This is a genomic window from Micromonospora terminaliae, assembly GCF_009671205.1.
GTDB lineage: Bacteria > Actinomycetota > Actinomycetes > Mycobacteriales > Micromonosporaceae > Micromonospora > Micromonospora terminaliae.
Genome location: NZ_CP045309.1, coordinates 226,923 through 341,486 on the forward strand (window position 1 = coordinate 226,923; position 114,564 = coordinate 341,486).

Consider the following 114,564-nt stretch of genomic DNA (forward strand, 5'->3'; position numbering starts at 1 on the left):
TCCCCTCGCCCCGTTGATCAAGAGGTTTGCGTCAGCGGACGGCCCGTACCCGACGCAAACTTCTTGATCAACCCGGCGGTGGGGTGGTGGCGGCCGTGTGGAAGAGGTGGAGGGCCAGGTCGGCGAGCTGGTCGGCGGTGTCGTCGACGGGCGCCCCGGGCAGGACGATGTGGCTGACCGTCAGGCGGACGATGGTGTCGGCGGCGAACGCCAGGGCCACCGGGTCGCCCTCCGGCAGGTGCCGGCCGGCCCACTCCAGCAGGGCGGCGGACGACTCGGCCAGGATCAGCTCGGACCGGGTGGTCAGGTAGGGCAGCAGCTCGTCGGAGCCGCCCCGGGCGCTGGTCAGGATCGCCTTCACGAGGGGGTTGTCCGCGGCGGCGGCGAGGGTGTGCCGGATGGCCGCGTACGCGGCGGCGCGCACGTCGCCGCCGTGCGCGTCGAGGGCCGCGCGGACCTCGCCGACGAACCGGTCCACCTCGCGCCGGGCGAGCGCCTCGGCCAGGCCGGCCTTGCTGCCGAACTCGTTGTAGACGGTCTGCCGGCTCACCCCGGCGGCCTGCGCCACCCCGCCCATCCGCACGCCGTCCCAGCCCGCGGCGATCGTCTGCGCGCGGGCGGCGGCGACGATCGCGTCCCGCAGCCGGTTCGACAGCTCCGGCTCGGCGCGTCCGGTCCCGCGCCGCGACCCGGAACCGTCGCGCGCCGGCCCGGCGGCGCCGTCTGGAAGCTCACCCATCGCCGTCGAAGTCTACGGCCGGGCGGTGCGACACGGCGGCCACCGACTCCCGGGCGCAGCGGTGGCCCGCCCGGCGCATAGGATGTGCGGTCATGGCACGCGTGCTCACTCCCCGTGCGGAGGACTTTCCCCGCTGGTACCAGGACCTGATCGCCAAGGCGAAGCTGGCCGACAACGGCCCGGTGCGGGGCACCATGGTCATCCGACCGGCGGGCTACGCCATCTGGGAGCGGATGCAGGCCGAGATGGACGCCCGGATCAAGGCGGCCGGCGCGGAGAACGCGTACTTCCCGCTCTTCATCCCCGAGAGCTACCTCAAGCGCGAGGCCGAGCACGTCGAGGGCTTCTCGCCGGAGCTGGCGGTGGTCACCCACGGTGGTGGCAAGCAGCTCGCCGAGCCGGTGGTGGTGCGCCCCACCAGCGAGACGGTGATCGGCGAGTTCATGGCCAAGTGGATCGACTCCTACCGGGACCTGCCGCTGCTGCTCAACCAGTGGGCCAACGTGGTCCGCTGGGAGCTGCGTCCCCGGATCTTCCTGCGTACCAGCGAGTTCCTCTGGCAGGAGGGGCACACCGCGCACGCGACCCGCGAGGACGCCCGGGCCTACGCGCGCCGGATCCTGCACGAGGCGTACGAGGACCTCATGGTCAACGTGCTCGGCATCCCGGTGGTGGTCGGCCTGAAGACCGCCCGCGAGCGCTTCGCCGGCGCGACCGCCACCTACACCTGCGAAGGCATGATGGGCGACGGCAAGGCGCTCCAGCTGGGCACCAGCCACGAGCTGGGCCAGAACTTCGCCAAGGCGTTCGACATCAGCTACTCCTCCGCCGAGGGCGGCCGGGAGCACGCCTGGACGACCTCCTGGGGCACTTCGACCCGGATGCTCGGCGGCCTGATCATGTGCCACGGCGACGACAACGGCCTGCGGGTGCCGCCGAAGCTGGCGCCGGTCCAGGCGTACGTGATGGTCGTCAAGGACGGCGACGGTGTGGGCGAGGCGGCGGCCAAGCTCCGCGACGCCCTGCGCGACGCCGGGGTCCGGGTCGCGCTCGACGACCGGACCGACACGGCGTTCGGCCGCCGCGCGGTCGACGCCGAGCTGCGCGGCTACCCGGTGCGCGTCGAGGTCGGCCCCCGCGACCTGGCCGCCGGCAACGCGGTCGTGGTCCGGCGTACGGACGGGTCGAAGGCGCCGGTCCCGGTGGCGGACGTGGTGGGCGCGGTGCTCGCCGCGCTCGAGGCGGACCAGCAGGCGCTGCACGACCAGGCGCTGGCGTTCCGGCGGTCCCGCACGGTCGAGGTCGGCACGCTGGCCGAGGCCATCGAGGCGGCCGCCACCGGCTGGGCCAAGGTGCCGTGGTCGGCGGTCGGTGTCGAGGGCGAGGCCGAGGCGAACGGTCAGGGCGTCACCGTCCGGTGCCTGCTGCGGGCCGACGGCTCGGTGCCGGACTCGGAGGACGAGCCCGACCTGGTCGCCGTCCTGGCCCGCGCCTACTGAGGTGCGGCCGGACGGTCCGGCCGACCGGTTTGCGCCGGGTCGGCTGATTCTGCACCGCAACGTGCGGCACGGCCGGCTCGGCTGGGTCCGGGCGGCCCGCGTGGTCTGCGACGACGACCGGGGCCTGCTGCTCTGGGTGGCCCGGAACAGCCCGGTGGCGCACGAGGTGACCGAGGCGGGCCTGGGCATGCGGGCCGTGCCCTTCGCCGAGTGGATCACCTCGTCCTACCGGCTCGCCGAGGGGCGCTGGAGCGGCCCGCCGGTGCTGAAGTTCCTGCCCAGGGGCGCGGCCCACTCGGTCTGGTGGTTCCGCGACGCCCGGGACAACTTCCAGAACTGGTACGTGAACCTGGAGGAGCCCGGCGTCCGCTGGGACGACGGCGCGGTGGCCGGGGTCGACATGGTCGACCAGGATCTCGACGTGGTGGTCCACCCCGACCTGAGCTGGGAGTGGAAGGACGAGGACGAGTTCGTCGAGCGCCTCGCCTTCCCCGAGCACTACTGGGTGCCGGACGAGAAGGCGGTGCGGGCCGAGGGGGAGCGGGTGATCCGGATCGCCGAGGCCGGTGAGTTCCCGTTCGACGGCACCTGGTGCGACTTCACCCCGCCCGCCGATTGGGACGTACCGGACGAACTGCCATCCGGCTGGGACCGCCCGCCGGTGCGCTGAGCCCGTGTCGTTCGTCACCGTCGCGGGCGACCCGGGTGAGCTGTCCGGGTCCGGTGTGAGAGATCGGGGCCGGACATGGCAGAATGGGTCGCTGGTATCCGGCGCGCGTCCGGCGCCCTCTAACCCGGGCGCGTCGCCAGTTAACCGAGCAGTCTCCGGCCCAACCCCACTGTGCCGGTCGGCGCTCACCCGCCACACCGCCCGCACCGGGCCGGTGAGATCGCAACAGGAGCGAAACAACTGTGGCCGTAAAGATCCGGCTCCTGCGGATGGGCAAGATCCGCAACCCGCAGTACCGCATCGTCGTCGCCGACTCGCGCACCAAGCGTGACGGTCGCGCGATCGAGTTCGTCGGTGTGTACCAGCCGAAGGAGGACCCTTCGGTGATCGAGGTCAAGTCGGAGCGGGTCCAGTACTGGCTGTCCGTCGGCGCGCAGCCGAGCGAGGCCGTGCAGCGCCTGCTGGAGCTGACCGGTGACTGGCAGAAGTTCAAGGGCCTGCCGGCCCCGCCGCCGCTGAAGGTCGCCGCCGAGCGGGCCGACCGCAAGGCGGCGTACGAGGCCGAGGCGAAGGCCGCCGCCGGCGTGGCCGACACCCCGGCCCCGGCCAAGAAGGCCGCCAAGGCCCAGGCCCCGGCCGCCGAGGCCGAGGCGCCGAAGGCCGAGGAGCAGACCGGTGCCGAGTCCGGCGAGCAGGCCTGACATGGCGCTGCGTCCCGCCCTGGAGCACCTGGTCAAGGGGATCGTCGACCACCCGGACGACGTCCGGGTGCGCATGGTCGACTCCCGTCGGGGCAAGCGGCTCGAGGTCCGTGTGCACCCGGAGGACCTCGGCACGGTGATCGGGCGGTCCGGCCGGACCGCCAAGGCGCTGCGCCAGGTGATCGGCTCCATCGGTGGGCGCGGGGTGCGCGTCGACATCGTCGACTCGTACTGATGCTTCTCATCGTCGGCCGAATCGGCAAGCCGCACGGCATCCGCGGTGAGGTCACCGTGGAGGTGCGGACCGATGAGCCCGAAGCACGTTTCGCGCCAGGGTCGGTGCTGGTCACCGACCCTGGCGCGGTCGCGCCTCCGGAGCCCGGCGCCTACCGGGTGCCGGACAAGCTGACCATCGAGGCCACCCGCTGGCACCAGGGGCGGCTGCTGGTCACCTTCGAGGGCGTGCTGGACCGCGACGTCGCCGAGGCGCTGCGCGGCACCCTGCTCGGCGTGGACAGCGCCGACGTCGCCCCGCCCGCCGACCCGGAGGAGTTCCTCGACCACCAGCTGGTCGGCCTGGCCGTGGTGACCCGCGACGGCGAGCGGCTGGGCGAGGTGGCCCGCATCGACCACGCCCCCGCCTCCGACCTCCTGGTGCTGCGGCGCCCCGACGGGCGTACCGCGCTCATCCCGTTCGTCAAGGCGATCGTGCCCGAGGTCGACGTCCCGGGCGGACGCGTGGTGGTGGAGCTGCCCGGCGGGCTGCTCGACCTCTGACTGGAGCCACCCCCTCATGCGCGTCGACATCGTGTCGATCTTCCCGGAGTACTTCGCCCCGCTGGACCTGTCGCTGATCGGCAAGGCCCGGGCGAGCGGCACGCTACGGCTGGCCGTACACGATCTGCGGACCTGGACCCACGACGTGCACCGCACGGTCGACGACACCCCCTACGGCGGCGGTCCCGGCATGGTGATGCGGCCGGAGCCGTGGGGCGAGGCGCTCGACGCCCTGGCCCCCGACGAGTTGAGCCCGGACGGGCACACCCTGCCCCGGTTGATCGTGCCGTCGCCGGTCGGCGTGCCGTTCACCCAGGCCCTGGCGCACGAGCTGGCCGCCGAGTCACACCTGCTCTTCGCCTGCGGCCGCTACGAGGGCATCGACCAGCGGGTGCTCGACCACGCCGCGACCCGGATGCGGGTGACCGAGGTCTCCCTGGGTGACTACGTGCTCTTCGGCGGCGAGGTCGCCGTGCTGGTCATCCTGGAGGCGGTCACCCGGCTGCTGCCCGGGGTGCTCGGCAACGCCGGCTCGCTGGACGAGGAGTCGCACGCCCACGGGCTGCTGGAGGCCCCCATGTACACGAAGCCGGCGACCTGGCGGGGACACGAGGTGCCCGAGGTGCTCCGCTCCGGCGACCACGGGAAGATCGCCCGCTGGCGGCGCGACGAGGCGCTGCTGCGCACGGCGACCCGCCGCCCCGACATGATCGCCGCGCTGCCGCCGGAGAGCCTGGACAAGCGGGACCGGGCGGCGTTGGACCGGGGTGGATTTCCGCCGCTGGCGGGGGATGTGGCAAAGTAGAGGGGTTGCCGCATCCGTCCACGCCGTGGGCGGCTGCGAGGACCCTCGACCGGGGTCGGCGTCGCCGGCACCACGCGGGGGTCAGAATCACCCATCCGCGCACCGACTGACGGTGCGCCGTGAGCCTCACGAGGACACAGCGATGAACATCCTGGACGCCCTTGACGCCCAGTCGAAGCGCGTTGACCTGCCCGACTTCCGCGCCGGTGACACCGTGAAGGTGCACGCGCGGGTCGTCGAGGGCAACCGGTCCCGGGTCCAGATCTTCCAGGGCGTCGTCATCCGCCGCCAGGGTGACGGTCTGCGCGAGACCTTCTCGGTCCGCAAGGTCAGCTTCGGCGTGGGTGTGGAGCGCACCTACCCGCTGAACAGCCCGGCGCTCGACCGGATCGAGGTCGTGACCCGCGGTGACGTGCGCCGCGCCAAGCTCTACTACCTGCGCGAGCTGCGGGGCAAGAAGGCCAAGATCAAGGAGCTGCGCGAGAAGCAGCCGGCGAGCTGACCTTCCCCTCGCCACGCCGCCGAGCTGCGCGGATGTCGTATCGACGGGATCGCATTACCCTGGTCGGTACGGGCGCAGCCGGACGGCGCGAAGCGGTCCACTGCCGCCCGTGGGGTCTCCCTGGAGACTCCCGGGCGGTAGTGTCGTTTCCGCGGACCGGAGAGTGGCATGGTGCAGATGCTTGACGAGGACGGCACCGTCGACCCGTGGCGCCGACGGCGGCGCATCCGCCGCCAGATGCCGCTCTGGCAGGAACTGCCCCTCCTCCTCGTCGTGGCGTTCTGCCTCGCGGTCCTGATCCGCACGTTCCTGCTCCAGGCCTTCTTCATCCCGTCCGGGTCCATGGAGAACACCCTGCTCATCGGCGACCGGGTGCTGGTCAACAAGGTCGTCTACGACGTCCGCGACCCGGTGCGCGGCGAGGTGGTCGTGTTCCGGGGCACCGACCGGTGGGTGGCCCAGGAGGCTCCGGCGCCGCCGACCAACTTCGCGGGCAAGGTCGGCCGTACCCTCGGCGACCTGGTCGGCATCAGCCGCCCCGGCGAGAAGGACTTCATCAAGCGGGTCATCGGTGTGCCCGGCGACCGGGTCTGGTGCTGCGACAAGGGCCGCGTCGTGGTCAACGGCGTGCCGCTCGAGGAGCAGGGGTACGTCTCCGAGGACTCTCCGGTCGACCTGCCGCCGAACCCGAAGGAGTGCCGCTCCCGGCAGTTCACCGAGATCGTCGTGCCGCCGGGGCAGATCTTCGTGATGGGCGACCACCGGCTGGTCTCGCAGGACGCGCGGTGCCAGGGTCCGGTGCCCATCGACAACGTGGTGGGGCGGGCCTTCATGATCGTCTGGCCGTCCCAGCGGTGGACCACCCTGCCTGTCCCGGAGACCTTCGGCGATCTGCCGCAACCCAACGCCGCGCCGGCCGGGCCGGCCCCGGTGGACCCCGATCCGGTGGGCGGCGTCGTCCTGATCCTCCCGGTCGCGGCCGCGCTCTCCGTTCTCGCGCGTTCAGGGCGACTGCGCCACGGCCGGGGACGTAGGCTCCACCCGTGATTGACGAGCAGACCGAGAAGCCGCGCAGCTCCTTCTGGAAGGAGCTGCCCATCCTCCTGGGCGTGGCGATCCTGGTCGCAGTGCTGGTTCGTGCCTTCGTGCTGCAGACCTTCTTCATCCCCTCCCCGTCCATGGAGAACACCCTCAAGATCGACGATCGGGTGCTGGTCAACAAGCTGGTGTACGACTTCCGCTCACCCCACCGCGGCGAGGTGATCGTCTTCAAGGCGCCCACCGAGTGGAGCGGCAACCCGAACGGCGAGGACTTCATCAAGCGGGTGATCGGGGTCGGCGGCGACCACGTGGTCTGCTGCGACCGCACCGGGCCGCAGGAGCGGCTGATCATCAACGGCAAGGCGATCGACGAGCCGTTCATCTTCCCCGGCAACAAGCCCGCCGACCAGGACTTCGACATCACGGTGCCGAAGGACCGGTTGTGGGTCATGGGTGACCACCGGGAAGCCTCCGGAGACTCGCTGGAGCACTGGCAGCAGTCCGGCGAGGACATCACCGAGGCCACCATCCCGGAGGACCAGGTGGTCGGGCGGGCCTTCACGATCTTCTGGCCGGTCGGCCGCGCGACCTGGCTCAGCGTGCCGGAGCAGTTCGACGGCATCCCCAATCCCTGAGCCGGAGGGCGTGGTCGATCGTCGGAGGCGTCTGGCAGGCTTGGGCGGTGACCGTCTACACCCCTCGTCGTGCGGCTCGGGTACTGCTCGTCGACGCGTCCGACCGGGTGCTGCTGTTCGAGGGCAGTGATCCGGCGCGGCCGGGCCACCGCTACTGGTTCACGCCTGGCGGCGGCCTCGACCCGGGGGAGACCCCGGCCGCGGGCGCGGTGCGCGAGCTGGCCGAGGAGACCGGGCTGCGGCTGGCCCCGGCCGAGCTGGGCGCCCCGGTCTGGGCCGAGACGGTCGAGTTCCCGTTCGACGGGGTCTGGTACCGGCAGGAGCAGGAGTTCTTCCTGGTCCGGGTGCCGGCCTGGGAGGTCGACACGGGCGGCTTCAACGAGGTGGAGCAGGCCAGCGTGCACGGCCACCGCTGGTGGTCGCTCGGCGACCTGGCCGCCACGACCGAGCGCTACTACCCGCCGGACCTGGTGGACCGCCTCACCGGAGTGCTCGGTGGAGGTGGCCCGTGCTGACCCCGCCGCGCACCGTGGTCCGCCGCGACGGTGGCCTCTACGCCCTCGAGCGGGCGCTGCAGCGGCGCGGCTTCCGGCAGGTGGCCGGCGCCGACGAGGCGGGCCGGGGCGCCTGCGCGGGGCCGCTGGTGGCCGCCGCCGCGATCCTGCCCGAGGGCCGGCGCGGTGAGATCGACGAGCTGGCCGACTCCAAGCTGCTCACCCCGGCGGCCCGGGAGCGGGTCTACGAGGAGGTCGTGGCGCGGGCCCTGGCGTACGCGGTGGTGGTCATCCCCGCCGAGGAGGTCGACGCGCGCGGGCTGCACGTGTGCAACCTGGCCGCCATGCGGCGGGCGCTCGCCTCGCTGACCACCCGCCCGGAATACGTGCTGACCGACGGCTTCGGTGTCGACGGGCTGGACGTGCCCGGCCTGGCGGTGTGGAAGGGGGACCGGGTGGCCGCCTGCGTGGCGGCGGCGAGCGTGCTCGCCAAAGTCACCCGGGACCGGATCATGGTGGAACTGGACGAGCGGCACCCCGGCTACGGCTTCGCCGAGCACAAGGGCTACATCACCCCCGAGCACAGCGCCGCGCTGCGGGAGCTGGGGCCCTGCCGGGAACACCGCTTCTCGTACGTGAACGTGGCCACCGTCTCCGGACGGGACGGGCGGCCGCCCCGCTCGCGCCGGCCGGCCGCCGGCAGCCCCGACGAGGCGCTCTTCGGCGCCCTCGACGGGGCGTGCGCCGATGGCCCGGACGAGCCGATGGAGCGCTCCGCCGCGCCAGGGGGTACCGTCGGCGTGGCGTTGGGCGAGCAGCCGCGACCTCCGGCGTCGGTGGGGGAAGATGTGGTCATGGAAGGCGGAGTGCGATGAGCGCGGAAGATCTCGAGAAGTACGAGACCGAGATGGAGCTGCAGCTCTACCGGGAGTACCGCGACATTGTCCGCCAATTCTCCTACGTGGTGGAGACCGAGCGCCGCTTCTACCTGGCGAACCAGGTCGACCTGCACGTCCGTAACTCGGACGGCGAGGTCTACTTCGAGGTCGAGATGCACGACGCCTGGGTGTGGGACATGTACCGGCCCGCCCGTTTCGTCAAGAATGTCCGCGTAATGACGTTCAAGGACGTCAATGTGGAAGAGCTCGAAAAGCCCGACATCTCGCTTCCCGCAGATTCCGGATTCGGCGGCTGATCCGACCCGGCGGCCGGCGGGCCCGCCGGCCCGGCCGACCGCCCGCGGGCGGATCACTCCGCCAGCACGACCACCTCGACCCGCTGCACCAGGTTGTTCGCGAACCCGCCCCGGTTCCACGGCTGCTCGACCGGCTGGGTCCGCCCGGACGCGTCGACGGCCCGGGCGCCCAGCACGTGCCGCCCCGGCGTCGCCCGCCACGACACCTGCCAGCGCCGCCACGCCCACTCGCCCCCGGTGGGCTCGTCCAGGGTCGCCGGCACCCACGTCGCACCGCCGTCGAAGGTCACCTCGACGGCCGTCACCGGCGCGTGCCCCGACCAGGCCCGACCGTCCACCGTGCACGGCCCCGGCCGCAGCACGCGGGTCCGGGACATGAAGTCCGGGAAGCCCGGCGGGCGGACCAGGGCCCGGGGCTCGATCCGGGTCACCGGTACGCCCGGATCGTCGGCGTCCCGCCGCAGCCGATACGCCACCGCGTTCTGGTAGCCGTCGAACGGCTCGGTCAGCACCCGGATGTCGCGCAGCCACTTGACGTGCGCCATGCCGTACCAGCCGGGCACGATCAGCCGCAGCGGCGCCCCGTGCTGCGGCAGCAGGGGAGCGCCGTTCATCTCGTACGCGAGCAGCACCTCCTCGCGCAGCGCGTCCGCCACCGGCAGCGCCCGCTGGTAGTCCTGCTCGACCCCGCGCTCCACGCCGTGGTCCGCGCCGGTGAAGACCACGTCCACCGCGTCGTCGGCCAGGCCGGCCTCCCGGAGCAGCGGGGCCAGCGGGGTGCCGGTCCACTCGGCGTTGCCCACCGCCTCCACCAGCCACGGCTGGCTGACCGGACGGGGGTGCAGCAGCGCCCGGCCGTTGCCCGCGCACTCCAGCGTCACCCGGTGGGTCACCCGCGGCCGCTCCCGCAGCGCCGCGAGGTCGAGGCGCAGCGGGCGCGCGACCGCGCCGCCCACGGTGAGCGCGTGCGTCGCCGGGTCGACGTCCGGGATGTCGTAGTGGATGAGCAGGTAGTGCAGCCCCGCCGGCGTCACGTCGTAGCGCAGCGCCTCCAGCGGGATGCCGTGGTTGCGCGCGGCCAGCTGCAGTTCCTCGGCGCTGATCGCCTCGTCCGGCCCGGCGATCCGGGACGGTCCGCTGACGTCGTCCACAGTGGTCATCTCGGTGCTCCTCGGCCTGGTCCGGGGTGGGTGAGACGGTCGAAGCCTTCAGCGTGGGTGAGACGGTCGTCGCCTCAGGGGTGGGTGAGACGGTCGTAGCCGATGAACTCGAACATCGCCGCGCCCGGCGCCAACGGACGGGACGGGCCGCCGAAGCGGTGCGCGCCGACGCCGACCCCGTCGGCCGGGCTGCTCACGGCGAGCGGCGTGAAGCCCTCCTCGGCGAACCAGTCGCAGATGACGGGAACCAGGTCGGGCTCCCGGCGGTGCCGGGTCCAGAAGACCGTGCCGCCCGGGGCGCAGAGCGAGGCGCAGTGCCGGACCGTGGCCCGGATGTCGGCGTCGGTGATGTTGCCGAAGATGCCGCAGGCCAGGACGAGGTCCGCCGGCACGAGGTCGGCGTACCGGTCGGTCAGCGCCGCGTCCCCGACGACCACCTCGACGCCGGTCAGGCCCGCCTCGGCGGCGGCCCGCCGGGCGACCTCGGCGTTGCGCGGATCCAGCTCCACGAGGCGTGCCGTCACCTCCCCGCCGCGCGGATGGGTGGCGAGCACCGGGATGAGGTCCCGCCCCTGACCGGCGCAGAGGCTGACGGCCCGCAGCGGTCCGGGCGGCGCGCTGTCGAGCGCCTCCGCGATGCGGTCCCGCACCTCGGCGAGGCGGCGGGACAGGGCGGAATCGGGCTGGTCGTAGTCGGTGTGCCAGGCGTACCAGTCCTTCGTCACGCGGCCAGCATAGGCGGCGCGCCGGTAGCAGATCCGTCCCGCCGGCGGGGGCGCGTCCACAGCTGGGCGGCTGTCCACAGTGGGGTGGTTGCCGGGTCGCGGGGGTGGTTCATGGACGGCAGAGTGCGGACTCGTGTCGAAGGTGTTGAACCGCGTGGCCCTCGTGATCGTGCTGCTCGTGGTACCGGCGCTCCCATTTGCCGGGCCGATGCCGCCCGGTGCCGGGGTGCTGGCCGCGGCCCGGCCGTTCACGCTGTCGTCGTCGGAGCCTGGGACGGGTGCGGTGCCGCGGCAGCCGGCGGCGCGGTTCCGTTGGCCGCTGCCCGGCACGCCGCGCGTGGTGCGCCGGTTCGACCCGCCGCCGCAGCCCTGGCTGGCCGGGCACCGCGGCGTGGACCTGGCCGCCACTCCGGGCGTCGAGGTCCGGTCCGCGGGCGCGGGGGTGGTCCTCTTCGCCGGCACGGTGGCCGGGCGGCCCGTGGTCACCGTCGGGCACGCCGACGGGCTGCGCACCACCTACGAGCCGGTCCGCCCCGGCCCGGCCGCCGGCACCCGCGTCGCCGCCGGCACACCGATCGGCCTGCTGGTGGCCGGGCACCCGGGCTGCCTCGCGGCGGCGTGCCTGCACTGGGGGCTGCGCCGGGGCGAGGAGTACCTCGATCCCCTCGCCCTGCTCGGGCTCGGCCCGGTCCGGCTGCTCCCGCTCGACCCGCCGCCCGGGGCCGCCGCTCAGCCCTGGGCGAGCAGGGTGGGCAGCCGGACGGCCAACCGGTCGTACTCGTCCGGCGTGTTGTAGACCTGACCGCACAGGCGCAGGTAGCCGCGACCGTTCCAGGCGGCCGTCGACACCTCGGCCGAGAGCCGGTCCGCGATGAGGGCCCGCAGGTCCCGCGCCGCGTCCATGGTCGTGGCGACGCCCGGCGGCAGCGGGATCAGCCGCATGGCGACCGTCGGTCCGCCGGGCTGCGGGAGGTCGGCCGGCGCCACCCCGAGGGCGTCCCCGACCACCCGTTGCCCGTACGCGGCCAGCGCCGCGTTGTGCGCCCGTACCCGCTCCAGGCCGAGGCTGCGCAGGGTGAACAGGCCGACCGGCGCGGCCAGCCAGCCGGTGTAGTCGAGGGTCGCCTGCCACTCCACCCGGGTCGGGAATCCGCTGCCCTGCTCCCAGGAGACGACCAGCGGCTGGATCCGCTCCCGCCACGGCTCCGCGACCACCAGCGCGGCGGTGCCGCGCGGCGCGTATGCCCACTTGTGCAGGTTGCCGACCCAGAAGTCGGCACCGACCGACGCCACGGTGGTGGGCAGCATGCCCGGGGCGTGCGCGGCGTCGACCAGCACCGGCACCCCGTGCTCCCGCGCCACCCCGACGATCGCCGCCGTGGGGAAGAGCCGGGCGGTCGGCGAGGTGATCTGGTCGACGATCAGCAGCCTGGTCCGCCCGGGACGCAGGCCCGCCCGGACGATCTCCACCACCTCCTCGTCGCCGGCGGTCAGCGGCACCGGCAGGGTCCGCGACACCGCCCCGGTGCGCGCGCACTCCCGCTCCACCGAGAAGCCCACCGCCCCGTAGCCGTGGTCGGTCGTCACCACCTCGTCGCCGGGGCCCAGCCCCAGCGACTGGAGCACGATGGCGGCGCCCGTGGTGGCGTTGCCGACGAGGGCCGTGCCCTCGGGATCCGCGCCGAGGAACGTGGCCAGGTGCCGGCGCGTGTGTGCGATCCGGTCCACCAGACCCTGGGTGAAGAAGCGGAGCGGGTTGGCCTCCATCTCGTCGCGCAGGCGCTGCTGGGCGCGCTGCACGGCGATCGGGACCGCGCCGAACGAGCCGTGGTTGAGGTGACTGACCGACGGGTCGAGGGAGAAGAGCAGCCGAGCCCCGGGGATCGGCTCGGGCGGCTGCGGAACCGTCATCGGGCGATCGTAGCCCGCCGTGGATCATCAACCCGCCGGTTCCGGGCCGCAATGCGTTCCGTCGCTGAACCGCGGGCGAGCTGGCTGTCGCCGCTCCGGGGCTGGCCTGTCCGTCCCGGGGCCGGTCCGCGGCCCACCGTCACGGGTGAGCTTCAGGCGCGCGGGTGCGCCTGCCGGTACGCCGCCCGCAGCCGCTCCACCGAGACGTGGGTGTAGATCTGGGTGCTGGCCAGCGAGGAGTGCCCCAGCAACTCCTGCACGGCACGCAGGTCGGCGCCACCCTCCAGCAGGTGGGTGGCCGCCGAGTGCCGCAGCCCGTGCGGCGTCACCGGCGGCAGGCCGGCAGCCTCGGCGTACCCGGCGACGATCCGGCGGGCGGTGGTGGGGTTGAGCCGGCCGCCCCGGGCCCCGAGCAGCAGCGCGTGCGCCGACCGGGCCGCCGCCAGGGCCGGCCGGCCGTGGGCGAGCCAGGCGTCCAGGGCCCGTTGCGCGGGCACCCCGTAGGGCACGGCCCGTTCCCGCCCGCCCTTACCGAGGACGCGTACGACCCGGCGGGCCTGGTCGACGTCGGTCACGTCCAGGCCGCAGGCCTCACTGATCCGTACCCCGGTGCCGTAGAGCAGTTCGAGCAGCAGCCGGTCCCGCAGCAGCACCCCGTCGGGCTGGTCGTCTCCATCCCGGCCCGGCGCGATGGCGTGGCCAGCCGTCGCGACCCTGCCGGCGGTGGACGACGCGGCCTGTGCGCCGTCCTCGTTCCGTGGTGACGCGGCGTCGGCCGTCGTCCGGGGCAGGCTCAGGTCCGGGGCGTCCATCAGCGCGGCGGCCTGGTCGGCCCGCAGGACGGTCGGCAGTTCCCGGTGCGCCTTCGGGCTGGCGAGGGGCGCGCCCACGTCGGCGGGCAGCAGGCCGGCTCGGTGCGCCCAGGCGCTGAAGGTGCGGGCGGCGGCGGCCCGCCGGGCGAGGGACGTCCGGGCGGCGCCCATGGTCCGCTGTTTCGCCAGCCAGCTCCGCAGCACGGTCAGGTCGAGCTCGGACAGGTCGGCGCAACCCATCCGCACCGCGTGGTCGAGCAGCGAGACGAGGTCCGTGACGTACGCCCGCACCGTGTGCGCGGACCGGTTGCGGACCCGGGCCAGGTGGTCGGCGAAGTCGTCGACCACCTCGCGCATCGGCGCCGGCAGCGCCTCGTGGGCCGCCCGCGTGCCACGCCGCTGATCAGTCACCGGGAACTCCGGCCGAGTCGTCGGGGCCGAGGCGCGCACCGGAGCGGGGGCGGGCGGGAAGCACGAGCCCAGCCTACGGGCGTCAGCGGGTGGCGGCCGCCCGCCGCTCCGGGCTGGACCCCCGGCTGGTCCCCGGGGACCGATGCCCGGTGACGGAATGCACGCACAGCGGCCGGGCGCGGATCGCCGAGTCGGGTCGGAGGCCGACGGGTGCTCGCGCGGGCGGCGTGAGGAAACCGGAGCGGACGCGGAACGGCACGCCGTACGGGGTGGCTGACCCGCCCTGGACAGGGGAAACTGTTGCTACGAAGAGGACGGTGGCGGCGTTTCCGGGTCGCCCGCGGGCGAACCGTCGACGTCGCCGACAGGTGCCGACACCCCGCCACTGCGGGCGGCCGGGCGCTGGGGCGTACCGGTGTGGTGGCGGCGCGGAAGGGCGACTGGCGAGACGGATCGGAACGGGCGTCCCCGGGGTGGCGACGCCGGTGGGAGGAGGGACCGAGCATGGGGGTGGATGCCGTCCTCTACCGGCAGGTGCGGGCCGGGCCTGCACGCCGCCGGCCGTCGTACGTCTCGACCGAGGTGGTTGCCGACCCGAACGACGTCCTGCTCGACCTGCTCAAGCGGGTGCGGGGCGGGGGTCGTACGCCGCTGCTGGACCGGGTCGACCCGCTCGGTGAGCTGGTGGTGGACGCCGAGGGGGTGCCGCAACTGCTGGACGAGCTTCGTTGCCTGGCCGAGGTGGCCCGGGCGCCGGCGGAGGTCGACCAGGTGCGCCGGCTGGCCCTGCTGGCCCGGCGGTGCCTCAGCAGCCGTGACGCCGAGATCCGGTTCGAGGGCGACTGAGCGCACGGACCGGGCAGGTCAGTAGGGCGGACCCACCAACGGACTCGGACTGACGCCGGTCGGCGCCCGGTCGCCGGCGGCCCCGCGCTCCGGCGGCGGTGCGAGGGCGTAGCCGTCGTCGCGGCGCACCACCATGGCCAGCTCCTCCAACATGGAGAGCTTGCGCATGGCGGTGCGCAGGTCCACCCCGGCGCGGGCCGCGACCTGCTCCACGCCGATCGCCTTCCGGCGGGGCAGCGCCTCCAGCACCTGGGCCGCCTCGTCGTCGAGCCGGTCGCGCGGCTGCTCCGGCGCGCGGGCGGGTGGCGCCAGGTCGTACCCGATCCGCCCCACCTCCTCCAGCACGTGGGCGGTGCCGGTCACGAGCCGTGCCTTGTGGTGCTCGCGCAGCGCCTCGTGCGCGCCCACCGACATGGCCGACGTGACCGGCCCCGGCACCACCATCCCCGGCCGGCCGACGCCGATCGCCCGGTTGAGGGTCTGGGTGGCGCCGCTGCGGGCCGCCGCCTCCACCAGCACGGTGCCCGCCGTCGCCGCGGCGATCACCCGGTTGCGGATGAGGAACCGGGGCCGCAGCGGCTCCGCGCCCGGCATCCACTCGCTCACCAGGAGGCCCGCCTCGGCGATCCGGTCGAACAGCGCGGCGTTGCCCATGGGGTACGGGCGGTCGACCCCGCAGGCCAGCACGGCGACCGTGAGCCCGCCGGCGGTCAGCGCGCCCCGGTGCGCCGCGGAGTCGATGCCGAACGCCCCGCCGGAGACCACCGTCCAGTCCCGGTCGGCCAGCCCGTAGCCCAGCTCGGTGGCGACGTGCGTGCCGTAGGGCGTGGCCGCCCGGGCGCCGACCACCGCCACCGATCGGGCCAGCGCCTCGCCCAGCGGTGGCGCCCCGCGTACCCAGAAGCAGAGCGGCGGAGCGGTCTCCAGGTCGACCCGGCGGCCGGTCCCCGACAGCCGCAGCGCGCGCAGGTCGGCGACCTGGGCCGGCCACTCCTCGTCCTCGGGGGTGACCACCCGCGCGCCGAGCCGCTCGGTGCGGCGCAGCGCCTGCTCGGCCACCTCCCGCGCCGCACCGGCGGCGGAGCGGGCCGCCACGGCCGCCCGCAGCGCCGCGTCCGGCGCGCCACCGGCCAGGAGCAGATCGAGCGCGGCGACCGGGCCGAGCTGGTCGACCAGTCGATGCACCGACCAGGTGCCGGGCTCGGTCAGCCAGGTCAACGCCACCCGCGCCAGCAGGCGTTCCTCCGTGCCGGTCACGCGCCCTCTCCCGTCCTCAGTTGGATGGCCTCCGCGATGTCCCCGCCGTCGGGGCGGTCCCGCCCGTCCAGGTCCGCGATCGTCCAGGCGAGCCGGACGACCCGGTCGAAGCCACGCGCCGAGAGCGATCCGGTGTCGAGCCTCCTGCGGAGCTCCCGGGTGTCCCGCGCCGGCAGGCGCCACGGGTGCTGGCGCAGGTGCGGGCCGGGGATCTCGGCGTTGAGCCGCCGGCCGGTCGTGGCCCATCGCTCGGCGGCGGCCCGACGGGCCGCGGCGACCCGGGCCGCGACCGTCGCGGAGCACTCGTGGGGGGTGCCGGTCTGCAGCAGCTCCGCCGCACGCACCGGGGGCAGCCGCACCTGAACGTCGACCCGGTCGAGCAGCGGACCGGAGAGCCGGCCCAGGTAGCGCCGGCGGGCCAGCGGAGTGCACTCGCAGTCGGCGTCGCCCGACGGCTTCGCGCAGGGACACGGATTGGCGGCCAGCACGAGTTGCGTCCGCGCCGGGTACTCGGTCGAGCCCTGGGCCCGGGCGACCTGGACCCGGCCGTTCTCCAGCGGCTGGCGCAGCGCCTCCAGCGCGCCCTTGCTGAACTCGGCGGCCTCGTCGAGGAAGAGCACGCCCCGGTGAGCCAGCGACACCGCCCCAGGCCGGGCCAGCCCGGACCCGCCGCCGACCAGCGCGGGAACCGTGGCGGTGTGGTGCGGCGCCTGGAACGGGGGCCGGCGGAGCAGCCGGCCACCGGGCGGCAGCAGCCCGGCGATCGAGTGCAGGGCGGTGACCTCCAGGGCGGCGTCGTCGTCGAGTTCCGGCAGGACCGACGGCAGCCGCTCGGCGAGCATGGTCTTGCCGGCGCCGGGCGGGCCGAGCAGCGCCAGGTGGTGCCCGCCGGCGGCCGCCACCTCCAGTGCCCGGCGGCCGAGCCGCTGCCCGGCCACCTCGGCCAGATCCGGCCCGCCGGTGACGGGAGCCGGCGTGTCGGCCGGCGGGGTGAGCAGGGGCGCGCCGTCCCGGACGAAGGCGACCAGCCGGTGCAGGGTGTCGACGGCGCGTACGCGGACGCCGGGGATCACCGCCGCCTCGGCGGCGTTGGCGGCCGGCACCACGACCTGGACGAGCCCGGCCCGGGCCGCGGCGGCCACCATGGGCAGCACGCCACGCACCGGTCGGACCGTGCCGTCGAGGCCCAGCTCGCCGAGGACCACCGTGGCGTCCAGCGGCAGGAGCGGCAGCTCGCCCGAGCCGCCGAGCACCGCCACGGCGATGGCCAGGTCGAAGGCGGAGCCGTATTTCGGCAGGGTGGCGGGCAGCAGGTTGAGGGTGATGCGGCGGTTCGGCCACTTCTGCCCGGAGTTGACGATGGCCGCGCGGACCCGGTCCCGGGCCTCGTGCAGCGCGGTGTCGGGCAGCCCGGAGATCACCATGCCGGGCAACCCGGGCGCCAGGTCGGCCTCGACCTCCACCACGTGCCCGGCCATCCCCACGAGGCCGACGCAGAGCACCTTGGCGTAGCTCATCGTCAGAACGCGCCTCTCACGTGCTCGACCCGGGCCGGCCCGGCGACCGGGAGCCGGACCGCCAGGACGTCGAAGCGGACCTCCTCGGCGGTCGTGCCCGTCGCGGCGAGCCAGCGGGCGGCCAGCCCGCGCAGCCGGCGCGCCTTGGCCCGCACCACCGCCTCGGCCGGACTGCCGAAGTCCTCCGTGCGCCGGGTCTTCACCTCGCAGAAGGCGAGCACCGGCCCGTCCCAGGCGATGATGTCGATCTCCCCCTCGGGGCACCGCCAGTTCCGGGCGATCGGGCGCAGCCCCGCCTCGATGAGGTGCCGCACCGCGCACCGTTCGCCGTACGCCCCGACGGCCTGGTTCCGCTTCGTCATGCCGGTCAGCCTGGGGCTCCCGTACCGGCGGCGGGGGCGCCCTGTGGACGACGGGAGGCCCTGTGGACGGACACACGATCATGCGTGGGCTGTGCTAGGCGCGGTCGGCCGTCGCCGGGGGTGGCCGGCGATCCGGCAGTGACCAGCGACGATGCCCGGGGGTGGCCCGGATGGCGCGGACGGTGCCGGTCGCATACCGTGCCGGTCGTGGACGGACGACGGAGCTATCCCGACGATCAGCAGGGGTCGCACAGGGGCGACCGCGGGTACGAGCCGGACTGGCGCGCCGCGGGCGAACCGCGCTACCGCGACGACTTCCCCGCACCGGAGCAGCGCACCGGCGAGAACCGGTACGGCGACCCGGCCCGGTTCGGGAGCGACGACCCGCTGGGCGACGACACGGGCGGCTGGCGCCCGCACCGGCTGGACGATCCGGTGGAGACCTCCGGCGAGCTGCCGGGGGAGCGCGGCGGCCGGCGAGCGGCCCGCGAGTCGGGCGACCCGCTCGGCCCGGACCGCACGGCGAACCCGCTCGGCTCGACCCGCACTGCCGACCCGCTCGGCTCGACCCGCACCGCCGACCCGCTCGGCGGGGACCGCGCCGCCGACCCGCTGCGTCCCGGCCCGCTGGGCGGCTACCCGGTCGTCGACCCGAGCCGTCCCACCGACCCCACCCACGCCGGCCCGGCGGTCACCCACGCCGGCCCCACCCCGGCCTACGCCGGCCCGACGCCGATCACCGTGGGGGACCGGCCCGGTCCCGGCGCGGCGACCCCGCTGGTCGTCGGGGAGCGGCCGGGCGGCCCCGCGCCCGAGCTGACGGCCGGACCGGTCCCGCACCCGCTGGAGATGCCGACCGGCCCGATGCCGTCGGTCGCGCCCCGGCCCGACGGCCCGCCGCCCGGCGACGGCGTCTACCGGACCCGCCGCCCGGCTCTCGCGGTGCTGCTCGCCGTCATGGTGCTGGTCCTGGAGATCCCCGCGCTGCGGGTGCTGCTGCGCGGCGTGGTCGGCGACCCGGTCTCCACCTCGCACGTCGTGGTGGGCACGTTCCTGGTGCTCGGGCTGCCGATCTTCGGCACCGGCCTGTACGGGCTGCGCACCGGAGGGCTGGCCCTCGCCGACGGCAGCCGCGGCTGGCTCCGCCCGCCGACCGCCTACCTGACCGTCGGCCTGGTGCTCTTCCTCGCCGCCGCCCTGGCCGCCGGCTGACCCGCCGCCCCGGGCGGCCAGCGTCCGCTGGCCTGCCATCCCGGTCACCCGGCAGGGCTGCCAGCCTCCGCTGACCTGCCACCCCGGTCAACGGCCCGGCAGGCAGCCTCCGGCCGACCCGCCGCCCCCGGCCGCGGGCTGACCCCGCAGCTCGCCGGCCGCCGGGTGAGGCAGGCCGACGGACCGCATGTGGCACACCGGAGGCGGGCGTCCCGAATGGGACCGGATGGGCGTTCCCGAACCCCGGGACCGGGGGGCGGCGAAGGGGCGTACACTGGTCGACTGGCGACCGCCTTGCGCGGTCGACCTCGCGCGCCCTCTCCACGGACCTCTCGTGGGGCGGCGGCCTCCCTGGTCCCGATCTTGATCGGGCCCACCATGGCCGGCGACCGGGCGCCAGGCGTCCGGCCGCCGGCCGGACGGGACAACCAGGGATGAACAGGGAGTACCCACCATGGCCGTCGTGACCATGCGTCAGCTGCTCGAGAGCGGTGTCCACTTCGGGCACCAGACCCGGCGCTGGAACCCGAAGATGAAGCGCTTCATCTTCACCGAGCGCAACGGTATCTACATCATCGACCTGCGCCAGACCCTCGACTACATCGAGAAGGCGTACGACTTCGTGCGCACCACCGTCGCCGGTGGCGGCAGCATCCTCTTCGTCGGCACCAAGAAGCAGGCCCAGGAGGCCATCGCCGAGCAGGCGACCCGGGTCGGCCAGCCGTACGTCAACCACCGCTGGCTCGGTGGCATGCTGACCAACTTCCAGACCGTGTACAAGCGGCTCCAGCGGATGAAGGAGCTGGAGGCCCTGGGTGACCTGAGCGGCACCGCCGCCGGTTACACCAAGAAGGAGACCCTGCAGCTCTCCCGCGAGAAGATCAAGCTCACCAAGACCCTCGGTGGTCTGCGGGACATGCAGAAGCTCCCGGCCGCGGTCTGGATCGTCGACACCAAGAAGGAGCACATCGCCGTCGACGAGGCCCGCAAGCTGGGCATCCCGGTGATCGCCGTGCTCGACACCAACTGTGACCCGGACGAGGTCGACTTCCCGATCCCGGGCAACGACGACGCGATCCGCTCGGCCGAGCTGCTGACCAAGGTCGTCGCCGCCGCCGTGGCCGACGGTCTGATCGCCCGCTCCGGCCGTGGCCGTGGCGGCGACGAGAAGCCGGAGCCGGGCCAGGTCGGCGCCGACGAGCCGCTGGCCGAGTGGGAGCGCGAGCTGCTCGAGGAGCCGAAGAAGGCCGACGAGCAGCCGGCGGCCGCCGCCGAGCAGCCCGCGACCGCCGAGCAGCCGGCGACCGCCGCCGCCGAGTGATCTCGCCGTCGCGTCCCCACCGTCCGTTTTCACGGCCGGTGGGGCGCGACGGGTACGCCGGGCGGAACCGGCCCGGAGCCGGGCAGACCGGCGGCCAGAAATCCGGGCGGACCGGCGGCCAGAAATCCGGGTAACCGGCAGCCAGAAATCCGGGTAACCGGCAGCCAGACCATCCAACGCAGTCTCCAACACCGAAGAGAGAGTCATGTCCAACTTCACCGCCGCGGACGTCAAGAAGCTCCGGGACCTCACCGGCGCCGGCATGATGGACTCGAAGAAGGCGCTGACCGAGGCCGAGGGCGACTTCGACAAGGCCATCGAGATCCTGCGCGTCAAGGGCGCCAAGGATGTCGGCAAGCGGGCCGGTCGCACGGCCGCCAACGGCCTCATCGCCCACGCCGGCCAGGCGCTGCTCGAGCTCAACTGCGAGACCGACTTCGTCGCCAAGAACGACGCCTTCATCGCGCTGGCCCAGCAGCTCGTCGAGCACGGTGTGGCCAGCGGCGTGAACAGCGCCGAGGAGCTGCTCGCCAGCACCATCGACGGCAAGACCGTGGCCGACCTGATCCAGGAGCAGTCCGCCAAGATCGGCGAGAAGCTGGTGCTCAACCGCTTCGCCAAGCTCGACGGCACCACCGCGGTCTACCTGCACCGCAAGAGCCAGGACCTGCCCCCGGCGGTCGGCGTGCTGGTGCAGTACAGCGGCAAGGCCGACGAGGCCGGCGACGCGGACGCCCGCGGCGTGGCCATGCAGATCGCCGCCATGCGCCCGAAGTACCTGACCCGCGACGAGGTCCCGGCCGAGACCGTCGAGTCGGAGCGGCGCATCGCCGAGCAGACCGCCCGCGAGGAGAACAAGCCCGAGGCGGCGCTGCCGAAGATCGTCGAGGGCCGGGTCAACGCCTTCTTCAAGGACTTCGTCCTGATGGAGCAGGCGTCGGTCGCCGACAACAAGAAGACGGTGAAGCAGCTGCTGGCCGACGCCGGCATCGAGGTGACCCGCTTCGTGCGGTTCGAGGTCGGCCAGGCCTGAGCCGCCGCACCGGGCGCATGACGCGCCCGGGCGCAGGGAAATCTTCGACGAGGAGGCCGCCGGTGTACGTGACAGGCACCGCGGCCTCCTCGTCACATAGGGTCGGCAGCGGCAGGTACGCGGTACGCGGCGCCCACGAGGCGCGACGGAAGGGGCGGGTCGGATGACGCAGGTTGTGAGTGACCGGAGCCTGGCGGCGGATGACCCGACCGCCCCGCCGCCCGGTCGGGCCCGCCGGGTGGTGCTGAAGCTCTCCGGTGAGGTCTTCGGTGGCGGCGCCATCGGTGTCGACCCCGACGTCGTGCAGGCCATCGCCCGGCAGATCGCCACCGTGGTGCGCCGCGGCGTGCAGGTGTCCGTGGTGGTCGGCGGCGGCAACTTCTTCCGCGGCGCCGAGCTGCAGAAGCGCGGCATGGACCGGGCCCGCGCCGACTACATGGGCATGCTGGGCACGGTGATGAACTGCCTGGCCCTCCAGGACTTCCTGGAGAAGGAGGGCATCGAGACCCGGGTGCAGAGCGCCATCACCATGGCCCAGGTCGCCGAGCCGTACATCCCGCTGCGGGCGATCCGGCACCTGGAGAAGGGCCGCGTGGTCATCTTCGGCGCGGGCGCCGGGATGCCGTACTTCTCCACCGACACGGTGGCCGCCCAGCGGGCGCTGGAGATCCGCGCCGACGTGGTGCTGATGAGCAAGAACGGCGTGGACGCGGTCTACACCGCCGACCCCCGGATCGACCCGTCGGCGAGCAAGCTCGACTCGATCACCTTCTCCGAGGTGCTGCGCCGCAACCTGCGGGTGGCCGACGCTGCTGCGTTCAGCCTCTGCATGGAGAACGGCCTGCCGATGCTGGTCTTCGGCGCCCAGGGCGACGACACCATCGTCCGTGCCGTCGGTGGTGAGAAGATCGGCACGTTGATCACCGCCTGACCGGTTCCGCCGAGCCGGCAGCGGTCCTCCGACACAGCAGCACCCGCACAGCCCACGACGAGCGACAGAAGGAGGCGAGGAGACCGGTGATCGACGACACCCTCCTCGAGGCAGAGGAGAAGATGGAGCGTGCCATCGAGCACGCCAAGGAGGAGTTCGGCGGGATCCGCACCGGTCGCGCCAACGCCGCGATGTTCTCCCGGATCGTCATCGACTACTACGGCAGCCCGACCCCGCTGCCGCAGATGGCGTCCATCGCCGTGCCCGAGCCGCGCATGGTGATCATCAAGCCGTACGACAACTCGCAGATCAACGCCATGGAGAAGGCGATCCGCGACTCGGACCTCGGGGTCAACCCGAACAACGAGGGCAACCAGCTGCGCATCGTGCTCCCGCAGATGACCGAGGAGCGGCGCCGCGAGATGATCAAGGTCGCCCGGCACAAGGGCGAGGAGGCCAAGGTGGCCGTCCGCAACATCCGCCGCAAGGGCAAGGAAGAGCTGGACCGCCTGGTCAAGGACGGCGAGGTCGGCGAGGACGAGGGCCGGCGCGCGGAGAAGGAGCTGGACGACCTGACCCAGCGCTTCGTCGCCACCGTCGACGAGCTGGTCAAGCACAAGGAGAACGAGCTGCTCGAGGTCTGAGCGCCCGCGTACCGCCACGGCACCGGTGTGCCGCCGCCCGTCCCGGGGTGGCGGCCCGGTGCCGTCGTCGTGCCGGACGGCGTCCGCCGTGCGAGCTTCCCGGGTGCAGTAGGCTCGGCACGATTCCCGCCCACCACGGAGTGAACAGCGGGGGTCGGCCGGCCGTCGGGCCGGTCAACCGGAACTGCTCGCGGCTGTAGGGGATGGTCTTGGTCTTGCGTCATGTGGTGGCTCCCGTACCGCCTGCCGGTGCGTGATGTCCCACCCCGACCCCTACGGCAACGCCGAGCCGCGCGGCTGGGACCGCCCGGCGCCGCTGCCCTGGCCGGAGACCGACCTGGAGCCCGGCCCCTGGCGCCCCGGCACCGAGGCGTACGCGCGTCCGCCCGGCCGTCCCGCCGCCGACCCGTACGCCCGGCCGGCTGACCGCCACGACGGGCCGCGCGGTCGCCGGCCGTACGACGGACCCTCGGCCCCCGGGCGGGGCTGGCGGGAGGAGCCGGCCCCCGGCGGCCCGGGCCACCTGGACGCCGGGCCGGGCTACCGGGACGCCGGTCCCGGCGGTTTCCGGCCCGCGGACCGGGACCCGTGGGACCACGACCCGCGCGACCGGGGCCCGGCCGTCGACCCGCGCGACCGCGACCGGGGTCCGGCCGTCGACCCGCGCGACCGCGACCGGGGTCCGGCCGTCGACCCGCGGGAGCGGTACGACGCGGCCCCGCGGAACCGGGGCTACGACCGGCCGGACGACGAGTACCCGACCGCCCAGATCGCTCCGGTGCGGGACGAACCGACCACCCAGCTCCCGGCGGTGCGCGACGAGGCCGACCCGGACCCGGAGGCGCCGGCGGGCCGGCGGTCGAAGGGCCGGCGGCGGGCCAGCGCGGACCGCCCGCCGACCGCCCAGCCGAAGTCGTCCCGGGCGGGCCGCAACCTGCCGGCCGCGATCGGTGTGGGGCTGGCCCTCGGCGCGGCCATCCTGGTGCCGCTCTTCTTCTACCTGCCGGCGTTCCTCGCCGTGATCGCCGCCGCGGTGGCGATCGGCTGCTGGGAGATGGCCCGCGCGGTACGCCGCAGCGGCGCCCACCCGCCGCTCGTGCCGCTGCTGGCCGGTGGCGTGATCACCGTAGGACTGGCGTGGTTCGCCGGGCCGGACGCGCTCTGCCTCGGCCTGCTGGTCACCGTGCTGGGCACGATGATCTGGCGGCTGGGCGACGGCCCCGGCAACTACCAGCGCGACCTCACGGCGGCCACCCTGATCGCGGTCTACGTGCCGTTCCTCGGCGGGTTCGCGGCGATGCTGGCGGCCGCTCCCGACGACGGTCACCTGCGGGTGCTGGTCACCCTGGTCGCCGTGGTGCTCTCCGACACCGGCGGGTACGCGGCCGGCGTCGCCTTCGGCAAGCACCCGATGGCTCCCACGATCAGCCCGAAGAAGTCCTGGGAGGGCTTCGGAGGCTCGGTGACGGCGGCCGCCGCGGGCAGTGCCGTGCTGCTCTGGCTGCTGCTCGACGTGGCCCCCTGGTGGGGCGCGCTGTTCGGGGTGGCGATCTCCGGCGCGGCGGTCCTCGGTGACCTCGCCGAGTCCATGATCAAGCGGGATCTCGGGGTCAAGGACATGAGCAACCTGCTCCCCGGGCACGGCGGCCTCATGGACCGGCTCGACTCGATCCTGTTCGCGGTGCCGGCCGCGTATCTGCTGCTGGCGGTCTTCGTGCCGATGGCGGGCTGAGGCGTGAATCACGTGGGTGGCGCCGTCCCGGCCGGCCGGCCGGGACCGATTCGGCACCCACGGACAGGTGCGTCCGCCGTTCGGCGTGTCAGACTGGACGCGCCATGACGAGCCTCCCGCTGATCTCCGTAGACCCCGACGCCCGCGGCCGCCGGCCCGCGATGCCACCCCGTCACCTCGCCGACCTGGACCTGCCGGGCCGGCAGGCGCTCGTCGCCGAGCTGGGGGAGCCGGCGTTCCGCGCCAAGCAGGTCTCGAACCACTACTTCGGCCGTCTGGTCCGCGACCCGGCGCAGATGACCGACCTGCCGGCGGCGACCCGGGAGCGGCTGGCGGGCACCCTGCTGCCCACCCTGCTCAACCCGGTGCGGGAGATGGCCTGCGACGACGGCGCCACCCGCAAGGCGCTCTGGCGGCTGCACGACGGCTCGCTGGTGGAGAGCGTGCTCATGGGCTACCCGGACCGGGTGACCGTCTGCATCTCCAGCCAGGCGGGCTGCGGCATGGCCTGCCCGTTCTGTGCCACCGGCCAGGCCGGGCTGACCCGCAACCTCTCGACCGCCGAGATCGTCGACCAGGCGGTCTACCTGGCCGGCGTGGCCGCCTCGGGCGCGGTGGCCGGCTCGCCGCCGCGCCTGTCGCACGTGGTGTTCATGGGCATGGGCGAGCCGCTGGCCAACTACGCGCGGGTGGTGGCGGCGATCCGGCGGCTGGTCGCTCCGGCCCCGGAGGGGCTCGGCCTGTCCCAGCGGCACATCACCGTTTCCACGGTCGGCCTGGTTCCTGCCATCCGCCGACTGGCCAGCGAAGACCTCTCAGTGACCCTTGCGTTGTCGCTGCACGCCCCCGATGATGAGCTGCGCGACGAACTCGTGCCGGTCAACCAGCGCTGGAAGGTGTCCGAGGTACTGGACGCGGCGTGGGACTACGCGGACACGACGGGACGTCGCGTGTCCATCGAGTACGCGATGATCAAGGACGTGAACGACCAGCCGTGGAGAGCCGATCTGCTCGGGCGGCTGCTGGCCGGCAAGCTGGCCCACGTGAACCTGATCCCGCTCAACCCGACTCCGGGCAGCCGCTGGGACGCCAGCCCGAAGCCGGTCGAGCGGGAGTTCGTCCGGCGGTTGCGCGACGCCGGGGTGTCCACGACGGTGCGGGACACCCGGGGTCGCGAGATCGACGGGGCGTGTGGGCAGCTCGCCGCCGCCGAGGACAGGGACAGCGACCCACGCGCCGCAACGGCGTGACGGCGTAGCGGTAGAGACCAGGAGACATAGTGGCGAGTCAGGGTCAGCGTTTCCGGCGTAAGGCGCTCCGCCGGGGATACAAGGTCGACGAGGTCGACGCCTTCCTGGATCGGGTGGAGGCGACACTCGCCGGCCAGCCGGTCGGGGCGCCCGTGGCCTCCCAGGAGGTCCACGACGTCGTCTTCCGGGTCCGCTTCAACGGCTACGACGAGTGGCAGGTCGACCTGCACCTGGACCGGGTCGAGCGGCAGCTCGCCGAGCTGGAGGAGCGCGGTGGCGCCCCCGGCGGGCGGGGTGGCGACCCCCGGATGGCCGACCGGCTCGGCCCGCCGATGCGCGACGACCGCGGCCTCTCGCCCGTGCCGCAGCCCCCGATGCCGCCCCGGCCGATGCCCGCGCAGGCCGGCCCGCCCGCCGACCGCTACGGCAACCGCTACGACGAGCCGACCGGTGCCTTCGCCGGCGGGTACGACGGGCCGCGCGGCGGCTACGACGCACCCCGGGGCCCGGGTGGCCCCGGCCCGATGGGTCCCGGCGCCCCGATGGGTCACGGCGGCCCGCCCTCCCGTGGCCTGCCCCCCGGCCCGGGCGGCTACGGCCAGGACGGCGGCTTCGACGGCTTCGAGGCCGGCCGGCACGGTCGCGCCGACATGACCGCCGAGATCCGGATGCCCGAGCGGGACCTGCGCGGCCGTGGCCCGGCCGGCCCGCCGCCGGTGCCGCAGCAGGGCTACGGCCCGGACCAGGGCTACGGCGGCCCCGAACAGGGCTACGGCGGCCCGGAGCCGGGCTACGGCGGCCCCGACCAGGGCTACGGCGGCGCCCCGGGGATGGCCGGCCCGCCGATGGCCGGTCCGCCCATGGTGGGCCCGCCCATGGCCGGCCCGCCCGGCAGCGACCTCTACCGGGTCGACCAGATCCGCCGCAGCTTCCAGGTGCGCCGCTTCGGCAGCGGGTACGACCCGGACCAGGTCGACCGGTTCTTCGAGACCCTGCTCGGTGGCATGCAGGGCCGCAACCCGATGCCGGTGAACCCGAAGGACCTGGACACCCTGCGCTTCGGGCTGGTGCCCGGTGGCTACTTCGAGGCCGAGGTCGACGCCGCGCTCAAGGACGTGCAGGACATCCTGCTCGGCCGCTGAGCCGCCACACGACGGAAAAGGGCCCGCCCCCGATCGGGGGCGGGCCCTTCGTCGTGCGGGTCGAGCGCGTGCCGGTCAGGACCGCAGGCCGTTGCGGCGCAGCACCGCGTCGCCGATGACGATGGCCAGCAGCAGCGCCGCGAGCCCGAACAGCCAGATGTTCTCCACGTTGCCCTCGTGGTTGCCGCAGAGCGCCATGACCACCAACACCGCCGCCGAGAGCACCGCGCCGATCCGCCCCGACTTGCGGTGCCCCGGCCGGTGCTGGTCGGGCGCGGTTACCGGCTCACTTCCTGCCACTGTCGGTCCTTCCCTCGCGATCGGATCTCCGGTTAGTCTGGCACGCCCCGTGGCGGCCCCGGTGCGGGGTCCGACCTGATGGTGGGGGAGACATGACCCGCGAGGACGACCGCGAGCTGTACAAGCGGGCCCAGCAGGCGTGGGACGCCGAGGACTGGCCGGTCGCCGGTGAACTGTGGGAGCGCCTGGCCCGGCGGTACCCGGACCTCCCCGCGGCCGAGTCGTGGTGGTACAACGCGGCGCTGGCGTACAAGTTCCTGCGGAACTGGGCCAAGGCGTACGACCTGGGGCGGGAGGCGGCCGCCCGGGCGACGCGCGGCAGCGGGGACCCGGCGTTCTGGAACCTGGGCATCGCGGCGACGGTCATGGAGGACTGGGCGACGGCGCGGGACGCCTGGGCGGGATACGGGCTGGACATCCCGGACGGCGAGGGCGAGATCGAGGCGGACTTCGGCGCCACGCCGATCCGGCTCAGCGGCGGCGAGGTGGTCTGGGCCCGGCGGCTCTGCCCCACCCGGGCCCGCGTGCTGAACGTGCCGACGCCGGGTTCCGGCCGCCGGTTCGGCGAGGTCGTGGTGCACGACGGCGCGCCCAACGGGGAGCGGGCGGTCGACGGCCGGACGTACCCGGTCTTCGACGAGCTGCTGCTGTTCCGGGCCTCGGAGCTGCCGACCACCACCGTCGAGGTCGTCGCCGCCACGCCGGAGGACGTCCGCGCGCTGGCCGGGCTCTTCGACGAGCACGGGTACGCGGCGGAGCCGGCCAGCGGCGTACGGGCCCTGTGTGCCTGCTGCAGCGAGGGGACCGTGCACCAGGATCGCGACCACCAGGTCGCCGGCGGCCAGCGGGTGCACCTCGCGGCGCCGGTGGAGCGCATCGCCGGGCTGATGGACGCCTGGTGCGCGCCCGCCCCGCAGCGGCGGAGCTGGACCGGAGTGATCGAGGGCTGACGCGCCCCGGGCCGTCGGACCCGCTCGGCCGGGGCGGAAGGTCACTACCGGCGTCGCGGGACGGCGACCACACTGCCTCCGGTAGCGTCTTGACGTACGCCTGATGCCTTTTTGAGGGGGACTACGGTGCGAGTGACCGGTACGGGCCATGCCAGCATGCGGATCGACACGGCCGCGGGCAGCATCCTGTGCGACCCGTGGGTCAACCCTGCCTACTTCGCCTCCTGGTTTCCCTTCCCGGACAACTCCCAGCTCGACTGGGCGACGCTCGGCCAGTGCGACTACCTCTACGTGTCGCACCTGCACCGGGACCACTTCGACGCCAAGCACCTGCGCGACCACATCTCCAAGGACGCCACCGTCCTGCTGCCCGAGTTCCCCACCTCGGAGATGGAGGACGAGCTGCGGGAGCTGGGCTTCACGAAGTTCCTCAAGGCCCCGAACGAGCAGGTCGTGGAGCTGCCCGGCGGCCTGAAGATCATGATTCAGGCGCTGACCAGCCCGACCGACGGCCCGATCGGCGACTCGTCGCTCTGGGTCGAGTACGACGGGGTCCGGCTGCTCAACCAGAACGACGCCCGCCCGACCGACCTGACCGTCTTCGCCGAGCTGGGCCACGTGCACGCCCACCTGCTGCAGTTCTCCGGCGCGATCTGGTACCCGATGGTCTACGAGCTGCCTCAGGCCGCGAAGACCGCGTTCGGCAAGCAGAAGCGCGACCGGCAGTTCGACCGCACCTGGCGCTACATCGACGACCTGAAGGCCGACCACGTCTTCCCGATCGCCGGTCCGCCCTGCTTCCTCGACGACGAGCTGTTCCAGTTCAACGACATCTTCGGCGACGAGGGGAACATCTTCCCCGACCAGTCGGTGTTCCTGTCCGAGTACGCGAAGGTCGGCGGCACCAACGGCATCGTGCTGCTGCCGGGCAGCGTCGCCGAGGTGACCACCGAGGGCGCGACCACCACCCACCCGGTGCCGGTCGAGGAGTTCTTCGCGAACAAGCGGGCCCACCTGGAGGAGATGCGGGAGCGCAAGCGCCCGATCATCGAGGCGGAGAAGGCGTCCTGGCGGCACCCCGAGGTGGACGTGCTGGGCGAGATGAAGCGCCGGATCGAGCCGCTGCTGGACGAGTCGATCTACCTGGCCAAGGGCGTGGGCGGTCCGGTCCGGTTCGACCTCGTGGGCTACGACGGTGAGAGCGTCGAGTCGATCGTGGTGGACTTCCCCGGCAAGGAGGTCCGGCCGTACGCGGACGAGAAGGTCCGCTACCGGTTCCGCACCGAGCGGGCGCTCATCGAGCACCTGCTGCACATCGGCGAGGTCGACTGGGTCAACTCGCTCTTCCTCTCCTGCCGGTTCTCGGCGGCCCGGATCGGCCAGTACAACGAGTTCGTCTACGCGTTCTTCAAGTGCCTCTCCGAGGAGCGCCTCCAGTACGCCGAGGGCTGGTACGACGAGCACGAGCGGGCCGTCGACGCCGAGGACATCACCCTTGACGGCTGGGTGGTGCAGCGCCGCTGCCCGCACCTCAAGGCGGACCTGAGCCGCTTCGGCATCGTCGAGGGCGACCAGCTCACCTGCCAGCTGCACGGGTGGAAGTTCGACCTGTCCAGCGGCCGCTGCCTGACCAGCGTCGGCCACAAGATCCGCGCACATCGCGCCGACGCGGAGACCCCGGCACCCGCCGGCGAGGCGATCAGCTGAGTTTCCCCCCGCCCGCCGCCCCCGCCGGGTGACCATCAGGTCGGAAGGGGGCGGCGTGGCGGACGGCGCGGGCGGGGGCGGGTACCGGTTCGGGCGCGACCGGGAGATGACCCGGGACGCGTCCCGGGTGGAGACGTTCAGCGACGGCGTCTTCGCGGTCGTGCTGACGGTGATGGCCGTCGAACTGCTGCAGAACGGGCCGGCCCGGGACCCCGGGCGGGAGCTCCCCGACGCCCTCGTCCACGCCTGGCCGACCTATCTGGCCTACGTGATCACCTTCGGGATCGCCGGCCAGATCTGGCTCGGCCACCACAACATGTGGCGGTACGTGGTCCGGGTCGACCAGGTGCTGCTCATGTTCAACCTGCTCGTGCTGCTCTTCGTGGCGGCGATCCCGTTCACCGCCGACCTGCTGGCGGACAACCTGCGCGGCAGCCCGACCGAGCAGCGGCTGACCGCCGTCCTCTATCTCGGCACCGTGCTGTGCGAGTCGCTCTTCTTCAACCTGAGCTGGTGGTGGGCGCGCCGGCACCGGCTGCTGCACCCCGCCCTGGACCCGCAACTGGCCCGGGCGGTCTCGCGGCGGCTGGTGGTGCGCCCGCTGCTCTACACGTTCGCCTTCGCCTTCGTCTTCGTCGACCCGATCCTCAGCCTGCTCCTCTACCTGCTGCTGCTCGTCGGCCTCTCCCTCATCCGCCGCCCCGGCGACCTGCCCCGCTCCGCCGGGGCCGGCGGTACGGTCAGCGACCGAGGTCGTTGAGGATGCGCTGGGCGGCGTTGTGGCCGGCCGCGCCGATCACGCTGCCGGCCGGGTGGCATCCGGCGCTGCCCGCGTAGACGCCGTCGATCCCCGTGGCGTAGGGCATCCGGTCGGCGAACGAGACCGTGTTGTCGACGTGGTGGATGTGGCCGCCGGTGATGCCGAAGTGGGCCTCGATCCCGGGCGGGGGCAGCGGCACGGCGTCCGCGATCAGGTCGGCGGTGCCCGGGGCGTACCGCTCGCAGATCTCGACGAGCCGGTCCACGTAGCCGGGCAGCGCGGCGTCCCAGGTGGTGCCGGCCAGCTCGTAGGGGACCGACTGGACGAACAGCGCCGACGAGTGGTGCCCGGCGCCGTCCGAGAGCGACGGGTCGACGGTGGTGTGCAGGTACCACTCGATGGTCGGCTCCTCGGGCAGCCGCCCGGCCTGGACGTCCGCCCACATGGCGCGCAGCGCGGCCATCGGCGGTTCGCCGCCGGCGCCGACCAGGGAGGCCGAGCCGGGGAGCAGGTGGATGGTGGAGCCGAACGGGCTCGGCGCGTCCGCCGGCAGGCAGGAGAACCGGGGCAGGCCGGTGAGCGCCAGGTTGAGCTTGAGCGTGGTGCCGGGCCGGCGGACCGCCGCCATCCGCGCGCCCAGCTCCGCCGGGAGCGCGCCGTCGGGCAGCAGGTCCATCAACCGGTACGGGTCGCAGGCCCCGAGCACCACGGAGGCGGCCACCTCCCGCCCGTCGGCCAGCACCACCCCGCCCGCCGCGCCGCCGTCGAGGGTGACGGCGGTGACCGGCGCGCCGGTCACGATGCGGGCGCCGGCCGCCCGCGCGGCGTCGGCGAAGGTCCGGGAGACGGTGCCCATGCCGCCCCGGGCGATCATCCAGGTGCCTCCCGAGCCGGGCAGGCGGCACATGTTGTGCACGAGGAAGTTGTGCCCGGTGCCGGGGTCGTCCGGCCCGGCGTTGAGCCCGGAGAGGCCGTCGGTGACCGCGTACATGCTGACCAGCAGCTCGGAGCGGAACTCGAAGCGGGCCAGGTAGTCGGCGACCGAGCCGCGGACGAGGTCGACGAAGACCTGCCGGAGGGCGGGCCGGACGTACCGCTCGGCGGTCTCCTCCACCGGCAGCGGCTCGGTGAGCCAGGCCGGCGCCAGGTCCTCGCGGAGCTGGGCCAGCTCGGCCTGGAGCGCGTCGTCGGCGGCCGCGTCCTCGGGCGAGAACATCTCCGCGAGCTGCCGCCGGCTCGCTGCGGCGTCGCTGCCGAAGAGCAGGTACGGGGAGCCCAGCCCGCCCGGGGTCGGCAGGAAGTAGTGCGGGTCGCGGCGCAGCACCGGGATCGTCACGTCGAGGGTGGCGAGCAGCTCCGGCGGCATCAGCCCGAGCAGGTACGACCCGGTGGAGTGCCGCAGCTCGGGCACCTTGGGGAACGGGGTCTCGGTGCGGGTCGCCCCGCCGATCATCTCGGCCGCTTCCAGCACCAGCACGTCGAGGCCGGCGCGGGCCAGCAGGATCGCCGAGACCAGACCGTTGTGCCCGGAGCCGACCACGACGACGTCGGCGCGGGACGGCAGCTCACTCGCATCGCTCATGCCCGGGCAGCCTAGTGGCGCGAGGCCCGGTCCGGGGAGGGGTCGGCGGAGCCGGCCCGCGTCCACCGCCGCGACGGCCCCACGAGACCGACGCCGGCGATCAGGCGCGCGCCGCCGCCCGGATGGCCCGCCAGCGGGACAGCGCCAGGGTGGCCGAGTAGCCGGCCAGCACGATCACGTGGAACAGGTAGAGCCACAGCAGCACGGCGACCCCGCCGCCGATCTCGTCGAACCCGCCGAACGGCGCACCCAGATCCAGCGGCAGCGAGCAGAACAGCACGAAGCCGTGCAGGAAGCCGGACAGGTTCGCCGCGGTGAACGAGCCCAGGCCCACCGTGGCGAGCCAGTCCGGTGCGGCCGGCCCGACCACCCGGAACACCCAGACCAGCACCGGGGTGAGCACGAGCCAGGTGGCCAGGAAGGAGAGCACCACCCCGAGCGCGCCGAGCCAGCCACCCTGCTTGACCAGGTGCGTGGTGACCGGCAGTGCCATGAGCACCGCCAGCAGCAACGCCGGGGCCGGGGCGAGCAGCGGGAGCAGCAGCAGCCGTCCGCGCCAGCCGACCAGGGCCCCGGCCGGGCCCGGCGGGGTGGCCACCGAGACGAACGCCCGGCGCAGCCCCTCGCCGTAGAGCGACGCCGGCAGCAGCGAGGCCAGCGCGAGCAGCGGGGTCAGCCCCAAACCGGCCTCCACCAGCGCGGCCACCGCCCGGTCGGCGCCGATGTCGGTGGGCAGGGTGTCGATGGCGTACCCGGTGAGCCGCCGCACCCGGTCGTCCCCGGCCACCAGCCCGGTGAGCCAGATCGCCAGCAGCGCGACCGGCACCACGGCGATCGCGCCGTAGAACGTGATCGCGGCGGCGTGCAGCGAGAGGTCCCGCCCGCGTACCGGCCGGAACGCCGTGCCGGTGATCCGCTTCGCCGCCTGCCACCGCTCGCCCATCGCCACCTCGTTCCCCCTACGGCGGCACGGCACGCATTACGATCCGGCGTGTGATCACCTCGACCGAGCGGCTGGTGGTCCGGGACTGGACGGAGTCGCCCGGCGACCTGGCCCGGATCTACGACATCTACTCCCGGGACGAGGTGATGCGCTGGCTGGGCGGCGGCGCGGGGCGGATGACGGACCCGGCCGATGCGCGCGAGCGGGTGCACTCCTGGCGTGAGCGCTACGCCCCGTACGCGGGCCGCTGGGGTCTCTGGGCCATCGAGCCGCGCGGGGCCGCCCGGGCGGCCGGCAGCGTCCTGCTCAAGCCGCTGCCCGGACGGGACGGGGTGACACCCACGGACGACCTCGAGGTCGGCTGGCACCTGCACCCCGACGCCCAGGGGCACGGCTACGCCACCGAGGCGGCCCGGGCCGTGCTGGACCGCGAGTTCGCCACCGGCACCCGGCAGGTCTACGCCGTGGTGATGGCCGGCAACGAGCCGTCGATGGCGGTGGCGCGGCGCCTCGGCATGACCCACCTCGGCATCCGCACCGACTGGTACGGCGGCGCCGAACTGGAAACGTTCGTCCTCGCGGCGTAGCCGTCGGGCGGGCGGCGGACGTATCGTCTCCGCTCGTGTTGATCACTTTCACGGCGCAGCCCGACCGGAAGCTGTTCGGTGTCGCGCTGCGCCGGGCCTTCCGCCGGACCCTGCTCGTGTTCTGGCTCTGCGCCGGCGTGCTGGCGCTGCTGGCCCTCCTGGCGTGGTCCGTGGGTGACACTCCCGGGGTCGTGATCGCGGGTGCCGCCGCCGTCGCGCTCGCGCTGGTCGCCTGGTGGGCCGGCCACCGGACGGTCAGCATCAACTGGAAGCTCTACGGGCGTCCCATCGTCTGGTCCGTGAGCGACGAGGGGGTGCGCTACGACGGCGAGCTGATGGACTGCCTGGTCCGCTGGCCCGCCGTGGAGCGGGTCGAACCCGTTCCGTACCACCTGATCTTCCGGATCGGGCGGCACCAAGTGCTTCCCGCCCGGGTCGACGGGCTGGACGCGGAGCAACGCGACGAGCTGCTCGCCTACCTGCACGCCCGGGGCCTGCTCGGCCAGCCGGCGGAGGAGGCCGCCCGTCGCCTCGCCGCCGCCCGGTAGCGCGCGCCGGATCTTGGCGACTCACCGTGGCGTACCCTGCGTGGAAGGAGGCGTCCGGTGCGGGGGAGTGAGGCTCCCAGTGGGCGTTCAGGAGGGCTGGGGAAGAATGGGCGCGTGACGTCTCCCCGCGCCCTCGTCCTGCTCGGCTCGACCGGATCGGTCGGCACCCAGGCCATCGACATCGTCCGGCGCAACCCGGACCGGTTCCGGGTGGTGGCTCTCGGCGCCGGCGGCGGCAACGTGGAACTGCTCGCCGCGCAGGCCCTCGAACTGGGCGTGGAGGCGGTCGGGGTGGCCCGGGCGTCGGCCGCCCAGGATCTCCAGCTCGCGTTCTACGCCGAGGCGAGCCGGCGCGGCTGGGCCACCGGCGACTTCCGGCTGCCCAAGATCGTGGCCGGGCCGGACGCGATGACCGAGCTGTCCGAGTGGCCCTGTGACGTGGTGCTCAACGCGGTGGTCGGCTCGCTGGGGCTCGCGCCGACCCTGGCGGCGCTGCGCGCCGGGCGTACCCTCGCGCTCGCCAACAAGGAGTCGCTGGTGGCCGGCGGCCCGCTGGTCAAGGCCGCGGTGACGCGGCCGGGGCAGATCGTCCCGGTCGACTCGGAGCACTCGGCGCTGGCGCAGTGCCTGCGTGGCGGCACCCGCGGTGAGGTGCGCCGGCTCGTGGTGACCGCCAGCGGCGGGCCGTTCCGGGGCCGGCGGCGTGACGAGTTGACCGAGGTCACGCCGGAGCAGGCGTTGGCGCACCCGACCTGGAACATGGGGCCGGTCGTGACGATCAACTCCGCCACCATGGTCAACAAGGCCCTGGAGGTGATCGAGGCGCACGAGCTGTTCGACGTGCCGTACGCCGACATCGAGGTGATGGTCCACCCGCAGTCGGTGATCCACTCGATGGTCGAGTTCGCCGACGGCTCGACGCTCGCCCAGGCCAGCCCGCCGGACATGCGGCTGCCCATCGCGCTCGGTCTCGGCTGGCCGGACCGGGTGCCCGGTGCCGCCGCCGCGGTCGACTGGACGAAGGCCCACAGCTGGGAGTTCTTCCCGCTCGACGCCGCCGCCTTCCCGGCCGTCGCGCTCGCCAAGGCGGCCGGTGCGGCCGGGCGTTGCCGGCCGGCGATCTACAACGCGGCGAACGAGGAGTGCGTGGCGGCGTTCGTGGCCGGCCGGCTGCCCTTCCTCGGGATCGTCGACACCCTGGAACGGGTGTTGGAGGACGCTCCGGACTTCGACGAACCAGGTACCGTCGAGGACGTGCTCGCCGCCGAGTCGTGGGCACGGGGGCACGCCCAGGCGATCATCGCCGGGTCGCTGGAAGGAGCCTGATGGTCTACCTGCTCGGGGTGGTGCTCTTCGCCCTGGCGATCCTCATCTCGGTCAGCCTTCACGAGGCGGGGCACATGCTCACCGCCAAGGCGTTCGGGATGAAGGTCACCCGCTACTTCGTCGGCTTCGGGCCGACGCTCTGGTCGTTCAAGCGGGGCGAGACCGAGTACGGCGTCAAGGGCATCCCGCTCGGCGGCTTCTGCAAGATCGTCGGGATGACCCCGCAGGACGACGACGTCGAACCGGGGGACGAGAAGCGCGCCATGTGGCGCTACCCGGTGTGGAAGCGGACGATCGTGATGTCCGCCGGCTCCATCACCCATTTCGCCCTGGCCCTCGTGACCCTCTGGATCATCGCGGTCTCGGCCGGCCTGCCCAACCCGGACTTCCCGAGCACCGAGGAGGGCTTCAAGGCCGAGCCCGCCGTGATCGCCCTGGCCCCGTGCGTGGTGGTGGAGAACGCGGCCCGCGCCTGCCAGGCCGGCGACCCGGCCAGCCCGGCCGGCAAGGCCCAGCTCCAGGACGGCGACCGGATCACCGCGGTGAACGGCAAGCCGGTCTCCACCTGGGGCGACATGTTGGACGTCGTCCGCGCGATCCCGCCGGGCGCGGCCACCGTCGACTACGTGCGCGACGGCAAGCCGGCCAGCGCCACGGTCGACCTGGCCGCCGTGCAGCGCCCGCCGCTGGACGACCCCAAGGGCGCCACGTCGGCGGTCTCCGCCCTCGGCGTCGCGCTCCGGCCGAGCACGCCCACCCGGGTCCAGTACGGTCCGGCCGCCGCGTTCGGCGCGACCGCCGACTTCACCGGCAACATGGCGGTGCAGACCCTGCACGCCATGCAGCGGATCCCCCAGAAGGTCCCCGCCCTGTGGACCGCGGTCACCGGTGGCGAGCGGGACGTGGACACCCCGATCAGCGTGGTCGGCGCCAGCCGGCTCGGCGGCGAGGCCGTGGAGAACAACGCCTGGCTGGTGTTCTTCATGCTCTTCGTCTCGCTGAACTTCTTCATCGGCGTGTTCAACCTGCTGCCGCTTCTCCCGCTGGACGGCGGCCACATCGCCATCGCCTGGTTCGAGCGGGCCCGCTCCTGGCTCTACGCCCGGATCGGCCGGGCCGACCCCGGCCGCGTCGACTACCTCAAGCTCATGCCCATCACGTACGCGGTGATCCTCATCGGTGGCGCGTTCACGCTGCTGACCGTCACCGCGGACGTCGTCAACCCCATCACGCTCTTCTCAAGGTGAGTGCCTGAAGTGACCGCTGTCAGTCTCGGTATGCCCCCAGTACCGCCGCCGCCGCTCGCCCCCCGCCGGGCCAGCCGCCAGATCATGGTCGGCTCGGTGCCGGTCGGTGGGGGCGCGCCGGTCTCGGTGCAGTCCATGACCACCACCCTGACCGCCGACGTGAACGCGACGCTCCAGCAGATCGCCGAGCTGACCGCGTCCGGGTGCCAGATCGTCCGGGTGGCCGTGCCCTCCCAGGACGACGTCGAGGCGCTGCCCGCGATCGCGAAGAAGTCGCAGATCCCGGTGATCGCCGACATCCACTTCCAGCCGAAGTATGTCTTCGCGGCGATCGACGCCGGCTGCGCCGCGGTACGGGTGAACCCGGGCAACATCCGCCAGTTCGACGACAAGGTCAAGGAGATCGCGAAGGCGGCCGGTGACGCGGGCGTGCCGATCCGGATCGGCGTGAACGCCGGCTCGCTGGACAAGCGCCTCCTGGCCAAGTACGGCAAGGCCACCGCCGAGGCGCTGGTCGAGTCGGCGCTCTGGGAGTGCTCGCTGTTCGAGGAGCACGGCTTCCGCGACATCAAGATCTCGGTGAAGCACAACGACCCGGTGGTGATGATCCGGGCCTACCGCCAGCTCGCCGAGAAGTGCGACTACCCGCTGCACCTGGGCGTGACCGAGGCCGGCCCGGCGTTCCAGGGCACCATCAAGTCCGCCGTGGCGTTCGGCGCGCTGCTGGCCGAGGGGATCGGCGACACCATCCGCGTCTCGCTCTCCGCCCCGCCGGTCGAGGAGATCAAGGTCGGCACCGCGATCCTGGAGTCGCTGGGCCTGCGCGAGCGGGGCCTGGAGATCGTCTCCTGCCCGTCCTGCGGCCGGGCCCAGGTCGACGTCTACAAGCTGGCCGAGGAGGTCACGGCCGGCCTGGAGGGGCTGCCGGTGCCGCTGCGCGTGGCCGTCATGGGCTGCGTGGTGAACGGCCCGGGTGAGGCCCGCGAGGCCGACCTCGGTGTCGCCTCCGGCAACGGCAAGGGCCAGATCTTCGTCAAGGGCCAGGTCGTCAAGACCGTGCCCGAGAGCCAGATCGTGGAGACGCTGATCGAGGAGGCGCTGCGCATCGCCGACGAGATGGGCGCCGAGATCCCCGAGGAGCTGCGCGGCCTGGTGCCGGGCGGCGCCACCGTCACCGTGCACTGACGCGCCGATCCACCGACGACGTGCGGCCGTCCCCACCCGGGGGCGGCCGCACGCGCCGTCTCAGACCCGCGCCACCGGGCGGGGCACGGCGGCGAACTCGGAGAGGGTGAACCAGCGGGGGAGTGCCCGGCGCAGCGCCTCCGGGCCGGTCACGGTGACCGCCCCGCCGCGCAGCGCCGCCGGCCAGTCCAGGTCGCCCAGCCAGACCTGCACGAGGGCGCGCAGGCTCGCGTCCACCGTGACGGCCACCTCGTGGCCGGGGTCCACGTCGCAGACGTCGGTCTCTCCGGTCCGGATGACGAGCCACCAGTCCCGCAGGTCGGCCGCGACGTCGTGGAAGCGGAACCGGACGACGGTCCGCCCGGCCGGGACCGCGCTGTGGTCGACGTGCCGGTGCATGTCCCACAGCAGCAGCTTCGGGTCCAGGTCGGCGTCGCCCAGCTCGCCGATCCAGCGGACCCCCCACGCGCCGAGCGCCTCCAGCACCGGCCGCAGCTCGCGCCCGGCCTGGGTCGGCACGTAGCGCACGTCGGTGCCGTCGGCGTGCCGCTCGATGACGCCGGCCCGGACCAGCTGCTGCAGCCGGCGGGACAGCAGGGTGGGCGACATCCGCGGCAGGCCGCGACGCAGTTCGTTGAAGCGCTCGGAGCCGCTCACCAGCTCCCGTACGACGAGCAGCGTCCACCGCTCGTCGAGCAGCTCCATGGCCTTCGCGACGGGGCAGAACTGGTGGTAGGAGGCCCCCATGGGCGGCACGCTACGCCGCCGGGGCGGAGAAGCCTGTCGGGTCCGGTACACATCTCGTACTAGGGCGCCGCCCGCCCGCTGCCTAGCGTCCGGACCAGGAACGACGCAGAGGAGCAGTGATGATCGAACAGGTGGACGTGGACCGCGCCGTGAAGGCCCGGCACCGGCAGATGTGGGCCCTCGGCAGCTACGCCGCGGTCGCCGCGGAGGTCATTCCGGAGCTGGGGACGACCCTGGTGCGGGCGGCGGGCGTCGGCCCCGGCGACCGGGTGCTGGACGTCGCGGCCGGTACCGGGAACGCGGCCATCCCCGCGGCCCTGGCCGGCGCCCGGGTGGTGGCCAGCGACCTGACCCCCGAGCTGCTGGAGATCGGGCGGGCGCTGGCCGCCGAGCGTGGCGCGGAGCTGGAGTGGCAGGAGGCCGACGCCGAGGCGCTCCCGTACGCCGACGGGGAGTTCGACCGGGTGCTGTCCTGCGTGGGTGTGATGTTCGCGCCCCGGCACCGGGCCGCCGCCGACGAACTGGTGCGGGTGTGCCGGCCGGGCGGCACGATCGCCCTGGCCAGTTGGACGCCGGAGGGGTTCATCGGGCAGATGTTCGCCGCCATGAAGCCGTACGCGCCCCCGCCGCCGCCCGGCGCGCAGCCGCCCCCGCTCTGGGGCGACGAGGAGCATGTCCGCGCCCTGCTCGGTGACCGGGTCGCCGATCTCGTGCTGCGCCGCGCGGTGGTCACCGTGGACCGGTTCGCCACCGCGGAGGAGTTCCGCGACTACTTCAAGGCCCACTACGGGCCGACGATCGCGGTGTACCGGGCCGTGGCCGAGGATCCCGAGCGGGTGGCCGCGCTCGACGGCGACCTCGCGGACCTGGCCCGGCGGCATCTCGACGCCGGGGTGATGCGCTGGGAGTACCTGCTGGTCACCGCCCGCCGGGGCGGCTGACGGCGACGCCGGCCGGGGTGGCGGTCCCGTGCCCACCCCGGCCGGCGAAGCGGCGGCTCACTCGGACTCGGCGAGGATCGCGTACAGCTTGCGCCGGGTCTCGTCGAGCACCTGGGCGGCGCGGGCCCGCTGGTCGTCGGTGCCGGTCATCATGACCTGGCGCAGTGCGTTCATGGCCTGCGCGCCGGCGTCGCGGATGTCGTGCCAGCTGTTCACGGTCTGCTCGGCGAACTCGCCCCAGGGCGGGGTCTGCGCCGCCTCGGTGGCCTCGGCCCGCCCCTGCTCGGTGAGGGCGAACCGCTTGCGTCCGCCGTCGGAGTCGGCGGCGGCCGCGATGACCCCCTCGTCCTCCAGCAGTTGCAGGGTGGGGTAGATCGAGCCGGGGCTGGGCCGCCAGGCCCCGCCGGTCCGGGAGTCGATCTCCTGGATCATCTCGTAGCCGTGCATCGGCCGCTCGGTGAGCAGGGCCAGCACGGCGCCGCGCACGTTGGGCCGGCGGCCGCGCCCCCGACCGCGGCCACCCCGGCCGTGGCCGTGGCCGTGCGGTCCGGGCGGGAACGGCGGCGGCCCCGGGGGTACGGGCGGGAAGCCGAAGCCCCGCATCCGCATCTCGTCGTGCACGGCGTGCATCCGTCGGTGGAAACCCATCGGGCTCTCCTTCTGTCGTCGTATCACTGATGCATCAACGATATATCGGCAATGCATCGTCGACAAGTCAACGCGTTGGGCGGGGCTGCAAACCGTACGTACGTCTTGCTAAGGTGTCGGCGTGCGCCTGCTTCCCGAACCGGGCCCGTCCCGGACTCTCGCCCTGTCCACCCTGATCAACACCGTCGGCCGGGGCACCTGGCTCACCGCCAGCGCGCTCTTCCTCACCCGCTCGGTCGGTCTCTCGGTGGCCCAGGTCGGTCTCGGCCTCACCATCACCGCGCTGGTGAGCCTCGTGACCAGCGCACCGATGGGCTACCTGGCCGACCGGCTCGGCCCGCGCGGGCTCCAGATCACCGCCCTGCTCGCCTCCGCCGGGTTCACGGCCGCCCTGGTGGCCGTCCGCTCCTTCGCGGGGTTCCTCGTGGTCGGCGTGCTCATGGCGGTCGCCGACTCGGCGACCCGGGGCGCCCGGGGCGCGCTGATCGCCGGCGCGGTGCCGCCGGACCAGCGGGTACGCACCCGCGCCTACCTGCGCGCGGTCACCAACGTCGGCATCTCGGTCGGCACCGTGCTGGCCGGCTTCGGCCTGGCCGCCGACACCCGCGGCGCGTACGTGGCGCTGATCCTGCTCGACTGCGCGACCTACCTGGTCGCCGCGGCGGTGCTGTTCCGGCTGCCGCCCGTGCCGCCGGTGCCGGCGCCCACCCACGGGCCGCGGCTGATCGCCCTGCGGGACCGGCCGTTCCTCGCCTTCACGGTGCTCGACGGGCTCATGTCGATGCACTTCAGCCTCATCAACATCGCCCTGCCGCTCTGGATCGCCGGGCACACGAGCGCGCCGCGCTGGCTGATCTCCGCCTGCCTGCTGGTCAACACCGTGGTGGTGGTGCTCTTCCAGGTCCGCGCCTCCCGGGGCACCGAGGACCTCACCGGGGCCGGCCGGGCGGCCCGCCGGGCCGGCGCGGTGATCGCGGTCGCCTGCGCGCTCTTCGCGGCCGGCGGTGGCGTGCCGGTCGCGGTGGCCGTGCCGCTGCTGCTCGGTGGCGCGCTCGTGCACGTGGTGGGGGAGTTGTGGCACGCGGCGGCCGGCTGGGGCATCTCGTTCGGGCTGGCCCCGGCGCACGCGCAGGGCCAGTACCAGGGCGCGTACGGGATGGGCATGCAGCTCGGCTCGATGATCGCCCCGGTGGTGGTGACCACGCTGGCGATCGGCTGGGGCGTGCCGGGCTGGCTGCTGCTCGGCGGGCTGTTCCTGGTGCTCGGGCTGCTGGTGCCGCCGGTGGTGCGCTGGGCCGCCCGGACCCGGCCGGCCGTGGCGGAGCCGGAGCCCGTTCCGGTCGGCTGAGCCGCCACTCACCACCGATCGTCCGGCGTCTCCAGGTCGGCCCGCGCGGGCGGGGGTGCATCTGGCAGGCTGGTATCCGTGCTCACGGTGCCGGTACGCCAACTCGGGGAGTCGGAGCGCCGTGCGGTCGAGCGGCTGCTCGACCTCGACCCCTACGCCGGCGCGCAGGTCGCCGAGCGGGTGGCGGCGCGCGGGCTGGCCTGGTGGCGGGCCGAGGGGCGCATCCTGGGCTACGGTTCGCGCCGCAACCTGGAGTCGATCTGCTGGCTCGGCGGCAACCTGACCCCGGTGCTCGCCTCCGAGTCGGCGGTGGAGGCCTTTGCCGACCAGTTGAGTGCCGAGGAGCGGCTCTGCTCCTCGATCGTGGGCCGTGCCGACGCGGTGCTCGGGCTGTGGGACCGCCTCTCGGTGCACTGGGGGCCGGCCCGGGACGTACGCCCCAACCAGCCCCTGCTCGCCACGGACGCCCTGCCCGCCGTGGCGCCCGACCCGGACGTGCGCCGGGTGCGCGGCAGTGAGGTCGACCGGCTCTTCCCGGCGGCGGTGGCGATGTACACCGAGGAGGTCGGGGTGTCGCCGCTCGCCGAGGACGGCGGGCGCGGCTACCGGCGGCGGGTCGGCGACCTGGTGCGCGCGGGGCGGGCCTACGCCCGGTTCGTGGACGGCAAGGTGGTCTTCAAGGCCGAGCTGGCCGTGGTCACCCGGCGCACCGCGCAGGTGCAGGGGGTCTGGGTCGCGCCGGAGTGGCGGGGCCGGGGCATCGCGACCGCCGCCATGGCGGCCGTCGTGCGGGACGCGCTGGAGCGCGTCGCTCCCACGGTGAGCCTCTACGTCAACGACTTCAACCTGCCCGCCCGCCGGGTCTACGAGCGCTGCGGCTTCCGCCCGGTCGGCACGCTCGCCACCGTGCTGTTCTGACGTCGCCGCTCTGCGGCAGGGCCGGTGATCACCCGCCCCGGCGGCATGGCCGGAATCACGCGACGTCGTCTTGCCTCGAACCGGACACCCGACGCTATGCTGGGCATGTTTTTGTACTGACCAGTCAGTCTAGAAGTCGGGACACGTGCCATGAAGATCGTCGAGGCCAGCGGGCTCGGGCTGCGCACCCGCCGCGGCTGGGTCTACCGCGACGTCGACCTCACGGCTGAGGCCGGCGAGCTGCACGCGGTCACCGGCCCGCCGGGCAGCGGCCGCACCTCACTGCTGCTCGCCCTGGCCGGGCACTTCCCGCACACCCACGGCGAGCTGCGCCGCCGGGGCCCGGCCGCGCTCGGGCAGGTGGCCGGGGTGCACGAGCCCGACCCCACGCTGACCGTCGCCGAGCACATCCAGGAGCGCCTGCTGCTGCTCGGGCCGGTCCCGCGCCGCCGCCGGCAGCTCGTCCCGGTCGCCGCCGTGCGGGCCCGCCGGGCCTACCGCCGCGACGCCTTCGCCGCCGCCATCGCCGGCGCCGGCTTCACCGACGCCCCGCTCGACCCCGACCGGTACGGCCGCGACCTCACCCCCGTCGAGCGGCAGGTGCTCGGACTCGTGCTGGCGAGCCTGGGCGGCCCGAACCTGATCGTCGCCGACGACGTGGACGCCGGCGCCGACGCGCCCGAACGGGCGTGGATCTGGGGCGCCCTGAACCGCCTCGCCGACCAGGGGTACGCCGTCGTCGCCAGCGCCCGCGCCGTCGAGCCGGGCGTGCGCGCGATCGCGCACCGGATCGGCGACCCGACCCTGCCCGCACCGGCCCTGACCCCCGAGGTGACCGCATGAGCGTCGTACGACTCGCCCTGTTCGAGCTGCGCCGGATGACCCGCGGGCGGCTGCCGCGCGCCGCGCTCGCCGTCCTCACCGTCATCCCGCTGCTCTACGGCGCCCTCTACCTCTACGCCTTCTGGGACCCGTACGGGAACCTCGACCGGATCCCCGTCGCCCTGGTCAACGCCGACCGGCCCGCGAAGGCCAGCGACGGCAGCGAGGTGCACGCCGGCCGCGACCTCACCGACGAACTGCTCGACCGGAAGGTCTTCGGCTGGACGGTGACCGACCCGGACGACGCCACCGACGGGCTCCGCGACGGCCGCTACCACCTGGTCTTCTCGATCCCGGCGGACTTCTCCGCCACCCTGGCCGCCAGCCCGGAGCCGGACCGGCCGGCCCGCCGCGGCGAGCTGAAGGTGGTCAACGACGACGCCACCAACTACCTCTCCGGGCTGCTCGCCCGCTCGGCGTTCAGCGAGATCCGAGCCGCCGCGGCGGAGAGCACGGCCGCGTCGTACTTCGACAAGATGCTCATCGGATTCACCGACGCCAAGGCCGAGACGGGCCGGGCCGCGGACGGCGCCGGGAAGATCCACGACGGGCTCGACACCTCGCAGCAGGGCGCCGGGCAGCTCGCCGACGGGCTGGGCACCGCCGAGGACGGCGCCGGGCAGCTCGCCAGCGGGCTGAACACGTCCGTGCAGGGCGCGACCAAGCTCGCCACCGGCCTGGACCAGCTCTACACCGGGGCCGCGCAGATCGCCGACGGCGCCAACCGGGCGGCCACCGAAACCCGCGCCGCGGCCAAGCAGGTCGACGCCGCCGCCGACAGGTACGAGCCGCTGCTCCGGAAGAACGCGGCCGACATCGAGCGGGCCGCCACGCTGGTCGCCGAGGGCGCCCAGGCACTCGCCGGCGGTCTCGACGCGCTGCCCGCCAAGGCCGACGAGGTGGTCGGCCAGGCCGAGAAGGTGCGCGACCGGCTCGACGCGCTGGTGCGGGAGCACCCGGAACTCGCCGACGACCCGAACCTGGCCGCCGCCCGCACGGCCGCCGACCGGACGGTCGCCGCGGCCCAGGCCATGGTCAGCGCGCTCGACAAGACCGACCTCGCCGCGCTGAAGAAGCAGATGACCGAGGTCGCACGGACCGCCCGGGAGGTAGCCGCCGCCGCGCCGCACCTGGCCGACGACGTGGCCTCCGCCCGGGCCAAGGTCGACCAGCTGGCCGCCGGGCTCACCACCCTCGCCCAGGGCAGCGCGGAGCTGCGCGACGGGCTCGGCGACGCCGCGGACGGCGCCGACCAGCTCCGCGGCGGCCTCTACCGGCTCGCCACCGGCGCCCGGCAGCTCGACGGCGGCCTGGCCCAGCTCAGCAGCGGCAGCAACCGGCTCGCCGACGGGCTGACCAAGTTGGAGGGTGGCGCCGGGGACCTCGCCGACGGGCTCGCCGCCGGGGAGAAGAAGCTGCCCGGGTACGACGACGCGGGCAGCCGCGCCGACATCCTCGGCGACCCGGTCGGGCTGATCCGCCACTCCGACCACCCGGCCGGCTCGTACGGGGTGGGCTTCGCCCCGTACTTCCTGGCCCTGGCGCTCTGGGTCGGCGCGATGATCACTTACATGCTGCTGCGGCCGGTCAACCGGCGGCACGTGATGTCGGGCGCACCCGGCTGGCGGGTCGTGCTCGCCGGCTGGCTGCCGGCCGCGGCGATCGGGCTGGCCCAGGTCGCGGTGCTGTACACCGTGGTCACCCTGGCACTGGGCCTCGACCCGCGGCACGGACCGGCGACCTTCGGGCTGCTCGCGCTCACCTCGCTGGCGTTCACCGCCATCATGCAGCTGCTCGGGGTGGCGCTCGGCCCGGCCGGCCGGCTCGCCGCGCTGGCCCTGCTCATGCTCCAGCTCACCTCGTCCGGCGGCACCTACCCGGTGCAGACCTCGCCCGGCTTCTTCCAGGCCATCCACCCCGGGCTCCCCATGACGTACGTGGTGGGCGGCCTCCGGCACACGATCAACGGTGGGCCGGCCGGTCCGGTGGTCACCGGGGCGCTGGTGCTGCTCGCGTTCGGCACGGGCGCCCTGGCGCTCACCGTCGGCGCGGCCCGCCGCTCCCGCCGGCTCACCCCGGCCAAACTGCACCCCGAACTGACCATGTGAGGATGGGCGGGTGACGGACGGACGGACCCGCCGGCGGGAGGACACCCGGCAGCGCCTCTTCGTGGCCGCGGTGGAACTCATCGCGGAGCAGGGCTTCTCGGCCACCACGGTCGACGACATCGCGACCCGGGCCGGCGTGGCGAAGGGCACCGTCTACTACAACTTCGAATCCAAGACCGTCCTCTTCGAGGAGCTGCTGCGGCACGGCATCGGCCTGCTCACCGCCGAGTTCCGGGCCGCCGTCGCCGGGCTGCCACCGCGCGAGGCGCTGGCCGCGCTGGTGCGCGCGGAGCTGGACTACATCCGCCGCTACCGGGCCTTCGCCCAGCTCCTGCTCTCGGAGATGTGGCGCACCAACCGGGAGTGGCAGCAGACCCTGCGGCTGCTGCGCGGCGAGGCCATCGAGGTGATCGCGGAGACCGTACGCGCCGGGGTGGCCAGCGGCGACCTCCCCGCCGACCTGGACGTGCGCACGGCCAGCTCGGCGCTGTTCGGCGTCGGGCTCGTGGTGGCCGTGGACTGGCTGGTCTTCCAGCCGGACCGGCCCATCGAGGACGTGCAGGAGGCGCTGCTCGGCATCGTCCGCCGGGTCGCCCAGACGTGACCCGGCGGCGGTAAATCGTTTGAGCCGCGAGGCCCGGCGGGGTGAGGCTGGGGGCACCGCCCCCACCGACCCGAGTCCGGAGGACTGTCCATGCGCCTGCTCCGCGACCTCTGGGCCACCGCACCGCGCCGGATGGCGGCCGTCCTGCTGCTGATCATCCTCGGCGCCGGCGGCCAGGCCGCCGCCTCGGCGCTCGCCGGGCCCGTGCTGGTGCACCGGTCGTCCGGCTGGTTCGCCGCGCTGGCCGTGGCGCTGGTCGCCGCCGTGGTCACCGACCTGCTCATCGGCCTGCTGATGGCCGGCCTCACCGCCGACTGGTCCGCCGACGTCCGCCGCCGGCTCTGCCGGGTCGCGCTCGGGCAGGACCTGCCCACCCTGGAGACCACCCCGGTCGGCGAGCTGCTCGACCGGATCGACAACGACGTCTACCAGGTCGCCGCCGAGATGCGGAACACCGGCGTACGGCTCGTCCAGGGCGTCGCCGTCTGCCTGCTCGCCACGATCAGCGCCCTGGCCGTCTGGTGGCCGGCGGGCGTCGGCATGATCCTGCTGACCGCCCTGCTCGGCGTGGCGCTGCGCCGGCCCACCGCCCGGATCGCCCCGGCCCGGATGGTGGAGGAGGAGGCCTGGTCCGACCTGGCCGCCGTCATGGAGGAGGCGGTGCACGGCCAGGACGACGTACGCACCAGCCTGGCCCGGCCGTACGTGCTGCGCCTCTACGCCCAGCGGGCCGCCGAGGTGATCTCCCGGGGCGGGCGCGTCTTCCGGCTGTCCGCCCGGGTCACCGCGCTGGCCGCCGGTGGCGTCCGGGTCGGCATCGCCGCCGTGGTCCTGTCGGGGGCGTGGGCGCTGGCCACCGGCCGGGTCGACGCCGCCCGGCTCACCGCGATCTGGCTGCTCGCCCTCGCGTTCGGCGCGACCGTCGAGCACATCGCCCGCTGGGTGCCGCACCTGCAGCAGGCGCTCGGCGCGTGGGCCCGGGTCCAGCTGCTCGCCGACTCGCGGCAGGAGCCGAGCGGCGGCGCCGTCCCGGCCGAGGGGGACCTGACGGTCCGCGGCCTGACCTTCCGTTACCCCACCACCGGCGAGGACCGGGGCCCGGCGCTGCGCGACGTCACGCTCAGCTTCGCCCGCGGCCGGTCGTACGCCCTGGTCGGCCGCACCGGATCCGGCAAGTCGACGCTGGCCAAGGTGCTCACCCGGGCCGTGGACGTGCCTCGCGGCACCGTGTTCCTGGGTGACACGGACCTGGTCGACCTGGACGTCGAGGCGCTGCGCCGCTGGATCGCCGTGGTGCCGCAGCGCACCGAGATCCTGGCCGGCACCCTCGCCGAGAACGTCGCGCTCTTCGACCCGGACCTGCTCGACGACGCCACCCGGGCGCTGGGCGAGCTGGGGCTTGCCGGCTGGATCGCCGAGCTGCCCGACGGGGTGCACACCCGGCTCGGCGAGGGCGGGCACGTGCTCTCCGCCGGGCAGGAGCAGCTCGTCGCGTTCGCCCGGATCCTGGTCCGCGACCCGCACGTGGTGATCCTCGACGAGGCCACCGCGCGGCTCGACCCGGTCACCGAGAACCGGGTACGCCAGGCCACGGAACGCCTGCTCACCGACCGGATCGGCATCGTCATCGCGCACCGGCTCTCCTCGGTGCGCCGCTGCGACGAGGTCGTGGTGATGGCCGACGGCGCCGTGCTGGAGGCCGGTCCGCTGCGCGAGTCGGCCCGCTTCGCCGAGCTGCTCGCCACCAGCCACGCCAGCGCCTACGCGGGCGCCGGCGCCCGCCGCGGCGGGGTCGAGCTGCTCGACGGTCCCGACGGCTGGCCCGACGAGCCCGCCGAACCGGCCGCCCCGGCCACCGCGCCGCGCCCGGTCGCGGTGCCGCGTACCGACCCGCCGCCGTTGCCCGCCCCACCGCCCGCGCGCACCCTGCGGGAGATCCTGCGGCTCGGCACCAACGACCCGCGGTACGGGCTGCTCTCCATCGGCGTGTTCATCGTGCTGACCCTGCTCGGGCTGGACGGCTCGGTGCTGCCCTGGCTCTGGGCCGAGGTGGTCGGCGGGGGCGACCCGTGGCTGCCGGCGCTGGGCATCGTCGCCGCGCTGCTGGTGGTGCTGCCGCTGCCGTACCTCACCAACCTCTGGTTCCCGCAGTGGTGGATCCGGCAGATGCTGCGGATCAGCGCACGGCTGGTGCATGGGCAGACCGGGGCGCGCCGGGTCAGCGGGCACACCCCGGCCGAGGTCGTGGCCCAGGGCGGCGACACCGACCGGGTCGTGCAGCTCGCCGACAACCTCATGGACCAGTTCATCTCGCTGGCCATCGTGATCACCATGACCCTGGTGACCGGCAGCTTCGTACCAGCGCTGTTCTTCGTCGGGACCATGGTGGTCTCCGGGCTGGCGGCGACGCTGTTCGGGCCCCGCCTGGAGCGCACGGCCGCCGGCACCGTGAAGGCGCGCGCCGCCTTCGCCACCGCCCTGGTCTCCTCCCTGTCGGCCGCCCGCACGGTGAAGCTCGCCGGCGCCACCCGCCCGGTGCTGCACCACCTCGCGAGACTGGACACCGTGCGCAGCGACCGGCAGCGCCGGGAGATCGCCATGCAGGTGTGGGCCCGGTCCACCCCGTCGATCGCCAGCGGCCTGCTGCCGATCGGGGCCTGGGCGCTCTACCTGGCCGGCGGGCTCTCCGCCGGCGCCACCCTGGTGGCGGTCTCCACGCTCGGCGCGGCCCGCTGGTTCGCCTGGACCACCGCCTCGCTGGTCTCGCACTACCCGTCGGCCCGCGTGTGGACCCGGCGGACGGTCGCCATGAGCGGGGTGGCCACGTACTCGGCGACGGTGCCCGGGCTGGACCTGGCCGGCGGCACCGCCCCGGCGCCGGAACCGCCGCCACGGCACCCGCTGCGGCGGCTGGAGCTGACGGGCTTCGGCGCGCTGCACTCCGACGGCACCCTCGCCGTGCGGGACGTCGACCTGACGGTCGACCGCGGGCAGCTGGTGCTGGTGGTCGGGCCGGTCGGCGCGGGCAAGTCGTCGCTGCTGCGGGCCCTCGCCGGGATCGTGCACCACACGGGCGCGCTGCGCTGGAACGGCGAGCCGGTCACCGAGCCGGAGCTGTTCCTCCGTCCCAACCAGGTCGGCTACGTGGGGCAGCTGCCCCGGGTGCTCTCCGGCACGGTCGCCGACAACATCGCGCTCGGGCACCAGGTCGACGCGGCCGGCGCGGTGTCGACCGCCCAGCTGGACCACGACCTGGCGGCCGCCGGGGGCGGCCTCGGGCTGCTCATCGGCCACAAGGGCACCCGGCTCTCCGGCGGGCAGCTCCAGCGGCTGGCGCTGGCCCGGGCGCTCGCGCCGCGTACCGAACTGCTGGTCGCCGACGACGTCTCGTCCGCCCTGGACGTGACGACGGAGCTGGCGCTGTGGGCGGCGCTGCGCGAGCACGGGGTGACCGTGGTCGGCTCGACCGCGAAGCGGGCGGCGCTGGTACGCGCGGACCACGTGGTGGTCCTGGTCGACGGCACGGTGGCGGCCCAGGGCCCGTGGCGGGACCTGGAGTCCCGCTGGGGCCACCTGGCCGGCTGACGTTTCCCGCGCGCACCGCCCGGTGTACCGGGCCTGCATCGGAGCCACCGGCCCGATGGTCGACGCGGGCACGGCACCACCCCACACCCGCTGTCGAGCTGATGTCGCCAACGACTCAGCCTGCCGTTCGGTGCTCTCCTGGTGCACCCGCTCCCGCCGGTGCGCCCGGGCCTCCGCGTCCCCGCTGCCGGATCTTGGCGACTTACCGTTCGCGGCGAACGGCAACTCACCAAGATCTGGACCCTCACCCCGGTGATCATGAGGTTGGCGGCGACAAATCGGACGGATTCTGCCGCTAACCTCATGATCAACGCCGAGGCCCGAGGCAGCGGGCGGGGTGGGTTAGAAGGCTCGGGTGTACTGGTTGGGCCAGGTCGGGGTGCTGGTCAGTTTGGCGGCGGCGCGGTGGGGCCAGTACGGGTCGCGGAGGAGTTCCCGGCCGAGGAGGACCAGGTCCGCCTCACCGCTCTCGACGATCTGCTCGGCCTGCTCGGGCTCGACGATCAGGCCGACGGCGCCGGTCAGCACGCCCGCGTCGCGGCGGATCCGGGCGGCGAGGGGCACCTGGTAGCCGGGGCCGAGCGGGATGCTCGCCCGTGCGGCGGCGCCGCCGGACGAGGTGTCCACGAGGTCCACGCCGGCGGCGGCCAGCTCGCCGGCGAGCACCACGCTGTCCTCGACGGTCCAGCCGCCGTCCACCCAGTCGGTGGCGGAGATGCGGGTCAGCACCGGCACGGCCTCGCCAACCGCGGCGCGGACCGCCCGGGCCACCTCCAGGGTCAGGCGCATCCGGCCGGCGCGGTCGCCGCCGTAGCCGTCGGTGCGGTGGTTGGTGAGCGGGGAGAGGAACTCGTGGAGCAGGTAGCCGTGCGCGGCGTGGATCTCCACGGCGGCGAAGCCGGCGTCGAGCGCCCGGCGGGCGGCGGTGGCGAACGCCTCGACCACGCCCGCGATGCCGGCCTCGTCGAGCGGGGTGGGGGTGCGGTAGCCCGGCAGGAACGGCTCGGCGCCGGGGCCCGCCGGGGTCCAGCCGCCCTCGGCGTCCGGCACGCCGCCCTTGTGCTCGGCCCACGGCCGGTACGTCGACGCCTTGAACCCGGCGTGCGCGAGCTGCACGGCGGGCACCGAACCCTGGGCCGCGATGAACGCCGTGATCGGTCGCCACGCCTCGACGTGCGCCTCGGACCAGAGCCCGGTGTCCTGCGGGCTGATCCGGCCCTCGGGGACCACGGCGGTCGCCTCGGTGAGGATCAGTCCGGCGCCGCCGACCGCGCGCGAGCCGAGGTGGACGCGGTGCCAGTCGGTGGGCAGGCCGTCCGGCCCGGCGCTGTACTGGCACATCGGGGCGAGCGCCACCCGGTTGGGCAGGGTGACGCCGCGCAGGGTGAGCGGGGTGAAGAGGGCACTCATGTGGTCATCCTTCAACAGGCGTCGGGGGGAGGGCCGAAGCCCTCCCCCCGAGGGGCACGGTCGGTCAGGCGGCTACGGGCGTGAGCTGCTCACGCTCCGGGGCGTCGACCAGGTCGCGCTTGCCGGCCGAGTCGTACGCGGCCCGGTCGAGGGTGCCCTCGCGGGCGGCCACGACGGTCGGCACGAGGGCCTGGCCGGCCACGTTCGTGGCGGTGCGCATCATGTCCAGGATCGGGTCGATCGCCAGCAGGAGGCCGGCGCCGGCCAGCGGCAGGCCCAACGTGCTGAGGGTCAGGGTGAGCATGACGATCGCGCCGGTCAGGCCGGCCGTGGCGGCCGAGCCGACCACCGAGACGAAGGCGATCAGCAGGTAGTCGGTGACGCCCAGGTGCACCCCGAAGACCTGCGCCACGAAGATCGCGGCGAGGGCCGGGTAGATGGCGGCGCAGCCGTCCATCTTCGTGGTGGCGCCGAACGGCACGGCGAAGGAGGCGTACTCGCGGGGGACGCCGAGGCGCTCGACCGAGCGCTGGGTCACCGGCATGGTGCCCACCGAGGAGCGGGACACGAAGGCCAGCTCGATGGCGGGCCAGGCGCCGGCGAAGAAGCGCACCGGGTTGAGGCGGCCGGCGGTCACGAGCACCAGCGGGTAGACCACGAACAGCACGATGGCGCAGCCCACGTAGACGGCCGTGGTGAACTTCGCGAGCGGGGCCAGCAGGTCCCAGCCGTACGAGGCGACGGCGTTGCCGATGAGGCCGAGGGTGCCGATCGGGGCGAGCCGGATGACCCACCAGAGCGCCTTCTGCACGATGGCCAGCACCGAGCGGTTGAGGGTCACGAACGGCTCGGCGGCCTCGCCGATGAGCAGCGCGGCGGCGCCGATCACGAGGGCCAGGAAGACGATCTGGAGGACGTTGCCCTCGACGAACGCGCCGACCGGGTTGGTGGGCACGATGCCGGTGAGGAAGTCGGTCCAGGAGCCGGTCTTCTTCGGCGCGGTGGCGCCGGCCAGGTCGAGGGTGACGCCCTTGCCCGGGTTGGTGAGCAGGCCGAGGCCGATGCCGATGGCCACCGAGATCAGGGCGGTGATGCCGAACCAGAGCAGCGTCTTGAGCGCCAGCCGGGCGGCGTTGGCCACGCCGCGGAGGCTGACCACGCTGACCACGATGGCGGTGAAGACCAGCGGCGGCACGGCCAGCTTGAGCAGCTGGACGAAGAGGCCGCCGACGGTGTGGAGGGTGCTGGTCAGCCAGGCGACGTCGTTGGCGCGGGCGAGGAAGCCGAGCGCCACGCCGAGGACGAGGCCGAGCAGGATCTGCACGGAAAAGGGGAACTTACGCAGGGCGGAAGCCATGGGGATGTGTCCAAGGGTCTGGTGGTGGGTGAACGGGGCAGCGTCAGGAGAGCGGCTGCGCCGGACAGATGCCGCTGGCCTGCAGTCGGAGGTCGACATACAGGCGCACGGTGAGGTGCCAGACGTTGGTCATCGCCTGCCGACGCTACTCCCAGCCGGCTCCCAGGTGGAAGGAGCGATAGGCGTGACGCTCCTTACAGGGGCGATCCGCGCCGTTCGTCACGATCGGCGGTGCGCCAGACCCAGCACGGCGGCGGTGGCCAGGCCCCAGCCGGCGGCCACCGCGAGCAGCAGCCGTTCCAGCACCCCGACCAGGGCGCCGCGGCCGGCCAGCAGCATGGCCAGCCCGATCACGCCGGACAGCGGCAGCGCCAGGGCCGCGCCCACCGCGGCCACCCGGCGCAGCGCGCGACCCGCCGCCGGGGCGAGGACGAGCGCCAGCATGGCGAAGACCACGGCGGCCGTGGCCGCGATGCTCGCGCCACCGTGCACCAGGTCGGCCACCGTGGCGGCCTCGAACGGCGGCAGCGGACAGCCGGTGGAGCAGGTCACCGCTCCGGAGAGCACGGTGCCGGCGGCGCCGGCCACGAGCAGCGCGGCCGCCGTGCGCAGCGCCGGGGGCAGGGCCGCGGCGAGCAGCAGCAGCGCCGCCGCCAGGGCGAAGACCCCGATCCGGTACGCCCCGGCGTAGCCGCTGTCGGTGACGCCGGCCTCGCTGACGTACCCGGTCAGGCCCGGACCGGGACCGGCGACCACGGCGACCGTCACGGCGACCACCCCGGCCACCGTGCAGCCGGCGGCGGCGGACGCGGCGGCGGCCCGGAGGACGCCGGGGTCAGCCACGCCCGTGCGGCGTGGTCCAGCCGGACAGATCCGGACCGAGCGGCACGATCCGGGTCGGATTGATCATCTCGTGGGTGGCGTAGTAGTGCCGCTTGATGTGGTCGAAGTCGACCGTCTCGCCGAAGCCCGGCGTCTGGAACAGGTCCCGGGCGTACGCCCAGAGCACCGGCATCTCGGTGAGCTTCTGCCGGTTGCACTTGAAGTGCCCGTGGTACGCCACGTCGAAGCGGACCAGCGTGGTGAACAGCCGCACGTCGGCCTCGGTGATCTGCTCGCCCATGAGGTAGCGCCGCTCGGACAGCCGCTCGGACAGCACGTCCAGCCGGGTGAACAGCGCCCGGTACGCCTCGTCGTACGCCTCCTGGGAGGTGGCGAAGCCGCACCGGTAGACGCCGTTGTTGACGTCCCGGTGGATCTCCGCCATGAGCGCGTCCATCTCGGGGCGCAGCTCGATCGGGTAGAGATCCGGCGCGCCCGGCTTGTGGAACCGCCGCCACTCGGTGGAGAAGTCGAGGGTGAGCTGCGGGTAGTCGTTGGTGACCACCCGGCCGGTGACCGTGTCGATCAGCGCCGGCACGGTGACCCGGCCGGTGTAGTCCGGGTCGGTCGACAGGTAGGCGTCGCTGAGGTAACCGATGCCGAGAACGGGGTCGAAGCCGTCCTGGTCGAGGCTGAACCGCCAGCCCCGCTCGTCCCGGATCGGGTCGACCGTGCCCAGCGAGATCACCTCGTCCAGCCCGAGCAGGCCGCGCACGATCCGCGCCCGGTGCGCCCACGGGCAGGCCCGGCACCAGATGAGCCGGTAGCGGCCCGCCTCCAGCGGCCAGCGGCCCTGGTCGTCGGGCCCGCCGCCCTCCGGCGAGGTGGAGTGCGGGGTGACCCGACCGGTGAACCGGTTGGGCTGGCGGACGAACGCGCCGCCGCCGGCGGTCTCTGCGCTGAACTGGGCCCGGGCCATGCGGCCAACCTATCCGTTCCGGGCGCGGATATCCTGGCGCCGGGTGCCCCCGTGACCCGGCGGGCGACCCCTCACCACCCCCGTCCACCCCCCGAAGGACTGAGCGCCGATGACCGTCGCATACCTCGTGGCCGGTGTCCGCACCCCGATCGGCCGGTACGCCGGCGCCCTCGCCGGGGTACGCCCCGACGACCTGGCCGCGCACGTGATCCGCGAGCTGGTCGCCCGCCACCCCTCGGTGGACTGGACCCGCACCGACGACGTGATCCTGGGCTGCGCCAACCAGGCCGGCGAGGACAACCGCAACGTGGCCCGGATGGCCGCGCTGCTCGGCGGCCTGCCCGAGGAGGTGCCCGGCAGCACGGTCAACCGGCTCTGCGGCTCCGGCCTGGACGCCCTCGCCACCGCCGCCCGCGCCGTCGTGGCCGGGGAGGCCGACCTGCTGATCGCCGGCGGGGTGGAGAGCATGAGCCGGGCGCCCTTCGTGATGCCGAAGGCGGCCACCCCGTTCGCCCGCACCGCCGAGGTCTACGACACCACCATCGGCTGGCGGCTGGTGAACCCGCTCATGAAGAAGGGGTGGGGCATCGACTCGATGCCGGAGACGGCGGAGAACGTCGCCGCCGACTTCGGCGTCGACCGGGCCGCGCAAGACGAGTTCGCGTACCGCTCCCAGCAGCGCGCCGCCAAGGCGCAGGCCGACGGCCGGCTGGCGGAGGAGATCGTGCCGGTGACCGTGCCGGCCGGCAAGCGGGAGACGAAGCTCGTCGAGGTCGACGAGCACCCCCGGGAGACGTCGCTGGAGAAGCTCGCGGCGCTGCCCACCCCGTTCCGCGAGGGCGGCACGGTGACCGCCGGCAACTCCTCCGGCGTCAACGACGGCGCGGTGGCCCTGCTGGTCGCCTCCGCGGCGGCCGTCGAGCGCTACGGCCTCACCCCGCTGGCCCGGGTCACCGGGGCGGCGGCGGCCGGCGTGCCGCCGCGGATCATGGGCATCGGGCCGGTCCCGGCCACCCGCAAGCTGCTCGACCGGCAGGGCCTGGGCCTCGCCGACGTCGACGTGATCGAGCTGAACGAGGCGTTCGCCGCCCAGTCGGTGGCGGTGCTGCGCGAGCTGGGGCTGCCCGAGGACGCCGAGCACGTCAACCCGAACGGCGGGGCCATCGCGCTGGGCCACCCGCTCGGCGCCAGCGGCGCCCGGCTGGCCCTCACCGCCGCGCTGGAGCTGCGCCGCCGGGGCGGGCGGCGGGCCCTCGCGACCATGTGCATCGGCGTCGGGCAGGGGATCTCGCTGCTGCTGGAGTCGGCGGCCTGACGGCGGGCGGGCGCACCGTCGAGAGTGGATATCCCCTTCGTGGGTGTGCGCGCATAGAGTGGTGTGGACCACACCACTCTATGCGGGCCGCCCGCGTCCGGGCGCCCGCTCACCGAGGCGACGACCTGGGGGACCGAGCGATGCAGACGCCGGACGGACTTCCCGCCGAGATCGACCTGAGCCGGCCCAGCGCGGCCCGGGTCTACGACTACTTCCTCGGCGGCGCGCACAACTTCGAGATCGACCGGCAGCTCGCCGAGCAGATCGCCGCCATGACGCCGAACCTGGCGGCGACCATGCGCTCCGGGCGGGAGTTCCTGCGCCGGGCCGTCCGGGTGCTGCTCGACGCCGGCATCGACCAGTTCCTCGACATCGGCTCGGGGATTCCCACCGTCGGCAACGTGCACGAGGTGGCCCAGGCGGCCAACCCGGAGGCCCGCATCGTCTACGTCGACATCGACCCGGTCGCCGTGGCCCACAGCCGCGAGCTGCTCGCCGGCAACGACCGGGCCACCGCCATCCTGGCCGACCTGCGGGAGCCGAAGCTGATCCTCGACCAGGCCCGGGCCAGCGGCCTGATCGACTTCGACCGGCCGCTCGGCATCCTGCTCGCCGGGGTGGTCCACTTCATCCCCGACGAGGACCGGCCGGGCGACATCCTGGCCACCCTGCGGTCCGCCGCGGCGCCCGGCAGCTTCCTGGTCATCTCGCACTCGACGTTCGAGGACCAGCCGCAGGAGATGCTCGACGCGCAGCGCCTGTCGGCGCGTACCGCCACCGAGATCACCCTCCGCTCGCGGGCCGAGATCACCTCCTATTTCGGCGACTGGACGGTGCTCGAACCGGGCGTCGTGCACATGCCGCTCTGGCGGCCCGACTCGCCGTCCGACGTGGACGAGCACCCCGAGCGGTTCGGGGCGTTCGGTGGCGTCGCCCGGCACGACCGGACGGCCGGCTGAGCCGACATGCGCGCCCCGGACCCCGACGGGGACGACTTCAGCCGCCCGGGCGCCGCGGCGTACGCCGCCGAGTGGGCCCGGGCGGTGCGGCGCATCGGTTTCGTGCCGCTGAGCGCGGCCGAGACCGAGCGGCTGCTGCTCGCGCACACCGTCCGGCTCGGCCGGGCGCTGCTCGCCCCGGTGTTCTCCGCCCAGCCGGCGGAGGACGTCGGGCGGGCCCTGGTCGAGGCGCACCTCACCGAGCCCGGGGTGCTCGACTGGTCGGTGCGGGCGCTCGGGGACCGCTTCCTGTCCTGGGTGCTGCCCGCCCGGGTCGAGCCGCCCGAGGTGCGGGAGCGGATCGCCGCTCTGCAGGGCGCGTTCGCCGCCGGCTTCGGCCGGGCGCTGCGCGACCGGGTGTTCAGCCAGCAGGAGCGGATCGCCCGCTCGGCCTGGCAGGCCCGGGACGCGGTGGAGCAGGCGTTGCGGGACAGCGAGGCGCGGTTCCGGGCGGTCTTCACCGGGGCGGCCATCGGCATCGGCATCGCCGGGGTGGACGGGCGGATCATCGAGGTCAACCAGTCCTTCGCGGACATGCTCGGCTACACCGCCGCCGAGCTTCGGGAGCTGAGCGTCGACGGGCTGTTCCACTCCGACGACGCCGCCGGCATGTGGGAGCTCTACCAGGAGCTGGTCGAGGGCAAGCGGGACAGCGCCCGGGTGGAGAAGCGCTACTACCGCAAGGATGGCAGCGTGGTCTGGACCGACCTGGCCGTCTCGCTGATCCGCCACGACGACGGCCGCCCCCGGTTCACCGTGGCGATGATCGAGGACATCACCGAGCGCTACCAGCTCCAGCAGCGGCTGCGCTTCCAGGCGCTGCACGACCCGCTCACCGGCCTGCCCAACCGGACCCTCTTCTTCGAGACGCTCGGCCAGGTCTTCGACACCGCCGCGCCGGAGCAGCGGGTCGGGCTCTGCTTCATCGACCTGGACGGCTTCAAGGCGATCAACGACAGCCTCGGCCACGACCTGGGCGACCGGCTGCTCAAGGTGATCGCCCGGCGGCTGGCCGACTGCGTGTCCGGCCGCGGCCACCTGGTGGCCCGGATGGGCGGCGACGAGTTCGTCATCCTGGTCGACTCCGACGGCGGCCTCGACGACGCCGTGGAGGTGGCCGAGCTGGCCCTGGCCGCGGTCTCCGCCCCCGTGCACGTCGGCGACCAGCAGCTGGCCGTCTCGGCGAGCATCGGCATCGTGGAGTGCCCGGCCGCCGAGACCAGCGTCTCAGAGCTCATGAAGGCGGCCGACACCACCCTCTATTGGGCCAAGGCCGAGGGGCGCGGCCGCTGGGCGGTCTACGACCCGGAGCGCAGCGCCGCCGACATCGCCCGCTCGGCGCTGGCCGCCAACCTGCCCGCCGCGCTGGACCGGGGCGAGTTCCTGCTGCACTACCAGCCGATCGTCTCGCTGCTCGACGGCTCGATGGTGGCCGTGGAGGCGCTGGTCCGCTGGCAGCACCCCGAGCTGGGGCTGATCGGGCCCGACCGGTTCATCGGGCTCGCCGAGGAGACCGGCCTGATCGTCCGGCTCGGCGCCTGGGTGCTCCGGCAGGCGTGCCGCGACGCCGAGAGCTGGCGGCGGGCGTACCCGGAGGCGCGGCTGATGGTGAACGTCAACCTGGCCGCCCGGCAGGCCGACGACCCGGGCATCGTGGAGACCGTGGCCGAGGCGTTGGAGCGCACGGGGCTCCCCGCCGAGCTGCTGCAACTGGAGCTGACCGAGAGCGCCGTGATGGGCACCGCCGGGGAGTCGCTGCGCGCCCTGCACCAGCTCGCGGACCTCGGGATCCGGCTGGCCATCGACGACTTCGGCACCGGCTACTCGAACCTGGCGTACCTGCGGCGGCTGCCGATCCACTGCCTGAAGCTGGCCGGCCCGTTCGTCGAGGGGATCCGGGGCGACGGCGCGGACGTGGTCGCCGACCACCGCGACGAGCGGATCGTGGACGCCCTCGTCCGGCTGGCCCACGCGCTGGAACTCTGGGTGACCGCCGAGGCCGTGGAGACCGAGGAGCAGGCCGAGCGGCTGCGGTCGCTGCGCTGCGACACCGGGCAGGGGCGCTGGTTCGGCCCTCCGGTGCCGGCGGCCGATATCCGGCGGCGGCTCGAGGGTAAGGAAGGGACCCAGGGGACCCGCTCGCGCCTTCCGGAGCAGCGCGCGGGCCAGGCGCAGGCCCGGGAGGAGACGCGGTGAGCCTCGGCGATTCGCAGGCGGTGGTGTCGGTGGTGGCCGCGCTGGCCATCCTGGCGGGCCTGGCCGGGGTGGTGGTGCCCGGGCTGCCGGCGCTGCCGCTGTGCTGGGCCGGGGTGCTGGTGTGGGCGATCTTCGGCGACGCCGGGCCGGGCCGCTGGGCGGTGCTGGCCGCCGCCACCGTGGTCGCCGTCGGCGGCAGCGTGGTCAAGTACCTCTGGCCGGGGCGGAACCTGAAGCGCACCGGCGTACCCACGTCGTCGCTGCTGGCCGGGGGACTGCTCGGCCTGGTCGGCTTCTTCGTCATCCCGGTGGTGGGGCTGCCGATCGGCTTCGTCGGCGGGATCTGGGGCGCCGAGCGGCTGCGGCTGGGCAGCAACCAGCTCGCCTGGCCGGCCACCGTGCAGGCGCTCAAGGCGGCCGGGCTGTCCATGCTGGTCGAGTTCCTGGCCGGGCTGCTCATCGCCGTGCTCTGGGTGGCCGGGCTGCTCTGGGCGTGAGTAGGGAGCGGCGGCGCGGGCGTCCGGGGGTACGGCGAACCGCCGTACTTCAGTGAGAGAGAGGTGGACGCCTCGCGCCGCCGCGGGCCGGGCGTTGCCGAGCGCCCGGTGGTGGCCCGTCGCGATCGGGCCTGGTCACGGGCTCAAGGATGCCCCGGAACGGCCTCGGGCGGCAACGCAATTAGCCGTGCCGGCCGTGAGATTCCCACGCCTGCCGTATTGACCGCCTTGATCGACGGGATCACACTTTGCCCACTCGCACCGGGGAATCCACCTCGAGGAGGTGTGCAGTGGCCACGACGCCCGCGCCGACCGCCGAGCAACCCATGGACGACGACGCCCGACGGCTCGCCGAACTCGGCTACAAGCAGGAGCTGCACCGCAAGTGGAGCGGCTTCTCCAACTTCGCCATCTCGTTCTCGATCATCTCGATCCTGGCCGGCTGCTTCACCACGTTCGGCCAGGCGTGGAACAACGGCGGGCCGGTCGCCATCTCGTGGGGCTGGCCGCTGATCTCGCTGTTCATCCTGATCATCGGCTTCTGCATGGCCGAGCTCGTGTCGGCCTACCCGACCGCCGGCGGCATCTACTGGTGGGCCGCCACCATGGGGCGGCCGGTGCACGGCTGGTTCACCGGCTGGCTCAACCTCATCGGCCTGGTGGCCGTGACCGCCTCGGTCGACTACGGCTGCGCCACCTTCCTCAACCTCACCCTGTCGGCGCTCTTCGACGGGTGGGCCGGCACCGCGCACCAGACCTTCGGGCTGTTCGTGGTGATCCTCGCCCTGCACGGGCTCATCAACATCTACGGGCACCACATCATCGACGTACTCCAGAACGTCTCGGTCTGGTGGCACGTGGCCGGCGCGGCCGCCGTGGTGCTCATCCTGCTGCTGGTGCCGGACGACCACCAGAGCTTCAAGTTCGTCTTCACCGAGCGGTTCAACAACTCCGGCTTCGGCGACGGCGACACCGGTGGGCTCACCTTCTGGTTCTACGTGCTGCCGCTGGGCTTCCTGCTCACCCAGTACACGATCACCGGATTCGACGCCTGCGCGCACGTCTCGGAGGAGACCCGGGGCGCCTCGAAGGCCGCCGCCCAGGGGCTCTGGCGGTCCATCTTCTACTCCGCGGTGGGCGGCTGGATCCTGCTGCTCGCGTTCCTCTTCGCGGCCACCGACGTGGACGCCATCAACTCGGCGGGCGGCTTCTCCGGGGCCATCTTCGAGTCCGCGCTGACCCCGTTCTTCTTCAAGGCCGTCATCATCATCTCCACCATCGGCCAGTTCTTCTGCGGGATGAGCTGCGTGACCTCGATGTCCCGGATGGCGTACGCGTTCAGCCGCGACCGTGCCGTGCCGGGCTGGCGGCTCTGGTCCCGGGTGAACCGCAACGGAACCCCGGTCAACGCGATCATCGCGGCCACCCTGGCCGGGCTCGTGCTCACCCTGCCGGCGCTCTACCAGAAGGCCGGCGTGCCGGTCGCCTTCTACGCGGTGGTCTCGGTCGCCGTGATCGGCCTGTACCTGTCCTTCCTCATCCCGATCTTCCTGCGGCTGCGGATGGGGGACCGGTTCGTCCCGGGCCCGTGGACGCTGGGCCGGCGGTACAAGCTGCTCGGCTGGATCGCCGTGATCGAGATCGCGATCATCAGCGTCTACTTCGTGCTGCCCATCGTGCCGGCCGGCGTGCCGGGCAACGCGGACTTCACCTGGACGGCTGTGAACTACGCCCCGCTCGCCATCGGCGGGGTGCTGCTCGGCGTGGCCGTCTGGTGGTACGCCTCGGCCCGGAAATGGTTCACCGGCCCCCGCCGTACCGTCGACGTGCCGGAACAGCGCACCGCGCCGGCCGACGAGCCGGCCTGATCCCATCTCGCCGGCGCCGGGTCACCCGGCGCCGGCGAGAGGAGCGCCGCGAGTTCGTCCAAGGCCGCCGGCAAGGGAGGGAAAGCGACCATGACCACCGTGACAGCCCGTCTGGACCTGGCCATCTTCGACGCGGCCGACATCAACCGGGTCGGTGCGTTCTACGCCGGGCTCACCGGCTGGGACGTCGTCCGCCGGGACCCCGACCGGTTCGGCCTCCGGGCTCCGGACGGTCAGGAGATCGAGTTTCAGCACGCACCCGACCATGTCGCGCCGCAGTGGCCCGGGCACGAGCACCCGCAGCAGTTCCACCTCGATCTGCAGACCGACGATCCCCGGGCGATGACCGAACGGGCGGTCGGCCTCGGCGCCACCCGGCTGGCCGACGGACCCACCTGGATCACCCTGGCCGACCCGGCGGGCCACCCGTTCGACCTCTGCCGGGCCGACGGGGTGGGCCCGGTGCTGCGGCTGTTCGCGGTGACGATCGACGCACCCGACGCGTCGGCCCTGGCCCGTTTCTACGCCGACCTCACCGGCATGGCGGTCACCTACGACGGCCCCGAGGGCGCGCTCGTCGCCGGTGACGGCAGGAGCCTCATGTTCCAGCAGGTCGACGACTACGAGCCGCCCCGCTGGCCGGATCCCGCGCATCCCCAGCAGGCCCACCTCGACCTCTGGGTCGACGACCTCGACGGCGGCGAAGCACGGGCCGTGGCACTGGGTGCGCGTCGGCTGAGCGCCGGCGGCGAACGCTTCAGAGTGTTCACCGACCCGGCCGGCCACCCGTTCTGCCTCGTCCGGTAGCGGTCGCGTGGCCCACCCTCGATCGGCGCCACCCTGCCGGACGCGGAGACCCGCCTGGCCCGCGAGCCGAACGTGTGGTGGTGCACGATGCGTGGGAATGGCCGAAAGTACGACGGCTCGCGCGCCGGCGTGAACTTGTGGCCGAGGGGCCGGGACGGCCACCCGGGCCAGGCTGTGGGCATGTCACGAAACGGTGTAAGAGACGCCGACGTCGTCGCCCTCGGCCGGCCACGATCCGCAGAGGCCCCGGCGCGGAAGCGGGTCGTCGAGCTCGACGTGCTCCGGGGCTTCGCCCTGTGCGGGATCCTGCTGGCGAACGTGAAGCCGATCGCCCACCGCGGCGGCGAACTCGGCACCGCGCAGCTACCGGAGACGACCGCCGCGACAGTGCTGCACCTGCTGGTCGACCAGCGTTTCTTTCCGATCTTCTCCGTGCTGTTCGGCGTCGGCTTCGCGCTCCTGTTCGAGTCGGCGCGGGCGCGGGCCCGGCAACCGCGAGTGGTGCTGCTGCGCCGGATGCTGGCGCTGCTGGCCGTGGGCCTCCTCCACTTCCTGGTCCTGTGGAAGGGCGACATCCTCACGGTGTACGCCGTGCTCGGCCTGTTGGTCCTGCTGCCCTCCACGTGGCTGCCGCGTCGCGTGGTGGCGATCGCCGCCGGGGTGCTCATCGTGGTGTCGGTGGCTCTGTTCGGCGGCTGGTACTCGTTGGTTCCCGGCCTGTTCCTGCTCGGTTCGGCACTGACCCGGTACGGCGTGGTCGGACGGATCGGTTCGGGTCCGCGTACCACGGCCCGGTTGGGGCTGGTCTTCGCTCTTGTGGCCGTGCCCGTCGCGGTGCTCCAGTTGCGTGCGGACGGCACCGCGGCGCGGATCGCGTACCCGGCGGCCGGGCTGCTGACCGCCGGTGCCTACGTGTGCGGGATGGTGCTGCTGCTCAGGACACGGCTGGCCGGGCCGCTGACCACCGTGTTCCGGCCGCTGGGCCGCATGGCGCTGACGAACTACCTGACCGCCACGGTGCTCGTGCTCGCGATCTCGGGCGTGGCCGGCGACGCGGACCGCTGGTCGGTCGGCGGGGTGGTCGCGGTCGCCGCGACGGTCCTCTGTGTGCAGTGGGGGTGGTCGGTAATCTGGCTGCGCCGGTGCCACCAGGGGCCGGTCGAGTGGCTGTGGCGGTGGGTGACGTGGTGGCAGCGGCCGCCGCTGCGGCGGCCGCGATGACGAGGCGCTGCCGCGGATCGGGCAGGAGAGGCATCATGGTTCTCGCCGGCGGGCGCATCACCCGGCGCCGGGCCGGCCTGGCCGGTGTACTGGTCGAGGCCGCGTTCGGGGTGCTGCTCGCCGCCGGCCTCGCCCTCGAGGTGGCGGTGGTGCTGAGTCGCCGCCCGTCCTGGCCCGTGGGCCTGGCGCTGGTGCTGATCACGGCGGCGGTGTGCGGGGCGGCGCTGCTGCGACGACGGTTTCCCGCGCCGGCGGCGGCTGCGGCCATCGTCCTGTGCGGGGTCGCCGAGCTGATCGACTGGCGGACCGGCCGGCAGGGCCAGCCCGCCCCGATCGCCTGCCTGGCGCTCCTCGTGGTGGTCGCCTCCGCGGTGCGGCATCTGCCCGGGGCGGCGGGTGCCGTCGCGGTGGCCACCGGCTCCGCGGCGGTTGCCGCCGGCACCGTCGAGCGGTACGCGACCTACCTGGCTCAGGACGTCCCGAACGCGCTGACGGCCACGAAGATCATGGTGGCCGGGTGGGCGGTCGCGGTCAGCGTGGGCCTGTGGCGGCGGGTCGGCGACGCACGGCGGCGGGCCATGGTCGACGAGGTACGGCGTACCGAACGGCTGGCCCTCGCCCGTGACCTGCACGACGTCGCGGCCCATCACCTGACCGGCCTCATCATCCAGGCTCAGGTCGCGCAACTCGCCACCGACGCCGACCCGCCCACCGTCCGGGCGACCCTGGCCGAGATCGAGACGGCCGGTGCCGAGGCGCTCGCCTCCGTGCGACAGGTGGTGCGGCTGCTGCGGGGCGACCAGCCGGAGCTTCCAACCCTGCCGGGTTCGCTGGCCGGGCTGCTGGACCGCTTCGACGGCACCGGCGTCCGCGCGGCCCTCGACCTGCCCGACGGCCCGCCGCCGGCCGACTGGCCGCCGGAGATCACCGCCGGCATCTACCGGATCGTGCAGGAGGCGTTGACCAACGTGGCCCGGCACGCGCGCGACGCACGTACCGTCACCGTGACCCTCGCCCACGCCGGCCGGACCATCCGGTTGTGCGTCGCCGACGACGGACAGCCGGGCCGCAGCGCCCGCCCCGACGGTCACGGCCTGGTCGGAATGCGCGAGCGAGCCGCCGCTCTCGGCGGTGAGCTGAGCGCCGGTCCGCGCACACCGACCGGGTGGACGGTCGAGGCCACCATCCCCGCGCCGGGAGGGTCATGACCATCCGCGTGCTCGTCGCCGAGGACCAGGCGATCGTCCGCCGCGGCCTTCGGCTGCTGCTGGAGAGCCAGCCCGACATCACGGTGGTCGGCGAGGCCGCCGACGGGCCGGAGGCGATCAGCCTCGCCCGCGAACTCCGCCCGGACGTCTGCCTCGTGGACCTGCAGATGCCGCGGCTGGACGGCCTCGACGTGACCCGCGCGCTCGCCGGGGCCGCCGTCCGCGACCCCCTGCGGGTCGTGATCATCACGACCTTCGACCTCGACGAGTACGTCCACGGCGCGCTCCGGGCCGGGGCGGTCGGGTTCATCCTCAAGGACTCGGGACCGGCCCTGCTGGCCGAGGCGGTGCGCGCGGCGCACGCCGGCGACGCGATGATCTCGCCGTCGATCACGATGCGGCTGCTGAAGCAGTTCGGGCCGATCGCGGTCCGACCGCCGCGCCGGCCCGCGACACCGCTGACCGACCGGGAGATCGAGCTGATCAAGCGCCTCGCCCGGGGACGCACCAATCAGGAGATCGCCCAGGAACTGTTCATCTCGGTGAGCACGGTGAAGGCCCACGTGGCCAACATCCAGGACAAGCTGCAGCTGCGGAACCGTACCGAGATCGCCGCCTGGGCCTGGGAGAGCCGCCTGGTGACGGAGATGTGACCGGCCGTGGCGGCCGCACCGGGATCAGCTCCGGCGGAGCACCAGCGTCGCGAAGCCCAGAACATCGCGGTACCCGCGCAGCCACTGGTCGCGGTGCTCCCGGGCGACGGTCAGCGCCTCGGCGGCGTCCGGATGGCCCGGGTTGTCCAGCGCCCACTCGGTGAGCAAGCCGACCCACGACCACTCGTAGTCGTCCCACTCGGCGGCGTCGCTCACATGGGCGTACACCGGGGTCCAGCCGGCCTGCTCGGCGGCGTCGACCAGGCCGGCGAGGTCGGTGAACTCGTCCGGCTTCGCGTCGAGCGCGGCGAGTGCCTCCGGGGTCGGCGGGACCTGCCAGAAAGCCTCGCCGACCAGCAGGATGCCGTCGGCGTTGACGTGCCGGCCGGCCAGCTTCAGCGTCTCGCCGAACCCGCCGAACGCGTGTGTCGACCCGACGCACAGCACCAGGTCGTAGTCGCCGTCCGGCACGTACGTCCGGGCGTCGCGCTCGTGCAGGGTGAGCCGGTCGGCGAGGCCGCGTGCCTCGGCGGCGCCGGCGGCGCGTTCGAGGGCGTACGGGCTGACGTCCACGCCGTCCGCGTGCCCGTCCGGGTGGTGAGCCAGGGCCTGCAGCGCCCAGACGCCCTCGCCGCAGCCGAGGTCGAGGATGCGAGCCGCCGGTTGGCGGCCCGCCCGGCGCAGGAGCCGGTTGACGTTGACGCCGGAGACCGGGGCCGCGATCGGGTGGTGCGAGTGCGCGATGCTGCTGAGCCGTTGACGATCCACCGCCCGAGTCAACACGAGTCAGGCCGGCGCCCGCACCCGGGTTGTCGTGCCTCCGTGGTGCCCGATGCGGACGGTGCCGATCATCGGCGTTGTCCGGCGGCCGGCCGGAGTCCCGCTCGCCGCAGGATCTCGATGATCGAGGTGGCCTTCCGCGCGTTGTACGCCGACATGGACCAGGGACTGTCGGCGGCGGCACGCCGCTTCTCGGCTTCGTAGAACTCAAGGTCGTCCGGGTGTGCGCGCAACCAGTCGCGGAAGATCAGGTGCCGCAGGTGCTCGTCGCAGTCGGGCCCGAACACGTGCAGGTTCACGGTGTGGCCCTCGTTCCACAGGCAGCGGTGCTCGTACCAGTCCGGCTCGCGCATGCGCAGCACGTATCCCGCGGCCTCCAGTGCGGGCACGTAGGCGGCCTCGTCGGCCGGATCCGTCACGATCAGGTCGACGTCGACCCGGTTCTTGGCCGACAACCCCGGCACCGCCGTCGATCCCACATGCTCGACCGCGAGTGCGCGGCCGCCCAGCGCGGCGCCGATCCGGCTCCGCTCCGCGCGGTACCGGGCCGGCCAGGCCGGGTCGTACGGCGTGATGGTGATCGCCGAGAGCGGAACGTCGATGGGCCGATCTCCGACGGCTCCGGCGGCGATACGGTCGGGGGTGAGCGCGTTCATCGGGTCCGGCAGTGGCGGCAGGCGCATGCGGAGAACCTAGGGCACGGATCCGCGACGGTGTGTCCCGCTCAAGGCGTCTCAGGGGCCGCGAACGTCGGGGGTGGAACCCTAGACTGCGGCTCGTGACGACACCCCTCACTCCGGTCGAGCTGGCCTTCGCGCTGTTGCGGGAGGGCCGGATGGGCGACGCCGAGAACCTCATGACGCGCGAGGTCCAGGCCACCGCGGACCGGCACGGTCCCGGCAGTCCGGAATGGGCCTCGGCCCAGTGCGACCTCGGCAACGTGCTGCTCAACGCCGATCAGCTCGACCGCGCGGCGGAGTGCTTCCGCCGTGCCGCCGCCGTGCCGCCGCGCGATCACGAGTCCCGCAAGGACCAGTTGACCTACCGGCTCAACCTGGGCCTGGCGCTCCGCATGGCCGGGCGACTCGACGAGGCCGAGACGGAGCTCCGCCAGGGCGTCCAGGAGCGGCTCGCCTTCTACGGCCGCGAGCACGCCGGGTACGCGTTCGGCCTCGAACCGCTGGCCGACCTGCTGCGGCAGCGTGGTGACCTGGCAGGTGCCCGGGAGGTCGTCGAGGAGGCGGTGGCAAATCTGTGGCGCAACGGGCACGAGCGGGTGGCCTCCGCGCTGGCGTTGCGAGCGGCGATCGTGCACGCCGGTGGCACCCCCGAGCCGCTCTTCGTCGGCCTGCACCAACTGCCCGACGAGGTTGTCGAGCAGATCGGCCAGGTCGTCACCCAGCTGCTGGACCGCGACGATCCGGCGTCCAAGCCCCTGCTCACCGCCCTGGTCGCGGCCCTGGAGGAGCGGCTCGGTGCCGACCACCAGGCGACGCTCAACGCCCTGTCCGTGCTGGCGAACCTCGGCCGTGACCTCGGTGACCAGGCCGGTCGGATCGACGCGATCGAGCGCGTGCTCGCCTCGTACGACCGCCAGGGCCGGCAGGAGCAGGCGCTGATGGCGGCGCTCGGCCTGGCGATGGCTCAGGACGAAGCGGGCGACACCGAGGCGGGGCTGCGCACGTACGCGTCGGCGGCCGTGCGGGCCGAGCGCATCGGTCGTCCGGAGCTGCGGAGCCAGGTGCTGCGCAACTGGGGTCTCGCGCTGAAGGAGGCCGGCCGGGTGGGCCCGGCGGAGCAACGGCTGACCGAGGCGGTGGAGCAGGCGCGCCGCGGGGCCGACCACGACATGGTCGGGCGGGCCGGCGTCGCCCTGGGCCTGTTCCTCCAGCACGAGGGACGGCTGTCGGAGGCCCGCACGGTCCTGGAGGAGGGACTCGCCGTCCTGGACCCCGTACACCCGGACGCGATCGTCGGCCGCAGCCACCTCGGTGCGGTCCTCGACGGCCGCACCTGCGGCTGCGGCGACATGCCGGGCACGATCGCGGACGCGTTCCGCGAGTTCGTTCTGACGAGGCTGCCCGCGGACCTGCTCGACCGCCTCGACGTGGCGATCGTGGACGGCGACTTCAAGATCGAGGTGGGGCTGCGACGCGAACCGACCGAGGCTGAACTCGAACGGCTCAACCAGGTCTTCCAGACCGCGCACGCCGAGTTCCGCCGCCGGATCAGCGAGCCCCACTACGCCCGCTGACCGCCCGGGCGCCGCGGCAGCCGTTCCGGGCCACCGGCCCGGGTTGCCGCGCGCGTCTCCGCTCCGCCAACGAAGGCCCGACCCGGGTGCCGCCCTCGGCCGATCGCGTTTGCGACGGTGGCCGCAGGGGGCATTGACGGTGATCCGGTTCTGCCAGTAGACCTTGGTGATGGAGGCGCGCCGATGAGGAAAGCTCCGCTCACGCTGGAACAACTGCGCGTCGCGGTCGCCGAGGGCGAGATCGACACGGTGGTGCTCGCGCTGACCGACATGCAGGGCCGCCTCCAGGGCAAGCGGTTCCACGCCCCCTACTTCCTGGACCAGGTGGTCGCGCACGGCAGCGAGGGCTGCAACTACCTGCTCGCCGTGGACGTCGACATGAACACCGTCGACGGGTACGCCATGTCGAGCTGGGAACGCGGCTACGGCGACTTCGCCATGCGGCCCGACCTGGACACCCTGCGCCGGGTGCCCTGGCAGCCCGGCACCGCCATGCTGCTGGCCGACCTGGAGTGGCTGGACGGCTCCGGCCCGGTGGTCGCCTCGCCCCGGCAGATCCTGCGCCGGCAGCTCGACCGGCTGGCCGCGCACGGGCTGACCGCGTACGCGGGCACCGAGCTGGAGTTCGTGCTGTTCCGCGACTCGTACGAGGAGGCGTGGCGGCGGGGCTACCGCGAGCTGACCCCGGCCAACCAGTACAACGTGGACTACTCGCTGCTCGGCACGGCCCGGGTGGAGCCGCTGCTGCGCCGGATCCGCACCGAGATGTCCGGCGCCGGGCTGACCCCGGAGAGCGCGAAGGGCGAGTGCAACCTCGGCCAGCACGAGATCGCCTTCCGCTACGACGAGGCGGTGGCCTGCGCCGACCACCACGTCATCTACAAGAACGGGGCGAAGGAGATCGCCGCCCAGGAGGGCATGTCGATCACCTTCATGGCCAAGCCGAACGCGCGGGAGGGCAACTCCTGCCACATCCACTTCTCGCTGCGCGGTTCCGACGGCCGCTCGGCCATGCTCGGCGAGGGGCCGGCCCACCTGTCGGCCACCGGGCAGCGGGTGCTGGCCGGGCTGCTCGCCACCATGCGCGAGTTCAGCCTCCTCTTCGCCCCCAACATCAACTCCTACAAGCGCTACCAGCCCGGCTCGTTCGCCCCGACCGCGCTGCGCTGGGGCACCGACAACCGCACGTGCGCGCTGCGGCTGGTCGGGCACGGCCAGGGGATGCGGGTGGAGAACCGGGTGCCGGGCGCCGACGTGAACCCGTACCTGGCCATCGCCGCACTGGTGGCCGGCGCCGTGCACGGCATCGAGCGGGAGCTGGAGCTGGGCGAGGAGTGCGCCGGCAACGCCTACGACGACGGCGACGCCGAGCGGGTGCCGGGCACGCTCCGGGACGCCCTGACCCTGTGGGAGTCCTCGGCGACGGCGAAGGACGCCTTCGGGGACGAGGTGGTCGCCCACTACGCCAACCAGGCCCGGGTGGAGCTGACCGCCTTCGACGCCGCGGTGACGGACTGGGAGCTGGTACGTGGCTTCGAACGCCTGTAACCCGCCCCTCGCCGTCGATCATGGACTTGTGGTGCCCGGTTCATGGCGGTCAGCGGCTTTCGTGTGGCGCCACAACTCCATGATCGGCGAGGAGGGGGTGGGCGGGTGACGCAGGTGATCAATCCGGCGACCGGTCAGGCGCTTCGGGAGGTGGCGGGCACCTCGCTTGCTGAGACGGACCTGGCCATTGGGCGGGCGGCGGCGGCTTTTGAGACGTGGCGGGCGGTGGCGCCGGGGGATCGGGCGCGGTTGCTGCGGCGGTTCGCCGCCGTGGTCGACGCGCACCGGGAGGAACTGGCGCTGCTGGAGGTGCGCAACGCCGGCCACACCATCGGCAACGCGCGCTGGGAGGCCGGCAACGTCCGGGACGTCCTCGACTACTACGCGGGCGCGCCCGAGCGGCTGACCGGGCACCAGATCCCGGTGCCCGGCGGGCTCGACGTGACCTTCCACGAACCGCTCGGCGTGGTCGGGGTGATCGTGCCGTGGAACTTCCCGATGCCCATCGCGGGCTGGGGCTTCGCCCCGGCGCTCGCCGCCGGCAACACGGTGGTGCTCAAGCCGGCCGAGCTGACGCCCCTCACCGCGCTGCGCCTGGCCGAACTGGCCCTCGAGGCCGGCCTGCCGGAGGGCGTGCTCACCGTGCTGCCCGGCCAGGGCGCCGTGGTGGGCGAGCGGTTCGTCACCCACCCGGCGGTCCGCAAGGTCTGCTTCACCGGCTCGACGGAGGTCGGCACCCGGATCATGGCGGGCTGCGCCGCCCAGGTGAAGCGGGTCACGCTGGAGCTCGGCGGCAAATCCGCCAACCTGGTCTTCGCCGACGCCGACCTGGAGCGGGCGGCGGCCGCCGCGCCGGCCGCGGTCTTCGACAACGCGGGCCAGGACTGCTGCGCCCGCTCCCGGATCCTGGTCCAGCGATCGGTGTACGACCGCTTCCTCGAACTGCTCGAACCGGCCGTGCGGGCGTTCCGGGTGGAGGACCCGGCCGCCGAGAGCGCCGAGATGGGCCCGCTGATCTCCGCCGGGCACCGGGACCGGGTCGCCGGGTACGTCGACGGGGCGAAGGTGGCCTTCACCGGCACCCGCCCCGCCGGCGCCGGCTTCTGGTACGCCCCGACCGTGCTGCTCGCCGACTCCCCGGCCGACCGGCACTGGCGGGAGGAGATCTTCGGCCCGGTGGTCTCGGTGCTCCCGTTCGACGAGGAGGCGGACGCGGTCCGCCTGGCCAACGACACGGAGTACGGGCTCTCCGGCTCGATCTGGACGCGAGACGTGGGCCGCGCGGTCCGGGTGGCCCGGGCCGTCGAGTCCGGCAACCTGAGCGTCAACTCGCACTCCTCGGTGCGTTACTGGACCCCGTTCGGCGGGATGAAGCGCTCCGGCCTCGGCCGGGAGCTGGGTCCGGACGCGCTGCACGCCTTCACCGACGTCAAGAACGTGTTCATCAGCACGGAGGAGTGAGGATGCAGGGACGGCTTCAGGACCGGGTCGCCGTGGTGACCGGTGCGGGCAGTGGCATCGGCCTGGCCACGGTGCGGCGCTTCGCCGCCGAGGGGGCCCGGGTGGTCTGCGTGGACATCGACGCGGAGGCGGGCAAGCGGGCCGCCGACGAGGTGGCAGGCGAGTTCGTGGCCGCCGACGTGGCGGACGAGGCGGCCGTCCGGGACCTGTTCGACAGGGTGGCCGAGCGGCACGGCCGGGTGGACGTGGCGTTCAACAACGCCGGCATCTCGCCGCCGGACGACGACTCGATCCTGGAGACCGGGCTGGACGCCTGGGAGCGGGTGCTGCGGGTCAACACCACGAGCGTCTACCTCTGCTGCAAGTACGCCATCCCGCACATGCGGCGGCAGGGCAAGGGGTCGATCATCAACACGGCCTCGTTCGTGGCGCTCATGGGGGCCGCCACCTCGCAGATCGCGTACACGGCGAGCAAGGGCGGGGTGCTGGCCATGACCCGGGAGCTGGGCGTGCAGTTCGCCCGGGAGGGCATCCGGGTCAACGCGCTGTGCCCCGGCCCGGTGGCCACCCCGCTGCTGCTGGAGCTGTTCGCCAAGGACCCCGAGCGAGCCGCCCGCCGCCTCGTCCACGTGCCCATGGGCCGGTTCGGCAACCCGGAGGAGATCGCCGCCGCGGTGGCCTTCCTGGCCAGCGACGACGCCTCGTTCATGACCGCCGCGCAGTTCGTGGTCGACGGCGGGATCACCGGCGCCTACGTGACCCCACTGTGAGCGCGAGGAGTGAGCCGGGCTTGCGAGCCCCGCAGTCGCGAACGGTGCCGGCTCAGTGAGCCGGCGGCCGGTGATCGGCATCACGTCGTACGTCGAGCCGGCCGGCTGGGCGGTGTGGCGGGACGTGCCGGCGGCGCTGGTGCCGCACGCGTACGTCCGGGCGGTGACCGCGGCGGGCGGCCGGGCCGTGGTGCTGCCCCCCGACGACGCCGACGCCGACGTGCTGCGGGTGCTGGACGGGCTGCTGCTGGCCGGCGGGGCCGACGTCGGCCCGGAGCGGTACGGCGAGCCGCCCGACCCCCGCACCGAGAGCCGGCCGGACCGGGACGCCGGCGAGCTGGCGCTGCTGACCGCCGCGCTCGCCGCCGACCTGCCCGTGCTCGGCGTGTGCCGGGGCATGCAGCTGCTCGCGGTCGCGTACGGCGGGGCGCTGCACCAGCACCTGCCGGACGTGGTGGGGCACGACGGCCACCGCCCCGCCCCCGGGGTGTACGGGTCGCATCCGGTCCGGTTCGCCGCCGGCAGCCGGGCCGGGGCGGTGATGGCCGGGGTGGACCGGGTCAACTCGTACCACCATCAGGGGGTTGCCGACCCGGGCGGCCTGGCCGTGACCGGCTGGGCCGACGACGGGGTGGTGGAGGCGGTGGAGGACCCGGCCCGGCGCTTTCTGCTCGGCGTGCAGTGGCACCCGGAGAACGACGCCGACCCGCGGCCGGTGGCGGCTCTGGTCCGCGCCGCGGCCGGCGCCGGCACGCCCGGTGGCACCGCCCCGCCCGACCCGCGGGAGCGCCCGACTCGCCCCCGGCCGCCGGTTGCGTCAGGATGAGGCGTAGGTAACCAGCGTCCGACCGCCGACGTGCGTTACGTTGCTCCTTCGTCGGGGTAGTAGGCGGGGACGACCGGCGTGCTCGCGCCGGTCGTCGTGGACATTGGCCGAAGCGGGAGGCTGCATGGGCTCGGCCCAGGGGGGCGGGGACGTCGAGCGTTCGTCCTCGGGGACCGGGGAGGCCAAACTCTCTCCACTGCTGACCGCGGCGTTCGCCGCCGGCGGCGAGATGGGCGAGCGGCTGCGCGGCTTCGACTGGTCCGCCACCCCGCTCGGCGCCCCGCACCGCTGGTCCCCGGGGCTCTCCCACGCGATCAGCACGATGCTCTCCTCCCGGGCCCAGATCGTGCTGTTCTGGGGACCGGACCATCTGGCCTTCTACAACGACGCCTACCGGCCCACCATCGGCGACAAGCACCCGGCCGTCCTCGGCCAGTCGGCGCGCCGGCACTGGGCGGAGACCTGGGACGTGCTGGGGCCGCTGCTCGACGGGGTGCAGCGCACCGGCGTGCCCTACCGCGGCGCGGACCACCCCTTCGTGCTCAACCGGCACGGCTTCCTGGAGGACGTCTACTTCGACATCTCGTACGACCCGATCCGGGACGCCGACGGCAGCGTCAGCGGGGTGTTCTGCTTCGTCAACGAGACCACCGGGCGGGTGGTCGGCGAGCGCCGGCTGCGGGCCCTGGCCGAGCTGGGCACCGAGCTGGCCGACGTGCGCAGCACCGTGGAGCTGGGCCGGACCGTCGCCCGGGTGCTTGACACGCACCGGGCCGACGTGCCGTTCAGCGCCGTCTGGCTGCACGACGAGGACGGCGTCCCGGCGCTGGCCGGATGCGCCGGGCTCAACCCGGCGACGCTCGCCGGTGGGCCGCCGCGCCCCGGCGGCGCCGCGGAGCCCCGCTGGATCCCCACGGCGGACCTGCTCGGCACGGTGCCGCCGGACGCCGCCGACCGGGCGCTGCTGCTGCCGCTGACCGCCGTCAACGAGCCGGCCGGCATGCTGCTGCTCGGGGTGGCCCGGCGGCTGCCCTTCACCGACGACTACCGCCACTTCACCGACCTGGTCGCCGCCCAGATCTCCCGGGCGGTGGACAAGCAGCGGGCGTACGAGCACGAGCGCGCCCGGGCCGCCGCCCTCGCCGCCCTGGACCGCGCCAAGACCAACTTCTTCGCCAACGTGAGCCACGAGTTCCGCACCCCGCTCACGCTCGTGCTCGGGCCGCTGGAGGACCTGCTCGCCGACCGCGGCGTGCCCGAGGCGTACCTCGACCGGCTGACCGTGATGCACCGCAACGCGCTGCGCCTCCTCAAGCTGGTCAACACCGTGCTCGACTTCTCCCGGCTGGAGTCCGGCCGGCTGAGCGCCCGCTACCAGCCCACCGACCTGGCCGACTACACCTCCCGGCTGGCCAGCACCTTCCGCTCCGCCACCGAACGGGCCGGATTGCGCCTCGTCGTGGACTGCCCGCCGCTGCCCTCGCCGGTCTACGTCGACCGGGACATGTGGGAGAAGATCGTCCTCAACCTGGTGTCGAACGCGGTCAAGTTCACCTTCGACGGCGAGATCCGGGTCCGGGTCCGCGCCGACGCCGGTGCCGCCGTGCTGGAGGTCGCCGACACCGGCGTCGGCATCGCGCCGGAGGAGCTGCCGCAGGTGTTCGAGCGGTTCCACCGGGTGCCGGGCGCCCGGGCCCGCACCCACGAGGGCACCGGCATCGGCCTCGCCCTGGTGCGCGAGCTCGTCGAGATGCACGGCGGCACGGTCGAGGCCCGCAGCGTCGTCGACGGCGGGACCACCTTCACGATCACCGTGCCGTTCGGCTACGCGCACCTGCCCGCCGACCAGGTCTCGGCCCTCGCCCCGGTGCCGCCGGCCGAGCCGGAGCAGGCCCGGCTCTACGTCGCCGAGACGGCGCTCTGGACCGACGACGTGGCCCGGCCCGGAGGGCTGCCGGAGCCCGCCGGGGTGCCCGGGGGAGCGGGCCGCATCCTGGTCGCCGACGACAACGCGGACCTGCGCGAGCACGTCAGCCGGCTGCTCTCCCCGGCGTACGAGGTGATCACCGTGCCGGACGGCGTGGAGGCGCTCCGGCAGGCCGTCGACTCCCCGTTCGACCTGGTGCTGACCGACGTGATGATGCCCCGGCTGGACGGCTTCGGGCTGGTCACCGCGCTGCGCGCCAACCCGGTCACCCGGCACGTGCCGATCGTGCTGCTCTCCGCCCGGGCCGGCGCGGCCGAGGAGGTCGCCGGCCTGTCGGTCGGCGCCGACGACTACCTCACCAAGCCCTTCTCCAGCCAGGAGCTCATCGCCCGGGTCCGGGCCAACGTCGAGCTGGGCCAGCTCCGCGGCCAGATCATCCGCCGGCTCCGGGCGCTCGCCGACGCGGCCGTGGCCATCAACACCGCCCGGACCACCACCGAGGTGGTGCAGGTCGCCGCGCGGCACGCGCTCAGCCTGGCCGAGGCCGGCCGCGTCGTGGTCACCGCCCCCGGCGCGCGCTACGAGGTGGACGGCGGCGGGGACGTGCCCGCCGAGCCGTCGGTGGTGCTCCCGCTGACCGGCACGACCGACGAGCAGCTCGGCGAGCTGCGGGTCTGGCGGCGGGAAGGCGGCGGCACCGAGCAGGCGGCGCTCACCGAGCTGGCCCGGCTGGTCGGGGTGCGGCTGGAGAACGCCCGGCTCTACGAGGCCGAGCACCGGATCGCCACCACCCTCCAGCACAGCCTCCTGCCGCGTACCCTGCCGCAGCTGCCCGGCGCCGTGGTCGCCAGCCGCTACCTGCCGGGCAGCGCCGACGTCGAGGTCGGCGGCGACTGGTACGACGTGATCGGCGCCCCCGACGACGAGCTGGTACTGGTCATCGGCGACGTGGTCGGCAAGGGGGTTCGGGCCGCTGCCGCCATGGGCCAGCTCCGCAACGCGCTCCGGGCGTACGTGCTGGAGGGCTACGACCCGGGCGAGGCGCTGACCCGGCTCAACCGGCTGGTCGGCTCGACCGAGGGTGGGTCGTTCGCCACCGTGGTCTGCCTCCGCTTCGCACCGCGCACCGGCCGGCTCCGGTACGCCAGCGCGGGCCATCCCTCGCCCCTGCTGATCCGAGGAGGTGACGCCGTGTTCCTGCACGATCGGGCGCTCGGGCCGCCGGTCGGGGCGATCCCCGGCACGGTGTACGGGACGGTCGACGGCGAGCTGGCCCCCGGCGGCCGGCTGCTGCTCTACACCGACGGGCTGATCGAGGACCGGCAGGCCGGCATCGACGCCGGCCTCGGCCAGCTGCGGGCGGACGCGACCACCCCGGGCGAGCACGTGGCCGATCTGGTCGACGCGGTGGTCGAGCGGGTCGCCGCGCGGACGCGGCACGACGACGTGGCGGTGCTCGCGCTGGAGGCGACCGAGCTGAACCGCTTCGTGCTGCGGCTGCCGGCCGATCCGACCCGGCTCAGCGTGCTGCGCAAGCGGCTGGAGGACTTCCTGATCGCCCACCACGTGGGCGAGACCGACCTGTTCGACCTCACGGTGGCCATCTCCGAGGCCGCCGCCAACGCCATCGAACACCCGGTTGCCCCGGCCGAGCCCATGATCGGCGTCGAGGTGACCATCGAGGACCGGACGGTGACCGCCACGGTCCGGGACAGCGGCAGCTGGCGGGAGTCGACCGGGTCGAGTTTCCGGGGCCGGGGGCTCGCGCTCATCGAGGCGCTCGGCGAGATGACCGTGACCCGCTCCGACGACGGCACCGAGCTGGTGCTGCGCCGCCGGCTGACGGACTGAACCCGCGGCGGTCGGCGGCGGCTCAGTCCTGCGCCAGCCAGCCCTGCTCGCCCAGGCCGGAGATCTCCAGCACCCGCCGCACCTGCCGGGACGGCAACACGGTGAACGTGCCGGAGAACTGCTGGGCCAGCCGGACCACGGCGTGGATCGCGGCCGAGTCGAAGAAGGTCACGGCGCGCAGGTCGAGCGTGACGTGACGGGCGGACTCCCGCAGGACCGTCTGGTACATGGTGTCGGCGGTCGCCATGTCGACCTCGCCGGCCACCTGGACGCGCAGTCGATCACCGTCGATCTCCGCTGTCGCGGAGAAGACGGGCGGCTCGCCCCCTTGATCCACGGAGCAACAATGGCACAGCCCTTGCGGTGCGGCAACAACCCGGGCCAACGGGCCGTGGCGGGGGTCACCAGGGGTGCGGCTATAGGCTTGTGGTCATGACCGTCCGTGCGCCGCTGACCCCAGGCACGCTCTCCCCGTGGCGAGCGGTTCCCGCCCACATCCCGCGTCCCGAGTACGTGGGCAAGAAGCGTCCCCAGGAGTGGCGCGGCTCGCACGTCCAGACGCCGGAGACGATCGAGAAGATGCGCGTCGCCAGCCGGCTGGCGGCCCAGGCGACCCAGCTCGCCGGGGAGCACTGCAAGCCGGGGGTGACCACCGACGAGATCGACAAGGTGGTCCACGAGTTCCTCTGCGACCACGGCGCCTACCCGTCGACGTTGGGCTACAAGGGCTTCCCGAAGTCCTGCTGCACCAGCCTCAACGAGGTCATCTGCCACGGCATCCCCGACTCGACGGTGCTCGAGGACGGCGACATCATCAACGTCGACGTGACCGCGTACATCGGCGGGGTGCACGGCGACACCGACGCCACCTTCTGCGTCGGCGAGGTGAGCGAGGAGGCCCGCCTGCTGGTCGAGCGGACCCACGAGGCGATGATGCGCGGCATCAAGGCGGTCGCCCCGGGCCGGCAGATCAATGTGATCGGCCGGGTCATCGAGTCGTACGCCAAGCGGTTCGGCTACGGCGTGGTGCGTGACTTCACCGGCCACGGGATCGGCGAGTCCTTCCACAGCGGCCTGTACGTGCCGCACTACGACAGCCCGCGCCCCACCGACGTGATGGAGCCCGGGATGACCTTCACCGTCGAGCCGATGATCACTCTCGGCACCCACCAGTACGACATGTGGGACGACGGCTGGACCGTGGTCACCAAGGACCGGCGGTGGACGGCGCAGTTCGAGCACACCATCGTCGTGACCGACGACGGCTACGAGATCCTCACCCTGCCGTGACCGACACACCGGCGGCGCTGCGCGAGGCGCACCACGCGGACGTGTCCGGCGGCTGGCTCCGGCCGGCCGTGTTCGGCGCGATGGACGGGTTGGTCACCAACATCGCGCTGATCGCCGGTGTCGGCGGCGGCGGGGTCTCCCCGCGCAGCGTCGTGCTGACCGGCGCGGCCGGGCTGGTGGCCGGTGCCATCTCGATGGGGCTCGGCGAGTACACGAGCGTCCGCTCGGCCAACGAGCAGGTGGCCGCCGAGGTGGCCAAGGAGCGCCGCGAGCTGGAGCGCCACCCCGAGGCGGAGGCCCGCGAGCTGGCCGACGCGTGGGTGGCCCGGGGGCTGCCGCGGGACCTGGCCACCCAGGTCGCCGAGGCGGTCCGGCGCAACCCGGAGGAGGCGCTGCGGGTGCACGTCCGGGAGGAGCTGGGCGTCGACCCCGACGAGCAGCCCAGCCCGTGGGCGGCGGCAATCTCCTCGTTCCTCTGCTTCTCGGTCGGCGCCCTGGTGCCGCTGGTCACCTACCTGCTCGGCTTCACGAGCCTCGCGCTTGCGCTCGCCGTCGGCGGGGTGGGGCTCTTCGTGGCCGGCGCGATCGTGGCCCGGTTCACCAACCGCACCTGGTGGTCCAGTGGGCTGCGGCAGCTGCTGCTCGGTGCCCTGGCCGCCGGTGCCACCTACCTGGTCGGCACCCTGATCGGCATCCAGGGCGGGATCGGCTGACCGGGGGGTTCAACGGGTGAGCAGGTCGTCCACCGTGCCGTCGACGGGGCGGCCCCGGGCGGCCAGCTCCTCGGCCTGGCGGGCCAGCACCCCGCCCACCTCGGTCATGTCGGCCCCGGCCAGGCCGGTACGCCGCACCGCGTCGCCCGGATCGCGGAAGTAGGTGCGGCTCAGCAGACCGTGCACCGTGGCCGCGGCCAGCCGGGCCTCACCCAGCATGAGCAGCGCCGGGTCCGTCTCGTACCACTCGGCCAGCCGCAGCGCCCGGGCGTGGGCCGCGCTGCCCCGGCACCAGGCCTGGCGGGCCGCGGTGGTGAACTCGGCCGGCCGCGCCCGCGCCAGCCGGGCCAGGTGCTCGTCCCGCAGCGTCCGCAGCCAGCCGGTCGGATCGTGCAGGGCGCGAGTGGTGACGTACCGGTCGGCGGTGAGCGGCCAGAGCGCGGTGATCGCCGTGGCCTGCCGCAGGTAGTCGTCGGCCCCGGCCACCGTGAGGTCGACCAGCACCCCGTCGACCCGGCGGGTGGCCGGTGACGGCCCGCCACCCGGCCGGTAGGTGACCACCAGCAGCCCCACCTCGCCGTTGCCGCCGCCGTCGTCGTCGCCGTGCGCGAGCGGGCCGTGCACCGCGACGGCGAGGACGTCCGCCGGGAACCGGCGCAGCGCCGCGTCGCTCACCCGCTCGGCCACCCGCCAGCGGGGATCGTCCAGACTGCGGTCGGTGTCCAGCTCGGCGCCGCCGGCTTCCACGGTCCACCTCCGTTCCGCGCGCGGACCGCCCGGCGGCGGCCCGGCGCGCGTCGACCGACCACCACCCTAGCCAGCGGGACCGGCCCCGCCGGCTCGCCGCGCCCGCCGGTCAGGCAACCGCCTCGCCCGCCGGGACCAGCCGGAACACCCGGAACACCCGGATCTCCCGGCCGCCGGCCCGCTCCACGTAGGTGCGGTAGGCCGGCCACTCGTCGACCAGCCGGGCGAACAACCGCTCCCGCTCCGGGCCGTTGATCGGCTCGGCGCGCACCGGGACCCGGCGGCCCCGCACGTCCACCTCGGCGGCCGGCTGCGCGAGCAGGTTCAGCGACCAGGCGGGCTGGTGCTGCTGCCCCCAGTTCGAGCCGATCACCACGTAGGCGTCGCCGTCCGGCACGTAGAGCAGGGGGTTGCTGCGCGGCTTGCCGGACCGGCGTCCCGTGGTGGTGAGGACCAGCGAGGGCACCAGCCCGAAGGCGACCACCCGCCCCTTCGTGAGCCGGCCGACCAGCCGGTCGGCGGGGACGAGGAGGCGCAAGGTGGCGGCGAACCACTTCTGGTGACCGAGACGACGGGTGAGGGATCCCAGGGCGGACACCCGTCCAGTGTGCCGGGCCGGGCCTCGCCCGCGACACCCTCCGACCGGCTCTGGCGCCTCAGTCCAGCCGTCGCTCCACCGGCAGCCGGGACCGGGTGAGCAGGGCCGCGCCGAGCATGGCCACCAGCGGCACCACCACCAGCACGGTCAGGGTCGACCCGGGCACCACCAGCGGGTACGGCGGCTCCACCGGCCAGGACTGGTCGTACCGGCGGTTGAGTGAGATCAGGATGATGGCCGCCGAGCCGAGGCCGGCGAGGATGCCGAGCACCGAGCCGAGCACCGCGATCACCCCGGCCTGGCAGAGCGACAGCACCCGGCGTACCCGGGGATCGGCCCCGACCGCGGCGAGCGTGGACAGGTCCCGGCGGCCCTCCGCGCCGGCGAGGCCGGTGGCCACCGCGGCCGCGCCCAGGGTGATCACGGCGGCCGCGCCGGCCAGCAGGAGCAGCAGCGGCCGCTGGTCGGACGGCGGGCCGGCCGTCGCCACCTGGACGGCCAGCGGGGCGACCCCGGCCAGGTCGGCGGCCAGCCGGTCCCGCTGGCGGTCGGTGGGCGGGTCGGCGGTGTCGACGAGATAGCCCAGCGGCGCGGCGACCAGGCCGAGCGTGGTGGCCGCCCCCGGCGAGACCACCAGCCGGTCGACCGGAAGGCCGCCTCGCAGCACGTACGCGGGCAGCGTGACCGCGGCGGTCGGGCCGCCGGACCCGTGGCTGACCTCCACCCGCACCCGCCCGTCCACCATCTGGAGGGGATCGGTGACCACGACCCCGCCCGCCGCCAGCATCCGGCGGGCCGCGGCGACCTCCTCGGCCGGTGCGCCGCTGAGCGCGGGCAGCGCCGTCCCGTCGTCCACGAGGGCCGGCAGGTAGAGGTCGCTGGGCTCGCGGAACGACCCCATGCAGCGCGGGTCGCCCCGTGCCGAGGCGGGCGCGGGAGCGAACGGTTCGTACGGGCAGCGCTGCTCGGGCGGGCGCACGGCGCTGGCGAGGCAGTAGTCCTCCGGGTCCGCCGGCCGGGCGCACTCGGGTGCGGCGAGCGGGACCACGGTGGCGCCCGGCAGCACGGCCCCGATCCGCTCCGCCACCTCGGTGGCCGGGGGCAGCGCGCCGGTGGCCGGCCCGTCGGTGCGCTGGAGCAGCACGTGCCCCGGGGGCAGGCCGGGCTGCCAGGCCGCCCGTTGCCGGGCGTCGTCGCTGGCCACGTAGACGCCCAGCGCCACGCTGCCGGCCACCGCCGCCATCACGGCGGAGATGGCCGGCGCGGCCGACGAGCGGTTGCGGCTCGCGTCCCGCAGCGCCAGCCGGGGTGTCAGCGGCAGCAGCCGGCCGATCCGGGCCAGCAGGCCGATCAGCGTCGGGGTGCAGAAGACCAGGCCCAGCTCACCCAGGACCACCCCGGCCAGCACCCCGGTCGGCGTGGTCCGGGCGGCGCCGAACGCGGCCAGCGCGGCGCCGGCCACCGTGAGCAGCAGGCCGAGGACCAGCCAGCGGCCGGGCGGCCGGGGCGGCTCCCGCCGTCCGGCCAGCCCGGCCACCACGTCCTGCCGGGCCGCCGCCCAGGCCGGGGCGAGCGCGGCCAGCACGCCCGCGAGCACCGCCACCGCCACGATCGCCAGGAGCGCCGCCGGGAAGAACCGGTACGCCCCCGACCGCGCGCCCAGCACGTACTGCTCGACCAGCGGCCGGCCGGCGAACGCGGCGCCGATCCCGAGCAGCAGCCCGACGGCCGCGCCGCCCGCGCCGAGCACCACCCCGTCGGCCAGCACGATCCGGCGCAGGTGCGCGGCGTCCCCGCCGGCCACCGCGACCAGGGCGAGGTCCCGCCGCCGGCGGCGGACGCCGACCGCGAAGGCCGGGCCGACCAGCAGCACCACCTCCAGCAGTCCGAGCCCGCCGACCAGCACCGTGTTGCCGGTCTCCTCGGCATCGGGCAGGTCCGGCCCGGTGGCCATCTCGTCCCGGCCGGGCAGCGGGGTCCGGGCGGTCACCAGGATGCCCCGGGAGTTCAACCGGTCGGCCAGCGCCGCGTCCATCGGCCCGGGGAGGTCCACGAGCCAGTTCTCGTCGGTCACGGCGGGCGGCCCGGGCGGCAGCTCCGGGCGGAGCGCGACCACCTCCCGGAGGTTGTCCGGGAACTCCACCACCCCGACCAGCCGGTAGGTGGCACCGTCCACGGTGCGCACCGGCTCGCCCAGCCGGACGCCCAGCCGGCGCAGTGCCGCCGGGCTCACCGCGATCTCGTCGGGGCGGGTGGGCCGCCGCCCCTCCCGCAGGGTCGCCAGCGGCCGGGCGAGCGGGTCCGTCAGGTCGACGGCGCGGGCGTCGAACGACTCGGTCTTCCCGTCGATCCGCACCTCGAACGGCACCCACCAGCGCACTCGGGTGAGGCGGCTGCCGGCCGGCAGCAGCGCACGCACCTCGTCGGCGGTCACCGGGCGGGTGGGCGGCACCGGATCGCCCTGGACCGGCCAGGAGCCCTCACCCCAGGCGTCCTGCGTGATCGGGTTCAGGTCGACCCAGCGCACCATCGCGTCGGCGGCGCCGAGCTGCCGGTCCAGCCGCTCGGCGCGGCTCAGCTCGGCCATGTCGTAGCTCACCGCGGCGAAGCTCAGCCCGAACACCGGCAGCGCGATCATCGCGAGCACCAGGGCGGTACGCCGGCGCGCCCGGCGGGCCTCCCGCCGGGCGATCCGCAGCGCGGCCCGCCACGACCCGAGCGCGGCGGCGAGCCGGCCCCGGCTCACCGACCGCTGCCGCTGAGCAGGTGCTCGACGCCGACGAGCGGAGCCGTCGAGTCGACCAGCACCCCGTCGCGCAGGAACACCACCCGGTCCGCCCAGCCCGCGTGCCGCGCCTCGTGGGTGACCAGGACCCCGGCCGCGCCCGCGTCCACCCGGCGGCGCAGCAGGTGCAGCACCGCCTCGCCGGCCTGCGAGTCGAGCGCGCCGGTGGGTTCGTCGGCGAGGACCAGCCGGCGCTCGCCCACCAGGGCGCGGGCGATCGCCACCCGCTGCTGCTGGCCGCCGGACATCTGGTCGGGGAACCGGTCCGCCAGCCCGGCGACGTCCACCTCGGCGAGTGCGGCCAGGGCCAGCCGGCGGGCCGCCCGGACGCCGGCGCCGTCCAGTTCGAGGGGGAGCGCCACGTTCTCCACGGCGGTGAGGCTGCCGAGCAGGTTCAGGTCCTGGAAGACGTAGCCGATCCGGCGGCGGCGCAGCCGCCCCAGGTCGCGGGCCGGCAGGCCGCCGAGGGACTCGCCCTCGACCACCACCTCCCCGGCGGTCGGCCGGTCCAGCCCGCCGGCCAGCGCGAGCAGGGTGGACTTTCCCGAGCCCGAGGGTCCCATGACCGCCACCAGCTCCCCGGCCGCCACGGACAGGCTCACCCCGCGCAGCGCGTGCACGGCCGCCTCTCCGGCGCCGTGGGTCCGGTGCACGCCCCGCAGTTCCAGCACACCGCTCAAGGGTTCACCTCCTGCCGCCGTCACCGGCGGGCCTCGTCGCCGGCCCGGTCCACCGCCTCGGGGTGGGTGGCCGGCCGGCTCGGCGCCGGGCGGTGACGGACCAGGCTGGTCTCGCAGTGGTCGAGCCAGCGGACCTCGGCCTCGGCCTGGAAGATCATCGCGTCCAGCACCAGGCGCCAGGGCAGATCCTCCGGCTTGTCACTGGCGTACTTCAACCGGGTGAACTCCTGCAGGGCCCGCATGGTGGCGCTGCGCTGGGTCTGCACCACCGCGCGGACGTCGACGCCGGGGGTGGTCAGCGCCAGGGCCAGCTTGATCGAGAGCTCGTCCCGGGGCCGGTCGGCGCGGCTGATCGGGGTGGCGAACCAGAGCGCCAGGTCCGCCCGCCCGGCGTCGGTGATCTCGTACGGCCGCTGCCCGGCCTCGCTCTCCGGCAGGGAACGGACCAGGCCGTCGCGCTCCAGCCGGGACAGGGTCGTGTACACCTGCCCGATGTTCAGCGGCCAGGTCGATCCGGTCGACTCCTCGAACGCGGAGCGGAGCTGGTAGCCGTACATCTGGCCGCGCTCGAGCAGGGCGAGCAGGCCGTGGCGGATGGACATGGCCAGGAGTATGCATACCTGGTATGCGGTCCGCAACCGCAGGGCTCCGGCGGGTGACCGGGGGCCCCGCTCAGACCTGCCGGCCGGGGAACGGAACCGTGAGCGGGGTCACGCCCGCGGTGCGCCGCCAGCGGGTGGCCCGCAGCGCGCAGTCGGTGAGCGCCGCGAGGGCCTTGTTCCGGTCCGCGCCGGTGGTGTGCGGCAACGCCGCCCGCCAGTGGCCGGCCGTCCGCTCCTCGATCTCCACGGCCAGCTTGAGGGCGCTCGCCGGGTCGGTCACCGGGTAGGGCAGCGCGTAGCCGGCCCGGTCGGCGGGGACCTGGCCGCCGCCCGCGCTGAGCTGGAGGACGAGGGCGTCCCGGCGGGACCGGTGGGCCGCCTCGGCGGCGCGGGCGGCGGAACGGGCCGCCTCGGTCAGGTGCACCCCGATCACCCCGTACGCCCAGATCGCCGCGTACTCGGCGGCGAGCGCGTCGCCGAGGGCCTGGGCCGGGCCGCTGGTCGGGCTCACTTCAACGCCTCCAGGTGGGTCGCCCGGGCCGCCGCGATCGACCCGAGCAGCGCGGCCCGCTCGGCGGGCGCGGCGGCGCACGCCTTCGCGGCGTTGTCCCGCCCGGCCTGCTCGGCCTGCCGCAGCTCGGTCCGGACGGTGTCCGGGTCGGCGGCGGCCGCCGAGGGGCTGGCGGCCGGGCTGCCGGACGGCGCCGGCCGGCCGATGACCTTGCGCAGCTCCTCGGCGTGCGCCCGGTGCGCGTCGGCGATCGCGGTGAGCCGCTCGGCGAGCGCCGGGACGGCGGTGGCCGCGGCCCGGTAGCGGGCCTCCAGGGCGGTGGCCTCGGCCGCGACCGGCTCCAGCGGATCGGGGAGCCGGGACTCGTCGTCGCGGTCGAAAAGATCACAACCGGTCAGCGGCACGGCCGCGCCGCCGAGCGCCACCAGCGCCCCGGCGCGCAGCAGCGCACGCCGGGAATGCCCCGGTGCGCCCTGATCCGATGTCGTTCTGCGGGTCACCACCGGACAAGTCAACACCATCCGTGGCGCGCTGTGGGCCAGTGGCGTCGGTGCGCCGCCCGGGCCGCCGCCTCGCCCGCGCGTTACGCTCTGCGCAGCCACCGGGCGCGGACGCCCCGGTGGCGTGCCGGCATGGCGGGCCGATCGGTCCGTCCGAGCAGTGACACGACGGGTCCTCCGGGGCCCGTGGCAACAGCAGAGAGGTGCGCCGAATGACGCAGCGTGGCCGTGCCACCCGGCCGACGGGGCCCTCGGGACGCCCCCGCCGGTCCGACGGCCCCCGTGGCGGGGACCGGGGCGGCGCACCCCGCGGCGACCTGAACGCGCGCCGGGCCCGGCTGCGCGAGGTGATCGAGCCGGTGGTCACCGCCGCCGGCTACGACCTGGAGGACCTCTCCGTGTCCCGCGCCGGCCGCCGGCACGTGGTCCGGGTGATCGTGGACGCCGACGGCGGGATCAACCTGGACGCCGTCGCGGACGTCTCCCGGGCGGTCTCGGCGGCGCTGGACGCCGCCGAGGAGACCGGCGGCGACATCGTGGCCGGCGAGTACCAGCTCGAGGTCAGCTCGCCCGGCGTGGACCGCCCGCTCACCCTGCCCCGGCACTGGCGGCGCAACGCCGGCCGGCTGGTCAAGGTGACCGTCCACGGCCCGGAGGGCGACCGGCAGGTCACCGGCCGGATCGCCGCCGCCGACGACGAGCGCGTGGCGCTGGAGACCGACGCCGGCCGGGTGGAGCACCCGTACGCCGAGCTGGGGCCCGGCCGGGTCCAGGTGGAGTTCACCCGCCTGGACGAGGTGGCCGACGAGGACTTCGGTGACGACACCGACACTGACGACGACGAAGATGTGGAGGACGAGGAGAGGTGAACATCGACCTCGCGGCGCTGCGCGCACTGGAGCGCGAGCGGGAGATCCCGTTCGACACGATCCTCGCGGCGATCGAGACCGCGCTGCTGACCGCCTACCGGCACACCGACGGCGCCGAGCCGCACGCCCGGGTGGAGATCGACCGCAAGACCGGGGCCGCCTCGGTGTACGCCCAGGAGGTGGACGCCGACGGCGGCGTCGTCCGGGAGTGGGACGACACCCCGCACGACTTCGGCCGGATCGCGGCCATGACCGCCAAGCAGGTGATCCTCCAGCGGCTGCGGGAGGCCACCGACGAGGTGCACTTCGGCGAGTACGTCGGCCGCGACGGCGACCTGGTCACCGGTGTGGTGCAGGCGCACGAGGCGCGGGCCGAGAAGGGCATCGTCAGCGTCGACCTGGGCAAGCTGGAGGGCGTCCTGCCCCAGTCCGAGCAGGTCCCCGGCGAGCGGTACGCCCACGGCGAGCGGATCCGCTGCGTCGTGGTGCACGTGGCCAAGGGAATGCGCGGCCCGCAGATCACGTTGTCCCGTTCGCACCCGGCGCTGGTGAAGAAGCTCTTCGCCCTGGAGGTGCCGGAGATCGCCGACGGCACCGTCGAGATCGGCGCCATCGCGCGTGAGGCGGGTCACCGCACCAAGATCGCGGTGCGCTCGACCGTCCCGGGGGTCAACGCCAAGGGCGCCTGTATCGGCCCCATGGGCCAGCGGGTCCGCGCGGTCATGAGCGAGCTGCACGGCGAGAAGATCGACATCATCGACTGGTCGGACGACCCGGCCACCTTCGTCGGCAACGCGCTCTCGCCGGCCAAGGCGCTGCGGGTCGAGGTGGTCGACCTGGCCAGCCGTACCGCCCGGGTCACCGTCCCGGACTTCCAGCTCTCGCTGGCGATCGGGCGGGAGGGGCAGAATGCCCGGCTCGCGGCCCGGTTGACCGGTTGGCGGATCGACATCCGCTCCGACGCGGAGCAGAGCGGGGCGGCCGGCCGGGGCGGAGCTGATCACGTTCCCGAGGCGGGCGGCGCGATCTCGAGCAGCTAGGGGTAGACTTCCTCCAGTGGCACGACGCGCGCTGCCGGAGCGCACCTGTGTGGGCTGCCGGAAGCGAGCGCCGGCCAGCGAGTTGCTGCGAATCGTCGCGATCGGAGACGAGGCTGGTCATTACAGCCTCCGGCCCGATCCGGCTCGCAGACTGCCGGGTCGGGGAGCGAACATGCACCCGGATCCGGCCTGCTTCGCGCAGGCGGTGCGGCGCCGCGCCTTCGGGCGGGCACTGCGCATCACCGGGGTCCTCGACCACGGTCCGCTCGCGGAGCACGTTGACGCGCAAACCCCGACGACCGGTCAACCCGACCGGTCGAGGGTCGCTAGCAAGGTAGGACGACCGACATGAGCACACGATGAAGTCCCTGAAATGACCAGGCTTCAAGTGCACGAGTGAGGTCGCTGCGGGTGCTGCCCGCACGACCTCGGAGTGAGGAGTGCAGTGGCAGGAAAGGCCCGCGTACACGAGCTCGCCAAGGAGCTCGGGGTCGAGAGTAAGACCGTTCTCGCCAAGCTCAAGGAGATGGGCGAGTTCGTGAAGTCCGCGTCCAGCACCGTCGAGGCGCCCGTCGCCCGACGGCTGCGTGGCGCATTCGTCGCGTCCGCCGGTGGCACCTCGGCGCCGGCCGCCCCGCCGGCGGCCGCCCCGAGCCCGGCGGCGACCCCGACGCCGACCCCGACCCCGGGCGCCCCCCGGGTCTCGGCCAAGCCGATGCCGCCCCGGCGGCCGGCCGCGCCGACCCCTGGACCGAAGCCCAAGGGCCCGGTCCCCGGCCCGCCGCAGCCGGCGACCCCGGTCGCCAAGCCGGCGAGCGCGCACGACATCGAGGTGGCGGCCGCCGAGGCGCGCGCCGCTGCCCTCAAGGCTGAGCAGGAGGCCGCGGTCAAGGCCGCGCAGGCCGCCCGCCAGCAGCAGCGGGAGAACGTCCGCCGCGAGCCCCCGACCGAGGGTGGTCCCCGTCCGGGGCCGCGTCCGGGTCCGAACGCGGCGCCGCCGCGTCCGGGTGCCCCGGGCGCCGGCCGTCCCGGTGGCCCGACCCCGGGCCCGGGTGCCCGGCCGGGCGGTCGTCCGCCGGCGCGCGGCGCCGGCAACAACCCGTTCGGCATCCAGGGTGGCCAGCAGCAGCGGCCCCCGGCCGCCGGTGCCGGCGGTCCCCGGCCGAGCCCGGCGGGCATGCCGCCGCGGCCCAGCCCGGCGTCCATGCCGCCCCGGCCCAGCCCGGCCTCCATGCCGAGCCAGCGGCCGACCACGGGTCGCCCCGGCGGTCCCGGTGGCGGTCGTGGTGGCCCCGGTGGCGGCGCTGGCCGTCCCGGTGGCGGCGGCGGTGGTTTCCGCGGCGGTCCCGGTGGCGGTGGCGGCGGCGGTGGTTTCCGCGGCGGTCCCGGTGGCGGTGGCGGCGGCGGTGGCTACCGCGGCGGTCCCGGCGGCGGCGGTGGTGCTCCCGGTGGCGGGTTCCGCCCGGGTGCCCCGGCCGGCGGCGGTGGCCGTCCGGGTGGTGGCGGTCGTGGCCGCGGCGGCGGCGCCGCGGGTGCCTTCGGGCGTCCCGGTGGCCGGCCGACCCGCGGTCGCAAGTCGAAGAAGCAGCGCAGACAGGAGTTCGACAACCTGTCGGCCCCGACCATGTCCTCGGGTGCTCCCCGGGGCCAGGGTCAGGTCGTCCGGCTGTCCCGTGGCGCCTCGCTGTCGGACTTCGCCGACAAGATCAACGCCAACCCGGGTTCGCTGGTCCAGGAGATGTTCAACCTGGGCGAGATGGTGACCGCGACCCAGTCCTGCTCCGACGACACCCTGCTGCTGCTGGGTGAGCACCTCGGCTTCGACGTGCAGATCGTCAGCCCGGAGGACGAGGACCGCGAGCTGCTCGCGCAGTTCAACATCGACCTCGACGCCGAGGTCGCGGCGGAGCGCCTGGTCAGCCGTGCGCCGGTGGTGACCGTCATGGGTCACGTCGACCACGGTAAGACCAAGCTGCTCGACGCGATCCGCAAGGCGAACGTCGTGGCCGGCGAGGCGGGTGGCATCACCCAGCACATCGGCGCCTACCAGGTCCACGTCCCGCACGAGGGCGAGGACCGCGCGGTGACCTTCATCGACACCCCGGGTCACGAGGCGTTCACCGCCATGCGTGCCCGTGGTGCCCAGGTGACGGACATCGTGATCCTGGTGGTGGCGGCCGACGACGGCGTCATGCCGCAGACCATCGAGGCGCTCAACCACGCCAAGGCGGCGGACGTGCCGATCGTGGTCGCGGTCAACAAGGTCGACAAGCCGGAGGCGAACCCGGACAAGGTCCGCCAGCAGCTGACCGAGTACGGCCTGGTCGCTGAGGAGTACGGCGGCGAGACCATGTTCGTCAACGTGGCGGCCAAGCCCGGTATCGGCATCGAGGAGCTTCTCGAGGCCGTGCTGCTGACCGCCGACGCGTCGCTGGAGCTGACCGCTCCGATCGACGGGCCGGCGCAGGGTGTCGCCATCGAGGCGCACCTGGACAAGGGCCGTGGTGCGGTGGCGACCGTGCTGGTGCAGAAGGGCACGCTCCGGGCCGGCGACTCGATCGTCGCCGGTGGGGCGCACGGCCGGGTCCGCGCCATGCTGGACGAGAACGGCAAGCCGGTCGACGAGGCCGGGCCGGCGCGTCCGGTCATGGTGCTGGGTCTGACCACGGTGCCGGGTGCGGGTGACACCTTCCTGGCCGCCGAGGACGACCGGACCGTGCGGCAGATCGCCGAGCAGCGGCAGGCGCGACGGCGGGCGGCGGCATTCGCCAACTCCCGTGGCCGGGCCACCCTCGAGACGCTCATGGAGCAGCTCAAGGAGGGCGAGAAGACCTCGCTCAACCTGGTGCTCAAGGGCGACGTCTCCGGTTCCGTGGAGGCCCTCGAGGACGCGCTGTTCAACCTCGACATCCCGGAGGAGGTCCAGCTTCGGATCATCCACCGGGGCGTGGGTGCGATCACCGAGAGCGACGTCATGCTCGCGAGCGCCTCGTCCGAGGCGGTCACGATCATCGGCTTCAACGTGCGGGCCGCCAACAAGGTCCGCGAGATCGCCGACCGCGAGGGCGTGGAGATCCGGTACTACACGGTCATCTACCAGGCCATCGAGGAGATCGACGCCGCGCTCAAGGGTCTGCTCAAGCCGGAGTACGAGGAGGTCGAGCTGGGCACCGCGGAGATCCGCGACGTCTTCCGCTCGTCCAAGATCGGCAACATCTCCGGCTGTATCGTCCGGTCCGGCCTCATCCGCCGCAACGCCAAGGCGCGGCTGCTGCGGGACGGCGCGGTCGTGGCGGACAACCTCACGATCAGCTCCCTCAAGCGGTTCAAGGACGACGCGACCGAGGTCCGCGAAGGCTTCGAGTGTGGTCTGACGCTGGGCGGTTACAACAACGTCCAGGTCGGCGACATCATCGAGACCTGGGAGATGCGGGAGAAGCCGCGCGCCTGAGCGGTGTGAACGACGGCGACGGCCGGGGCCTTCGGGCCCCGGCCGTCGCCGTTTCCGCAGGCTGCGACAATCTCGGGCGTGCTCAGGTACGCGCTGCTCCTCGCCCCCTCCGCCAACCGCGTCTACGCCGACGCCGCCGCCCGGCTGGCCCGCGCCGAGCTGACCGTGTTCGCCGGGTCCGGCGTGCTCGACGCGGCGCCGGCCGACGCCGCGGTGGAGCGGATCGGCGGGGTGGAGTACCTGACCTTCGCGGCCCCCGAGCCCGGCCTCGGCGCCCGGGACCTGGCTCACCTGGCCAACCTGTCGGCGGCGTACGCGCTGTTCGAGCGGGTGGGCGACGACCTGCTCCGGCCCGTGCCGCTGCACCCCCTGGCCCGGTACGACTCGGACCTCGTCACCATCCCCAAGTACGCCGGCAAGACCAACGAGCAGTTCACCCGGCTGCTGCTCAACGTCACCCTGCTGGCGTCGGCCTCGGCGCCCCGGATGCTGGACGGGCCGGTCGTGGTGCTCGACCCGCTCTGCGGCCGGGGCACCACCCTCAACCAGGCGCTCATGTACGGCTACGACGGCATCGGCGTGGAGCACGACGGCAAGGACGTGGACGCGTACGCGGCGTTCCTGCGTACCTGGCTGCGCCGCAAGCGGCTCAAGCACACCGCCGAGACGGTGCCGGTGCGCCGGGATCGCCGCCTCGTGGCACGGCGCTTCGAGGCGGTCCTCGCGCCGTCCCGGGACGCGCACCGGTCCGGGGCCACCCAGCGGGTCACCGTGCTGCACACCGACACCACCCGCGCCCGCGAGGTGCTCCGCCCCCGCTGCGCCGACGTGATCGTCACCGACGCCCCGTACGGGGTGGCGCACGGCAGCCGCACCGACGCCGGCCTGTCCCGCAGCCCGCTCGACCTGCTCACCGCCGCCGTGCCGGTCTGGCGTGAGCTGCTGCGCCCGGGCGGGGCGCTGGGGCTGTCCTGGAACACCCACGTGGCCCCGCGCGCCGCGGCCGGGGCGGTGCTGGCCGGCGCCGGCCTGCGGGTGCTGGACGGGCCGGGCTGGCGGGATCTCGCGCACCGGGTCGACCAGGCGATCGAGCGGGACGTGCTGGTGGCGGTGGCGAACGACGACTCCAGCTCGGCGCGTCTGACGCCGCGCAGCGACCTGGAGCCGTCGAGGGAAAACGGGTGACCGGGGCGGGGCCCCTGCCGTACCGTTGCTCGCCGTGTACACCGGAACCGCGCAGTTCGACCTGTTGCTCCCGGGGGACTCCCGGTCCCTGAAGGCCAAGCGGTCGTACGTCCGGCCGATCGTCGCGGCGCTCCGCCGGTTCGAGGTGTCCGCCGCCGAGGTGGGTGCGCTCGACCTGCACGGACGTACGCAGATCGGGGTGGCTGTGGTGGCCGCCGAGCCGGCGCACGTCCGCGAGGTGCTCGACTCCTGCGAGCGGCTGGTGGCCGCCCGGCCGGAGGTCGAGCTGCTGTCGGTGCGCCGTGCCCTGCACGGCGAGGAGGACTGAGCGCCGGCACCCGGCGGCCCCGCGCGGGGGCGGTGACCGCGCGGGTAGTGTTCGGGATGTTGGGCGGTCGGACCCGGCGGCGCCCGCGCCGTCCGTTGCCGGCCGTCGTAGGAAGCGGGAAGCCCTGGAGGTGGGGGACATGACGGATCCGGCCAAGGTTCGCCGGCACGCGGAGCGCATCCGTGAACTGGTCGCGTCGGTGGTGCGGAGCCAGATCAAGGACCCCCGGCTCGGCATGATCACGATCACCGACGCCCGGATCACCGCCGACCTGCGCGACGCCACCGTCTTCTACACGGTGCTCGGTGACGCGGCGGCCCAGGCCAGCACCGCAGCCGCGCTGGAGAGCGCCAAGGGCATGCTGCGCAGCACCGTGGGCAAGGCGCTCGGGCTGCGCCACTCGCCGACCCTGACCTTCGTCCTCGACGACGTGCAGGACCAGGTCAAGCACATCGACGACCTGCTCGCGGCGGCCCGCAACGCCGACGCCGAGGTCCAGCGCCTGGCCGCCCACGCCCAGTACGCGGGCGAGGCCCAGCCGTACCGGGTCGAGGAGGACGAGGACTCCGACGTCGAGGAGCCCGGGGACGAGGAGCCGCGCGGCGGCGACGACCGCCGGTGAGCGATTCCGCCGCGGGCGGCCCGCCGGCCGGTGCCGGCCCGGCCGACGCCGACTGGGCGGCCGCCGTGGCGGCGGTACGCGGGCTCCCCGCCACCGCGCGGGTGCTCCTGATCTGCCACGTCAACCCGGACGGTGACGCGCTGGGCAGCATGCTCGGCTTCGGGCTGGGGCTGCGCCGGCTGGGCGTGCGGCAGCTCCAGGCGACCTTCCCCGGGCCGCCGGAGGTGCCCGAGCCGTTCCGGTGGCTGCCCGGGTCCGACCTGCTGGTGCCGCAGGACGACGCGTACCCGGATCCCGACCTGGTGATCTGCTTCGACGCGGCCAGCGAGTCGCGCCTCGGTGACCTGGTCGACCGCCTGGACAAGGCCGGCACGGCGCTGGTGCTCGACCACCACGCCTCGAACACCGGGTTCGGCGGCATCCACCTCGTGGACCCGCACGCGGCGGCCACCTCGGTGGTCGCGCTCGGGCTGCTGGACCGGCTCGGGGTGACGCTGGACGCGGAGATCGCCGCCTGCCTCTACGTGGCGTTGAGCACCGACACCGGCTCGTTCCGCTTCGAGGCCACCACGCCGGCCGTGCACGAGCTGGCCGCCCGGCTGCTGGCCACCGGGATCCGCCCGGGGGAGATCTCCCGGAGGATCTTCGACACCCGGCCGTTCGGCGCGGTCCGCCTGTTCGGCGAGGTGGTGGGCCGAGCCCGGCTGGAACCGGCGGCCGCCGCCGGGCGCGGGCTGGTCTGGACGTACGCCACCCGCGACGACCTGGCCCGCCACGAGCAGCCGGCGTACGTGCTGGAGGCCCTCATCGACTCGGTGCGCTGCACCGCCGAGGCGGACGTGAGCTGCGTGGTCAAGCAGTCCGGCGACGCCGAGTGGGCGGTCTCGCTGCGCAGCAAGGGCGCGGTGGACGTGAGCCGGGTCGCCATGGCGCTCGGCGGCGGCGGGCACCGGTTCGCCGCCGGGTTCACGGGCCGGGGCACGGTCGACGAGGTGGTCGAGAGCATCCGCACCGAACTGCCCGGCGCGCTGCTTCCGGCCTGACCCCTGGGTGAGAACCGGGGGTGACTCCGGGGCGTGCCGGTCTTCCCGCGCTCCGTGACGCTGGGGACAATCGGGTGATGGATCACCCCCGTGAGCTCACCGTCGAGGCGCCCCGGGCCTGGGACCGCCCGGTCGTCTCGGTGCCGGTGTTCATCTGCCTCTCGCTGGTCGGCGGGCAGCTGCCGTCCTTCTCCACCGCGGCCAACCTCTACACCCTGGGCACCGGCGGGGCGTTGATCTGGGTCGGGCTGAGCAACCGGGTGCCGCCCCGGCGGCCGGCGCCGCGGCGGCTGCCGTCCGCCGCGCTCTGGTGGCTGCTGCCGGTCACCGTCTTCGGGGTCCTGGAGGGCGCGACCTTCGTGCTGTCGGTGGGGGACGACTTCCCGACCTTCTCCCGCCTGGCCGACCCCATGCTGGAGGACGAGCTGGCCCGCTCGGCGGCCTGGTTCGCCTGGCTGACCGCGTTCTGGGGGCTGGTGCGCCGATGATGCGCGCCCTGGCGATCGGCGGCTTCCTGACCGCGCTCCTGCTCTTCGCGGCCGTCGAGTGGGCCGCCCGGCGGGAGGGCTCGCGCGTCCCGTCCCTGGCCGACGTCTGCGCTTTCGTGATGCGCTACGAGGTCGGCCCGGTGCCGGTCGGCCGGATCGGCCTGTTCGGCTTCTGGTGGTGGCTGGGCTGGCACTTCCTGGCCCGCTGACGCGCGCATTCCCGGCTGTCCGCATTCCGGGAACAGTGGGCAGCATATGGAAAGTGAACGTTAATTTGGGTGAGGGCCGGTGCTTCGGCGCCGGTCATGGGGCGGTGGTGCCACACCCGGTGCCGCCTCCCTCCAGGGTCCGACCGACCCGGGCTCACGCTGCCAGCGAGCCGCTCCGGTGATCCCGGACCGCCCTGCCGGCGCTCAGCAGGCCGACGGCCGCAGGCCGCGGCGCGACAGTGGTCGCGCCGGGCCGGCGCGTCGGTGCCCAGCAGGGCCCCCGTGCCCCGGTGGTCCGCACCCTGGAAGGGACATCCCATGGCGACGAAGCGCAAGCCGCAGACCGAGAACACCACCGACGAGGCGCGCGAGCAGATGCGCCGCGCACTGCAGACCTCGATGGACACCCGCCAGTGACGGTGGCCGCCCGGCGGTGACGCCATACCAAGACGTCACCGCCCACCCACCGCCCACCCGCCCACCCCGCCCCCGCCGGGTTGATCATGAAGTTAGCGGCGTTCTGGATCTCCGGAACTGCCGCTAACTTCATGATCAACCGAGGTCGGCGTCCGGGGTAGTAAGTAGTGGGCTGGGTTGCGTGCCTTACTGGGCGCGTGCCAGGATCGGCGGCGATGAGTCAGACAGTCGCGCCCGCCGCCCAGTCCGCCACGGCCCGGCGGATCGCCGCGCTCGCCCTGCCGGCGCTCGTGGTGCTCGCCGCCGAACCGCTCTACGTGCTGGTCGACACGGCCGTGGTCGGGCACCTCGGCCGGGTTCCGCTCGCCGCGCTCGCCGTCGGCGGCACCGTGCTGACGCTGACCGCCTGGCTCGGCACCGTGGTGGCGTACGGGACCACCGGGCGAGCGGCCCGCCGGTTCGGCGCGGGGGACCGGGCCGCCGCGGTGGCCGAGGGAGTCCAGGCGTCCTGGCTCGCCCTGGGCGTCGGAGTGCTCGTGGCGGTCGCCATCGGCATCGGCGGCGGGGCGTTGGCGCGTACCCTCGCGGGCGGTCCCGGCGCGGTGGCCGACGCCGCCGCGACCTGGCTGCGGATCGCGGCGCTGGGCGCGCCCGGCCTGTTGCTGGCGGCGGCCGGCAACGGCTGGCTGCGCGGCATCCAGGACACCCGCCGGCCGCTGCTCTTCGTGCTCGGCCCCAACCTGCTCTCGGCGCTGGTCTGCCCGCTGCTGGTCTACCCGGCCGGGCTCGGCCTGGCCGGCTCGGCCGTGGCGAACGCGGTGGCGCAGACCATCTCCGGTGGCCTCTTCGCGGCCGCCCTGGTCCGCGAGCGGGTCCCGCTGCACCCCCGGCCCCGGCACATCGGCCAGCAGCTGGCGCTCAGCCGCGACCTGCTCATCCGGGGCGTCGCCTTCCAGGCCAGCTTCCTGTCCGCGACCGCCGTGGCCGCCCGCTTCGGCGCCGCCGCGGTCGGCGCGCACCAGATCGCCGTCCAGCTCTGGTTCTTCACGGCCCTGGTGCTGGACGCCCTGGCGATCGCCGCGCAGTCCCTGGTCGGCGCGGCGCTCGGCGCCGGCGACGCCGCCGGCGCGCGCGCCCTCGCCCGGCGGATCGCCCTGCTCGGCGGCCTCTGCGGCGTGGCGTTCGCGGTGCTCATCGCCGCCGGCGCCGGCGTCGTGCCGTCGTTGTTCAGCTCCGATCCGCAGGTACGCGAGCAGGCCATGGTCGCCTGGCCCTGGTTCGTCGCGCTCCAGCCGATCGGCGGCGTGGTGTTCGCCCTGGACGGGGTGCTGATCGGCGCGGGCGACGTCCGCTACCTGCGCAACCTGACCATCGTGGCGGCGCTGGGCGGGTTCCTGCCGGCCATCTGGCTGGCCTACGGGCTCGATCTCGGGCTGGGCGGGATCTGGGCCGGCCTGACCCTGTTCGTGGTGCTCCGGCTGGTCGCCCTGCTGCTGCGGCTGCGCTCCGGCGGCTGGGCGGTGGTCGGCGCCGTCCGCTGACGGCGGTCGGCGCGGTCCGCTGACCCGGGCTCAGCAGGTGTCCGGGAGGTCCAGCGTCGCGGCGGGGTCGAAGACCGCCTGCGGGTCGGGAGCGTCCGGGCCGCCGAAGCCGCGGGTGCCCAGGGCGAGCAGGCCCTTGTCGAAGGCCGCGCAGTCGACGTTGGCGGCGTACGAGTTGGCGTCCTCGATCCACAGCCCGTTCGAGCCGCGCTCGACGTCGTCGGGGTGCGGCATGCTCCAGACCACCGTGTCGTGCACGACGACCAGCCCGTCGCCGGGCACGGTGCTGGTGGTCGGGAAGGCGTACGACCAGACGAAGTTGGTGGTGACCGCCAGGATCCGGACGCCGTCGGCGTCCTTGGTGGCCCGGTAGCTGATCCGGCCCTTGACCCTGGGCTGATCGGCGGTGAGCCGGGCGCCGGGCGCCAGCCGGGTGGCGTACGCCGCGAAGGTGTCGGACGCGAAGCTCTTGCGCATGCCGGCGCGGGCGTCGCGGGCGAACTGCCGGATCAGCGGCTCCGGGTCGTCCGTGGTCATGAACCGGCGGTCCAGCCGCGCGGTCACCAGGACGGTCCGGACCTTCGCCAGCGCGGCCGCCACCTGCTTCTCGGTGAACGGGCCGGTCCGCTTTGCCGCCGGCAGGACGATCCCCGCCGGTCCCTGCGGGAACCCGGCGGCCGGCGTGCCGTCGAAGGGGCCGGACGCCCGGGGTGGCGCAGCAGGGCTGGCCGTCGGCGCGGCGGACGTGGCCGTCGGCGCGGCGGACGTGCCGGCGGGCGTGGCCGTCGGCGCGGCGGGCGTGGCGGCCGGCGGGCCGAACGTCGGGTACACCACGGGCCGCCCGCCCGCGGACGGCATCGACACCAGGACGGCCCCGCCGACCACCCCGACGAAGGCGAGCAGCAGCAGGGCCGTCGCGCCGGTCAGCAGCGAGCCGGAGTGCCCGCGCAGCCAGCCCCGCAGCCCGTCCGCGGCGGGCGGCGGCTGGCCCGGCCAGCCCGCTGCGGTGGGCGGTCCGGTCGGCGGTCCGGACTGCGGCTGGCGCGGCCAGCCCGATGCGCTGGGCGATCCAGACGGCGGCCCGGGCGGCGGCCCGGCCGGCGGTCCGGAGGGCGGTCCGGTCGGCGGTCCGGAAGGCGGTCCGGAAGGCGGTCCGGAGGGCGGTCCGGACGGCGGCTGGCGCGGCCACTGCGGCGCGGCCGGTGGTCCGGGCCGCTGCCCGGGCGCGGGCGCGGAGTGGCGTGGCGGTGCGGAGTCCGGCCGGTCGTCGGTCATCGCGGCCCCCGGTCAGGAGTGGGCGAGATGTCAGTGAGTGTCCCACCTTGTCGGTCACCGCGGTAGCCCCCGACCGGCCCTCAGCAAGTGTCCGGGACGTCGAGGGTGCGGTCGGGGTCGAAGACGGCGTCCGGGTCCGGGTCCGCCGGCCCACCGAAGCTGGGGGCGCCCACGTCGAGCAGGCCCCTGTCGTACGCCGCGCAGTCGATGTTGGAGCCGTACGAGTCGGCCTTCTCGATCCAGAGCCCGTTGGAGCCGCTCCGCACATCGCCGGGGTGGGGGGTCAGCAGGTGTCCGGGATGTCCAGCGAGCGGTCCGGGTCGTAGAGGGAGTCGGGGTCCGGCTCGGGAGTGGCCAGTGCTGTCCCCTCGCGCGGCGTGCCGACGTTCAGCAGCCCCTTGTCCGAGGCCGCGCAGTCGACGTTCGCGACGTACGAGCCCATGTCGTGGAGCCAGAGACCGCGTGCGCCGGACCGGACGTCGCTCGGGTGGGGCACCTCCCAGACCAGGGTGTCGTGCACGATCACCACCCCGTCGCCGGGCACCACCCGCGGACCGTGGAAGGCGTACGCCCAGACGAAGTTCGTGGTCACCCGGAGCACCCGGACCCCCTGGTCGTCGCGGGTCGCCCGGTAGGTGACCCGGCCCTTCACCCGGGGCTCGTCCGGCAGCAGCCGGGCCCCGGGCGCGAGCCGGGTCGCGACGTTGGCGAAGCTCTCGTCCGTGAGGACCTCCCGGACGTAGTGACGCTCGTCCGGCGCGAACTGCCGCACCAGCCGCTCCCGATCCTTCGCCGACATGAACGCGCGGTCGAGCCGGGCGGTCACCATCGCGGTGCGGATCTTCGTGAGCGCGGCCGACACCTGCTTGGCCGTGAAGCCGCCGGTCGCCTTCGCCGGGGGCAGCGTGATCCCGGCCGCCCCCGCCGGGAAGGCGGCCGCGGGCGTGCCGTCGAACGGGCCGGCGGCCGGGGGTGCCGACGCCGCGCTGGTCGCCTGGATGCCGGCGGGCGGGCTCACCGTCGGGTATGCCCGGGGCTGCGCAGCCGGGCGGCGGACGTGCCGGTATCCGGCCGCGCCCACGTACGTCAGCAGCGCGAGCACCAGCACCGCGCCGACGCCGAGGCGCAGGCCGCGGGCGTGCCGACCGAGCCAGATGCGCAGCCGGGCGGCCGGGCCGACGCGGATCTCCCGTTCCAGCTGGCGTACCCAGTCGGGGATCTCCTCCGGGCCGCTCCCGGAGGGCCGGCCGGGCCGCGGTGGCTCCGGGGTGGGGTCGTCGCTGCTCATCGTTGCGTCCCGGGCAGGAGTGGGGTGAGGGGCGCATGATCTTGACACCCGGCTCGATCAGGGCGGTATCCCCCGCAGGGCCGATCACCGCCGTCTGGCAGGCTTGGCGGTCGTGAGCGCAGACGGTCTGATCGTGGTCGACAAGCCCGGCGGCATGACGTCGCACGACGTGGTGGCCCGCATCCGGCGGCTGGCCCGGACCCGGCGGGTGGGGCACGGCGGCACGCTGGACCCGATGGCCACCGGCGTGCTGGTGATCGGCGTGGGCCGGGCCACCCGGCTGCTCACCTACGTGATCGGCGCCGGCAAGAGCTACACGGCGACGATCCGGCTCGGCCAGGCGACGGTCACCGACGACGCCGAGGGCGACGTGATCGCCAGCACCCCGGCGGGGACGGTCACCGACGAGGCGGTCCGCGCCGCGCTCGCCGCGCTCACCGGCGAGATCGACCAGGTGCCCAGCGCGGTCAGCGCCATCAAGATCAACGGTCAGCGGGCGTACAAGCGGGTGCGCGAGGGGGAGAGCGTCGAGCTGCCGGCCCGGCGGGTGACCATCTCCCGGCTGGACGTGCTGGCGATCCGCCGCGACACCCCGGACGTGGTGGACGTGGACGTCGACGTGACCTGCTCGTCCGGGACGTACATCCGGGCCATCGCCCGGGACGCGGGCCTGGCGCTCGGGGTCGGCGGCCACCTCACGGCGCTGCGCCGCACCGCGGTCGGCGGGTTCACCCTGGCCGAGGCGGCCACCCTCGACGCGCTGGAGCAGCGCGCGCCCGACGTGGTGAACCTGCCGCTGGACGCGGCCGCCGGCCGGTTCTTCCCGCGCCGGGACGCCACGCCCGAGGAGGCGAAGGTGCTCTCCCACGGCGGGCCGCTGGACCCGGCCGGCATCGCCGGGCCGTACGCGGTCTTCGGCCCGGACGGCGGGTTGATCGCTATCGTCAGCGAGCGGGACGGGCGGGCCCGCGCGGAGATCGTGCTGGCCCCCGCCTGAACGGCGCGGGCGGACAGGGGAGGAGCGGCATGCAGCGGTGGCGGGGGTACGAGGCGGCGCCCGGCGGCTGGGGGCGGTCGGTGGTCACCATCGGCGTCTTCGACGGCGTGCACAAGGGGCACCAGGCCACCATCGGCCACGCCGTGGCGCGCGCCCGTGAGCTGGGCGTCAAGTCGGTGGTGGTGACGTTCGACCCGCACCCGGCCGAGGTGGTGCGCCCCGGCTCGCACCCGGCCGTGCTCACCGAGCCGGCCCGCAAGGCGGAGCTCATCGAGGCGCTCGGCGCCGACGTGCTCTGCGTGGTGCCGTTCACCCCGGAGTTCTCCCGGCTGCCGGCCGAGGCGTTCGTGCACGACATCCTCGTCGAGCACCTGCACGCCGCGCTGGTGGTGGTCGGCGACAACTTCCGGTTCGGGCACCGGGCGGCCGGCGACGTGGCGCTGCTGGAGCGGCTGGGCCGCACGTTCGGCTTCGGGGTCGAGGGCGCCCCGCTGGTCGCCGAGGCGGGCACGGTCTTCTCCTCCACGTACATCCGCTCCTGCGTCGACGCGGGCGACGTGGCCGCGGCGGCCGCCGCGCTGGGCCGGCCGCACCGGGTCGAGGGTGTGGTGGTCCGCGGTGACCAGCGCGGGCGGGAGCTGGGCTACCCGACCGCCAACCTGCTGACCCACCGGTACGCGGCGGTCCCCGCCGACGGGGTGTACGCGGCCCGGCTGGTGCGCCGGGGCGGGGAGCCCCTGGCGGCGGCGGTCTCCATCGGCACCAACCCGACCTTCTCGGGCCGGGAGCGCCGGGTGGAGGCGTACGCGCTGGACTTCACCGGCGACCTGTACGGCGAGCGGCTGGCCCTGGACTTCGTGGCGCACCTGCGCGAACAACGGACGTACGACGCGATCGAGCCCTTGGTGGCACAGATCGCCGAGGACGTGGAGCGGACCCGCCGGGCGGTCGGCTGAGCGCGCCGGAGCCGGCCGGCGGGCCCCGTCGCGGCCCTTCGCCGGGCGCTTCCCCACCGGGCTGGTAGGCTGGCGGGGACGTCGGCTGACCGACGTGGGGCCTCGCGTGCCTGCACGACGCCGCGGGTGCGAGGAACCGGTCCGTTACCCGGTCACTCCGACCGATCCGACGGACCTCATCGAACGTTCCACGAAACAGGGAGAACATGGCGCTCGACCAGGAAGCCAAGGCCAAGATCCGTGCGGAGTACGCGACCGCCGAGGGCGACACCGGTTCGCCGGAGGTGCAGGTCGCGGTCCTCACCAAGCGGATCGCCGAGCTCACCGAGCACCTGAAGGTGCACAAGCACGACCACCACAGCCGCCGCGGGCTGCTGCTGCTGGTCGGCCGTCGCCGTCGGCTGCTCAACTACGTCCAGAAGAAGGACATCAACCGCTACCGGTCGCTCATCGAGCGGCTCGGCCTGCGCCGATGATGTGACGGGGGAGTGGCCGCTCGGCCGCTCCCCCGTTCCGGTACCACCAGAAGAACCCGGCCGCGCGACAACCCGAGAGGGAGCCGGTCAGCACCGGTCTCCGGTAGTGGCCCCCGGAATCCCGGCATCATGCCGGCCACCCGGGCGCTTCGATCGAAGACCGGCCGCCTGAGCAGTTCCCCGTGTCGTGGGCCGACGACGCGAAGGAGCACCACAGCACATGACCGAGACCAACCTCGGCACCGAATCCCGCACCGCGGTGATCGACAACGGGTCCTTCGGCACCCGCGAGATCACCTTCTCCACCGGCCGGCTGGCCCGTCAGGCCGCCGGCTCCGTCATCGCCCAGCTCGGCGAGACGGTCGTCCTCTCCGCCACCACCGCCGGCAAGCAGCCCCGGGAGCAGTTCGACTTCTTCCCGCTGACCGTCGACGTCGAGGAGCGGATGTACGCCGCGGGCCGCATCCCCGGCTCGTTCTTCCGCCGCGAGGGCCGGCCCAGCGAGGACGCCATCCTCACCTGCCGGCTGATCGACCGGCCGCTGCGCCCGTCGTTCGTGAAGGGCCTGCGCAACGAGGTCCAGGTCGTCGAGACCGTGCTGGCCCTCGACCCGCAGCACCCGTACGACGTGGTGGCCATCAACGCCGCCTCGATGTCGACCAAGCTCTCCGGCCTGCCGTTCTCCGGCCCGATCGGCGCGACCCGCGTCGCGCACGTCGACGGCCAGTGGGTCGCCTTCCCGACCCTGGAGGAGCTGGCCCGGGCCACCTTCGACATGGTCGTGGCCGGCCGGGCGCTGCCGGACGGCGACGTCGCGATCATGATGGTCGAGGCCGAGGCGACGCCGAACGCCGTGGCCCTGATCTCGGACGGCGCCACCGCGCCGACCGAGGAGATCGTGGCCAGCGGCCTGGAGGCCGCCAAGCCGGCGATCCGCGAGCTGTGCCGCGCGCAGAGCGAGCTGGCCGAGGTGGCCGCCAAGCCGGTCGCCGAGTTCCCGGTCTTCCTGGACTACCAGGACGACGCGTACGAGGCCGTGGCCGAGGTGGCCCGCGCCGAGGTCGCCGAGGCCCTCAAGATCGCCGGCAAGGCGGACCGCGAGGAGGCCCTGGACCGGATCAAGGCCAAGGTCGCCGAGGAGCTCGGCGGTCGGTTCGAGGGCCGCGAGAAGGAGCTTTCCGCCGCCTTCCGGTCGCTGACCAAGTCCGAGGTCCGCAACCGGGTGCTGCGCGAGCAGGTCCGCATCGACGGCCGCGGCCCGCGGGACATCCGCCCGCTGACCGCCGAGGTCGGCGTGCTGCCGCGGGTGCACGGCTCGGCGCTGTTCGAGCGGGGCGAGACCCAGATCCTGGGCGTCACCACGCTGAACATGCTGCGCATGGAGCAGATGGTGGACACGCTGTCCCCGGAGAACCGCAAGCGCTACATGCACAACTACAACTTCCCGCCGTACTCGACCGGTGAGACCGGCCGGGTCGGCTCGCCGAAGCGGCGTGAGATCGGCCACGGCGCTCTCGCCGAGCGCGCGCTGATCCCGGTGCTGCCGTCGCGCGAGGAGTTCCCGTACGCCATCCGGCAGGTCTCCGAGGCGCTCGGCTCCAACGGCTCCACCTCGATGGGCTCGGTCTGCGCCTCGACGCTGGGCCTGCTCTCGGCGGGTGTGCCGCTGAAGGCGCCGGTCGCCGGCATCGCCATGGGCCTCATCTCCGACGAGGTGGACGGCAAGACCCAGTACGTGACGCTGACCGACATCCTCGGCGCCGAGGACGCGTTCGGTGACATGGACTTCAAGGTCGCCGGCACGCGGGAGTTCGTCACCGCGCTGCAGCTCGACACCAAGCTCGACGGCATCCCGTCGGACGTGCTGGCCGCCGCGCTGCAGCAGGCGTACGAGGCCCGGCAGACCATCCTCGACGTGATGCAGCGGGCCATCGAGGCTCCGGCCGAGATGTCGGACTACGCCCCGCGGGTCACCACCGTGAAGATCCCGGTCGACAAGATCGGCATGGTGATCGGCCCGAAGGGCCAGACCATCAACGCCATCCAGGACGAGACCGGCGCCGAGATCTCGATCGAGGACGACGGCACCATCTACGTCGGTGCGACCAACGGCCCGTCGGCCCAGGCCGCGGTCGAGCGGATCAACGCGATCGCCAACCCGACGCTGCCGAAGGTCGGCGACCGGTTCCTCGGCACCGTGGTGAAGACCGCCGCGTTCGGCGCCTTCATCTCGCTGCTCCCGGGCCGCGACGGCCTGCTGCACATCTCCAAGGTGGGCGACGGCAAGCGGGTCGAGAAGGTCGAGGACTTCCTCAACGTCGGCGACAAGGTCGAGGTCGAGATCGCCGACATCGACGCCCGCGGCAAGATCTACCTGGACAAGGTCCGCCCGGAGGGCGCCGAGGCGCCGGCCGCGGCCGAGGCCGAGGGCGGCGAGCGTCCGGCCGGCCGGGACCGCGGCGGCGACCGCGGCCCGCGCGACCGCGGCGACCGCGAGCGCGGCGGCGACCGCGGCGGCCGGGGTCCGGAGCGTGGCGAGGGCGGCGAGGGCGGCGGCGAGTCCCGCCCGCGGCGCCGCACCCGGCACAGCTGATCCACCACCGGCCGGGTGACGCCCACGGGCGTCACCCGGCCGGTGACTGCTCCACCGACGGCTCCAGGTCGCTGTGCCGAGCTGGAGCCGTCGTTCGTTCCCACCGCATTACCCACCCCTCGTCGACCTGAGAGCAGGTTCCTCGTGAGTCGGACCCGTCGTTCGTCCTTCCCGGCGGCTCGACGGGGGGTGCCGTCGCCCGGGCTCGCGCGCGCCGCGAGCGGGACGGCCCGGGCGGTCACCCGTACGCTCAGCGACGACCCGCTGGGCGGCACCGTCCGCCGCACCGTGCTGCCCAGCGGCCTGCGCGTGCTCACCGAGGCGATCCCGGCGATGCGCAGCGTCTCGTTCGGCATCTGGGTGGCGGTCGGGTCCCGCGACGAGACCGGGCCGCAGGCCGGCGCCGCGCACTTCCTGGAGCACCTGCTCTTCAAGGGCACCAACAAGCGCAGCGCGCTGGAGATCTCCTCCGAGATCGAGGCGGTGGGCGGCGAGACCAACGCCTTCACCACGAAGGAATACACCTGCTACTACGCCCGGGTGCTCGACGAGGACCTGCCGCTGGCCATCGACGTCATGTGCGACCTGGTCGCCGACTCGGTGCTGGCCCCCGCCGACGTGGAGACCGAGCGCGGGGTCATCCTCGAAGAGATCGCCATGCACGACGACGAGCCCGGCGACGAGGTGCACGACCTCTTCGCCCGCGCCGTCTACGGCGACCACCCCCTCGGCCGGCTCATCTCCGGCACCGAGGAGACGGTCACCCCGATGACCCGGCGGCAGATCCAGAGCTTCTACCGCCGCCGCTACACCGCGCCGCAGATCGTCATCGCGGCCGCCGGCAACCTCGACCACGCCGCCGTGGTCAAGCTGGTCCGCCAGGCGCTGCGCGGCACCCCGCTGGACACCGACGCGGCCGCGCCGGCCGCGCACCGGCCGGCCACCCCCGCGGTACGCACGAAGCCGGCCGCCACCCTGGTCGAGCCGAAGGAGACCGAGCAGGCGCACGTCATCCTCGGCTGCCCCGGCATCGACCGCACCGACGAGCGGCGCTTCGCCCTCGGGGTGCTCAACAACGTGCTCGGGGGCGGCATGTCCAGCCGGCTGTTCCAGGAGATCCGCGAGCAGCGCGGCCTGGCCTACTCGGTCTACTCCTACGCCAGCCAGTACGCCGACAGCGGCCTGTTCGCCGTCTACGCCGGCTGCGCCCCGGGCAAGGTGGACGAGGTGCTGGACCTGACCCGCGCGGAACTGCAGCGGGTGGCCGCCACCGGGATCACGGAGGCCGAGCTGGCCCGGGGCAAGGGGATGAGCAAGGGCTCCTTCGTCCTCGGCCTGGAGGACACCGGCTCCCGGATGAGCCGGCTGGCCAAGGGCGAGCTGCTCTACGGCAACCTCATGCCGGTCGACGAGCTGCTGGCCCGGGTCGACGCCGTGACGCTGGACGACGTCAACGGCCTCGCCGCCGACCTGCTCGCCCGGCCGATGTCCCTGGCCGTGGTCGGTCCGTTCGACGAGTCCGCCTTCGCCGCCCGCTGACCGTCCCGCTTACCGGTCCGTCGGGGTGGCCGCGTCCCGATTGGGATAGGTTGTGCCCCGTGACTGACGAGCGGGAGAAGACCCCGGTCCGGGTCGGCGTCCTGGGCGCCCGGGGCCGGATGGGCATGGAGGTCTGCATGGCCGTCGACGCGGCCGGCGACCTCGACCTGGCGGCGACCATCGACCAGGGCGACGGCCTGTCCGCCGCCGCCGGCGCCGACGTGGTCGTCGACTTCACCACCCCCGACGTCGTCATGGACAACCTGCGCTGGTGCATCGACCAGGGCATCCACGCCGTCGTCGGCACCACCGGCTTCACCGAGGAGCGCCTCGACCAGGTGCGGGGCTGGCTGGCCGGCAAGCCCGGCGTGGGCGTGGTGATCGCCCCCAACTTCGGCATCGGCGCGGTGCTCATGATGCAGTTCGCCGCCCGCGCCGCCCGGCACTTCGAGTCGGTCGAGATCATCGAGCAGCACCACCCGCGCAAGCTGGACGCGCCCAGCGGCACCGCCACCCACACGGCGCGGCTCATCGCGCAGGCCCGCGCCGACGCCGGGCTCGGCCCCACCCCGGACGCCACGAAGGACGAGGTGGCCGGCGCCCGCGGCGCCGACATCGACGGGGTACGCGTCCACGCCGTCCGCGCCACCGGCCTGGTCGCCCACCAGGAGGTGCTGTTCGGCACCACCGGCGAGACGCTGACCATCCGCCACGACTCGTACGACCGGGCCTCGTTCATGCCGGGCGTGCTCCTGGCCGTGCGCGAGGTCGGCCGCCGGCCGGGGCTCACCGTGGGCCTGGACGCCCTGCTCGACTGACCCCCGGGGGCCAGCCGCACCTGACGGCGGTCGGCGACGCTGACGGTCTGGGGGCGCGGGTGCGCAACGGCGATCAAGCGGCGGGGCGCCCGCCGGGTGCAGGCTGTCCACATGACCCAGACGGACGGACTCACCGGCCTCCTCGACTGGCTCCAGGAAGCACTGGACGACCCGGAGACCGGACCGGCGAGCCTGGCCGCCCGGGCCCACCTGTCCCGGTTCCACTTCGAACGGCTGGTCGCCGCGGCCACCGGGGAACCGCCGGGCGCGCTGCGCCGCCGCCTGCTCCTGGAGCGCGCCGCGCACCGGCTCACCACCAGCGACCGGACCGTCCTCGACGTCGCCGTCGAGGCCGGGTACGGCTCGCACGAGGCGTTCACCCGCGCCTTCCAACGGTCCTACGGCGTCGCTCCGACCGCGCTGCGACGGCGCCCGCCGCTGACCTTCCGCGAGCTGGAGCTGCCCTGCCCCAGCGGCGTCCACTTCCAACCGCCCGGCGGCCTGCGGCTGCCGGCGGCACGTCAGGAGACTCCCATGAACGTTCTCCAGCACCTGGTCGACCACCACGTGCAGACCCTCACGGCGATCATCGAGCGCGCCGCCACCCTCGACGACGAGGTGCTCGACCGGCCCGTCTCGGTGTCCGTGGAGACCATCGACGAGCAGCCGACGCTCCGTTCGCTGATCAACGCCATGGTCACGCAGGAGGAGCACTGGCTCTCGGCGCTGCGCGGCGGCGAGTGGCCCGACGAGAGCGACCAGTCGGTGGCCGGCCTGGCCGCCCGGCACGCCGTCGCCGGCCGCGACTGGCGGGCCTTCGTGGCTCGGACGCTCGCCGCCGGCACCCTGGCGGACACCTTCGTCGACACCACCTGCACGCCGCCGACGACGCACAGCCTGGGCGGCACCATCGGCCACGTGATCACCTTTGCGGCCGTGCGCCGCACCCTGGCCATCGGCGCCCTGCACACCGCCGGCATCACCGATCTCGGCGCCGGCGACCCGCGCCCGTACCTGGACGCGGCGGCGACCGCACCGGCCGGCTGACGGCCGCGGTCGACGTTGAGGAGACAGGTGTGCGGCTGCGGCGAAAGCGATGGCCGGGGGTGCGGGCCGGCCCTAGGCTGACCGCCATGATCGATTCCGGGCTGCGTGACCGCGCCGGCCGCCGGGTGACCCTGCGGCCGGTGGACGACGACAACTGGCGGGCGGTGGCCGACGTCGCGCCCCGCGACGACCAGCGCACCTTCGTGCCGGCGCTGGCGGCCCGCTACCTGCTGCTGACCATGCGCGCGGACGTCTGGACCTCGCTCGCCGTGTACGCGGACGAGACGGTGGTCGGGCACGTCATGTGGGGCGTGGACGACGACGCCTCCCGCTGGATCGGCGGCATGGTGATCGACGCCGCCGAACAGGACCGCGGCATCGGCCGCGCCGCGGTGAAGACCCTCACCGACTGGCTGGCCAAGGCGGGACAGCCCATCCGCCTGAGCTACCACCCCGACAACACCCCCGCGGCGGCCCTCTACACCTCCCTGGGCTTCCGCCCGACAGGCGCGATGGAGGACGACGAACTGATCGCCGAACTGACCCCGGCCTGACCTCCCCCGGGCCCGACCCCACCCCGTTGATCATGAGGTTTGCGGCACTCAAGGAGATCAACTTCGCCACTAACCTCATGATCAACGCCGGGGGCCGGGCGGGGGTCCGGGGGAGGGGGTGGGGGGCTCAGGCGGGGGAGTGGGTTGGGTTTATGGGTCGGCGGGGGGTGGGGATCTTCAGGCCCGTCGGGAGGTTGGTAACGGTGGCCTGGCCGGTGTGGTCGACCGTGACCTTGACCTGCGTGCCGGCGATTCGCAGGCCCTCGGCGGTCAGGGCGCCCAGTTCGGGGCCGGCCAGGGGGCGGAGGTCGACGCGGCCGGCCGGCACGTCGGGGTAGACGCCGAGGCCGGCCTGGAGGAGCAGCACGGCCGCCGCCGCCGACCAGGCCTGCGGGTGGCACGCCGCCGGGTACGGCGCCGGCCGGCCGAGCAGCGCCCGGTCGTCCCCGCCGTACAGCTCGGGGAGGCGGTAGTCGAACGCCTCGGCGGCCGCCAGCAGGCCGTCGGCCAGCCGGAGCGCCGCCGCCCGGTGCCCGGCCCGGGCCAGCCCGCCCAGCACGATCGCGGTGTCGTGTGCCCAAATCGACCCGCAGTGGTAGGACAGCGGGCTGAACCCGGCGTCATCGGTGGACATGGTGCGCAGCCCGAAGCCGCCCGCCAGGGCCTCGGTCGAGAGCAGGGCGGCGACCTGGGCCGACTCGGCGTCCGACAGCAGCCCGGTGCCGAGCAGGTGGCCGATGTTGCTGGTCAGCGAGTCCACCGGGCGCTTGTCCCGGTCGAGGGCCAGGGCGGGCTGCGGGCCGTGCGGGCCCTCGACCCAGAACGCGCCGCGGAAGCGGGCGGCGAGCCGGTCGGCGTAGGAGCGCCAGCGGTCGGCGCCGGGGCGGCCGAAGGCTTCCAGCAGGTCGGCCCCGTTCACGGCGGCCTGGTACGCATACCCCTGCACCTCGGCCAGCACGATGGGCGGCTGCGCGAGGCGGCCGTCCCGGAAGCGCACCGCGTCACCGGAGTCCTTCCAGCCCTGGTTGGCCAGGCCGTGGCCGGTGGTGTCGACGTACTCGACGAAGCCGTCGCCGTCGGCGTCGGCATGCTCGCCGAGCCAGCCGAGCGCCGCCTCCAGGTGGGGGAGCAGCGGCTCGACCTGGTCGGGGGCGAGCCCCCAGCGCCAGGCGTCATGCAGCAGGCCGACCCAGAGCATGGTGGCGTCGACCGTGCCGTAGTAGGCGGGCGGCAGCCGCAGCCCGTTGCCGGACAGGGCGAACTCGTGCCGGCGCAGCTCGTGCAGGATCTTGCCGGGGGCCTCGCCGGTGGCGGGGTCGACCCGGGTGCCCTGCCGGCGGGCCAGCACGCGCAGGGTGCCGGCCGCCAGGTCGGTGCCGAGCGGCAGCATCATCCGGGCGGCCCAGAGGCTGTCCCGGCCGAAGAGGGTGAGGAACCAGGGCACGCCGGCGCCGAGGAAGACGTCCTCCGGGTGGGCCGGCTCGGCCAGCCGCAGCCCGCGCAGGTCGGCCAGGGATCGGTCGAGGAGCCGGACGAGGCGGCGGTCGTCGGCGCGTACGGCCGGCTCGGACCAGCCGGGGCCGGGTGGGGCGGCGGTCACCACGGCCTTCGGGTCGGTGACGGCCAGCCGCCAGCGCAGCGTCGCGGACTCGCCGGGAGCGAGCGTGACGGGCCAGCTCAGCCGGGGTGCGGTGGCCCGGTCGGCGGTGGCGTCCACGATGGCCGCCTCGCCGGTCACGGTCACCGTGAGCCCCTCGGCGGCCCACTGGACCCGGCCCGGCTCGCCGGCCTTCGCCTCCAAGGGAGCGCCGCTCCCGCCGGACTTGACCAGCTCGATGGGGGCGAGGTCGCAGCCGAGGTCGACGCTGACGGTGGTACGGACCGGGTCGGTGGCGGTGGACGTGACCACGAGTTCCTCGGTGACGCCGTGCGGGCCGGCCTGCCGGGTGCGCTCGACCCGGACGGTCGGGTCGGGTGTGGGGTCGCCGAGCCAGCGGGCCAGGGCGACGAAGCGGGCGCCGTGCGGCCCGGCGGGCCCGCGGGTCAGCGCCTCCGGTTCCCGGTCGTCGAGGCGTAGCTCGGCGCGGGAGAGCACCCGGGCGTCGGCGTGGAAGACGCCCTGGACGCCGTGCGGCCGGATCTGTCCCGCCGCGTCGCCCAGCGCGCTGGTGGGGGCGTGCACCACGCCGACCAGGTCGTGCAGCAGCGGTTGCAGGTGGCGTTCGGACAAGGGGAACTCCCGGTGCTGATCGATGGGACGGCGCCGTCTTGACAGATGGCTCCGGCCGGTGCAAAGTGCGAAACATTCCAGAAACTTTGAACGATCTAATCCTGCCCCATCGGAGTTGGATCGTTCAAGGCGGCGAGAGGGTTTTAGTGGCTGAAAAGGTGACCATCGCGACGGTGGCCCGGCACGCCCAGGTGAGCCGGCAGACCGTCTCCAACGTGCTCAACGCGCCGCACATCGTCCGCGAGGAGACCCGGCGGCGGGTGCAGGAGGCGATCAGTGCGCTCGGCTACCGGGCCAACCAGGCCGCCCGGCAGATGCGCACCGGCCGCTCCCGCCTCATCGCCGTCCGCATCGAGCCCACCCGGGACGGGATCAACGGCTCGGTGCTCGACCGGTTCCTGCACGGCCTCACCGAGACGGCCGACGCCGCCGGCTACCGGGTCCTGCTCTACACGGCCCGGGACGACGACCAGGAGATCGCCACCTACGACGACCTGCTCGGCGCGTACGACCTGGACGCGTTCGTGCTCACCGGCACCAAGCACGGCGACCCGCGCACCGCGTGGCTCGCCGAGCGCGAGGTGCCCTTCGTGACCTTCGGCCGGCCCTGGGACGCCCTCGACGGGCACCCGTGGGTCGACGTGGACGGCGCCGCCGGCACCGCCCAGGCCACCCGGCACCTGCTCGACGCCGGCCACCACCGGATCGCCTTCCTCGGCTGGCCCACCGGCTCCGGCGTCGGCGACGACCGGTGCGCCGGCTGGCGTACCACGATGACGGCGGCCGGCCACGACGTCGCCGGCCTGCGCCGCGAGAGCGAGGACGGCATCGCCGAGGGCGAGCGCGTGCTGCGCGACCTGCTCGCCCACGACGCGCCCCCGACCGCGGTGGTCTGCGCCAGCGACTCGCTCGCCCTCGGCGCGCTCCAGGCCGTCCGCGACGCCGCGGCGCCGGTCGCCGTCGTCGGCTTCGACGACACCCCGGTGGCCGCCGCGGTCGGCCTGAGCAGCGTCAGCCAGCCGCTCGCCGCGGCCGCCGCCCGCTGCGTCGACCTGCTCACCACCCTGCTCGACGGCCAGCCCACCGACCAGCAAGTGCTGCTCACTCCCACGCTGGTGCTCCGGCACACGGCGTGACCACATCCCCCATCAGGAGAGTCAGATGACACCTCGCACCCTCACCCGGGCGGCGGTGGCCGGCGTCGCCGCCGTCGCCCTGTTCGGCTCCGCCGCGTGCGGCAGCGGCTTCGACGACTCGGCGAAGGACACCAAGCAGTCCAGCGGCCCGGCCAGCCTGCAGATCCTGATCGGCTCCTCCGGCGACGCGGAGACCAAGGCCGTGCAGGACGCCGCCGCCAAGTGGGCCTCGTCGAGCGGCAACACCGCCACGGTCACCCCCGCCCAGGACCTCACCCAGCAGCTCGGCCAGGCCCTCGCCGGCGGCACCCCGCCGGACGTCTTCTACGTCGACGCGACCCGGTTCGCCGACTACGCCAGCGTCGGCGCGCTGGAGCCGTACGGCGACAAGATCAGCAACACGGACGACTTCTACGAGAGCCTGCGCACGACCTTCACCTACGACGGCAAGCTCTACTGCGCGCCGAAGGACTTCTCGACCCTCGCCCTGGAGATCAACACCGACCTGTGGGCGAAGGCCGGCCTGACCGACGCCGACGTGCCGACCACCTGGGACCAGCTCACGGCCGTCAGCCAGAAGATCAAGGCGAAGAAGATGGTGGCGCTCGCCCTCGGCGACACCCGCGACCGGATCGGCGCCTTCATGGTGCAGAACGGCGGCTGGCTCATGAGCAAGGACGGCAAGCAGCCGACCGCGGACACCCCGGAGAACCTCCAGGCCCTCCAGTACGTGAAGTCGCTGCTCACCAACGGTTACGCGAAGTTCCCGAAGCAGCTCGACTCCGGCTGGTCCGGTGAGGCGTTCGGCAAGGGCAAGGCCGTCATGACCATCGAGGGCAACTGGATCAAGGGTGCCCTGCAGAACGACTTCCCGAACGTGAAGTACAAGGTCGTGCCGCTGCCGGCGGGCCCGAAGGGGCAGGGCACCCTCTCGTTCACCCAGTGCTGGGGCGTCGCGGCCAAGTCGAAGTACAAGGACCAGGCGATCAAGTTCGTCGAGGCGATGACCGCGGGCGACCAGCAGGTGGCCTTCGCCAAGGCGTTCGGCGTGATGCCGTCCCGGCAGTCCGTCCGCGACCAGTACTCCAGCGCCTTCCCGGCGGACAAGCCGTTCATCGACGGCGTCGCGTACGCCCAGGGCCCGGTGAACGCCCCGAAGATGGACAGCGTCCTGCGCGACCTGGAGGCCGGCCTGCAGGGGCTCGCCACCGGTGACCCGAAGACGGTCCTGGCCAACTTCGACAAGAACGCCAAGGCGGCGCTCGGCGGCTGAGCGGTCGCGGAGGGGCCCGGCTGGGCCCCTCCGCGCCGGCTCCCGTGGACAAGGAGGGAGGGACGAGATGGCAACCGAAGCGTTGCGAGCGCCGGCGACCACGCCGGCCCGGCCGCCACGCCGTCGCGGCGGCGGCATCCGCGGCAACGAGAACATCGCCGGCTGGCTCTTCGTCGCGCCGGTGATCGTGATCCTCGGGCTCTTCCTGCTGCTGCCGATCCTCATGGCGCTGTGGGTGAGCCTCACCGACTGGAACGGCCAGGGCAGCCCGTTCACCGGCGGCGTGCCGTTCGTGGGCGGGAAGAACTACTCCCGGCTGTTCACCGAGGACGGGCTCGCCCGCCGGGACTTCATGACCAGCATCCGCAACAACATGTACTACGTGGGCATCGTCGTGCCGGTGCAGACCGCGCTGGCCCTCGGCCTCGCCCTCGTGGTCAACAACCGGATGCTCAAGGGGAAGGGCTTCTTCCGCAGCGCCTTCTACTTCCCCTCGGTGACCAGCTCCGTGGCGATCAGCGTGGTGTTCCTGTTCCTGTTCGCCAACTCCGGTGCGGTCAACAAGCTCCTCGGCCTCCTCGGCATCAACGGGCCGGAGTGGTTCGCCGACTCCCGCGGCGTGCTGCACCTGCTGCTCGGCGCCGTCGGCGTGGACGCCCCGCCCGGCGCGCTCACCTCCGGCGGCCCGTTCGGGCTGACCTGGTGGGACTGGCTCTCCGGGCCGAGCGTGGCCATGGTCTCGATCATCTGCCTGGTCATCTGGACCACCTCGGGCACGTTCATGCTCATGTTCCTGGCCGCGCTGCAGAACGTCCCGGTGGCCCTCGACGAGGCCAGCACCCTCGACGGGGCGACCCGCTGGCAGCGCTTCCGCCACGTCACCCTGCCGCTGATCAAGCCCACCATGTTCCTGGTGCTCACCCTCGGCCTGATCGGCTCCTGGCAGGTCTTCGACCAGGTGTACGTCATGAGCCAGGGCGACCCGGCCAAGACCACGCTCACCCCCGCGTACCTGTCCTACCGGACCGCCTTCCGGGACTTCGACTACGGCTCGGGCGCGGCCATCTCGTTCGTGCTGTTCCTGATCATCATCCTGCTCACCCTGCTCCAGCGCCGGGTGATGGCCGACCGGGACGAGCCCCGGCGGGCCCGGTGGTGGCGGCGACGCGTACCGGAGAGGTCCTGACATGGCCGTGCTCACCGACCGGCCGGCGACGCCCGTCGCGCGCCGCGCCGACCGCGGGCCACGCGCCCGGGTCAACCGCATCCTCGGGTACGCGGTCCTGGTCGCCTTCGGGATGATCTTCCTCTACCCGTTCGTCATCCAGCTCGGCAACTCGTTCAAGACCGAGCCGGACGCGGCGGCGAACCCCCTGTCGCCGCTGCCCGACACGCTGACCCTGGCCGGCTTCGAGCGGATCTTCGCGGGCACCAACTTCCCGCTCTGGCTCGGCAACTCGCTGCTCGTCACCGTGCTGGTCACCCTCGGCCGGGTCTTCTTCGACTCGCTGGCCGGCTACGCGCTGGCGCGGCTGCGCTTCCGCGGCCGGGCCGGGCTGTTCGCCGCGGTCATCGCGGTGATGGCGGTACCCGGCGTGGTGCTGCTCATCCCGAAGTTCCTGGTGCTCAAGCAGCTCGGCCTCTACGACAGCTACGCGGGCCTCGTGGTGCCGCTGCTCGCCGACGCGGCCGGGGTCTTCATCATGAAGCAGTTCTTCGAGTCGGTGCCGGTCAGCGTCGAGGAGGCGGCCCGGATCGACGGCGCGGGCGTATTC

Annotated in this window: 106 protein-coding genes and 4 pseudogenes (2 of these 110 running past the window's edge); 78 read left to right on the plus strand and 32 right to left on the minus strand. The window is 74.1% G+C overall.

Going from position 1 to position 114,564, the window contains the following annotated elements; translation table 11 throughout:
• Positions 1–17, plus strand: partial view of an amidohydrolase family protein gene (locus GCE86_RS01065; RefSeq protein ID WP_154225163.1) — the 3' portion only. 1,072 nt of this gene lie to the left of the window's left edge; the window shows 17 of its 1,089 coding nt (coding positions 1,073–1,089); the start codon falls outside the window, past its left edge; its stop codon occupies positions 15–17.
• Positions 18–67: 50 nt separating this feature from the next.
• On the opposite strand, the gene GCE86_RS01070 is transcribed toward GCE86_RS01065, so the two are convergent.
• Positions 68–739, minus strand: coding sequence for a TetR/AcrR family transcriptional regulator (locus tag GCE86_RS01070; protein ID WP_154225164.1), 672 nt, complete (start codon positions 737–739; stop codon positions 68–70).
• A 92-nt stretch (positions 740–831) separates the two neighbouring features.
• Between GCE86_RS01070 and proS the strand changes: the two genes are divergently transcribed.
• The 12 genes and pseudogenes from proS to GCE86_RS01130 all read left to right on the plus strand — a co-directional run bounded on the left by proS (position 832) and on the right by GCE86_RS01130 (position 9,058).
• Positions 832–2,238: a proline--tRNA ligase gene (gene proS, locus GCE86_RS01075; RefSeq protein ID WP_154225165.1), complete on the plus strand. Its 1,407-nt coding sequence runs from the start codon at positions 832–834 to the stop codon at positions 2,236–2,238.
• 1 nt (position 2,239) lies between these two features.
• The gene (locus tag GCE86_RS01080) at positions 2,240–2,908 is read left to right on the plus strand and encodes a ribonuclease FAU-1 family protein (RefSeq protein WP_280116433.1); all 669 of its coding nucleotides are present in this window, start codon (positions 2,240–2,242) and stop codon (positions 2,906–2,908) included.
• Between the two features lie 242 nt (positions 2,909–3,150).
• Positions 3,151–3,609, plus strand: coding sequence for a 30S ribosomal protein S16 (gene rpsP, locus GCE86_RS01085; protein WP_091268710.1), 459 nt, complete (start codon positions 3,151–3,153; stop codon positions 3,607–3,609).
• Positions 3,584–3,844 (plus strand): RNA-binding protein, encoded by a 261-nt coding sequence (locus GCE86_RS01090; RefSeq protein ID WP_030500803.1) that lies wholly within the window; start codon positions 3,584–3,586, stop codon positions 3,842–3,844. Before rpsP ends, GCE86_RS01090 begins: the two co-directional genes overlap by 26 nt.
• Positions 3,844–4,386: a ribosome maturation factor RimM gene (gene rimM / locus GCE86_RS01095; RefSeq protein ID WP_154225166.1), complete on the plus strand. Its 543-nt coding sequence runs from the start codon at positions 3,844–3,846 to the stop codon at positions 4,384–4,386. The genes GCE86_RS01090 and rimM overlap by 1 nt, the downstream gene beginning before the upstream one ends.
• Before the next feature lie 16 nt (positions 4,387–4,402).
• Positions 4,403–5,191: a tRNA (guanosine(37)-N1)-methyltransferase TrmD gene (trmD, locus tag GCE86_RS01100; RefSeq protein ID WP_154225167.1), complete on the plus strand. Its 789-nt coding sequence runs from the start codon at positions 4,403–4,405 to the stop codon at positions 5,189–5,191.
• A gap of 142 nt (positions 5,192–5,333) precedes the next feature.
• Positions 5,334–5,693, plus strand: a complete 360-nt coding sequence (rplS, locus tag GCE86_RS01105; RefSeq protein WP_107077631.1) for a 50S ribosomal protein L19 — start codon at positions 5,334–5,336, stop codon at positions 5,691–5,693.
• Positions 5,694–5,861: 168 nt separating this feature from the next.
• Positions 5,862–6,727, plus strand: a pseudogene (lepB, locus tag GCE86_RS01110) (signal peptidase I).
• 9 nt (positions 6,728–6,736) lie between these two features.
• Positions 6,737–7,369, plus strand: coding sequence for a signal peptidase I (gene lepB / locus GCE86_RS01115; RefSeq protein ID WP_154225169.1), 633 nt, complete (start codon positions 6,737–6,739; stop codon positions 7,367–7,369).
• A gap of 47 nt (positions 7,370–7,416) precedes the next feature.
• Entirely contained in the window at positions 7,417–7,884 is a 468-nt protein-coding gene (locus GCE86_RS01120; protein ID WP_154225170.1) for an NUDIX hydrolase, read from the plus strand.
• A complete protein-coding gene (locus GCE86_RS01125; RefSeq protein ID WP_154225171.1) occupies positions 7,878–8,738 on the plus strand; it encodes a ribonuclease HII in 861 nt (286 codons plus the stop codon). Before GCE86_RS01120 ends, GCE86_RS01125 begins: the two co-directional genes overlap by 7 nt.
• Positions 8,735–9,058: a DUF2469 domain-containing protein gene (locus GCE86_RS01130; RefSeq protein ID WP_007075222.1), complete on the plus strand. Its 324-nt coding sequence runs from the start codon at positions 8,735–8,737 to the stop codon at positions 9,056–9,058. The genes GCE86_RS01125 and GCE86_RS01130 overlap by 4 nt, the downstream gene beginning before the upstream one ends.
• Before the next feature lie 53 nt (positions 9,059–9,111).
• Here GCE86_RS01130 and GCE86_RS01135 read toward each other — a convergent pair whose 3' ends face one another.
• Together GCE86_RS01135 and GCE86_RS01140 are read right to left on the minus strand one after the other, a co-directional pair.
• Entirely contained in the window at positions 9,112–10,218 is a 1,107-nt protein-coding gene (locus GCE86_RS01135; protein WP_154225172.1) for a sulfite oxidase, read from the minus strand.
• A gap of 74 nt (positions 10,219–10,292) precedes the next feature.
• Positions 10,293–10,943: a methyltransferase gene (locus GCE86_RS01140; protein ID WP_154225173.1), complete on the minus strand. Its 651-nt coding sequence runs from the start codon at positions 10,941–10,943 to the stop codon at positions 10,293–10,295.
• A gap of 208 nt (positions 10,944–11,151) precedes the next feature.
• Between GCE86_RS01140 and GCE86_RS01145 the strand changes: the two genes are divergently transcribed.
• Complete coding sequence (locus tag GCE86_RS01145; protein WP_154230280.1) at positions 11,152–11,739, plus strand: murein hydrolase activator EnvC family protein; 588 nt, start codon at positions 11,152–11,154, stop codon at positions 11,737–11,739.
• Here GCE86_RS01145 and GCE86_RS01150 read toward each other — a convergent pair.
• The 3 genes and pseudogenes from GCE86_RS01150 to GCE86_RS32550 form a co-directional block, all read right to left on the minus strand.
• Complete coding sequence (locus GCE86_RS01150; RefSeq protein WP_154225174.1) at positions 11,673–12,854, minus strand: aminotransferase class V-fold PLP-dependent enzyme; 1,182 nt, start codon at positions 12,852–12,854, stop codon at positions 11,673–11,675. The genes GCE86_RS01145 and GCE86_RS01150 overlap by 67 nt on opposite strands.
• A 152-nt stretch (positions 12,855–13,006) precedes the next feature.
• Positions 13,007–13,516 (minus strand): annotated as a pseudogene (locus GCE86_RS32545) (tyrosine-type recombinase/integrase); the annotation flags it as partial.
• 146 nt (positions 13,517–13,662) lie between these two features.
• Positions 13,663–14,023, minus strand: a pseudogene (locus GCE86_RS32550) (site-specific integrase); the annotation flags it as partial.
• 558 nt (positions 14,024–14,581) lie between these two features.
• Between GCE86_RS32550 and GCE86_RS01160 the strand changes: the two are divergent.
• Positions 14,582–14,923 (plus strand): hypothetical protein, encoded by a 342-nt coding sequence (locus GCE86_RS01160; RefSeq protein WP_154225175.1) that lies wholly within the window; start codon positions 14,582–14,584, stop codon positions 14,921–14,923.
• A gap of 18 nt (positions 14,924–14,941) precedes the next feature.
• On the opposite strand, the gene GCE86_RS01165 is transcribed toward GCE86_RS01160, so the two are convergent.
• The 3 genes from GCE86_RS01165 to GCE86_RS01175 are packed head-to-tail and all read right to left on the minus strand — an operon-like array spanning position 14,942 to position 18,059.
• On the minus strand, positions 14,942–16,267 hold the full coding sequence (locus GCE86_RS01165) for a DNA-processing protein DprA (RefSeq protein WP_154230282.1): 1,326 nt from the start codon (positions 16,265–16,267) through the stop codon (positions 14,942–14,944).
• Entirely contained in the window at positions 16,177–17,697 is a 1,521-nt protein-coding gene (locus GCE86_RS01170) for a YifB family Mg chelatase-like AAA ATPase (RefSeq protein WP_154225176.1), read from the minus strand. The genes GCE86_RS01165 and GCE86_RS01170 overlap by 91 nt, the downstream gene beginning before the upstream one ends.
• 2 nt (positions 17,698–17,699) lie before the next feature.
• Entirely contained in the window at positions 17,700–18,059 is a 360-nt protein-coding gene (locus GCE86_RS01175; protein ID WP_154225177.1) for a YraN family protein, read from the minus strand.
• Positions 18,060–18,257: 198 nt separating this feature from the next.
• Between GCE86_RS01175 and GCE86_RS01180 the strand changes: the two genes are divergently transcribed.
• The 8 genes from GCE86_RS01180 to GCE86_RS01215 all read left to right on the plus strand — a co-directional run bounded on the left by GCE86_RS01180 (position 18,258) and on the right by GCE86_RS01215 (position 27,324).
• Positions 18,258–19,271 (plus strand): hypothetical protein, encoded by a 1,014-nt coding sequence (locus tag GCE86_RS01180; RefSeq protein WP_154225178.1) that lies wholly within the window; start codon positions 18,258–18,260, stop codon positions 19,269–19,271.
• Positions 19,272–19,725: 454 nt separating this feature from the next.
• Positions 19,726–20,592, plus strand: coding sequence for a 30S ribosomal protein S2 (gene rpsB / locus GCE86_RS01185; RefSeq protein WP_046568768.1), 867 nt, complete (start codon positions 19,726–19,728; stop codon positions 20,590–20,592).
• Between the two features lie 205 nt (positions 20,593–20,797).
• Positions 20,798–21,625, plus strand: a complete 828-nt coding sequence (gene tsf / locus GCE86_RS01190) for a translation elongation factor Ts (RefSeq protein WP_154225179.1) — start codon at positions 20,798–20,800, stop codon at positions 21,623–21,625.
• Positions 21,626–21,788: 163 nt separating this feature from the next.
• Positions 21,789–22,556: a UMP kinase gene (pyrH, locus tag GCE86_RS01195; protein WP_154225180.1), complete on the plus strand. Its 768-nt coding sequence runs from the start codon at positions 21,789–21,791 to the stop codon at positions 22,554–22,556.
• Positions 22,557–22,642: 86 nt separating this feature from the next.
• On the plus strand, positions 22,643–23,200 hold the full coding sequence (gene frr / locus GCE86_RS01200) for a ribosome recycling factor (protein ID WP_091268662.1): 558 nt from the start codon (positions 22,643–22,645) through the stop codon (positions 23,198–23,200).
• Positions 23,201–23,456: 256 nt separating this feature from the next.
• On the plus strand, positions 23,457–24,932 hold the full coding sequence (locus tag GCE86_RS01205; protein ID WP_154225181.1) for a phosphatidate cytidylyltransferase: 1,476 nt from the start codon (positions 23,457–23,459) through the stop codon (positions 24,930–24,932).
• 104 nt (positions 24,933–25,036) lie between these two features.
• Positions 25,037–26,182, plus strand: coding sequence for a dual-specificity RNA methyltransferase RlmN (gene rlmN / locus GCE86_RS01210; protein WP_091268658.1), 1,146 nt, complete (start codon positions 25,037–25,039; stop codon positions 26,180–26,182).
• A gap of 29 nt (positions 26,183–26,211) precedes the next feature.
• Complete coding sequence (locus tag GCE86_RS01215; RefSeq protein ID WP_154225182.1) at positions 26,212–27,324, plus strand: DivIVA domain-containing protein; 1,113 nt, start codon at positions 26,212–26,214, stop codon at positions 27,322–27,324.
• Positions 27,325–27,399: 75 nt separating this feature from the next.
• On the opposite strand, the gene GCE86_RS01220 is transcribed toward GCE86_RS01215, so the two are convergent.
• Positions 27,400–27,624 carry a DUF2631 domain-containing protein gene (locus GCE86_RS01220; protein WP_154225183.1) on the minus strand — a complete coding sequence of 75 codons (225 nt, stop codon included), beginning with the start codon at positions 27,622–27,624 and terminating at the stop codon, positions 27,400–27,402.
• Positions 27,625–27,716: 92 nt separating this feature from the next.
• Between GCE86_RS01220 and GCE86_RS01225 the strand changes: the two genes are divergently transcribed.
• The 3 genes from GCE86_RS01225 to GCE86_RS01235 all read left to right on the plus strand — a co-directional run bounded on the left by GCE86_RS01225 (position 27,717) and on the right by GCE86_RS01235 (position 31,041).
• On the plus strand, positions 27,717–28,574 hold the full coding sequence (locus tag GCE86_RS01225; protein ID WP_154225184.1) for an outer membrane protein assembly factor BamD: 858 nt from the start codon (positions 27,717–27,719) through the stop codon (positions 28,572–28,574).
• 126 nt (positions 28,575–28,700) lie between these two features.
• The gene (locus GCE86_RS01230) at positions 28,701–30,281 is read left to right on the plus strand and encodes a Rieske 2Fe-2S domain-containing protein (protein WP_154225185.1); all 1,581 of its coding nucleotides are present in this window, start codon (positions 28,701–28,703) and stop codon (positions 30,279–30,281) included.
• A gap of 106 nt (positions 30,282–30,387) precedes the next feature.
• The gene (locus tag GCE86_RS01235) at positions 30,388–31,041 is read left to right on the plus strand and encodes a TMEM175 family protein (RefSeq protein ID WP_154230283.1); all 654 of its coding nucleotides are present in this window, start codon (positions 30,388–30,390) and stop codon (positions 31,039–31,041) included.
• Here GCE86_RS01235 and GCE86_RS01240 read toward each other — a convergent pair.
• Both GCE86_RS01240 and GCE86_RS01245 read right to left on the minus strand, forming a co-directional pair.
• Positions 31,022–32,623, minus strand: a complete 1,602-nt coding sequence (locus tag GCE86_RS01240) for a phytoene desaturase family protein (RefSeq protein WP_154225186.1) — start codon at positions 32,621–32,623, stop codon at positions 31,022–31,024. The genes GCE86_RS01235 and GCE86_RS01240 overlap by 20 nt on opposite strands.
• A gap of 100 nt (positions 32,624–32,723) precedes the next feature.
• Positions 32,724–33,566 (minus strand): YhjD/YihY/BrkB family envelope integrity protein, encoded by an 843-nt coding sequence (locus tag GCE86_RS01245; protein ID WP_154225187.1) that lies wholly within the window; start codon positions 33,564–33,566, stop codon positions 32,724–32,726.
• Between the two features lie 50 nt (positions 33,567–33,616).
• Here GCE86_RS01245 and GCE86_RS01250 point away from each other — a divergent pair, with 50 nt between their 5' ends.
• From GCE86_RS01250 to ispG, 5 genes are all read left to right on the plus strand, one after another.
• Positions 33,617–34,153, plus strand: a complete 537-nt coding sequence (locus GCE86_RS01250) for a GNAT family N-acetyltransferase (RefSeq protein ID WP_154225188.1) — start codon at positions 33,617–33,619, stop codon at positions 34,151–34,153.
• A 35-nt stretch (positions 34,154–34,188) separates the two neighbouring features.
• The gene (locus GCE86_RS01255; protein WP_154225189.1) at positions 34,189–34,701 is read left to right on the plus strand and encodes a YcxB family protein; all 513 of its coding nucleotides are present in this window, start codon (positions 34,189–34,191) and stop codon (positions 34,699–34,701) included.
• A 114-nt stretch (positions 34,702–34,815) separates the two neighbouring features.
• Positions 34,816–36,027 carry a 1-deoxy-D-xylulose-5-phosphate reductoisomerase gene (gene dxr / locus GCE86_RS01260; RefSeq protein WP_154225190.1) on the plus strand — a complete coding sequence of 404 codons (1,212 nt, stop codon included), beginning with the start codon at positions 34,816–34,818 and terminating at the stop codon, positions 36,025–36,027.
• Positions 36,027–37,274 carry a M50 family metallopeptidase gene (locus GCE86_RS01265; protein WP_154225191.1) on the plus strand — a complete coding sequence of 416 codons (1,248 nt, stop codon included), beginning with the start codon at positions 36,027–36,029 and terminating at the stop codon, positions 37,272–37,274. Before dxr ends, GCE86_RS01265 begins: the two co-directional genes overlap by 1 nt.
• Positions 37,275–37,283: 9 nt before the next feature.
• Entirely contained in the window at positions 37,284–38,459 is a 1,176-nt protein-coding gene (gene ispG / locus GCE86_RS01270; RefSeq protein WP_154225192.1) for a flavodoxin-dependent (E)-4-hydroxy-3-methylbut-2-enyl-diphosphate synthase, read from the plus strand.
• 60 nt (positions 38,460–38,519) lie between these two features.
• On the opposite strand, the gene GCE86_RS01275 is transcribed toward ispG, so the two are convergent.
• Positions 38,520–39,206: a winged helix-turn-helix transcriptional regulator gene (locus GCE86_RS01275; RefSeq protein ID WP_154225193.1), complete on the minus strand. Its 687-nt coding sequence runs from the start codon at positions 39,204–39,206 to the stop codon at positions 38,520–38,522.
• A 119-nt stretch (positions 39,207–39,325) separates the two neighbouring features.
• On the opposite strand from GCE86_RS01275, the gene GCE86_RS01280 reads away from it, so the two are divergent.
• Positions 39,326–40,147, plus strand: coding sequence for a class I SAM-dependent methyltransferase (locus GCE86_RS01280; protein WP_154225194.1), 822 nt, complete (start codon positions 39,326–39,328; stop codon positions 40,145–40,147).
• Between the two features lie 57 nt (positions 40,148–40,204).
• Here the strand turns inward: GCE86_RS01280 and GCE86_RS01285 are convergent, their stop codons facing one another.
• The gene (locus GCE86_RS01285) at positions 40,205–40,795 is read right to left on the minus strand and encodes a PadR family transcriptional regulator (protein WP_154225195.1); all 591 of its coding nucleotides are present in this window, start codon (positions 40,793–40,795) and stop codon (positions 40,205–40,207) included.
• 121 nt (positions 40,796–40,916) lie between these two features.
• Here GCE86_RS01285 and GCE86_RS01290 point away from each other — a divergent pair, with 121 nt between their 5' ends.
• The 6 genes from GCE86_RS01290 (at position 40,917) to GCE86_RS01315 (ending at position 50,240) form a co-directional block, all read left to right on the plus strand.
• Positions 40,917–42,143: an MFS transporter gene (locus GCE86_RS01290; protein WP_154225196.1), complete on the plus strand. Its 1,227-nt coding sequence runs from the start codon at positions 40,917–40,919 to the stop codon at positions 42,141–42,143.
• Between the two features lie 78 nt (positions 42,144–42,221).
• Positions 42,222–43,061, plus strand: coding sequence for a GNAT family N-acetyltransferase (locus GCE86_RS01295; protein ID WP_154225197.1), 840 nt, complete (start codon positions 42,222–42,224; stop codon positions 43,059–43,061).
• A 150-nt stretch (positions 43,062–43,211) separates the two neighbouring features.
• Complete coding sequence (locus tag GCE86_RS01300) at positions 43,212–43,904, plus strand: ATP-binding cassette domain-containing protein (RefSeq protein WP_154225198.1); 693 nt, start codon at positions 43,212–43,214, stop codon at positions 43,902–43,904.
• Positions 43,901–46,051: a YhgE/Pip domain-containing protein gene (locus GCE86_RS01305; RefSeq protein ID WP_154225199.1), complete on the plus strand. Its 2,151-nt coding sequence runs from the start codon at positions 43,901–43,903 to the stop codon at positions 46,049–46,051. The genes GCE86_RS01300 and GCE86_RS01305 overlap by 4 nt, the downstream gene beginning before the upstream one ends.
• Positions 46,052–46,061: 10 nt before the next feature.
• Positions 46,062–46,655: a TetR/AcrR family transcriptional regulator gene (locus GCE86_RS01310; protein WP_154225200.1), complete on the plus strand. Its 594-nt coding sequence runs from the start codon at positions 46,062–46,064 to the stop codon at positions 46,653–46,655.
• A 90-nt stretch (positions 46,656–46,745) separates the two neighbouring features.
• Positions 46,746–50,240 (plus strand): ATP-binding cassette domain-containing protein, encoded by a 3,495-nt coding sequence (locus GCE86_RS01315; RefSeq protein WP_154225201.1) that lies wholly within the window; start codon positions 46,746–46,748, stop codon positions 50,238–50,240.
• 342 nt (positions 50,241–50,582) lie between these two features.
• Here GCE86_RS01315 and GCE86_RS01320 read toward each other — a convergent pair whose 3' ends face one another.
• From GCE86_RS01320 to GCE86_RS01335, 4 genes and pseudogenes are all read right to left on the minus strand, one after another.
• The gene (locus GCE86_RS01320; RefSeq protein WP_154225202.1) at positions 50,583–51,650 is read right to left on the minus strand and encodes an NADH:flavin oxidoreductase/NADH oxidase; all 1,068 of its coding nucleotides are present in this window, start codon (positions 51,648–51,650) and stop codon (positions 50,583–50,585) included.
• Positions 51,651–51,714: 64 nt separating this feature from the next.
• Positions 51,715–52,995, minus strand: coding sequence for a dicarboxylate/amino acid:cation symporter (locus tag GCE86_RS01325; protein ID WP_204342363.1), 1,281 nt, complete (start codon positions 52,993–52,995; stop codon positions 51,715–51,717).
• 231 nt (positions 52,996–53,226) lie between these two features.
• Positions 53,227–53,793: a DUF998 domain-containing protein gene (locus tag GCE86_RS01330; RefSeq protein ID WP_420846468.1), complete on the minus strand. Its 567-nt coding sequence runs from the start codon at positions 53,791–53,793 to the stop codon at positions 53,227–53,229.
• A pseudogene (locus GCE86_RS01335) lies at positions 53,772–54,808 on the minus strand (glutathione S-transferase family protein). Before GCE86_RS01335 ends, GCE86_RS01330 begins: the two are co-directional and overlap by 22 nt.
• A gap of 109 nt (positions 54,809–54,917) precedes the next feature.
• Here GCE86_RS01335 and pcaF point away from each other — a divergent pair.
• From pcaF to GCE86_RS01380, 9 genes are all read left to right on the plus strand, one after another.
• On the plus strand, positions 54,918–56,123 hold the full coding sequence (pcaF, locus tag GCE86_RS01340) for a 3-oxoadipyl-CoA thiolase (RefSeq protein WP_154225206.1): 1,206 nt from the start codon (positions 54,918–54,920) through the stop codon (positions 56,121–56,123).
• 140 nt (positions 56,124–56,263) lie between these two features.
• Positions 56,264–57,082: an SAM-dependent methyltransferase gene (locus GCE86_RS01345; RefSeq protein WP_154225207.1), complete on the plus strand. Its 819-nt coding sequence runs from the start codon at positions 56,264–56,266 to the stop codon at positions 57,080–57,082.
• A 6-nt stretch (positions 57,083–57,088) separates the two neighbouring features.
• The gene (locus GCE86_RS01350) at positions 57,089–59,317 is read left to right on the plus strand and encodes a putative bifunctional diguanylate cyclase/phosphodiesterase (protein ID WP_154225208.1); all 2,229 of its coding nucleotides are present in this window, start codon (positions 57,089–57,091) and stop codon (positions 59,315–59,317) included.
• Complete coding sequence (locus GCE86_RS01355; RefSeq protein WP_154225209.1) at positions 59,314–59,814, plus strand: DUF456 domain-containing protein; 501 nt, start codon at positions 59,314–59,316, stop codon at positions 59,812–59,814. Before GCE86_RS01350 ends, GCE86_RS01355 begins: the two co-directional genes overlap by 4 nt.
• Positions 59,815–60,104: 290 nt before the next feature.
• On the plus strand, positions 60,105–61,682 hold the full coding sequence (locus GCE86_RS01360) for an amino acid permease (protein ID WP_154225210.1): 1,578 nt from the start codon (positions 60,105–60,107) through the stop codon (positions 61,680–61,682).
• Positions 61,683–61,772: 90 nt separating this feature from the next.
• Complete coding sequence (locus tag GCE86_RS01365; protein ID WP_163636818.1) at positions 61,773–62,489, plus strand: VOC family protein; 717 nt, start codon at positions 61,773–61,775, stop codon at positions 62,487–62,489.
• Positions 62,490–62,669: 180 nt separating this feature from the next.
• The gene (locus GCE86_RS01370; protein ID WP_154225211.1) at positions 62,670–63,710 is read left to right on the plus strand and encodes a DUF418 domain-containing protein; all 1,041 of its coding nucleotides are present in this window, start codon (positions 62,670–62,672) and stop codon (positions 63,708–63,710) included.
• Between the two features lie 35 nt (positions 63,711–63,745).
• Positions 63,746–64,918 (plus strand): sensor histidine kinase, encoded by a 1,173-nt coding sequence (locus tag GCE86_RS01375; protein WP_154225212.1) that lies wholly within the window; start codon positions 63,746–63,748, stop codon positions 64,916–64,918.
• The gene (locus tag GCE86_RS01380; RefSeq protein WP_154225213.1) at positions 64,915–65,571 is read left to right on the plus strand and encodes a response regulator; all 657 of its coding nucleotides are present in this window, start codon (positions 64,915–64,917) and stop codon (positions 65,569–65,571) included. Before GCE86_RS01375 ends, GCE86_RS01380 begins: the two co-directional genes overlap by 4 nt.
• A gap of 24 nt (positions 65,572–65,595) precedes the next feature.
• Here the strand turns inward: GCE86_RS01380 and GCE86_RS01385 are convergent, their stop codons facing one another.
• Positions 65,596–66,339: an SAM-dependent methyltransferase gene (locus GCE86_RS01385; protein WP_154225214.1), complete on the minus strand. Its 744-nt coding sequence runs from the start codon at positions 66,337–66,339 to the stop codon at positions 65,596–65,598.
• An 80-nt stretch (positions 66,340–66,419) separates the two neighbouring features.
• Positions 66,420–67,034, minus strand: a complete 615-nt coding sequence (locus tag GCE86_RS01390; protein WP_204342273.1) for a GrpB family protein — start codon at positions 67,032–67,034, stop codon at positions 66,420–66,422.
• A 95-nt stretch (positions 67,035–67,129) separates the two neighbouring features.
• Between GCE86_RS01390 and GCE86_RS01395 the strand changes: the two genes are divergently transcribed.
• The 6 genes from GCE86_RS01395 (at position 67,130) to GCE86_RS01420 (ending at position 76,988) form a co-directional block, all read left to right on the plus strand.
• Positions 67,130–68,605: a tetratricopeptide repeat protein gene (locus tag GCE86_RS01395; protein WP_154225215.1), complete on the plus strand. Its 1,476-nt coding sequence runs from the start codon at positions 67,130–67,132 to the stop codon at positions 68,603–68,605.
• A gap of 183 nt (positions 68,606–68,788) precedes the next feature.
• The gene (locus GCE86_RS01400; protein WP_154225216.1) at positions 68,789–70,153 is read left to right on the plus strand and encodes a glutamine synthetase family protein; all 1,365 of its coding nucleotides are present in this window, start codon (positions 68,789–68,791) and stop codon (positions 70,151–70,153) included.
• Between the two features lie 105 nt (positions 70,154–70,258).
• On the plus strand, positions 70,259–71,614 hold the full coding sequence (locus GCE86_RS01405; protein ID WP_154225217.1) for an aldehyde dehydrogenase family protein: 1,356 nt from the start codon (positions 70,259–70,261) through the stop codon (positions 71,612–71,614).
• 2 nt (positions 71,615–71,616) lie between these two features.
• Positions 71,617–72,384, plus strand: a complete 768-nt coding sequence (locus GCE86_RS01410; protein WP_154225218.1) for a 3-oxoacyl-ACP reductase — start codon at positions 71,617–71,619, stop codon at positions 72,382–72,384.
• Between the two features lie 55 nt (positions 72,385–72,439).
• Positions 72,440–73,210 carry a gamma-glutamyl-gamma-aminobutyrate hydrolase family protein gene (locus GCE86_RS01415; RefSeq protein WP_244317142.1) on the plus strand — a complete coding sequence of 257 codons (771 nt, stop codon included), beginning with the start codon at positions 72,440–72,442 and terminating at the stop codon, positions 73,208–73,210.
• A 124-nt stretch (positions 73,211–73,334) separates the two neighbouring features.
• Positions 73,335–76,988, plus strand: a complete 3,654-nt coding sequence (locus GCE86_RS01420; RefSeq protein ID WP_154225219.1) for a SpoIIE family protein phosphatase — start codon at positions 73,335–73,337, stop codon at positions 76,986–76,988.
• Positions 76,989–77,010: 22 nt separating this feature from the next.
• Here the strand turns inward: GCE86_RS01420 and GCE86_RS01425 are convergent, their stop codons facing one another.
• A complete protein-coding gene (locus tag GCE86_RS01425) occupies positions 77,011–77,325 on the minus strand; it encodes an STAS domain-containing protein (RefSeq protein WP_167537017.1) in 315 nt (104 codons plus the stop codon).
• Positions 77,326–77,420: 95 nt separating this feature from the next.
• Here GCE86_RS01425 and map point away from each other — a divergent pair, with 95 nt between their 5' ends.
• Together map and GCE86_RS01435 are read left to right on the plus strand one after the other, a co-directional pair.
• Positions 77,421–78,278 carry a type I methionyl aminopeptidase gene (map, locus tag GCE86_RS01430; RefSeq protein WP_154225221.1) on the plus strand — a complete coding sequence of 286 codons (858 nt, stop codon included), beginning with the start codon at positions 77,421–77,423 and terminating at the stop codon, positions 78,276–78,278.
• Complete coding sequence (locus GCE86_RS01435) at positions 78,275–78,991, plus strand: VIT1/CCC1 transporter family protein (RefSeq protein WP_091268570.1); 717 nt, start codon at positions 78,275–78,277, stop codon at positions 78,989–78,991. Before map ends, GCE86_RS01435 begins: the two co-directional genes overlap by 4 nt.
• A 9-nt stretch (positions 78,992–79,000) precedes the next feature.
• On the opposite strand, the gene GCE86_RS01440 is transcribed toward GCE86_RS01435, so the two are convergent.
• The 7 genes from GCE86_RS01440 to GCE86_RS01470 all read right to left on the minus strand — a co-directional run bounded on the left by GCE86_RS01440 (position 79,001) and on the right by GCE86_RS01470 (position 85,360).
• The gene (locus GCE86_RS01440) at positions 79,001–79,738 is read right to left on the minus strand and encodes a nucleotidyltransferase domain-containing protein (RefSeq protein ID WP_154225222.1); all 738 of its coding nucleotides are present in this window, start codon (positions 79,736–79,738) and stop codon (positions 79,001–79,003) included.
• A gap of 109 nt (positions 79,739–79,847) precedes the next feature.
• A complete protein-coding gene (locus tag GCE86_RS01445; protein ID WP_154225223.1) occupies positions 79,848–80,336 on the minus strand; it encodes a nitroreductase/quinone reductase family protein in 489 nt (162 codons plus the stop codon).
• A gap of 58 nt (positions 80,337–80,394) precedes the next feature.
• On the minus strand, positions 80,395–83,082 hold the full coding sequence (locus GCE86_RS01450) for an FtsX-like permease family protein (RefSeq protein ID WP_154225224.1): 2,688 nt from the start codon (positions 83,080–83,082) through the stop codon (positions 80,395–80,397).
• Positions 83,079–83,801: an ABC transporter ATP-binding protein gene (locus GCE86_RS01455; protein WP_204342271.1), complete on the minus strand. Its 723-nt coding sequence runs from the start codon at positions 83,799–83,801 to the stop codon at positions 83,079–83,081. The genes GCE86_RS01450 and GCE86_RS01455 overlap by 4 nt, the downstream gene beginning before the upstream one ends.
• 20 nt (positions 83,802–83,821) lie before the next feature.
• Positions 83,822–84,403 carry a PadR family transcriptional regulator gene (locus GCE86_RS01460; RefSeq protein ID WP_154225226.1) on the minus strand — a complete coding sequence of 194 codons (582 nt, stop codon included), beginning with the start codon at positions 84,401–84,403 and terminating at the stop codon, positions 83,822–83,824.
• A 70-nt stretch (positions 84,404–84,473) separates the two neighbouring features.
• A complete protein-coding gene (locus tag GCE86_RS01465) occupies positions 84,474–84,914 on the minus strand; it encodes a ferritin-like domain-containing protein (RefSeq protein ID WP_154225227.1) in 441 nt (146 codons plus the stop codon).
• Positions 84,911–85,360 carry a hypothetical protein gene (locus tag GCE86_RS01470; protein WP_204342356.1) on the minus strand — a complete coding sequence of 150 codons (450 nt, stop codon included), beginning with the start codon at positions 85,358–85,360 and terminating at the stop codon, positions 84,911–84,913. The genes GCE86_RS01465 and GCE86_RS01470 overlap by 4 nt, the downstream gene beginning before the upstream one ends.
• Positions 85,361–85,626: 266 nt before the next feature.
• Between GCE86_RS01470 and rimP the strand changes: the two genes are divergently transcribed.
• From rimP to GCE86_RS01525, 11 genes are all read left to right on the plus strand, one after another.
• On the plus strand, positions 85,627–86,283 hold the full coding sequence (gene rimP / locus GCE86_RS01475; protein WP_154225228.1) for a ribosome maturation factor RimP: 657 nt from the start codon (positions 85,627–85,629) through the stop codon (positions 86,281–86,283).
• Entirely contained in the window at positions 86,280–87,323 is a 1,044-nt protein-coding gene (gene nusA / locus GCE86_RS01480; protein WP_154225229.1) for a transcription termination factor NusA, read from the plus strand. Before rimP ends, nusA begins: the two co-directional genes overlap by 4 nt.
• Before the next feature lie 16 nt (positions 87,324–87,339).
• A complete protein-coding gene (locus tag GCE86_RS01485) occupies positions 87,340–87,675 on the plus strand; it encodes a YlxR family protein (protein WP_154225230.1) in 336 nt (111 codons plus the stop codon).
• Positions 87,676–87,768: 93 nt separating this feature from the next.
• On the plus strand, positions 87,769–90,774 hold the full coding sequence (gene infB / locus GCE86_RS01490; RefSeq protein WP_154225231.1) for a translation initiation factor IF-2: 3,006 nt from the start codon (positions 87,769–87,771) through the stop codon (positions 90,772–90,774).
• Positions 90,775–90,852: 78 nt separating this feature from the next.
• Entirely contained in the window at positions 90,853–91,959 is a 1,107-nt protein-coding gene (locus GCE86_RS01495) for a TRM11 family SAM-dependent methyltransferase (protein ID WP_244317143.1), read from the plus strand.
• A 34-nt stretch (positions 91,960–91,993) separates the two neighbouring features.
• Complete coding sequence (locus GCE86_RS01500) at positions 91,994–92,287, plus strand: DUF503 domain-containing protein (protein WP_091269011.1); 294 nt, start codon at positions 91,994–91,996, stop codon at positions 92,285–92,287.
• Between the two features lie 139 nt (positions 92,288–92,426).
• Positions 92,427–92,909: a 30S ribosome-binding factor RbfA gene (gene rbfA, locus GCE86_RS01505; protein ID WP_154225232.1), complete on the plus strand. Its 483-nt coding sequence runs from the start codon at positions 92,427–92,429 to the stop codon at positions 92,907–92,909.
• Complete coding sequence (locus GCE86_RS01510) at positions 92,906–93,952, plus strand: DHH family phosphoesterase (RefSeq protein WP_154225233.1); 1,047 nt, start codon at positions 92,906–92,908, stop codon at positions 93,950–93,952. The genes rbfA and GCE86_RS01510 overlap by 4 nt, the downstream gene beginning before the upstream one ends.
• A 77-nt stretch (positions 93,953–94,029) precedes the next feature.
• On the plus strand, positions 94,030–94,440 hold the full coding sequence (locus tag GCE86_RS01515) for a hypothetical protein (RefSeq protein WP_154225234.1): 411 nt from the start codon (positions 94,030–94,032) through the stop codon (positions 94,438–94,440).
• Complete coding sequence (locus GCE86_RS01520; RefSeq protein WP_204342353.1) at positions 94,440–94,649, plus strand: DUF6186 family protein; 210 nt, start codon at positions 94,440–94,442, stop codon at positions 94,647–94,649. Before GCE86_RS01515 ends, GCE86_RS01520 begins: the two co-directional genes overlap by 1 nt.
• A 632-nt stretch (positions 94,650–95,281) precedes the next feature.
• Entirely contained in the window at positions 95,282–96,607 is a 1,326-nt protein-coding gene (locus GCE86_RS01525; protein ID WP_154225236.1) for an MATE family efflux transporter, read from the plus strand.
• A gap of 30 nt (positions 96,608–96,637) precedes the next feature.
• Here the strand turns inward: GCE86_RS01525 and GCE86_RS01530 are convergent, their stop codons facing one another.
• From GCE86_RS01530 to GCE86_RS01540, 3 genes are all read right to left on the minus strand, one after another.
• Positions 96,638–97,882 (minus strand): hypothetical protein, encoded by a 1,245-nt coding sequence (locus tag GCE86_RS01530; RefSeq protein ID WP_154225237.1) that lies wholly within the window; start codon positions 97,880–97,882, stop codon positions 96,638–96,640.
• Positions 97,883–97,962: 80 nt separating this feature from the next.
• Positions 97,963–98,148 carry a hypothetical protein gene (locus GCE86_RS01535; RefSeq protein ID WP_239542795.1) on the minus strand — a complete coding sequence of 62 codons (186 nt, stop codon included), beginning with the start codon at positions 98,146–98,148 and terminating at the stop codon, positions 97,963–97,965.
• A gap of 17 nt (positions 98,149–98,165) precedes the next feature.
• Complete coding sequence (locus tag GCE86_RS01540; protein WP_154225238.1) at positions 98,166–99,170, minus strand: hypothetical protein; 1,005 nt, start codon at positions 99,168–99,170, stop codon at positions 98,166–98,168.
• Between the two features lie 112 nt (positions 99,171–99,282).
• Here GCE86_RS01540 and truB point away from each other — a divergent pair, with 112 nt between their 5' ends.
• The 8 genes from truB to GCE86_RS01580 all read left to right on the plus strand — a co-directional run bounded on the left by truB (position 99,283) and on the right by GCE86_RS01580 (position 108,150).
• The gene (gene truB / locus GCE86_RS01545) at positions 99,283–100,167 is read left to right on the plus strand and encodes a tRNA pseudouridine(55) synthase TruB (RefSeq protein ID WP_154225239.1); all 885 of its coding nucleotides are present in this window, start codon (positions 99,283–99,285) and stop codon (positions 100,165–100,167) included.
• A gap of 29 nt (positions 100,168–100,196) precedes the next feature.
• Positions 100,197–101,123, plus strand: a complete 927-nt coding sequence (locus GCE86_RS01550; protein ID WP_091312167.1) for a bifunctional riboflavin kinase/FAD synthetase — start codon at positions 100,197–100,199, stop codon at positions 101,121–101,123.
• 206 nt (positions 101,124–101,329) lie between these two features.
• The gene (rpsO, locus tag GCE86_RS01555; RefSeq protein WP_043962418.1) at positions 101,330–101,599 is read left to right on the plus strand and encodes a 30S ribosomal protein S15; all 270 of its coding nucleotides are present in this window, start codon (positions 101,330–101,332) and stop codon (positions 101,597–101,599) included.
• A 220-nt stretch (positions 101,600–101,819) separates the two neighbouring features.
• Positions 101,820–104,192, plus strand: coding sequence for a polyribonucleotide nucleotidyltransferase (locus GCE86_RS01560; RefSeq protein ID WP_154225240.1), 2,373 nt, complete (start codon positions 101,820–101,822; stop codon positions 104,190–104,192).
• Between the two features lie 144 nt (positions 104,193–104,336).
• Positions 104,337–105,731 carry a M16 family metallopeptidase gene (locus GCE86_RS01565; RefSeq protein ID WP_420846467.1) on the plus strand — a complete coding sequence of 465 codons (1,395 nt, stop codon included), beginning with the start codon at positions 104,337–104,339 and terminating at the stop codon, positions 105,729–105,731.
• 59 nt (positions 105,732–105,790) lie between these two features.
• Positions 105,791–106,549: a 4-hydroxy-tetrahydrodipicolinate reductase gene (gene dapB / locus GCE86_RS01570; RefSeq protein ID WP_154225241.1), complete on the plus strand. Its 759-nt coding sequence runs from the start codon at positions 105,791–105,793 to the stop codon at positions 106,547–106,549.
• A gap of 111 nt (positions 106,550–106,660) precedes the next feature.
• Complete coding sequence (locus tag GCE86_RS01575; RefSeq protein ID WP_154225242.1) at positions 106,661–107,596, plus strand: helix-turn-helix domain-containing protein; 936 nt, start codon at positions 106,661–106,663, stop codon at positions 107,594–107,596.
• 86 nt (positions 107,597–107,682) lie between these two features.
• Positions 107,683–108,150 carry a GNAT family N-acetyltransferase gene (locus GCE86_RS01580; RefSeq protein WP_154225243.1) on the plus strand — a complete coding sequence of 156 codons (468 nt, stop codon included), beginning with the start codon at positions 107,683–107,685 and terminating at the stop codon, positions 108,148–108,150.
• A gap of 127 nt (positions 108,151–108,277) precedes the next feature.
• On the opposite strand, the gene GCE86_RS01585 is transcribed toward GCE86_RS01580, so the two are convergent.
• Positions 108,278–110,380 (minus strand): amylo-alpha-1,6-glucosidase, encoded by a 2,103-nt coding sequence (locus GCE86_RS01585; RefSeq protein ID WP_154225244.1) that lies wholly within the window; start codon positions 110,378–110,380, stop codon positions 108,278–108,280.
• Between the two features lie 158 nt (positions 110,381–110,538).
• On the opposite strand from GCE86_RS01585, the gene GCE86_RS01590 reads away from it, so the two are divergent.
• From GCE86_RS01590 to GCE86_RS01605, 4 genes are all read left to right on the plus strand, one after another.
• Positions 110,539–111,516, plus strand: coding sequence for a LacI family DNA-binding transcriptional regulator (locus tag GCE86_RS01590; RefSeq protein WP_244317144.1), 978 nt, complete (start codon positions 110,539–110,541; stop codon positions 111,514–111,516).
• 25 nt (positions 111,517–111,541) lie between these two features.
• On the plus strand, positions 111,542–112,789 hold the full coding sequence (locus GCE86_RS01595) for a sugar ABC transporter substrate-binding protein (protein WP_154225246.1): 1,248 nt from the start codon (positions 111,542–111,544) through the stop codon (positions 112,787–112,789).
• Positions 112,790–112,856: 67 nt separating this feature from the next.
• Positions 112,857–113,975: a carbohydrate ABC transporter permease gene (locus tag GCE86_RS01600; protein ID WP_154225247.1), complete on the plus strand. Its 1,119-nt coding sequence runs from the start codon at positions 112,857–112,859 to the stop codon at positions 113,973–113,975.
• Between the two features lies 1 nt (position 113,976).
• On the plus strand, positions 113,977–114,564 hold the 5' portion of the coding sequence (locus tag GCE86_RS01605; protein WP_154225248.1) for a carbohydrate ABC transporter permease. The gene runs 300 nt beyond the window's last position; the window shows 588 of its 888 coding nt (coding positions 1–588); its start codon is at positions 113,977–113,979; the stop codon falls past the right edge of the window.

Bases quoted from the DNA above. Each gene is read 5' to 3' on its own strand.
- GCE86_RS01070 (WP_154225164.1), bottom strand. From the start codon at position 739: ATGGGTGAGCTTCCAGACGGCGCCGCCGGGCCGGCGCGCGACGGTTCC.
- proS (WP_154225165.1), top strand. From the start codon at position 832: ATGGCACGCGTGCTCACTCCCCGTGCGGAGGACTTTCCCCGCTGGTAC.
- rimM (WP_154225166.1), top strand. From the start codon at position 3,844: ATGCTTCTCATCGTCGGCCGAATCGGCAAGCCGCACGGCATCCGCGGT.
- trmD (WP_154225167.1), top strand. From the start codon at position 4,403: ATGCGCGTCGACATCGTGTCGATCTTCCCGGAGTACTTCGCCCCGCTG.
- rplS (WP_107077631.1), top strand. From the start codon at position 5,334: ATGAACATCCTGGACGCCCTTGACGCCCAGTCGAAGCGCGTTGACCTG.
- GCE86_RS01130 (WP_007075222.1), top strand. From the start codon at position 8,735: ATGAGCGCGGAAGATCTCGAGAAGTACGAGACCGAGATGGAGCTGCAG.
- GCE86_RS01135 (WP_154225172.1), bottom strand. From the start codon at position 10,218: ATGACCACTGTGGACGACGTCAGCGGACCGTCCCGGATCGCCGGGCCG.
- GCE86_RS01145 (WP_154230280.1), top strand. From the start codon at position 11,152: ATGCCGCCCGGTGCCGGGGTGCTGGCCGCGGCCCGGCCGTTCACGCTG.
- GCE86_RS01150 (WP_154225174.1), bottom strand. From the start codon at position 12,854: ATGACGGTTCCGCAGCCGCCCGAGCCGATCCCCGGGGCTCGGCTGCTC.
- GCE86_RS01160 (WP_154225175.1), top strand. From the start codon at position 14,582: ATGGGGGTGGATGCCGTCCTCTACCGGCAGGTGCGGGCCGGGCCTGCA.
- GCE86_RS01170 (WP_154225176.1), bottom strand. From the start codon at position 17,697: ATGAGCTACGCCAAGGTGCTCTGCGTCGGCCTCGTGGGGATGGCCGGG.
- GCE86_RS01175 (WP_154225177.1), bottom strand. From the start codon at position 18,059: ATGACGAAGCGGAACCAGGCCGTCGGGGCGTACGGCGAACGGTGCGCG.
- rpsB (WP_046568768.1), top strand. From the start codon at position 19,726: ATGGCCGTCGTGACCATGCGTCAGCTGCTCGAGAGCGGTGTCCACTTC.
- tsf (WP_154225179.1), top strand. From the start codon at position 20,798: ATGTCCAACTTCACCGCCGCGGACGTCAAGAAGCTCCGGGACCTCACC.
- pyrH (WP_154225180.1), top strand. From the start codon at position 21,789: ATGACGCAGGTTGTGAGTGACCGGAGCCTGGCGGCGGATGACCCGACC.
- GCE86_RS01205 (WP_154225181.1), top strand. From the start codon at position 23,457: ATGTCCCACCCCGACCCCTACGGCAACGCCGAGCCGCGCGGCTGGGAC.
- rlmN (WP_091268658.1), top strand. From the start codon at position 25,037: ATGACGAGCCTCCCGCTGATCTCCGTAGACCCCGACGCCCGCGGCCGC.
- GCE86_RS01225 (WP_154225184.1), top strand. From the start codon at position 27,717: ATGACCCGCGAGGACGACCGCGAGCTGTACAAGCGGGCCCAGCAGGCG.
- GCE86_RS01235 (WP_154230283.1), top strand. From the start codon at position 30,388: ATGACCCGGGACGCGTCCCGGGTGGAGACGTTCAGCGACGGCGTCTTC.
- GCE86_RS01240 (WP_154225186.1), bottom strand. From the start codon at position 32,623: ATGAGCGATGCGAGTGAGCTGCCGTCCCGCGCCGACGTCGTCGTGGTC.
- GCE86_RS01245 (WP_154225187.1), bottom strand. From the start codon at position 33,566: ATGGGCGAGCGGTGGCAGGCGGCGAAGCGGATCACCGGCACGGCGTTC.
- GCE86_RS01265 (WP_154225191.1), top strand. From the start codon at position 36,027: ATGGTCTACCTGCTCGGGGTGGTGCTCTTCGCCCTGGCGATCCTCATC.
- GCE86_RS01275 (WP_154225193.1), bottom strand. From the start codon at position 39,206: ATGGGGGCCTCCTACCACCAGTTCTGCCCCGTCGCGAAGGCCATGGAG.
- GCE86_RS01280 (WP_154225194.1), top strand. From the start codon at position 39,326: ATGATCGAACAGGTGGACGTGGACCGCGCCGTGAAGGCCCGGCACCGG.
- GCE86_RS01285 (WP_154225195.1), bottom strand. From the start codon at position 40,795: ATGGGTTTCCACCGACGGATGCACGCCGTGCACGACGAGATGCGGATG.
- GCE86_RS01300 (WP_154225198.1), top strand. From the start codon at position 43,212: ATGAAGATCGTCGAGGCCAGCGGGCTCGGGCTGCGCACCCGCCGCGGC.
- GCE86_RS01305 (WP_154225199.1), top strand. From the start codon at position 43,901: ATGAGCGTCGTACGACTCGCCCTGTTCGAGCTGCGCCGGATGACCCGC.
- GCE86_RS01315 (WP_154225201.1), top strand. From the start codon at position 46,746: ATGCGCCTGCTCCGCGACCTCTGGGCCACCGCACCGCGCCGGATGGCG.
- GCE86_RS01320 (WP_154225202.1), bottom strand. From the start codon at position 51,650: ATGAGTGCCCTCTTCACCCCGCTCACCCTGCGCGGCGTCACCCTGCCC.
- pcaF (WP_154225206.1), top strand. From the start codon at position 54,918: ATGACCGTCGCATACCTCGTGGCCGGTGTCCGCACCCCGATCGGCCGG.
- GCE86_RS01345 (WP_154225207.1), top strand. From the start codon at position 56,264: ATGCAGACGCCGGACGGACTTCCCGCCGAGATCGACCTGAGCCGGCCC.
- GCE86_RS01350 (WP_154225208.1), top strand. From the start codon at position 57,089: ATGCGCGCCCCGGACCCCGACGGGGACGACTTCAGCCGCCCGGGCGCC.
- GCE86_RS01365 (WP_163636818.1), top strand. From the start codon at position 61,773: ATGACCACCGTGACAGCCCGTCTGGACCTGGCCATCTTCGACGCGGCC.
- GCE86_RS01370 (WP_154225211.1), top strand. From the start codon at position 62,670: ATGTCACGAAACGGTGTAAGAGACGCCGACGTCGTCGCCCTCGGCCGG.
- GCE86_RS01375 (WP_154225212.1), top strand. From the start codon at position 63,746: ATGGTTCTCGCCGGCGGGCGCATCACCCGGCGCCGGGCCGGCCTGGCC.
- GCE86_RS01380 (WP_154225213.1), top strand. From the start codon at position 64,915: ATGACCATCCGCGTGCTCGTCGCCGAGGACCAGGCGATCGTCCGCCGC.
- GCE86_RS01390 (WP_204342273.1), bottom strand. From the start codon at position 67,034: ATGCGCCTGCCGCCACTGCCGGACCCGATGAACGCGCTCACCCCCGAC.
- GCE86_RS01400 (WP_154225216.1), top strand. From the start codon at position 68,789: ATGAGGAAAGCTCCGCTCACGCTGGAACAACTGCGCGTCGCGGTCGCC.
- GCE86_RS01410 (WP_154225218.1), top strand. From the start codon at position 71,617: ATGCAGGGACGGCTTCAGGACCGGGTCGCCGTGGTGACCGGTGCGGGC.
- GCE86_RS01420 (WP_154225219.1), top strand. From the start codon at position 73,335: ATGGGCTCGGCCCAGGGGGGCGGGGACGTCGAGCGTTCGTCCTCGGGG.
- map (WP_154225221.1), top strand. From the start codon at position 77,421: ATGACCGTCCGTGCGCCGCTGACCCCAGGCACGCTCTCCCCGTGGCGA.
- GCE86_RS01460 (WP_154225226.1), bottom strand. From the start codon at position 84,403: ATGTCCATCCGCCACGGCCTGCTCGCCCTGCTCGAGCGCGGCCAGATG.
- rimP (WP_154225228.1), top strand. From the start codon at position 85,627: ATGACGCAGCGTGGCCGTGCCACCCGGCCGACGGGGCCCTCGGGACGC.
- rbfA (WP_154225232.1), top strand. From the start codon at position 92,427: ATGACGGATCCGGCCAAGGTTCGCCGGCACGCGGAGCGCATCCGTGAA.
- GCE86_RS01515 (WP_154225234.1), top strand. From the start codon at position 94,030: ATGGATCACCCCCGTGAGCTCACCGTCGAGGCGCCCCGGGCCTGGGAC.
- GCE86_RS01520 (WP_204342353.1), top strand. From the start codon at position 94,440: ATGCGCGCCCTGGCGATCGGCGGCTTCCTGACCGCGCTCCTGCTCTTC.
- GCE86_RS01525 (WP_154225236.1), top strand. From the start codon at position 95,282: ATGAGTCAGACAGTCGCGCCCGCCGCCCAGTCCGCCACGGCCCGGCGG.
- GCE86_RS01530 (WP_154225237.1), bottom strand. From the start codon at position 97,882: ATGACCGACGACCGGCCGGACTCCGCACCGCCACGCCACTCCGCGCCC.
- GCE86_RS01540 (WP_154225238.1), bottom strand. From the start codon at position 99,170: ATGAGCAGCGACGACCCCACCCCGGAGCCACCGCGGCCCGGCCGGCCC.
- GCE86_RS01550 (WP_091312167.1), top strand. From the start codon at position 100,197: ATGCAGCGGTGGCGGGGGTACGAGGCGGCGCCCGGCGGCTGGGGGCGG.
- rpsO (WP_043962418.1), top strand. From the start codon at position 101,330: ATGGCGCTCGACCAGGAAGCCAAGGCCAAGATCCGTGCGGAGTACGCG.
- GCE86_RS01560 (WP_154225240.1), top strand. From the start codon at position 101,820: ATGACCGAGACCAACCTCGGCACCGAATCCCGCACCGCGGTGATCGAC.
- GCE86_RS01575 (WP_154225242.1), top strand. From the start codon at position 106,661: ATGACCCAGACGGACGGACTCACCGGCCTCCTCGACTGGCTCCAGGAA.
- GCE86_RS01580 (WP_154225243.1), top strand. From the start codon at position 107,683: ATGATCGATTCCGGGCTGCGTGACCGCGCCGGCCGCCGGGTGACCCTG.
- GCE86_RS01595 (WP_154225246.1), top strand. From the start codon at position 111,542: ATGACACCTCGCACCCTCACCCGGGCGGCGGTGGCCGGCGTCGCCGCC.
- GCE86_RS01600 (WP_154225247.1), top strand. From the start codon at position 112,857: ATGGCAACCGAAGCGTTGCGAGCGCCGGCGACCACGCCGGCCCGGCCG.